Source organism: Ramlibacter sp. JJN2-2R (genome assembly GCF_057747835.1).
On record NZ_CM173226.1, the window covers coordinates 2826901 to 2938705 of the forward strand.

The 111805-nt window shown below is 71.5% G+C and carries 103 protein-coding genes and 1 riboswitch (2 of these 104 running past the window's edge); of the genes, 50 read left to right on the plus strand and 53 right to left on the minus strand.

Annotation, left to right across the window (positions count from 1 at the left end; genetic code table 11):
* The 5 genes from AC3ANR_RS13740 to AC3ANR_RS13760 form a co-directional block, all read left to right on the plus strand.
* Positions 1-824, plus strand: partial view of a MipA/OmpV family protein gene (locus tag AC3ANR_RS13740; protein WP_488288661.1) — the 3' portion only. 43 nt of this gene lie to the left of the window's left edge; the window shows 824 of its 867 coding nt (coding positions 44-867); its start codon lies beyond the left edge, outside the window; it ends in the stop codon at positions 822-824.
* A 118-nt stretch (positions 825-942) separates the two neighbouring features.
* Positions 943-1644 (plus strand): type 1 glutamine amidotransferase domain-containing protein, encoded by a 702-nt coding sequence (locus AC3ANR_RS13745; RefSeq protein WP_488291817.1) that lies wholly within the window; start codon positions 943-945, stop codon positions 1642-1644.
* Positions 1645-1704: 60 nt separating this feature from the next.
* A complete protein-coding gene (locus AC3ANR_RS13750; protein ID WP_488288662.1) occupies positions 1705-2664 on the plus strand; it encodes an ATP-grasp domain-containing protein in 960 nt (319 codons plus the stop codon).
* 158 nt (positions 2665-2822) lie between these two features.
* A complete protein-coding gene (locus AC3ANR_RS13755; RefSeq protein ID WP_488288663.1) occupies positions 2823-3497 on the plus strand; it encodes a DUF3313 family protein in 675 nt (224 codons plus the stop codon).
* A gap of 34 nt (positions 3498-3531) precedes the next feature.
* Positions 3532-3873 carry a DUF2845 domain-containing protein gene (locus AC3ANR_RS13760; protein WP_488288664.1) on the plus strand — a complete coding sequence of 114 codons (342 nt, stop codon included), beginning with the start codon at positions 3532-3534 and terminating at the stop codon, positions 3871-3873.
* A gap of 16 nt (positions 3874-3889) precedes the next feature.
* On the opposite strand, the gene AC3ANR_RS13765 is transcribed toward AC3ANR_RS13760, so the two are convergent.
* The 6 genes from AC3ANR_RS13765 to nirB all read right to left on the minus strand — a co-directional run bounded on the left by AC3ANR_RS13765 (position 3890) and on the right by nirB (position 13209).
* Positions 3890-5152: a phospholipase D-like domain-containing protein gene (locus AC3ANR_RS13765; protein ID WP_488288665.1), complete on the minus strand. Its 1263-nt coding sequence runs from the start codon at positions 5150-5152 to the stop codon at positions 3890-3892.
* An 83-nt stretch (positions 5153-5235) separates the two neighbouring features.
* Positions 5236-7542 (minus strand): PAS domain-containing sensor histidine kinase, encoded by a 2307-nt coding sequence (locus AC3ANR_RS13770; protein WP_488288666.1) that lies wholly within the window; start codon positions 7540-7542, stop codon positions 5236-5238.
* A gap of 172 nt (positions 7543-7714) precedes the next feature.
* Complete coding sequence (locus AC3ANR_RS13775; RefSeq protein WP_488288667.1) at positions 7715-9457, minus strand: bifunctional protein-serine/threonine kinase/phosphatase; 1743 nt, start codon at positions 9455-9457, stop codon at positions 7715-7717.
* A gap of 7 nt (positions 9458-9464) precedes the next feature.
* Positions 9465-10277, minus strand: a complete 813-nt coding sequence (locus AC3ANR_RS13780) for a formate/nitrite transporter family protein (RefSeq protein ID WP_488288668.1) — start codon at positions 10275-10277, stop codon at positions 9465-9467.
* Positions 10278-10321: 44 nt separating this feature from the next.
* Complete coding sequence (gene nirD, locus AC3ANR_RS13785; RefSeq protein WP_488288669.1) at positions 10322-10663, minus strand: nitrite reductase small subunit NirD; 342 nt, start codon at positions 10661-10663, stop codon at positions 10322-10324.
* Positions 10664-10677: 14 nt separating this feature from the next.
* Positions 10678-13209, minus strand: coding sequence for a nitrite reductase large subunit NirB (gene nirB / locus AC3ANR_RS13790; protein WP_488288670.1), 2532 nt, complete (start codon positions 13207-13209; stop codon positions 10678-10680).
* 379 nt (positions 13210-13588) lie between these two features.
* Between nirB and AC3ANR_RS13795 the strand changes: the two genes are divergently transcribed.
* The 5 genes from AC3ANR_RS13795 to AC3ANR_RS13815 all read left to right on the plus strand — a co-directional run bounded on the left by AC3ANR_RS13795 (position 13589) and on the right by AC3ANR_RS13815 (position 16936).
* Entirely contained in the window at positions 13589-14116 is a 528-nt protein-coding gene (locus tag AC3ANR_RS13795) for a hypothetical protein (RefSeq protein WP_488288671.1), read from the plus strand.
* Positions 14117-14217: 101 nt separating this feature from the next.
* Positions 14218-14532, plus strand: a complete 315-nt coding sequence (locus AC3ANR_RS13800; protein WP_488288672.1) for a BON domain-containing protein — start codon at positions 14218-14220, stop codon at positions 14530-14532.
* A gap of 78 nt (positions 14533-14610) precedes the next feature.
* Positions 14611-15561: a DUF72 domain-containing protein gene (locus tag AC3ANR_RS13805; RefSeq protein WP_488288673.1), complete on the plus strand. Its 951-nt coding sequence runs from the start codon at positions 14611-14613 to the stop codon at positions 15559-15561.
* Entirely contained in the window at positions 15561-16208 is a 648-nt protein-coding gene (locus AC3ANR_RS13810; protein WP_488288674.1) for a DUF2939 domain-containing protein, read from the plus strand. Before AC3ANR_RS13805 ends, AC3ANR_RS13810 begins: the two co-directional genes overlap by 1 nt.
* Positions 16209-16303: 95 nt before the next feature.
* Positions 16304-16936: a dioxygenase family protein gene (locus tag AC3ANR_RS13815; RefSeq protein ID WP_488288675.1), complete on the plus strand. Its 633-nt coding sequence runs from the start codon at positions 16304-16306 to the stop codon at positions 16934-16936.
* A gap of 13 nt (positions 16937-16949) precedes the next feature.
* Here AC3ANR_RS13815 and AC3ANR_RS13820 read toward each other — a convergent pair whose 3' ends face one another.
* The 4 genes from AC3ANR_RS13820 to AC3ANR_RS13835 are packed head-to-tail and all read right to left on the minus strand — an operon-like array spanning position 16950 to position 20394.
* A complete protein-coding gene (locus AC3ANR_RS13820; RefSeq protein ID WP_488288676.1) occupies positions 16950-17876 on the minus strand; it encodes a fumarylacetoacetate hydrolase family protein in 927 nt (308 codons plus the stop codon).
* Positions 17877-17883: 7 nt separating this feature from the next.
* Complete coding sequence (locus AC3ANR_RS13825) at positions 17884-18804, minus strand: TauD/TfdA dioxygenase family protein (protein WP_488288677.1); 921 nt, start codon at positions 18802-18804, stop codon at positions 17884-17886.
* Positions 18805-18829: 25 nt separating this feature from the next.
* On the minus strand, positions 18830-19981 hold the full coding sequence (locus tag AC3ANR_RS13830) for an iron-containing alcohol dehydrogenase family protein (protein WP_488288678.1): 1152 nt from the start codon (positions 19979-19981) through the stop codon (positions 18830-18832).
* Positions 19978-20394, minus strand: coding sequence for a nuclear transport factor 2 family protein (locus tag AC3ANR_RS13835; protein ID WP_488288679.1), 417 nt, complete (start codon positions 20392-20394; stop codon positions 19978-19980). Before AC3ANR_RS13835 ends, AC3ANR_RS13830 begins: the two co-directional genes overlap by 4 nt.
* A gap of 82 nt (positions 20395-20476) precedes the next feature.
* Here AC3ANR_RS13835 and AC3ANR_RS13840 point away from each other — a divergent pair, with 82 nt between their 5' ends.
* Complete coding sequence (locus AC3ANR_RS13840; RefSeq protein WP_488288680.1) at positions 20477-21439, plus strand: LysR family transcriptional regulator; 963 nt, start codon at positions 20477-20479, stop codon at positions 21437-21439.
* Here the strand turns inward: AC3ANR_RS13840 and AC3ANR_RS13845 are convergent.
* Complete coding sequence (locus tag AC3ANR_RS13845) at positions 21426-22406, minus strand: Bug family tripartite tricarboxylate transporter substrate binding protein (protein WP_488288681.1); 981 nt, start codon at positions 22404-22406, stop codon at positions 21426-21428. The two genes, AC3ANR_RS13840 and AC3ANR_RS13845, sit on opposite strands and share 14 nt — an antisense overlap.
* Positions 22403-23593, minus strand: a complete 1191-nt coding sequence (locus AC3ANR_RS13850) for an alpha-hydroxy acid oxidase (RefSeq protein WP_488288682.1) — start codon at positions 23591-23593, stop codon at positions 22403-22405. The genes AC3ANR_RS13845 and AC3ANR_RS13850 overlap by 4 nt, the downstream gene beginning before the upstream one ends.
* 306 nt (positions 23594-23899) lie before the next feature.
* Between AC3ANR_RS13850 and AC3ANR_RS13855 the strand changes: the two genes are divergently transcribed.
* Entirely contained in the window at positions 23900-24658 is a 759-nt protein-coding gene (locus AC3ANR_RS13855; RefSeq protein WP_488288683.1) for a CPBP family intramembrane glutamic endopeptidase, read from the plus strand.
* A 19-nt stretch (positions 24659-24677) separates the two neighbouring features.
* Here AC3ANR_RS13855 and AC3ANR_RS13860 read toward each other — a convergent pair whose 3' ends face one another.
* The gene (locus AC3ANR_RS13860) at positions 24678-25892 is read right to left on the minus strand and encodes an aminotransferase-like domain-containing protein (RefSeq protein WP_488291818.1); all 1215 of its coding nucleotides are present in this window, start codon (positions 25890-25892) and stop codon (positions 24678-24680) included.
* 121 nt (positions 25893-26013) lie between these two features.
* Complete coding sequence (locus tag AC3ANR_RS13865; RefSeq protein ID WP_488288684.1) at positions 26014-26655, minus strand: hypothetical protein; 642 nt, start codon at positions 26653-26655, stop codon at positions 26014-26016.
* Positions 26656-26826: 171 nt separating this feature from the next.
* Between AC3ANR_RS13865 and AC3ANR_RS13870 the strand changes: the two genes are divergently transcribed.
* From AC3ANR_RS13870 to AC3ANR_RS13905, 8 genes are all read left to right on the plus strand, one after another.
* Positions 26827-27564 carry a dienelactone hydrolase family protein gene (locus AC3ANR_RS13870; protein WP_488288685.1) on the plus strand — a complete coding sequence of 246 codons (738 nt, stop codon included), beginning with the start codon at positions 26827-26829 and terminating at the stop codon, positions 27562-27564.
* A gap of 413 nt (positions 27565-27977) precedes the next feature.
* Complete coding sequence (locus AC3ANR_RS13875) at positions 27978-28868, plus strand: YihY/virulence factor BrkB family protein (RefSeq protein WP_488288686.1); 891 nt, start codon at positions 27978-27980, stop codon at positions 28866-28868.
* 103 nt (positions 28869-28971) lie between these two features.
* On the plus strand, positions 28972-29424 hold the full coding sequence (locus AC3ANR_RS13880) for a hypothetical protein (RefSeq protein WP_488288687.1): 453 nt from the start codon (positions 28972-28974) through the stop codon (positions 29422-29424).
* A 232-nt stretch (positions 29425-29656) separates the two neighbouring features.
* Positions 29657-29983 carry an ArsR/SmtB family transcription factor gene (locus tag AC3ANR_RS13885; RefSeq protein ID WP_488288688.1) on the plus strand — a complete coding sequence of 109 codons (327 nt, stop codon included), beginning with the start codon at positions 29657-29659 and terminating at the stop codon, positions 29981-29983.
* Positions 29984-30012: 29 nt separating this feature from the next.
* Positions 30013-30546, plus strand: coding sequence for an ArsI/CadI family heavy metal resistance metalloenzyme (locus AC3ANR_RS13890; protein ID WP_488288689.1), 534 nt, complete (start codon positions 30013-30015; stop codon positions 30544-30546).
* Between the two features lie 8 nt (positions 30547-30554).
* Entirely contained in the window at positions 30555-31049 is a 495-nt protein-coding gene (locus AC3ANR_RS13895) for an arsenate reductase ArsC (RefSeq protein ID WP_488288690.1), read from the plus strand.
* Positions 31049-31774, plus strand: coding sequence for an aquaporin (locus AC3ANR_RS13900; RefSeq protein WP_488288691.1), 726 nt, complete (start codon positions 31049-31051; stop codon positions 31772-31774). The genes AC3ANR_RS13895 and AC3ANR_RS13900 overlap by 1 nt, the downstream gene beginning before the upstream one ends.
* Positions 31758-32966 carry an MFS transporter gene (locus AC3ANR_RS13905; RefSeq protein ID WP_488288692.1) on the plus strand — a complete coding sequence of 403 codons (1209 nt, stop codon included), beginning with the start codon at positions 31758-31760 and terminating at the stop codon, positions 32964-32966. The genes AC3ANR_RS13900 and AC3ANR_RS13905 overlap by 17 nt, the downstream gene beginning before the upstream one ends.
* Here the strand turns inward: AC3ANR_RS13905 and AC3ANR_RS13910 are convergent.
* Positions 32963-34573, minus strand: a complete 1611-nt coding sequence (locus AC3ANR_RS13910; protein WP_488288693.1) for a gamma-glutamyltransferase family protein — start codon at positions 34571-34573, stop codon at positions 32963-32965. The two genes, AC3ANR_RS13905 and AC3ANR_RS13910, sit on opposite strands and share 4 nt — an antisense overlap.
* 190 nt (positions 34574-34763) lie before the next feature.
* A complete protein-coding gene (locus tag AC3ANR_RS13915) occupies positions 34764-35732 on the minus strand; it encodes a tripartite tricarboxylate transporter substrate binding protein (protein ID WP_488288694.1) in 969 nt (322 codons plus the stop codon).
* Positions 35733-35814: 82 nt separating this feature from the next.
* On the opposite strand from AC3ANR_RS13915, the gene AC3ANR_RS13920 reads away from it, so the two are divergent.
* On the plus strand, positions 35815-36690 hold the full coding sequence (locus AC3ANR_RS13920) for a LysR substrate-binding domain-containing protein (RefSeq protein WP_488288695.1): 876 nt from the start codon (positions 35815-35817) through the stop codon (positions 36688-36690).
* A 4-nt stretch (positions 36691-36694) separates the two neighbouring features.
* Here AC3ANR_RS13920 and AC3ANR_RS13925 read toward each other — a convergent pair whose 3' ends face one another.
* A complete protein-coding gene (locus AC3ANR_RS13925) occupies positions 36695-37609 on the minus strand; it encodes a LysR family transcriptional regulator (RefSeq protein WP_488288696.1) in 915 nt (304 codons plus the stop codon).
* A 136-nt stretch (positions 37610-37745) separates the two neighbouring features.
* Between AC3ANR_RS13925 and AC3ANR_RS13930 the strand changes: the two genes are divergently transcribed.
* Both AC3ANR_RS13930 and AC3ANR_RS13935 read left to right on the plus strand, forming a co-directional pair.
* Positions 37746-38705: a Bug family tripartite tricarboxylate transporter substrate binding protein gene (locus tag AC3ANR_RS13930; RefSeq protein ID WP_488288697.1), complete on the plus strand. Its 960-nt coding sequence runs from the start codon at positions 37746-37748 to the stop codon at positions 38703-38705.
* Positions 38706-38709: 4 nt separating this feature from the next.
* Positions 38710-39660, plus strand: a complete 951-nt coding sequence (locus AC3ANR_RS13935; protein WP_488288698.1) for a 2-hydroxyacid dehydrogenase — start codon at positions 38710-38712, stop codon at positions 39658-39660.
* 600 nt (positions 39661-40260) lie between these two features.
* Here the strand turns inward: AC3ANR_RS13935 and AC3ANR_RS13940 are convergent.
* From AC3ANR_RS13940 to AC3ANR_RS13990, 11 genes are all read right to left on the minus strand, one after another.
* The gene (locus tag AC3ANR_RS13940) at positions 40261-41238 is read right to left on the minus strand and encodes a Bug family tripartite tricarboxylate transporter substrate binding protein (RefSeq protein WP_488288699.1); all 978 of its coding nucleotides are present in this window, start codon (positions 41236-41238) and stop codon (positions 40261-40263) included.
* A gap of 239 nt (positions 41239-41477) precedes the next feature.
* The gene (locus AC3ANR_RS13945; RefSeq protein ID WP_488288700.1) at positions 41478-42917 is read right to left on the minus strand and encodes an aldehyde dehydrogenase family protein; all 1440 of its coding nucleotides are present in this window, start codon (positions 42915-42917) and stop codon (positions 41478-41480) included.
* A gap of 110 nt (positions 42918-43027) precedes the next feature.
* Complete coding sequence (gene gudD, locus AC3ANR_RS13950) at positions 43028-44353, minus strand: glucarate dehydratase (RefSeq protein WP_488288701.1); 1326 nt, start codon at positions 44351-44353, stop codon at positions 43028-43030.
* Positions 44354-45907 (minus strand): galactarate dehydratase, encoded by a 1554-nt coding sequence (gene garD / locus AC3ANR_RS13955; protein ID WP_488288702.1) that lies wholly within the window; start codon positions 45905-45907, stop codon positions 44354-44356.
* Between the two features lie 222 nt (positions 45908-46129).
* A complete protein-coding gene (locus AC3ANR_RS13960; protein ID WP_488288703.1) occupies positions 46130-47092 on the minus strand; it encodes a Bug family tripartite tricarboxylate transporter substrate binding protein in 963 nt (320 codons plus the stop codon).
* Between the two features lie 37 nt (positions 47093-47129).
* Entirely contained in the window at positions 47130-48041 is a 912-nt protein-coding gene (gene kdgD / locus AC3ANR_RS13965; protein WP_488288704.1) for a 5-dehydro-4-deoxyglucarate dehydratase, read from the minus strand.
* An 87-nt stretch (positions 48042-48128) separates the two neighbouring features.
* Complete coding sequence (locus tag AC3ANR_RS13970) at positions 48129-48854, minus strand: FadR/GntR family transcriptional regulator (RefSeq protein ID WP_488288705.1); 726 nt, start codon at positions 48852-48854, stop codon at positions 48129-48131.
* Between the two features lie 346 nt (positions 48855-49200).
* On the minus strand, positions 49201-50172 hold the full coding sequence (locus AC3ANR_RS13975; protein ID WP_488288706.1) for a tripartite tricarboxylate transporter substrate binding protein BugD: 972 nt from the start codon (positions 50170-50172) through the stop codon (positions 49201-49203).
* A 368-nt stretch (positions 50173-50540) separates the two neighbouring features.
* Positions 50541-51707 carry an acyl-CoA dehydrogenase family protein gene (locus AC3ANR_RS13980; protein WP_488288707.1) on the minus strand — a complete coding sequence of 389 codons (1167 nt, stop codon included), beginning with the start codon at positions 51705-51707 and terminating at the stop codon, positions 50541-50543.
* Between the two features lie 49 nt (positions 51708-51756).
* The gene (locus tag AC3ANR_RS13985; RefSeq protein WP_488288708.1) at positions 51757-52626 is read right to left on the minus strand and encodes an HTD2 family dehydratase; all 870 of its coding nucleotides are present in this window, start codon (positions 52624-52626) and stop codon (positions 51757-51759) included.
* Positions 52627-52645: 19 nt separating this feature from the next.
* Positions 52646-53026, minus strand: a complete 381-nt coding sequence (locus tag AC3ANR_RS13990; protein ID WP_488288709.1) for a carboxymuconolactone decarboxylase family protein — start codon at positions 53024-53026, stop codon at positions 52646-52648.
* Between the two features lie 67 nt (positions 53027-53093).
* On the opposite strand from AC3ANR_RS13990, the gene nth reads away from it, so the two are divergent.
* Positions 53094-53759, plus strand: a complete 666-nt coding sequence (gene nth / locus AC3ANR_RS13995; protein WP_488288710.1) for an endonuclease III — start codon at positions 53094-53096, stop codon at positions 53757-53759.
* Between the two features lie 42 nt (positions 53760-53801).
* Here nth and AC3ANR_RS14000 read toward each other — a convergent pair whose 3' ends face one another.
* The 7 genes from AC3ANR_RS14000 to AC3ANR_RS14030 all read right to left on the minus strand — a co-directional run bounded on the left by AC3ANR_RS14000 (position 53802) and on the right by AC3ANR_RS14030 (position 58159).
* Positions 53802-54650, minus strand: a complete 849-nt coding sequence (locus AC3ANR_RS14000) for a class I SAM-dependent methyltransferase (RefSeq protein ID WP_488288711.1) — start codon at positions 54648-54650, stop codon at positions 53802-53804.
* Positions 54651-54813: 163 nt separating this feature from the next.
* On the minus strand, positions 54814-55338 hold the full coding sequence (locus AC3ANR_RS14005) for a GNAT family N-acetyltransferase (protein ID WP_488288712.1): 525 nt from the start codon (positions 55336-55338) through the stop codon (positions 54814-54816).
* 73 nt (positions 55339-55411) lie between these two features.
* Positions 55412-55789, minus strand: a complete 378-nt coding sequence (locus AC3ANR_RS14010) for a VOC family protein (protein ID WP_488288713.1) — start codon at positions 55787-55789, stop codon at positions 55412-55414.
* Positions 55790-56023: 234 nt separating this feature from the next.
* A complete protein-coding gene (locus AC3ANR_RS14015) occupies positions 56024-56506 on the minus strand; it encodes a HEPN domain-containing protein (RefSeq protein ID WP_488288714.1) in 483 nt (160 codons plus the stop codon).
* A gap of 87 nt (positions 56507-56593) precedes the next feature.
* Positions 56594-56743, minus strand: coding sequence for a VOC family protein (locus AC3ANR_RS14020; RefSeq protein ID WP_488288715.1), 150 nt, complete (start codon positions 56741-56743; stop codon positions 56594-56596).
* A gap of 136 nt (positions 56744-56879) precedes the next feature.
* On the minus strand, positions 56880-57605 hold the full coding sequence (locus tag AC3ANR_RS14025) for an AbiV family abortive infection protein (protein WP_488288716.1): 726 nt from the start codon (positions 57603-57605) through the stop codon (positions 56880-56882).
* A gap of 134 nt (positions 57606-57739) precedes the next feature.
* On the minus strand, positions 57740-58159 hold the full coding sequence (locus tag AC3ANR_RS14030) for a hypothetical protein (protein WP_488288717.1): 420 nt from the start codon (positions 58157-58159) through the stop codon (positions 57740-57742).
* A gap of 1502 nt (positions 58160-59661) precedes the next feature.
* Between AC3ANR_RS14030 and AC3ANR_RS14035 the strand changes: the two genes are divergently transcribed.
* Positions 59662-59931, plus strand: a complete 270-nt coding sequence (locus tag AC3ANR_RS14035) for a hypothetical protein (protein WP_488288718.1) — start codon at positions 59662-59664, stop codon at positions 59929-59931.
* Between the two features lie 8 nt (positions 59932-59939).
* Positions 59940-60320 (plus strand): fluoride efflux transporter CrcB, encoded by a 381-nt coding sequence (gene crcB / locus AC3ANR_RS14040; RefSeq protein WP_488288719.1) that lies wholly within the window; start codon positions 59940-59942, stop codon positions 60318-60320.
* On the opposite strand, the gene AC3ANR_RS14045 is transcribed toward crcB, so the two are convergent.
* From AC3ANR_RS14045 to AC3ANR_RS14090, 10 genes are all read right to left on the minus strand, one after another.
* Entirely contained in the window at positions 60321-61925 is a 1605-nt protein-coding gene (locus AC3ANR_RS14045; RefSeq protein ID WP_488291819.1) for an efflux transporter outer membrane subunit, read from the minus strand. It abuts the gene before it with no gap.
* 31 nt (positions 61926-61956) lie between these two features.
* A complete protein-coding gene (locus AC3ANR_RS14050) occupies positions 61957-65253 on the minus strand; it encodes an efflux RND transporter permease subunit (protein ID WP_488288720.1) in 3297 nt (1098 codons plus the stop codon).
* A 132-nt stretch (positions 65254-65385) separates the two neighbouring features.
* Positions 65386-68547, minus strand: a complete 3162-nt coding sequence (locus AC3ANR_RS14055) for an efflux RND transporter permease subunit (RefSeq protein ID WP_488288721.1) — start codon at positions 68545-68547, stop codon at positions 65386-65388.
* 145 nt (positions 68548-68692) lie between these two features.
* Positions 68693-70456, minus strand: a complete 1764-nt coding sequence (locus AC3ANR_RS14060) for an efflux RND transporter periplasmic adaptor subunit (protein ID WP_488288722.1) — start codon at positions 70454-70456, stop codon at positions 68693-68695.
* A gap of 170 nt (positions 70457-70626) precedes the next feature.
* Positions 70627-71064, minus strand: coding sequence for a universal stress protein (locus AC3ANR_RS14065; RefSeq protein WP_488288723.1), 438 nt, complete (start codon positions 71062-71064; stop codon positions 70627-70629).
* A 149-nt stretch (positions 71065-71213) separates the two neighbouring features.
* Positions 71214-71981 carry an ABC transporter ATP-binding protein gene (locus AC3ANR_RS14070; protein ID WP_488288724.1) on the minus strand — a complete coding sequence of 256 codons (768 nt, stop codon included), beginning with the start codon at positions 71979-71981 and terminating at the stop codon, positions 71214-71216.
* Complete coding sequence (locus tag AC3ANR_RS14075) at positions 71975-72982, minus strand: FecCD family ABC transporter permease (protein WP_488291820.1); 1008 nt, start codon at positions 72980-72982, stop codon at positions 71975-71977. Before AC3ANR_RS14075 ends, AC3ANR_RS14070 begins: the two co-directional genes overlap by 7 nt.
* A gap of 17 nt (positions 72983-72999) precedes the next feature.
* Positions 73000-73863: an ABC transporter substrate-binding protein gene (locus AC3ANR_RS14080; RefSeq protein ID WP_488288725.1), complete on the minus strand. Its 864-nt coding sequence runs from the start codon at positions 73861-73863 to the stop codon at positions 73000-73002.
* The gene (locus tag AC3ANR_RS14085; RefSeq protein WP_488288726.1) at positions 73860-74675 is read right to left on the minus strand and encodes a cobalamin-binding protein; all 816 of its coding nucleotides are present in this window, start codon (positions 74673-74675) and stop codon (positions 73860-73862) included. Before AC3ANR_RS14085 ends, AC3ANR_RS14080 begins: the two co-directional genes overlap by 4 nt.
* Positions 74676-74686: 11 nt before the next feature.
* Positions 74687-76504: a TonB-dependent receptor domain-containing protein gene (locus AC3ANR_RS14090; protein WP_488288727.1), complete on the minus strand. Its 1818-nt coding sequence runs from the start codon at positions 76502-76504 to the stop codon at positions 74687-74689.
* 66 nt (positions 76505-76570) lie between these two features.
* Positions 76571-76838: riboswitch (cobalamin riboswitch) on the minus strand.
* 35 nt (positions 76839-76873) lie between these two features.
* Here AC3ANR_RS14090 and AC3ANR_RS14095 point away from each other — a divergent pair.
* The 8 genes from AC3ANR_RS14095 (at position 76874) to frc (ending at position 84260) form a co-directional block, all read left to right on the plus strand.
* Entirely contained in the window at positions 76874-77086 is a 213-nt protein-coding gene (locus tag AC3ANR_RS14095; RefSeq protein ID WP_488288728.1) for a DUF904 domain-containing protein, read from the plus strand.
* Between the two features lie 10 nt (positions 77087-77096).
* Positions 77097-77426: a cell division protein ZapA gene (locus AC3ANR_RS14100; protein WP_488288729.1), complete on the plus strand. Its 330-nt coding sequence runs from the start codon at positions 77097-77099 to the stop codon at positions 77424-77426.
* A gap of 425 nt (positions 77427-77851) precedes the next feature.
* Positions 77852-78652 (plus strand): sulfite exporter TauE/SafE family protein, encoded by an 801-nt coding sequence (locus AC3ANR_RS14105; RefSeq protein ID WP_488288730.1) that lies wholly within the window; start codon positions 77852-77854, stop codon positions 78650-78652.
* Between the two features lie 199 nt (positions 78653-78851).
* Complete coding sequence (locus AC3ANR_RS14110) at positions 78852-79874, plus strand: Bug family tripartite tricarboxylate transporter substrate binding protein (RefSeq protein WP_488288731.1); 1023 nt, start codon at positions 78852-78854, stop codon at positions 79872-79874.
* A gap of 81 nt (positions 79875-79955) precedes the next feature.
* The gene (locus AC3ANR_RS14115) at positions 79956-80474 is read left to right on the plus strand and encodes a tripartite tricarboxylate transporter TctB family protein (protein WP_488288732.1); all 519 of its coding nucleotides are present in this window, start codon (positions 79956-79958) and stop codon (positions 80472-80474) included.
* Between the two features lie 18 nt (positions 80475-80492).
* Positions 80493-82022, plus strand: coding sequence for a tripartite tricarboxylate transporter permease (locus AC3ANR_RS14120; protein ID WP_488288733.1), 1530 nt, complete (start codon positions 80493-80495; stop codon positions 82020-82022).
* 10 nt (positions 82023-82032) lie between these two features.
* Entirely contained in the window at positions 82033-82866 is an 834-nt protein-coding gene (locus AC3ANR_RS14125) for a cytidylate kinase family protein (RefSeq protein WP_488288734.1), read from the plus strand.
* 146 nt (positions 82867-83012) lie between these two features.
* The gene (gene frc / locus AC3ANR_RS14130; RefSeq protein WP_488288735.1) at positions 83013-84260 is read left to right on the plus strand and encodes a formyl-CoA transferase; all 1248 of its coding nucleotides are present in this window, start codon (positions 83013-83015) and stop codon (positions 84258-84260) included.
* Between the two features lie 1047 nt (positions 84261-85307).
* On the opposite strand, the gene AC3ANR_RS14135 is transcribed toward frc, so the two are convergent.
* The 6 genes from AC3ANR_RS14135 to AC3ANR_RS14160 all read right to left on the minus strand — a co-directional run bounded on the left by AC3ANR_RS14135 (position 85308) and on the right by AC3ANR_RS14160 (position 90796).
* On the minus strand, positions 85308-86132 hold the full coding sequence (locus AC3ANR_RS14135) for an alpha/beta fold hydrolase (RefSeq protein WP_488288736.1): 825 nt from the start codon (positions 86130-86132) through the stop codon (positions 85308-85310).
* Complete coding sequence (locus tag AC3ANR_RS14140) at positions 86129-86443, minus strand: hypothetical protein (protein ID WP_488288737.1); 315 nt, start codon at positions 86441-86443, stop codon at positions 86129-86131. The genes AC3ANR_RS14135 and AC3ANR_RS14140 overlap by 4 nt, the downstream gene beginning before the upstream one ends.
* Positions 86444-86530: 87 nt before the next feature.
* Positions 86531-87307: an enoyl-CoA hydratase/isomerase family protein gene (locus AC3ANR_RS14145; protein WP_488288738.1), complete on the minus strand. Its 777-nt coding sequence runs from the start codon at positions 87305-87307 to the stop codon at positions 86531-86533.
* Entirely contained in the window at positions 87304-88518 is a 1215-nt protein-coding gene (locus AC3ANR_RS14150; protein WP_488288739.1) for a CaiB/BaiF CoA transferase family protein, read from the minus strand. Before AC3ANR_RS14150 ends, AC3ANR_RS14145 begins: the two co-directional genes overlap by 4 nt.
* The gene (locus AC3ANR_RS14155; RefSeq protein ID WP_488288740.1) at positions 88515-89483 is read right to left on the minus strand and encodes a Bug family tripartite tricarboxylate transporter substrate binding protein; all 969 of its coding nucleotides are present in this window, start codon (positions 89481-89483) and stop codon (positions 88515-88517) included. Before AC3ANR_RS14155 ends, AC3ANR_RS14150 begins: the two co-directional genes overlap by 4 nt.
* An 83-nt stretch (positions 89484-89566) precedes the next feature.
* A complete protein-coding gene (locus tag AC3ANR_RS14160; RefSeq protein WP_488288741.1) occupies positions 89567-90796 on the minus strand; it encodes a pyridoxal-phosphate-dependent aminotransferase family protein in 1230 nt (409 codons plus the stop codon).
* A gap of 96 nt (positions 90797-90892) precedes the next feature.
* On the opposite strand from AC3ANR_RS14160, the gene AC3ANR_RS14165 reads away from it, so the two are divergent.
* The 3 genes from AC3ANR_RS14165 (at position 90893) to AC3ANR_RS14175 (ending at position 95273) form a co-directional block, all read left to right on the plus strand.
* Positions 90893-91582, plus strand: a complete 690-nt coding sequence (locus tag AC3ANR_RS14165) for a GntR family transcriptional regulator (protein WP_488288742.1) — start codon at positions 90893-90895, stop codon at positions 91580-91582.
* Positions 91579-94707, plus strand: coding sequence for an FAD-binding and (Fe-S)-binding domain-containing protein (locus AC3ANR_RS14170; protein ID WP_488288743.1), 3129 nt, complete (start codon positions 91579-91581; stop codon positions 94705-94707). The genes AC3ANR_RS14165 and AC3ANR_RS14170 overlap by 4 nt, the downstream gene beginning before the upstream one ends.
* Positions 94708-94820: 113 nt before the next feature.
* Positions 94821-95273, plus strand: coding sequence for a GNAT family N-acetyltransferase (locus tag AC3ANR_RS14175; RefSeq protein ID WP_488288744.1), 453 nt, complete (start codon positions 94821-94823; stop codon positions 95271-95273).
* Here the strand turns inward: AC3ANR_RS14175 and AC3ANR_RS14180 are convergent.
* Positions 95246-96040, minus strand: coding sequence for a Crp/Fnr family transcriptional regulator (locus AC3ANR_RS14180; RefSeq protein ID WP_488288745.1), 795 nt, complete (start codon positions 96038-96040; stop codon positions 95246-95248). The two genes, AC3ANR_RS14175 and AC3ANR_RS14180, sit on opposite strands and share 28 nt — an antisense overlap.
* 226 nt (positions 96041-96266) lie before the next feature.
* Between AC3ANR_RS14180 and AC3ANR_RS14185 the strand changes: the two genes are divergently transcribed.
* The 13 genes from AC3ANR_RS14185 (at position 96267) to AC3ANR_RS14245 (ending at position 110636) form a co-directional block, all read left to right on the plus strand.
* Entirely contained in the window at positions 96267-96893 is a 627-nt protein-coding gene (locus AC3ANR_RS14185) for a hypothetical protein (RefSeq protein ID WP_488288746.1), read from the plus strand.
* Between the two features lie 9 nt (positions 96894-96902).
* On the plus strand, positions 96903-97475 hold the full coding sequence (locus AC3ANR_RS14190; protein ID WP_488288747.1) for a GTP-binding protein: 573 nt from the start codon (positions 96903-96905) through the stop codon (positions 97473-97475).
* A complete protein-coding gene (locus AC3ANR_RS14195; protein WP_488288748.1) occupies positions 97472-98815 on the plus strand; it encodes a phosphatase domain-containing putative toxin in 1344 nt (447 codons plus the stop codon). Before AC3ANR_RS14190 ends, AC3ANR_RS14195 begins: the two co-directional genes overlap by 4 nt.
* A gap of 43 nt (positions 98816-98858) precedes the next feature.
* The gene (locus AC3ANR_RS14200; RefSeq protein ID WP_488288749.1) at positions 98859-99263 is read left to right on the plus strand and encodes a hypothetical protein; all 405 of its coding nucleotides are present in this window, start codon (positions 98859-98861) and stop codon (positions 99261-99263) included.
* An 8-nt stretch (positions 99264-99271) separates the two neighbouring features.
* Entirely contained in the window at positions 99272-99655 is a 384-nt protein-coding gene (locus AC3ANR_RS14205) for a roadblock/LC7 domain-containing protein (RefSeq protein WP_488288750.1), read from the plus strand.
* 8 nt (positions 99656-99663) lie between these two features.
* The gene (locus AC3ANR_RS14210) at positions 99664-100758 is read left to right on the plus strand and encodes a 2Fe-2S iron-sulfur cluster-binding protein (RefSeq protein ID WP_488288751.1); all 1095 of its coding nucleotides are present in this window, start codon (positions 99664-99666) and stop codon (positions 100756-100758) included.
* On the plus strand, positions 100755-101138 hold the full coding sequence (locus AC3ANR_RS14215; RefSeq protein WP_488288752.1) for a roadblock/LC7 domain-containing protein: 384 nt from the start codon (positions 100755-100757) through the stop codon (positions 101136-101138). The genes AC3ANR_RS14210 and AC3ANR_RS14215 overlap by 4 nt, the downstream gene beginning before the upstream one ends.
* Positions 101139-101202: 64 nt before the next feature.
* Positions 101203-102564, plus strand: a complete 1362-nt coding sequence (locus tag AC3ANR_RS14220) for an MBL fold metallo-hydrolase RNA specificity domain-containing protein (protein ID WP_488288753.1) — start codon at positions 101203-101205, stop codon at positions 102562-102564.
* Positions 102565-102971: 407 nt separating this feature from the next.
* The gene (locus tag AC3ANR_RS14225) at positions 102972-107708 is read left to right on the plus strand and encodes an ATP-binding protein (RefSeq protein WP_488288754.1); all 4737 of its coding nucleotides are present in this window, start codon (positions 102972-102974) and stop codon (positions 107706-107708) included.
* Between the two features lie 55 nt (positions 107709-107763).
* Positions 107764-107988, plus strand: a complete 225-nt coding sequence (locus tag AC3ANR_RS14230) for a DUF3079 domain-containing protein (RefSeq protein WP_488288755.1) — start codon at positions 107764-107766, stop codon at positions 107986-107988.
* Between the two features lie 84 nt (positions 107989-108072).
* Positions 108073-108729: a phosphatase PAP2 family protein gene (locus AC3ANR_RS14235; RefSeq protein ID WP_488288756.1), complete on the plus strand. Its 657-nt coding sequence runs from the start codon at positions 108073-108075 to the stop codon at positions 108727-108729.
* A gap of 310 nt (positions 108730-109039) precedes the next feature.
* On the plus strand, positions 109040-109861 hold the full coding sequence (locus tag AC3ANR_RS14240; RefSeq protein WP_488288757.1) for a CPBP family intramembrane glutamic endopeptidase: 822 nt from the start codon (positions 109040-109042) through the stop codon (positions 109859-109861).
* Positions 109862-109970: 109 nt separating this feature from the next.
* Positions 109971-110636, plus strand: a complete 666-nt coding sequence (locus tag AC3ANR_RS14245; RefSeq protein WP_488288758.1) for a DsbA family oxidoreductase — start codon at positions 109971-109973, stop codon at positions 110634-110636.
* 6 nt (positions 110637-110642) lie between these two features.
* Here AC3ANR_RS14245 and AC3ANR_RS14250 read toward each other — a convergent pair whose 3' ends face one another.
* Positions 110643-111805, minus strand: partial view of a malonate--CoA ligase gene (locus AC3ANR_RS14250; RefSeq protein ID WP_488288759.1) — the 3' portion only. It continues 370 nt past the right edge of the window; the window shows 1163 of its 1533 coding nt (coding positions 371-1533); its start codon lies beyond the right edge, outside the window; its stop codon occupies positions 110643-110645.

Genomic DNA, 111805 nt, shown 5'->3' on the forward strand with positions numbered 1-111805 from the left:
CGCTTGCCTTCGCGGCGCTCCCCGCCGTGGCGCAGACCGATACCTCCCAGTTGCCGGCCCAGCCCCCCGCGTCGGGCCGGGCCCTGTGGGAGATCGGCGGCGTGGCCCTGGGCGTGTCGCAGCAGGCCTATCCCGGCTCGGACCGGCAGGTGCAGCGCGGCCTGGCGCTTCCCTACCTGATCTACCGCGGCAAGTTCTTCCGCGCCGACAGCGAAGGTGTCGGCGTGCGGCCGATCAAGACGCCGCTGTACGAGCTGGACATCAGCGCCGCCGGCGCGTTCGGCTCGCGCGCCAGCGACGACCCCGTACGGCGCGGCATGCCCAGCCTGGGCACGCTGGTGGAGTTCGGCCCTCGCGTGAAGCTCAATCTGGGCCCGGCGCCCGGCGGCGGCCGCTGGCGCATGGACCTGCCGTTGCGCGGGGTGTTCGACCTGAGCAACCAGCTCGAGTACCGCGGCACCGTGTTCCAGCCGGGCCTGTACTGGTCGCGCCGCAGCAGCACGGGCTGGACCTACGGCTTCGGCGGCAGCCTGCTGATCGCGGACGAACGCCTGTCCGACACCTTCTACCAGGTCGATCCGCGCTTCGCCACGCGCACGCGACCCGCCTACGACGCCAAGGCGGGCCTGCTCGCCACGCGGCTGTCGGCCTCGTTCGCCAAGGACCTCTCGCGGGACTGGACGCTCTTCGGCTTCGCGCAGGTCAACACCGTGTCCGGCGCGGCCAACCGCGACAGCCCGCTCGTGCGGCAGGCCACCGGCAACACGGTCGGGGTCGGCGTGTCGTGGACCTGGTTCCGCTCCGAGGCGCGCGCGGCCGACTGATCCGCCTCGCATTCGCTTTCACTTTTCCGCCGCCTCAGCCGCGGCGCATCCCCTACCCTGCGCGTTCGTCTCCCGCCCCGGCGGGACTGGGTGCATCGAACGCATGGAGATCACGGGAATGAAGGTGCTGATGGTTCTGACGTCGCACGACCGCTTGGGCGACACCGGCAAGAAGACGGGGTTCTGGCTCGAGGAGCTGGCCGCGCCCTATTACGTGTTCCTGGACGCGGGCGCCGAGATCACGCTCGCCTCGCCGCAGGGCGGCCAGCCGCCGCTCGACCCCAAGAGCGACGAGCCCGACGCGCAGACCGACGCCACGCGGCGCTTCCGCGCCGACCCCGCCGCGATGAAGGCGCTGGCCGCCACGCACAAGCTGTCGTCGGTGCGCGCCGAGGACTTCGACGCCGTCTTCTATCCGGGCGGCCACGGGCCGCTGTGGGACCTGGCCGCCAGCCGCGAATCGGCCGCGCTGATCGAGGCGATGCTGGCCGCCGGCAAGCCGGTGGCGGCCGTGTGCCACGCCCCCGGCGTGCTGCGCGACGTGAAGGCGCCCGACGGCTCGCCGCTGGTCAAGGGCAAGCGCGTGACGGGCTTCACCAACACCGAGGAGGCCGCGGTCGGCCTGACCGGCGTCGTGCCGTTCCTCGTCGAGGACATGCTCAAGGCCGCCGGCGGCCAGTACAGCAAGGGCGGCGACTGGCAGCCGCACGTGGTCACCGACGGGCTGCTCGTGACCGGGCAGAACCCGGCGTCGTCCGGGCCGGGCGCGCAGGCACTGCTCAAGGTGCTGCAGGCGCGCACGGCCAACGCGACGCATTAGCGCGGCGCCGATCGCCCTGCGCCCACGCGGGTCGGGGGCGGCCCGATACGATCGGCCGCCATGAGCCAGACCGCCCCCGACCTCATCGTCCTGCACGAGCACCCCGAGTGGCAGAAGCCCCTGTTCGCCGCCCTCGAGCGGCGCGGCGTGGCCTTCGAGCCCTTCGACGTGACGCGCGGCGCCTTCAGCAACACCGACGCGCCGCGCGCGCGCCTGTACTTCAACCAGGCCAGCCCCAGCGCCTACCTGCGCGGCAACACCCGCGCCGTGCCGTTCGCGCTGGCCTACATGCGCACCCTGGAGCGGCTGGGCGCGCGCGTCCTCAACGGGGCCGACGTCTTCGCGCTCGAGCTGAGCAAGAGCGTGCAGGCGGCGCTGCTGCACACCCTGGGCATCGCCACGCCGCGCTCGATCACCTTCAACGACCCGGCCGCGCTGCATGCGCATGCCACGGCGCTCGGCTGGCCCGCCGTGCTCAAGCCCGACCAGGGCGGCAGCGGCGCGCGCATCCAGGTGGTCGAGTCGGTGGCGCAGGTCGAGGAGATCTTCCGCCGCGACCCGTCCTACTGGCTGCCGGACAACCTGTTCCTGCTGCAGGAGTACCTGCCGCACGATCCCGAGCAGGGCATCGTGCGGCTGGAGTTCCTGGGCGGCGAGTTGCTCTATGCGATGCGCGTGAAGACGCACGGCCGCTTCAACCTGTGCCCCTCGCCGGTCTGCAACCCGGATGACGGCGAAGGCGTGTGCGAATTGCCGGCGGCGCAGCCGGTGGAGGCCCCGCCGGTGGAGTTCTACGCCTACCCCGAGGTGCCGGCCGAGGCCGTGGCGACGGCCAGGCGCATCGTGCAGGCGGCGCGGCTGGACGTCGGCGGCATCGAGTACCTGGAGACGCCCGATGGCCGGCGCGTCTTCTACGACATCAATGCCAACTCCAACCTGCGGCCCTCGGTCGCGGCCGAGTTCGGCTTCGACCCGTTCGAACGCGTCGTCGACTTCCTGGTGCGCCAGCTGCGCGCCTGAGCTTCGGCGGCTGGGCCTGAACCGCCGCCGCACAGCGGGTACCGGCCCGCCACGCCAACGCCGGGCACGCCGCGGACCTTGCTGCCGCCGCGGGCAAAGCCGCGGGATTACATTGGCATTCACCCGCGACGCACGTTCCAGCGTCGAAGGAGAGTGCCATGCATGACCGCGAAATCTGGCGCCAAGGCGCCGTGGTGGCCGCGCTGCTCCTCGCAGCGGCCGCGTCCGCCGACTACCGTCGATCGCTCGACCAGCTGGTCCCGCCGCAGGGCCAGGCCCGCACACAGGTGCCGGGGTTCGCCGTCGCCTACGCGCAGCCCGGGGCCAGGCTGGGCCGCTACGACCGCATCCTGCTCGAGCCGGTGGACGTGGCGTTCCGCCACGACTGGCACCCCTACCGCACCGGCAGCGCCGTGCCGCTGACGCAGGCCGAGCGCGACGCGGTGCGCAGCGACGTCGCCGGCCAGGTGCGCGAGGCGTTCGCCCGGGCCCTGCAACAGGGCGGGCGCTACCAGTTGGTCGACCAGGCCGCGCCGGGGGTGCTGCGCCTGCGGCTGCGCGTCGTGGACCTCTACGTCAACAATCCGAGCGCGCCCACCGCCGGCCGCTCGCGCGTGTACGCGACCTCCAGCGGCGAGATCACGCTGGTGGCCGAGCTGTCCGATGCCGCCAGCGGCGAGGTGCTCGAGCGCGCGGCCGACTGGGAGGACATGCGCCTCGCGGGCCGCCTGCTGCCGAGCAACGACGTGCGCACCAGCGGCGACATCCAGGCCGTGGCCGCCCGCTGGGCCCGCGACCTGCGCGCGTCGCTCGCCGCGCACGACGAGCGCTAGTGGCCGCCTGTCGGCGCCGCGCCGGACCATCGCCATGCTGCCCGTGCGCCTCGCGTGCGCCGCGGTGCTGGCCGGGATGCCGTGGCTGGCGCGGGCGGAATCGCTGCGCTGCGCGGGCGGCAGCGTGACCGAGGGCGACACCCGCCTGTCGCTGGTCTACAAGTGCGGCGCGCCCGCGCTGGCCGACGCCTTCTGCGCCCCCGTGTACGACGCCGGCACCCTGCAGGAGGTGCCGCAGCCGTGGGCCTCGCTCGTGGTGCCGTGCCAGGTGGTCGAGCAGTGGCTGTACGTGCGCGGGCCGGGCGAGTTGACGGCCACGGTCTGGCTGCGCGGCGGCATCGTGCGCTCGATCACCTACGGCAGCGTGCCGCAGTGAGCGGCGGCGCGGTTGCTCAGAGCAGTTCCTTGGCCAGGTAGAACACGTTCTCGCGCGCGCGGTGCCACGCGGGCCGGCGCTGCCAGCGCTCCAGCTCGATGCGGTTGGCGCGCGCGGCGTACTTCTCGAACACGGCGTCGAGCTCGCGTGCCAGCGGCTCGCCGCAGATCGCCAGCGTGATCTCGTCGTTGGTCTCGAAGGAGCGGTCGTCGAAGTTGCTCGAGCCGATGGCGCTCCACACGCCGTCGATGGTCATCACCTTCTGGTGCAGCAGCGTGTGCGGGTACTCGTACAGCTTGACGCCGGCGCGCAGCAGCCGCTCGAAGTTGCGGTGCCCGGCGTACTGCACGATCGGGTTGTCGGAGCCGCTGGTGGAGGGCATCAGCACGCGCACGTCCACGCCGCGCTTGACGGCCGCGGCGAACGCCTCGAGCGCCTCGGGTTCGGGGATGAAGTACGGGTTCTGGATCCAGATGCGCTTGCGCGCCAGGCAGATCGCGGTGTGGTGCAGGATCTTGACCGTGGGCGCCGAGTTTTCCGGCTTGGCGAACACGGCGTGGATGGTGTACTCGCCCGCGTGGTGCAGCTTGGGGAACACGTCGTCGCCGACGAACAGCTCGCCCGTCTCGCCGGCCCAGTTCTCGCTGAAGGTCGCCTGCACGCCGTGCACGCACGGCCCGTGCAGCCACACGCTCAGGTCGCCGTACTTCTGCCCGTCCTCGGCGTTGCCCAGCCATTCGTCCACGATGCAGTGGCCGCCGACGAACGCCTCGCGGCCGTCGAGCACGCACAGCTTGCGGTGGTCGCGGTCATTGATCACGCCCAGGTTGCGCAGCGAGCGCTTGTGGAAGAACTTGACGGTGCAGCCGGCGTCGCGCATCTGCTGGATGACGTCCTTGCCGGCCTTTCGCGAGCCGGTGTCGTCCAGCATGATGCGCACCTTGCAGCCGGCGCGCGCGCGCTCGCAGAACGCGGCCGCCAGCCTGCGTCCGAGCTCGCCGTCCTTCCAGAGGAACGTCTCGAAGTGCACGGTCTTGCGCGCGGCCGCGATGCGTTCGAGCAGAACGTCGAAGAAGCGGCCGTTCTCCAGCAGCTGCACCGAGTTGCCCCCCACCGGCGTGCCCAGCGTCAGGCCCGCGAGCGAGAGCGTCAGGTGGTCGATCGACTCGCCGCACTCGATGTTCAGCTTGGGATCGCGGTGGCGCCGGATCGACCAGATGATCACCACCAGCAGCGCGATCAGCGCGCCGGTGCCCAGGGTCCACCACGACAGTTCCATGCCGCCATCGTCCATCACCGGACGGCTGGGCTGTATGGGACGGTTTCCCGTTCGCTTGTGCGGCGGTGCGGATGGGCTGGCGTTCAGAGGCCGGGCGTCGGGTGGGCCGCGGGGCCGCGCGGGATCAGGAACACGATGCGCACCCGCATGCCCTCGGCCGACTCGGTCCAGATGCTGCCCCCGTGGGACTCGATGATCGAGCGGCAGATCGACAGCCCCAGTCCGGCGCCGCGGCGGTCCTCGTGCCCGGCCTGCCAGAACGGCTGGAACAGGCGCTCGCGCTCCTCCTTGCGCAGCGCCGGCCCACTGTTGCAGACCGAGAACAGCACCGACCCGCCCGAGGAATGCGCGCCCAGCAGCACGCGGCCGCCGCGCTCGGTGAACTTGGCCGCGTTGTCCAGCAGGTTGCCGAACACGCGCAGGAGACGCGCCTCGTCGCCCTGCACCTCGGGCAGGTCCTCCCCCACCTGCGCGACCAGTTCCAGGCCCCGCTCGGCGAACAGCGGCGCGGCGATGTCCACGGCCTGCCGCACCAGCGCCGCGGGCTGCACCGGCGCCAGGCGCAGCATGGACTGGCCCGAGCGGGCCACCGAGATCGCCAGCAGGTCGTCGACCAGGGTGGTCATCCCGCGCGAGATCTCCGCCAGGCAGTTGGCCGCATGGACGACACGCGCGCCCGCCGCGCCCAGCTGATCGGCTTCCTTCTGCGCGACGGCCGCGTGCAGCACCAGGCTTTGCAGCGGATTGCGCAGGTCGTGGGCGACGACGGCCAGGATGTGTTCGCGGTCGCGCACGGCGGCGCGCAGCTGCTCCTGCGTCTGGTAGAGCGCGGTCACGTCCTCGTTGAGCGCGACGGCCCCGGTGATCTCGCCCGACTGCGAGCGGATCGGCGCGGCCCAGTTGATGACGGTCTTGAACGAGCCGTCGAAGCACTGGATGCGCACCAGCTCGCTGCGCGAGGTCTCGCCGCGGCGGATCGCGCGCGCCACGCCCCAGTCGCCGGGCTCGATGGGCAGGCCGGTGTCGACCCACCAGGCCTTGTACTCGCCGTCCTGCCTCGGCGTCACGTGGCGCAGGCCCTCCCAGATGCGCCGGCCGGCCGTGTTGCTGAAGGTGATCCTGCCCTCCGCGTCGGCGATCCACACGCCCACCGGCAGCAGTTCGACCACCGTGCGGAACAGGCGCTCGCTCTCGTGCAGCCGCTGCTGGGTCTCGTAGAGCTCCGTGATGTCCTCGTCGACCACGATGGCACCGCTGACGGCGCCGGCGCCGTCGTGCAGCGGGGCCGCCGACTTCACGACGATCTTCCTGGTGCCGTCGGCGCGCCAGATGCGAACCAGCTTGCGCTCGGTGGTGAGCCCCTGCCGCGCGGCGCGCATCACCGGCCACTCGTCGGGGCGCACGCGCTGGCCGGTCTCGACCCATTCCCCCTCGCGCACGCCGTGCAGCGCCTCGTCGGGCGGGCCGCCCCAGATGTCGTCGGCCCGCGGGTTGGTGCGCAGGAGGCGCCCGGAGGGATCGGCGATCGACACGCCCACCGGCAGCAGCCTGAACACCTCCTCGAGCAGCCGCTCGTTGCGCTGCACGGCCTGCTGCAGCCGCATGCTCTCGCTCACGTCCTGCCAGACGCCCACCGCGCCGCTGATGCGGCCGTCGCGGTCGCGCACCGGCGCCGCACTGCCCAGCACCGGCACGGCGGTTCCGTCCGGGCGCCGCACCAGGTAGTCGCCGGCGATGGTCACCTCGCCCCGGTGGAGCGCCCGGCTCGAGGGCAGGTCCTCCTGCGCGATCGGCCGCCCATCGGGATGGAACACCCGGCCGGCGTACTGGTCGGCGCCGCCCCGCTCGGTCAGCCGCATGCCGAGCAGGGTCTCGGCATGGCGGTTGAAGGACAGCGTGCCATCCGGCAGGTACAGCCCGACGGCCACCGGGAAGGTGTCGATCACGGCGCGCAGCCAGGCGCGGTCGCGCTCGGCCTGCTCGAGCAGCGTGTCGCGATCGCGCTCCTGCTGCAGCCGCTGCGAGACGTCGCGCACGTAGCCTTGCCAGAGGCCCCCCGGCAGCATGTTCGCGGTGACCTCCACCGGCACCCAGCTGCCGTCCCGGTGGCGCAGGCGCCATTCGCCCAGGCTGGACTCGCCGGCGAGCATGGCGTCGCGCGACAGTCGCAAGGCATCGGCCTCGGCGGGATGGACGAAGTCCAGGATGGATTTGCCGACGATCTGGTCGGCGCTCCAGCCGAGCAGCCGGCAGCCGGCCTGGTTGACGTAGACGTAGCGGCCGTCAGGGTCCGCGACGAAGATGCCCTCGGGCGCCTGCTCGACCATGGCGCGCAGCTGCGCGTCGGTCAACGCCGCTCGGTTGTCGATCGCCGCCACTGAATCGCCCATGGCTCGCACGTGCCCTGGTCATCGTCGGGGATGAGCAATCATCACGCAAGCCCTTGGCCGGCGTCCAGCTCTTCGCGGCAAGCGGCGGTAAGTTCCGGGCGGCGCCGGGCGCGCAGCGCATGTCCGCCGCGGGCCTGCAGGTGGCCCCCCGTTCCCGCGATCGCCGGCGCGGTCAGGCGCCGGTGAGCGGCCGTCCGGCCGACCACAGCCCCAGCAGCGCCAGGCACGCCAGCGCGAGCAGCAGCGACAGCCCTTTCCAGAACAGCAGCGGATCGCGCTCGATCAGCGGCGCGCGGACGCCGCGCTGCAGGCCGGGGTCGGGCTGGCTGAGGCTGAACACGAACTCCGCCACGTCGCCGTGGCGCTGGCGCGGATCGGCGTGCAGGGCCTTGCGCAGCGCGCCGTCGATCCAGGCCGGCACGTCGCGCCGCGACTCCAGCACCGATTGGTAGCGCAGCCGCTTCTGCTCGGCCAGGCTGCGGCACTTGGGCATCTCCAGCCCGAAGGGCACGCGGTCGGTGAGCAGCTGGTAGGCGATGGCCGCCAGCGAGTACAGGTCGGACTGCGCGGTGCCGCCGCCGCCGAGGAAATACTCCGGCGCCATGAACTGCGCCGTGCCGGGCAGCGGCTGGCGCGGGTCCGGGTCCGATTCGGCCAGGCCGGCCACGCTGGCGGCGCCGAAGTCGATGATTTTCACCGTGCCGGTGGCGTCGACCAGCACGTTGTCGGGGCGCAGGTCCTGGTGCACCATGCCGGCCCGGTGCATCGCGCGCAGCCCGCGCGCGAGCTGTTCGACGATGCCGCGCGCCTGCGCCAGGTCGCGCACCGGGTGGTCGCGCATCCACTGCGACAGCGTGCGCCCCTCGACGTACTCCATCGCGATGTAGAGCGCGCTGCGCGGCCGCTGCGGCGCATGGGCCTTGAGCAGGTGCGGGCTGTCCACCCGCCGCGCCACCCACTCCTCCAGCAGGAAGCGCTCGCGGTAGCCGGCGTCGTCGCCCAGGTCGATCGACGGCGTCTTGAGCACCACCGGCTGCTGCGTCGCCTCGTCCACGGCCAGGTGGACGTGGCTGCGGCTGCTGCCGTGCAGCTCGCGCACCACCCGGTAGCCGTCCAGCGCCATGCGCGGCGCCAGCAGCGGCGGCAGCGGCAAGTCGGCCGCCAGCCGCGAGACCTCGCTGGCCTGCGCTTCGGGCAGGGCCTCGATGCGCACCACCTGCACGGTGAGGTTGTCGTCGCTGCCGCGCAGCAGGGCCTCGCCGGCGATGGCGCGGGCCGCCTCGTCCAGGTCGTCCGCGTGGCGCTGCAGCACCGCCACGATCGATGCCGGCGGCAGGAAGGCATGCACGCCGTCGGTGGCCAGCACGAAGGTGTCGCCCACCTCCAGCGGCACGGTGCGGTAGTCGATCTCCACCTGCGGGGCGATGCCGAACGCGCGCCCCAGGTAGCTCTGGCCGCCGCCCACGTGCACGCGGTGGTCGACCGTCAGCTGCTCGAGCGCGCGCCCGTGCAGTTGCCAGATGCGCGCATCGCCGACGTGGAACAGGTGGGCCGTGCGCGACTTGATGACCATGGCGCTGAAGGTGCAGACCCAGCCTCGGTCCTTCTCGTAGCGGCCCTGCCCCTGCTGCGTCTGCGCGAACAGCCAGGCGTTGGCCGCCGCCAGCACGCGCTCGGCCGACTGCCGCACCGACCACGCATCGGAGGTGCAGTAGTAGTCGTGCAGGAAACTGGCGACGGCGGCCTCGCTGGCCTGCCGGGCGAACTCGCTGCTGCTGATGCCGTCGGCCAGGGCGATGGCCACGCCCTTGGTCGCGAGTTGCCCGTCCGACGGCAGGCACAGGCCGTGGAAGTCCTGGTTGGCGGGCTTGCGGCCCGCCTCGGAATACTGGCCGGCGGCGACGGTCAGCGGCACGGGAGGATCAGGCGAGCACGCGCTTGGGCGCCGTCTTGAGGTGGGTGGCGTAGAGCGTCAGGCCGGTGAACGACAGGCCGCCCACCAGGTTGCCCAGCACGGTGGGGATCTCGTTCCAGACCAGGTAGTCGACCATCGAGAAGTGCGCGCCGGTCAGCAGGCCGAAGGGGAACAGGAACATGTTGACCACCGAGTGCTCGAACGTCATGTAGAAGAACACCATGATCGGCATCCACATGGCGATGACCTTGCCGCTCACGGTGGTGGAGATCATCGCGCCGACGACGCCGGTGGAGACCATCCAGTTGCACAGCATGCCGCGGATGAACAGGGTGAGCATGCCCGCGGCGCCGTACTTGGCGTAGCCGAGCGTGCGGTTCTCCCCGATCACGCCGATGGCCTTGCCCACCGCGTTCGGCTCGGCCGAAAAGGCGAAGGTGAACACGATCGCCATCATGGCTGCCACGGTGAAGGCGCCGGCAAAGTTGCCCAGGAACACCAGGCCCCAGTTCTTCAGCACGCCCTTGGCGGTGACGCCGGGGCGCTTGTCGATCAGGGCCAGCGGGCTGAGCACGAACACGCCGGTGAGCAGGTCGAAGCCCAGCAGGTAGAGCATGCAGAAGCCCACCGGGAACAGGATCGCGCCGATCAGCGGGTTGCCGGTCTGCACGTTGATGCTGACCGCGAAGACGGCGGCCAGCGCCAGGATGGCGCCGGCCATGTAGGCGCGGATCAGCGTGTCGCGGGTGGACATCTGGATCTTGGATTCGCCGGCGTCGACCATCTTGGTGACGAATTCGGAAGGAACGAGGTAGGCCAAGGGGAACTCCTGGTTTCGGGGAAAAGGGAACGGGATCGGGGCGGTCAGACGGCGACGAGGACCTGGCGGTCCACCACGCGCACGGGATAGGCGGCGACGGAGTGCTCCGGCGCCTCCAGGCACTCGCCGCTGCGCAGGTCGAAGTGGTGCTTGAAGATGGGCGAGGCGACCACGATGCGCTCGCCCAGGCTGCCCACCAGGCCGCGCGACAGCACGCTGGCCCGCACGTTGGGGTCGATGTTGTCGATGGCGTAGAGCGCGCCCTCGCCGCCCACGTGGAAGACGGCCACGTGGCGGTCGTTCACCAGCGCACAGATGCCGGTGTCGGGCACGATGTCGTCCACGGTGCAGACGGCGCTCCAGGTCGTCGCTTCGGTCGGTTGCATGGCAAGGCTCTCCTTCAGGCGGGTTGGTCGGCAAGGCTGGGCACGTCGTCGCGCTCGTCGGGCCTGGCGGGGCGGATCTGCCCGCGCTCGCGGACGAACACGACGTTCGGGTCGGGACGGTCGGTGTTGACGAACTGGCGGAACCGCTTGCGCGTCTGCGGGTCGGTCACCGCGTTCTTCCATTCGCAGGCGTAGGTGTCCACCACGCGCTGCATGTCGGCTTCCAGCTCCGCGGCCAGGCCCAGCCTGTCGCGCACCACCACGTCCTTGAGGTAGTCGAGCCCGCCTTCGAGGTTGTCGCGCCACACGCTGGTGCGCTGCAGCCGGTCCGCCGTGCGGATGTAGAACATCAGGAAGCGGTCGATGTACGCGACCAGCTGCTGCCGCGTGAGGCCCGTGGCCAGCAGCTCGGCGTGGCGCGGCTTCATGCCGCCGTTGCCGCACACGTAGAGGTTCCAGCCCTCGGCGGTGGCGATCACGCCCACGTCCTTGCCCTGCGCCTCGGCGCATTCGCGGGTGCAGCCCGAGACGCCGAACTTGATCTTGTGCGGCGCGCGCAGGCCCTTGTAGCGGTTCTCCAGCTCGATCGCCAGCCCCGTGCTGTCGTCCACGCCGTAGCGGCACCAGGTCGAGCCCACGCACGACTTCACCGTGCGCAGCGACTTGGCATAGGCATGGCCCGACTCGAAGCCGGCGGCGATCAGCTCCTCCCAGATCGCCGGCAGCTGGTCGACGCGCGCGCCGAACAGGTCCACCCGCTGGCCGCCGGTGATCTTGGTGTACAGGCCGTGCTTCCTGGCGACCTGCGCCACCGCGATCAGGCCGTCGGGCGTCACCTCGCCGCCGGGCATGCGCGGCACCACCGAGTAGGTGCCGTCCTTCTGGATGTTGCCCAGGAAGTAGTCGTTGGAGTCCTGCAGGCCGGCGTGCTCGCGCCGCAGGATGAAGTCGTTCCAGCAGGAGGCGAAGATGCTGGCGGCCACCGGCTTGCAGATGTCGCAGCCCAGCCCCTTGCCGTGCCGCGCCAGCAGCGCGTCGAAGGTGCGGATGCCCTCCACCTTGACCAGGTGGAACAGCTCCTGGCGCGAGAAGGCGAAGTGCTCGCACAGGTGGTTGTTCACCGCCAGGCCGCGCTTTTTCATCTCCGCCTTCATCACCTGCGTGACCAGCGGCAGGCAGCCGCCGCAGGCGGTGCCGGCCCGGGTGCAGGCCTTGAGCTCGCCGATGGCGGTGGCGCCGGCCGCCACGGCCTCGCACAGGCGCGCCTTGGAGACGTCGTTGCACGAGCAGATCTGGGCGCCGTCGGGCAGCGCGTCCACGCCCAGGGCGGCCCGCGCCTGACCGTCGGCCTGGGGCAGGATCAGGAATTCGGGCGACGGCGGCAGGTCGATGCCGTTGAGCATCATCTGCAGCAGCGTTCCGTACTCGGCGGCGTCGCCCACCATCACGGCGCCCAGCAGCTTGCGGCCGCAGCCGGACACCACGATCTTCTTGTAGACGTTGCGGCGCTCGTCGTTGAAGCGGAAGGCGCGGCTGCCTTCGGTGCGCCCGTGGGCATCGCCGATGCTCGCCACGTCCACGCCCATCAGCTTGAGCTTGGTGCTCATGTCGGCGCCGCGAAAGCGCGCCGGCTCGCCGGCCAGGTGCCGGGCCGCCACGCGCGCCATCTCGTAGCCGGGTGCGACCAGGCCGTACAGCTGGCCGTTCCAGGCGGCGCATTCGCCGATCGCCAGGATGTCGGGGTCGCTGGTGCGCGCGTGGTCGTCGATGGCGATGCCGCCGCGCGGGCCGAGGTCCAGTCCCGCGGCGCGCGCCAGCTCGTCGCGCGGACGGATGCCGGCGGAGAACACCAGCATGTCGGTCTCCAGGTGCGTGCCGTCGGCGAACTCGAGCCGGTGCCGCGCCTCGTCGCCGTCGACGATGCGCAGCGTGTCCTTGCCGGTGTGCACGCCCACGCCCAGCGCCTCGATCATCGAGCGCAGCAGCTGGCCGCCCGCCTCGTCCACCTGCAGCGCCATCAGGCGCGGGGAGAACTCCACCACGTGCGCCTGCAGGCCCAGGTCGCGCAGCGCCTTGGCGCATTCGAGGCCGAGCAGCCCGCCGCCGATGACGACGCCGCTGCGCGAGCGCTGGCCGCACTCGCGCATCGCCTGCAGGTCCTCGATGGTGCGGTAGACGAAGCAGCCGGCACGGTCGCGGCCGGGCACCGGCGGCACGAACGGCGACGAGCCGGTGGCGAGCACGAGCTTGTCGTACGGCAGCACCTCGCCGCTGGCGAGCGTGACGGTCCTGGCCGCGCGGTCGATGGCCGCGGCGCGCGCATCGAGCCGAAGCCGCAGGTGGTCGCGCTCGAAGAAGCCGGGCGGCACGAGCGAGAGGTCGGCCGCCGTGCGGCCGGAGAAGAAGTCCGAGAGGTGGACCCGGTCGTAGGCGGGGCGCGGCTCCTCGCACAGCACCGTGACCTGCGCGGCGCGCACGCCGGCCTCGTCCAGGCTCTCGAGGAACTTGTGGCCCACCATGCCGTGGCCGATGACGATGATCTTCACTGGGTGACCCTTCCGTTGCTGGACAACCGCCCCAGGGGGGCGCCGGACCAGTCCCATCTGGGCACAGCGTCGTGCTCGGACGGCGCACGCCGTTGTGCACCGGGGTCAAAGGGCTGCACGCCGGGGCGTGCGCTGGTCGCAGGCAACGTTGCAAGGGGCGTGCCAGTGCCATCCAGGCCGATTCGCGGTCCTGCCGCGTCGCCATCGCACCAGCAGCGGTCCGGCCGCACCGCGATGACGCATCGATCGCCCGGCGCGGTGCGTCGCGCCGGGCGGCCGGCCGTAGGCGGGCGACTACATGCGGCGCCGCCCACGCGGCCTGTGCAGCGACCGCCGCCCCGCATTACCTTGCAGGTCTCCAGTGCACCGGAGCATTCCAATGGCCCAGCAAGACGACATGCCGCCAGCGGTTCGCGGCGCCTTCGACATCTGGCCGCTCACCGATCCCCAGGTGCTGCGCGAAGGCGCGGTGGCCGGCACGGTCGCGAGCGTCCTGTCCTCGCTCGTGCTTGCCGTGATGGGCCGGCGCCAGGCCGGCAGCATGGCCGCGCCCCTCAATGCCACCAGCCACTGGCTGTGGGGCGACGAGTCGCTGCACGAGGACCGGGCGACGTGGCGGCACACGCTCACGGGCGCGCTGACGCAGCATGCCGCGTCCATCTTCTGGGCCACGCTGTACGCCGCCGCGTGGGGCCACCGCCCGCAGGCCAAGCGATGGCCGGACGCGCTGGCCGGCGGCATCGCCACCAGTGCGACGGCCTACGTCGTCGACTACACGATCACGCCCCGCCGCTTGACGCCGGGTTACGAGCACCGCCTGGACGGCAAGGGCATGCTGGCCGTCTATGCCGCGCTGGCGGTGGGCTTCGCCCTGGGAGCGGTCGCGCTGCAGGGCCGCGAGGGCTGAGCCGGGCCGCGCCTGCTCGACCGTTTGGAGCCGCCGTCCTACAGCTCATGGGTGCAGCGGATCGCTAGATTCACCGCATCCATCGACCCCAGGAGATCACCATGAAAAAACTTCTCATCGTCCTCGCCGCCGCCATGCTCGGCGCCTGCGCCGGCATGCCCGGCAGCCAGGAGGGCCCGACGCGCACCGCGGGCCAGGCCGTCGACGACGTGACGATCGGCACGCGCCTGAAGGCCGCCTATGCGGCCGATCCGGAGCTGAGCGCGCTGAAGATCAACGTCGACACGACCCAGGGTGCCGTGCGCCTGCGTGGCGAGGTCAAGAACATCGCCCTGCGCCGCAAGGCCGAGGACATGGCGCGCGCCATCCAGGGCGTGAAGTCGGTCGAGAACCAGCTGGTCGTGACGGGCTCCTGAGCCCCGCCACCCGCACCACGCGAGCGCCTGCGGGCCACCGGCGCGAGCCGGTGGCCCGCAGGCGCATTCGAGCGAGCCATGCGCGCCAACATCCTCGTCGGCACCGCGTCCTGGACCGACAAGACCTTGCTGGCGTGCGGCCGCTTCTACCCGCCTGAAGCCAACACGCCCGAGGCGCGGCTGCGCTACTACGCCAGCCAGTTCCCGCTGGCCGAGATCGACTCCAGCTACTACGGCATTCCCGCGCCCCAGGTGGCGCACGGCTGGGCCGAGCGCACGCCGGACGGGTTCGTCTTCAACGTCAAGGCGTTCCGCCTCTTCACCGGCCACCAGACGCCGCCGCACGTCCTGCACCGCGACATCCAGCAGGCGCTCGGGCCCGACCTGCCGCGCAACCTCTACTACCGCGACGTGCCGCCGGAGATCCGGCGCGAGCTGTGGCAGCGGTTCAAGGACGCGCTGGCCCCGCTGCGGCTGGCCGGCAAGCTCGGCGCCGTGCACTTCCAGTTCGCGCCCTGGCTGGTGCGCAACCGCGACGGCCTGGCCCATGTCGAGCACTGCGTCGAGCAGATGGGCGACCACCTGCTGTCGGTGGAATTTCGCAACGCCACCTGGCTGGACGAGCAGCGCGCCGCGCGAACCGTGGACTTCGAGCGCCGCCTGGGCGTGGTGCACACCGTGGTCGACGGTCCGCAGGGGTTTGCGAACTCGGTGCCGCCGGTCTGGGAGGTCACGCACCCGGCCTTGAGCGTGGTGCGCCTGCACGGGCGCAACGCGGCCGCCTGGAACAAGAAGGTGGAGGCGTCGTCCGCCCGCTTCGACTACTGGTATGGCCAGGACGAGATCGACGCGCTGGTGCCGCCCATCGACCACCTGGCCCGGCAGGCCGCGGCCGTGCACGTGCTGTTCAACACCAACTTCGAGGACCAGGGCCAGGTGAACGCCCGGCTGATGATCCAGGCCCTGCGGCGCGCCCGCGCGCCCGTGCGCGCGGCGCCGAACGGGCCCGCCGGCACCCAGGACGACTGATGCAGGAACCCGCCACCAAGAAGCACGGCGCGCGATGGGCATGGGCCCTGCTCGGCCTCGCCGTCGTCGCGATCGCCGTCTACTGGTATGTCTCGCCCGTCCTGGCCATCCACGCGATGCAGCGGGCCGCGCAGGCGGGCGACGCCGCGCGGATCAACACGTTCATCGACTACCCGCACGTGCGCGCCAGCCTCAAGGCGCAGCTCACCGCGCGCTACGTGGGTCCCCTGAAGGACAGCGGCGACGCCGGCAATCCCCTCGCGGCGTTCGGCGCATCCATCGGCGCGTTGATGATCGACGGCGCGGTCGAGGCCCTCGTGCGGCCACAGGTGCTGGCCGCCGCGGTCGCCACCGGGCGGATGCCGCTGCCCGCGCCGGCCCGGCAGCCCCCGGCGCCGGAGGCGAGTGCGCCGGCGGCCAGTCCGCAGCCCGGCCCCGCGGACGCGCCGAAAGGAATCCGCATGGAGCGCATCGGCGTCAACCAGGTCATCGTCCGGCCGGGCACCGGCGACGGGCAGCGGGTCGCCACGGTGTTCGAGCGCTCGGGCTTCGCGACCTGGCGCATGACGGAGATCCGCCTGCCTGCGCTGCAGCAAGACGCCCCGGGCGACCCGCCATGCCTCCCGACACCGGCGCGCCCCTGCTGAGCCAGGACTGGGTGGCCGGTCCAGGTGAACCCCGGGTCGCGTCCCGGGTCCACCCGGTGTCCCGTGGATTCGACAGCCGCGCCTGGAGCCCAGCCATGACCCCCTCACCACTGCGCCGGCGCGAAGCGTCGGCCTTCATCGCGCTGCCGCTGCTCGCGGCCTGGCTGCCCCGCCCGGCCGCTGCCCAGGCGGCCGCGCGGCGGCGCGCCACGCCAGCCCAGACCGAGGGGCCCTTCTATCCCGTGGAGCTGCCCAAGGACACCGACTTCGACCTGCTGCACAACGGCCGGCTCACCGATGCGCGCGGCGAACCGGCGTGGGTCGAAGGGTCGGTCGTCGACCTCGATGGGCGCCCGGTCGCGGGCGCCGTCGTGGAGATCTGGCAGTGCGACAGCCAGGGGCACTACCACCACCCCGGCGACGGCAACCGCGCGGACCCGGCGTTCCAGGGCTTCGGCCGCGTCTCGGCGGGCGCGGACGGCAGCTACCGCTTCCGCACGATGCGCCCCGCGCCGTACACCGGCCGCACGCCCCACATCCACTTCAAGGTGCGGCTGGGCCGCCGTGAGCTGCTGACGACCCAGCTGTACGTGGCGGGCGATCCGCACAACGACCGGGACGGCCTCTGGCGGCGCCTGGACGCCGCCGACCGCGCCGCGGTCACGGTGCCTTTCCGCGCCGGCGCCGATGGGATGCGGGCGCAGTTCCCGATCGTCGTGGCCGCCTAGGGGCCCGCGGCGCTCACCCGACGTGGGTGACCAGCGTCCCGATCTGCTCGATCGTCACCTCGATCCGGTCCCCCGCGCCCAACCACCGGGGCGGCGTCCTGAAGGCGCCGATGCCGGCGGGGGTGCCGGTGGCCAGCACGTCGCCGGGCTCCAGCGTCATGTACTGACTGACATAGCTGATGAGGGTGGCCACGGGGAACAGCATGTCAGCCGTCGTCGCGTCCTGGAGCAGCTCGCCATTGACCCGCGTCTGCAGGCGCAGGACCTGCGGATCGGGGATCTCGTCCGGCGTGACCAGCACCGGGCCCAGCGGGCAGAAGCCGTCCATGCTCTTGGCGAACGTGGTCTGCGGCGGGCTGATGTCGAACTGGAACTCGCGCGCGCTCAGGTCGTTCAGCAGCGTGTAGCCGCCCACGCAGGCCAGCGCGTCCTGCGGCGCCACCTGGCTGGCAAAGCGGCCGATGACCACGGCCAGCTCGCCCTCGAAGTCCATCTTCGACACCAGCTGCGGCTTGGGCACCGTCGCCCCGGGCGCGGAGACGGCCGAAGGCACCTTGAAGATGATGCGCGGCTTCTCGAACGGCGCCACGCCGGTTTCCTTCGCATGGTCCGCATAGTTGCGGCCGACCCCGGGAATCTTGCCGGGCCGCGCGACCGGCGGGCACAGTCGCACGGAGGCCAACGGCAGGCGGACGGCGCCGGGCGCACCCAGCGCCTCGCGCACGCGCATGGCCAGCCGCTCGCGCGCCGGGCCGCCGGCCTGCAGCCAGCGCATCAGGCCGCCGGCGGCCGGCTCGATGCCGCGGCCGGCAAGCGCGTCCTGCGCCTGCGCATCCAGCTCGATGGCCGCGAACAGGTCGCTCACGTCGACCACGGTCTCGCGGTCGAGCACTCCGGTGCGGCGGGCGCTGCCCCCGTGTTGGAAGGTGACGAATTTCATGCCTGGCTCACGCGGCAGCCACGGCAGCGGCGGCGGTGGCGCGCGGGCTCCCGTCGGCATGGAAGAACCGCGTGGCAGCCACCTGGCAGCGCTTGATGTAGCGGTGCTCGTGCGGCAGATAGTCGGCCACCGCGTTGTGGATCGTGCCCATGTTGTCCCACATCAGCACGTCGTGCTCTTCCCACTGGTTGGCGTAGCGGAACTCCGGGCGCGTCTGGTGGGCAAACAGGAAGTCCAGCGCCTCGGCGCTGTCCTGCTCGGTCATCTCGTTGATGCGCACCGCGTAGCCCGGATTGGCATACAGCACGCGCTTGCCGGTGATCGGGTGCTCCAGGAACACGGGGTGCGACACCGGCGGCTTCGCGGCGCGCTGGGCTTCCGTGAGCGGCGGCCGCGTGCTGCCGCGCTCGCGCCGCATCATTTCCCAGAACTTGTTGAAGTCGTGGGTGGCGGTCATTCCTTCCAGCCGGTCCTTCCACGACTGCGGCAGGGCTTCGTAGGCCGCGTGCATGTTGCAGAACTCGGTGTTGCCCAGCGAGCGGCCGTCGCGCCGCGGGATGGTGAGGCCGTACAGCACGTTGGTGAAGGCGATCATGCGGCTGTACGACATGTCGGTGTGCCAGTCCTGGCCGGCATCGGACAGGCCCAGCGGCTTGCCGTCCTGCACCATGTTCGACAGGATCATGACCTCCGGCAGGCCCGGCTCCTGGTAGGCGTTGGCGACGTTGACCTCCAGCTCGCCGAAGCGCGCGGCGAAGTCGCGCAGCTGCTGCGCCGTGAGGTCCTGCTTCGGGTACTTCAGGACGCCATGGCGGCCCAGCGCCTGCAGCAACGCCTGGAACACGTCGTCCGGCAACGGCCGGGACAGGTCGAGCCCCTCGACGCGGGCGCCGAGGGTGGCGCCGGTGGGGATGATGCGGAAGTCCATGTGTCGCTCCGGTTCGGTGGGTGTTTCAGAACGCCTGCTGCAGCAGGCCGAGGATCTCGCCGGCGTCGCGCACCGGGCGAGGGTTGAAATACAGGCCGCGTTCGCCCATGGTCTTGCGCGCGATGGGCTCCAGCGCCTCGCGCGGCACGCCGATGTCGCGCAGCCGGCGCGGCACCGGCAGGGCGTCGGCGAAACGCTCCAGCCAGTCGACGAAGTCCCCCGCCGCGCCGACGGCGGCCGCGGCACGGGCCAGCTGCGGCTGCACCGCGTCGCGGTTGAAGCGCAGCGCGTGCGGCAGCAGCACGGCATTGGCCTCGCCGTGCGGCGCGCCGGTCACCGAGCCGATGGCATGGCAGACCGCGTGGTGCAGGCAGGTGCGCGCGTTCACCAGCACCAGGCCGGACAGGTGCGCGGCATACAGCAGCTCGCCACGCACCGCGGCGTCGGCGGGGCTGGCATGCACGGCAGGCAGGGCGTGGGCAAAGCGCTGCAGCGCGTCCAGCGCCAGCAGCTCGGCCAGCGGCGAGCGCTCCCTGGAATACAGCCCCTCGACGCAATGGGCCAGGCCGTTCATGCCGGTCGACAGCATCAGCGCCGCCGGCACGCCGAGATTGGCTTTCGCGTCGAGCAGGACGACGCGGCTGGCCAGCTGCGGATCGGTGAACAGCAGCTTGCGGCCATCGGCGTCGCGGATGCCCAGGCTGGGCGTCACTTCGGCGCCGGAGGCGGTGCAGGGAATGGAAACGATGGGGAGCTTGGGCCGGGCAAGCACGGGCACGTGCAGGTCGGCCGGCGGGGTGAAGCGGCTCGCATGGTCGGCCAGGCGGCCGCCTTCGGCCATCAGGAGCGCCACGGCCTTGGCCGTGTCCGAACTGCTGCCCCCGCCGACCGCCACGATGGCCTGCACGTCCGCGGCCTGGCTGCGCTCGGCCAGCGCCTCCACCAGCGCGACCGACGAGTGGGCCGGCACGTCCTGCGCCTGCAGCACCTGCAGGCCCTCGAGCTGGCGCAGCACGCGGCCGTGCAACGGCGAGCGGCGCACGCTGGCGCCGCACAGCAGCAGCACGCGCTGCGCCCGCAGCAGGGCCAGCTCGGCCCCCAGCGCGTCGACGGCGTCCTCGCGCGCGATGGTCTTCATCGCCGGGGTGCGCTGCACGAAAGCGGCCGCGGTGGTCATGCGGCGCCGAATTCGAAGTCGCGCACCATCCGCTGCTCGGCCAGCTGCCACTGGCCGCCCTGGCGGCGGAACAGGCTGTCCACGACGTTGATGCTGAAGAGGGCCGGCGCCTGCCCCTCGAGCTGGCGATAGGCCGTGAGGTAGGCCTCCACCCGGGCCTCGTCCGCGGACGCCGAGGTCACCACCATGTTGGAGATCACGTGGCGCACCCGCATCGACGCGGGACGTGCCTGCAGCGCGGCCAGGATGTCCGCCCGGCCTTCCAGCCACTGGCCCTGCCGCAGCCAGCGGCCCTGCGGCAGGAAGATGCCGGCCAGCGCCTCGTAGCGGCGTTCGTCGAGATGGCGGAAGAACGCCTGCAGGCGCTGCGTCAGCTGCACCACCTGCTCGCTGTTCGGCTCGGATTCGCTCATGCGCCACAGTGTAGGAAGCAAGGTCGCCGCACGCGCTCCCGGTTCGATAATGTGGCGTTTCCAGAATCGAAACGAATCCACGATGGACCGTCTCCGCTGCCTGCAGATCTTCGCCGAGGTGGCACGCTGCCGCAGCTTCGTGCGGGCGGCCTGGCAGCTGTCGGTGTCCAAGGCGACCGTGACCAAGCACGTGGCCTGGCTGGAGACCAGCGTCGGCTCGCAGCTCCTCAATCGCAGCAGCAAGCAGGTCTCGCTCACCGAGGCCGGTGCGCGCGTGCTGGAAGGAGCGCAGGACCTGCTGGAGCGCTACGAGCGCATGGAGGCCGACGTGCGCAGTTCGGTGAACCTGCCGCGGGGAATCATCCGGGTCGGCACGCCGCCCGCGTTCGGCATCCACCACCTGATGCCCGTCGTGGCGCGGTTCATGCAGCGCTACCCCGACATCGAGGTGACGGTGGTGCTGGACGACGGCCGCACCGACCTGCTGGCCGAGGCGCTGGATCTGTCGATCCGCATCGCACCGCAGCTGGAGGACGCCTCGTTCATCGCCTATCCGCTGATGAAGGCCCCGCAGGTGCTGGTGGCTTCGCCGGCCTACCTGGCCGCGGCCGGGACGCCGAAGGCGATCGAGGACCTGGCGCGGCACAACTGCCTGGTGCACACGATCAAGTCGGCCTCGGGGTCCTGGCGCTTCGCCGGCGACCCGCCGCAGGACGTGCGGGTGCGGGGCTCGGTGCGCTCCAACATGGGCGAGGCGCTGAAGAAGGCGGCCCTGATGGGGGTGGGCATCGCGGTCCACCCCTACTACATGGTGTCGGAGGAACTGCGCAGCGGTGCGCTGCAGGTGGTGCTGCCGCAGCTCACGCCGCAGGAGCTGGACATCTATGCGGTGTTCTCCACCCGCCGCAACATGCCGGTGCGGGTGCGGGCGCTGCTGGAGTTCCTGAAGGAATGGGCGGCCAACCCGCCGCCCTGGTCGCAGCCGCGCAGCGAGGCGGCGGCGCCGCCCCCCGCCCCGCGCAAGCGCCGCGTCACTCGCCCTTGATCTGCGCCGACTTGATCAGCTGCGCCCAGCGCTGGGCGTCGCCCTTGAGCCACTCGCGGTACTCGTCCGGGGTGGAGCCGACCACCACGGCGCCCAGGCCGCGCAGTCGCTCGCGGATCTCGGGCTTGGCCAGCGCGCCGCGGATCGCCGCGCCCAGCTTCTGCACCACCGGCGCGGGCGTGCCGGCCGGGGCGAGGAAGCCGACCGGGCCGACGTAGGCCTCGAAGCCCGGGAAGCCCGCTTCCGCCATCGTGGGCACGGTCGGGTAGTCGGGATGCCGGCTCTCGGTGGTCACGGCCAGGATGCGCAGCTTCTTCTCGGCCACATGGCTGCCCACGCCGATCATGGGATAGAACATGAAGCTGACCCGGCCGGACATGACCTCGGTGAGCGCCGGCCCGTTGCCCTTGAACGGCACGTGGATCATCCTGGTCTGCGACCGCTGCGCCAGCAGTTCGGCCGCCAGGTGCGCCGAGCCGCCGTTGCCGGCGGAGCCGTAGCTCACCTTGCCGGGATCGGCCTTGGCGGCCTTCACCAGGTCCGCCATCGAGCGGTACGGCGAGTCGTAGCTCACCACCAGCAGCTGCGGCAACACCACCGCCAGGCTGACCGGCGTGAAGTCCTTGACCGGGTCGTACTTCACCACGCCCGGGTTCATCAGCGGGTTCACGTTGTGCGACAGCGTGTTGACGATCAGCGTGTAGCCGTCGGCCGGCGAGCGTGCCACCGCCTCGGTCGCGATGTTGCCGTTCGCGCCGGCGCGGTTGTCCACCACGACCGGCTGGCCCAGCGTGTTGCCGATCTCCTGGCCGATCACCCGCGCGATGACGTCGGTGGGGCCGCCGGCCGCATAGCCGACCACCAGCTTGATCGGCTTGGTGGGAAAGTCCTGCGCCCGGGCGCCGAGCGGAGCCAGCGCCGCCGCGAGGCCGGCGGCCAGCAGGGCCGCGCGTCGTGTGAAGTTCATGGTGTCTCCTTGGAAGTCGTCGTGTGTCGAAGCAGATCGGGCGTGAGGCCCCGGGGATGGGGGACGCCGCACAGCTGCAGCGTCCGCAGGAACTCGTCGCGCAGGATGTCCAGCGCCTTCATCGCGCCGGGCGCCCCGCCCGCGGCGACCCCGAACAGCGTGGCGCGGCCCAGCAGGACGGCGCTGGCGCCCAGCGCCATCGCCTTGGCGGCGTCGGTGCCGCGCCGGATGCCGCCATCGAGCAGCACGGGGATGCGGCCCGAGACGGCCTGCACGACTTCGGGCAGCGCGTCGAGCGTCGCCACCGCCCCGTCGAGCTGGCGACCGCCGTGGTTGGACACCACGATGGCGTCGCAGCCCAGGGACAGCAGGCGCCGTGCGTCGTCGCCGCGGCTGATGCCCTTGACGATCAGCTTGCGCGGCCAGCGCTCGCGCACCTGCGCGAGCCGGTCCCAGTCGAAGCCGGGGTCGTAGCTGCGGCCCACCGAGGAGGCGATCTCGGTGGCGCTGCGGGCCGCGAGCTCGAGGCCGCGCAGGTTCTCGAAGGCGGGGATGCCGCGGCGAAGCAGGTCCAGCGTCCAGCGCGGATGCAGCGCGAAGTCGAGCGCATTGCGGCGCGTGATGCGGAACGGCACCGAGAACTGGTTGTGGAAATCGCGCTCGCGCTTGCCGCCCACCGGCAGGTCGACGGTGATGACCAGCGCCTCGTAGCCGGCGTGGTCCGCCCGCTCGATCATCTTCCAGAAGAACTCCTGGTTGCGCAGCACGTAGGCCTGGAACCAGAGCCGGCCGGACGACGCCTTGGCCACCGCCTCGATGGAGGCGGTTCCGCTGCTGGACAGGGTGAACGGGATGCCGTGCTTTTCCGCGGCGCGCGCCAGGTGCAGGTCGGCGTCGCGCCAGCCGAAGCCCAGGGCGCCCGTCGGGCCGATCGCCATCGGCAGGCCCATGGGCCGGTCGAACAGCGAGGTGGCGGTGGAGGCGCCGGCGACGTTCACGAGCACGCGCGGCGCCAGCCGATGCCGCTCGAACGCCGCGCGGTTCTCCCCGAGGGTGGATTCGTCCTCGGCGCCCCCGTCGTAGAAATCGAAGATGCTGCGCGGCAGGCGCCGGCGCGCCAGCCGCCTCAGGTCGTCGATCGAATAGCAGGCCGCGACGCTGCGCGGCCGCGGGGGGCAGGAACGCATCGGGCGATTATGGGGAGCGGGTCGCCCCGGTGCGCCCCGGCTGGCGAAATGCAAGGTTTCCAATTTGCGAACCAGGCGGCCTCGTCGGCGACTCGCCGGGGACGGCGTGGACGGCGTGGACGCAACCAAGCCGGGGAGCTGCCGGCGGGCGCCACCGGTGCCAAGGCGTGTGCGGCATTGCCCTCGCGCAGCCCGTCGCGGCCGGCAGCGCTTCGTCCCGGCACCGTGCAGCCCGTCGCATGCCACTCGCCGGCTCAGCCGCGGGTCGGCACAGTGCGCCCGTCCCTGCCAACCAACGGTCCCCCGATGCCGCCCCTTCGAATCGCCGCCCAGCGCCCCGTCCTCACCGCCGCCGCCTGCGCGCTGCTGCAGTTCCTGCTCACGATGGGCATCCTGCTGGCCGGCAGGTCGCTGCTGGCGCCGGAGCAGTTTCCCAAGGTGAAGCTGCTGGCCTTCGCCTCCACGATCGTGCTGCCGCTGCTGCTGGTGCAGGCGTTCGGGCTGTGGAAGGCGATGGGCCTGGAGCCCGGCAGGATCCGGCCCGCGCCGGTGTTCCTGGTGTCGCTGTTGCTGGTGGCCATGAACCTGTCGATGGGGGCGCACCTGCGCGAGCACGCCGACCCGCTGGGCGACCTGCTGGTGCAGTTCCTCAACGCGTTCGGCGAGGAGCTGCTGTTCCGCGGCCTGGTCTTCGCGCTCCTGCTGCGGCTGCCGGTCTGGCAGGCCATCGCGCTGAACGGCGCCCTCTTCGGCGCCATGCACCTGCTGCACGGGTTCATGGACGGCAACTGGGGCGCCGCCGCCGGCCAGGCCGCCCTGACCGCGCTGGGCGGCATGCTGTTCACGGCCGTGCGCTACCGCACGGGCAGCCTCTGGCTGGCGATCCTGCTGCACATGCTCAAGAACCTGAGCGTGATGTACTCGAACCTGGCGTTCGCGGCGGGTCCGCTGGCCGTCACGGCGGCGCAGGGCGCCACCATCGTGCTGGAACTGCTGGTCGTGGGCTACGTGGTCGCCCGCACGCCGCGCGGCCTGCGGCCGGCTGCGCAGCCGGCCGGCGCGTGACGCCGGGGGCGGCCCGCGGCTACGCCGTGGCGCCGGTGCCGCCCACGGACTTGCCCAGCCGCGCGATCCCTTCCCGGATCCTGGCCACGTCGGCAGTGGCGAACGACAGCCGCAGCGAACTGCGATCGGGCTCGCGCGCGAAGAACGGCGCGCCCGGCACGAACGCCACGCCCTGCTCGATCGCCCGCCTGGCGAACTCACCCGCGTCGCTGATCCTGCCGCCCGCGCCGGTCAGGCGCGCCCAGAAGAACAGGCCGCCCTGCGGCTGCGTGAACTCGATCGCATCGCCCAGCTCCTGCCGCAGCGCGTCGCCCATCGCCTGCGCCCGCTCGGCGTAGACCTGGCGCACGTGCGCGAGCGTCGCGGGCATGCGGCCGGACTTGAGGTACTGCGCCGCGGTGGCCTGGGCGAAGGTGCTGGTGTGCGCGTCGCTGAACTGCTTGCACATCGTGGCCTTGGCCAGCAACTCGGGCGGCGCCACCAGCCAGCCCACGCGCAGGCCCGGCGACAGCACCTTGCTCATGCTGCCGCAGTGCGCCAGCCAGTCGCGCGAGCCGGGCACGTCCTTGCTCAACGCCAGCAGCGACGGCGGCGGCGGCTCCTTGGTGAAGTACAGGTCGCCGTAGGGGTCGTCCTCGATCACCAGCGTCTGGTGCTTCACCGCCAGTTCCAGCACGCGCTTGCGCCGCTCCAGCGACAGCAGCGCGCCGCTCGGGTTGCCGAAGGTGGGGATCAGGTAGACGAACTTCGGCTTGTGTTCGACGATGAGCTGCTCGAGCCGGTCCACCTGCACGCCCTGCGCGTCGATGGGGGCCGACAGCACGTCGGCGCCGTACAGCCGGAAGCACTGGATGGTGGCCAGGAAGGTCGGGCCCTCGACGATCACCTTGTCGCCCGGATCGATCAGGGTCTTGCCCAGCAGGTCCAGCGCCTGCTGGCTGCCGGTGGTGACGATCAGCTGGCCGGGCTCCAGGCCCTCGACGCCCTTGCTGCGTTCGAACGCGGCGAGCTGGGCGCGCAGCGGCTCGTAGCCCTCGGTGGCGCCGTACTGCAGCGCGGCGCCGGGCTCCTCGGCCAGCGCTGTCTGGCTCGCGTCGCGCAGGCCCTCGACGTCGAACATGGCGGCATCGGGAAAGCCTCCGGCGAAGGAGATGATGCCGGGCTTGCCCAGCAGCTTGAACAGCTCGCGGATGGCGGAGGTTTCGACGTTGTCGAGGCGGGAGGCGAATGGCAGGGGCATGTGGCGGTTCGGCAAAGGCAATGTGGGCGAAGCCCGAGGGCGTGCGCCGATTGTGGCCTCATCCGAAACCGGGCCGCCGGGACCCGGGATCCGCGCCTGGCGCGGGCCCCGTGCCTCAGTCGTCGCGGCGCGTGCGGCCCAGGCCGTCGCGGCTGGCGGCGGGCTTGTCGTCCATCTTGTCGGCGTAGCGCAGCCCCACGTTGTCGAGGTCGCCGTCGCCGGTGGCCACGGCGTGCTCCTCGCTGCGGTTGGACGTCGGCCGCTCGGTCCAGGCGCTGCTGCTGCCGGGCATGGCGCTGCCGCCCGCGGTCATGCCGGCCGGCTCCATGTCGGTGGGGTCGGCGCGCACGATCTCGCGCAGGGGCCGCTGGGCCGGGCGGTGCACGACGTCGAAGTCGCTGGCGGGCTGCTCCTGCAGCACCACGCGGGCGCGCTGCGCCTCGGCCTCGTCCATCGTGTCCACCACCAGCACCGTGCGGCCGCTGTCCACATGGGTGTCGTAGGTGCCGCGGTGCGGATGGTCGACACCGAAGAGGTGGCCGAAGAAGCCCGTCACGCGCTGCACCACGTGCGGGTCGAGCGCGATCTCGTGCTCGGCGCCGCCGCGCGCGCGCAGGTCGTCCTCGTGCGACCAGGCCTCGCGGCTCTCCTGGTGCTCCAGGTGCACGTCGCGGCGGGCGAAGCCGGCGGCCAGCAGGCGGTCGCGGGCGCGCTCGGCGGCGGCGCGGTCGTCGAAAGTGCAAAGGGCGGTGTGCATGCGTGGACTCCTGTGCGGGTTGCGTCGCCTTCGTTGATAGGCTTTCGGCGGCTCGGCCGCAGTCGTCCCGGCGAGGCGCCTGCTGTAGGTGCGGGACTACCCCGAGGCCGCCGCCGCGGGGCTCTGGCAAGCTGGGAGCGTTCCCGCGCTGACGACCACCTGACGCACGCCATGATCGAACACCACCTCGACCTGCCCACCGCCGACGGCGCGATGAACACCTTCGTTGTCCATCCCGAGGAAGGCGGGCCGCATCCGGTCGTGCTGTTCTACATGGATGCCCCCGGCAAGCGCGAGGAGCTGCACGACATGGCGCGGCGCATCGCGGCGGTGGGCTACTTCGTCGTGCTGCCCAACCTGTACTACCGCAGGAGCCGCGACTTCGAGCTGCGCGTGCGCACGCCCGAGGGCATGGCGCCGATGTTCGAGCTGATGAACAGCCTGACCAATGGCCTCGTCGTGCGCGACACCGAAGCGATGTTGCGCTATGTCGACGCGCAGCCGGCCGCCGACGCGCGGCGCCTGGGCGCCGTGGGCTACTGCATGAGCGGGCCGTTCGTGTTCGCCGCGGCCGCCGCCTTCCCCGATCGCGTGCAGGCCATCGCCGCCATCCACCCGGCCAACATGGTCACCGACCGCGAGGACTCGCCGCACCGCCTGGCCGCGCGCATCCGCTGCGAGACCTACGTCGCGTGCGCCGAGACCGACAAGTGGGCGCCGCCCGAGACGGTCGCCACGCTGCAGGCCGCCCTGGACGCCGCCGGCACGCCCTACCGCCTGGAGTGGTACCCGGGCGCCGAGCACGGCTTCGTGTTCCCCCGCCGCGAGGGCGTCTACCACCGCGAATCGGCCGAGCGGCACTGGGAGCGGCTGTTCGCGCTGTTCGAGCGCAGGTTGAAGGGGACGTGAGATGGAGCGGGCGCGCCTCGCGGTCATGCCTGGTCGCCTCGCGCTGTTCGCCCGCGCGCCGCTCACTGTCATGCCGGGCTCGACCCGGCATCCAGGCCCGGCGCATGGGACAGGCACCGGACTGGATTGCGGGTCAAGCCCGCAATGACAGGCATCTGGGGCCTCGCACCGAATCCTGGGTCGAGCCCGCAACGCGCCGGGGCGAACCCGCCTCGCTGTCATGCCGGGCTCGACCCGGCATCCAGGCCCCATGCCGGCGGCGGGACTGGATTGCGGGTCGAGCCCGCAATGACAGGCTTTCAGCCCTCAACCCTCGCCCTCGCCTCGCCCCAACCCATCAGCCCGCCCTGCTGAGAACCACCGGCGCCGTCCGACGCGGCGCGCGGCGGCGATGCCGCAAGCTGGCGGCGCGCATGAAGTCTCCCAAGCAACTCCTTCGCCTCGCCATCCAGGCCGCCAAGTCCTGGTCCAACGACTACGCGCCGAGCATGGGCGCGGCCATCTCGTACTACACGGTCTTCTCGCTCGCGCCGCTGCTGGTGATCGTGATCGCCATCGCCGGCGCGGTGTTCGGCCGCGAGGCGGTGCAGGGCCTGATCTCGGCCCAGCTCAGCGGGCTGATGGGACCGTCGGGCGCCGAGATGATCGAGGGCCTGATCGCCAGTGCGAGCGACACCGACCGCGGGCTGGTCGCCGGGCTCATCAGCTTCGGCGTGCTGGTGGTGGGCGCCACCACCGTGTTCGCCGAGCTGCAGAGCGCGCTCGACCGCATCTGGAAAGTGCCCGAGGCCAGGAAGCCCTCGGGCATCGTCGGCCTGCTGCGCGCCCGCCTGCTCTCGTTCGGCCTGATCCTGGGCGTGGCCTTCCTGCTGATGGTGTCGCTGGTGGTCAGCGCGGGGCTGGCGGCCGTCGGCGCCTGGGCCGGCACGCTGATGCCCGGCTGGGAGACGGTGCTGCAGCTGCTCAACACCGCCGTCTCCGTCAGCATCCTGACCGTGCTGTTCGCACTGATCTTCCGCTTCATGCCCTCCGCCGTGGTCGCCTGGCGCGACGTGTGGATCGGCGCCCTTGTCACCGCCATCCTGTTCGAGATCGGCAAGCTGGCGATCGGCCTGTACATCGGCAAGAGCGGCATGAGCGAATCGTTCCAGGCCGCCGGCGCGCTGGTGATCCTGCTGGCGTGGGTGTACTACGCCGCGCAGATCTTCCTGCTGGGCGCGGAGTTCACCAAGGCGTACGCGGACGCGGACCGGCCCCCGGTCGAAGCGCGCAAACCGACGCAGGAGAACCCGACCAGGACCTGACGCGAAAGCGCCATCCGTCGGCGTGCGCAGGCCGTTTGGCGGGCATTCGCATCGGCTGTGCATCATGGCATCCGGACGTGCCGAACATTACAATGTCCGTCGCATGCCAGGCAGCGCCGACAATCACCAGAACGCACCCATCGTCGTGGCCGACCACGGCGTCACGGTGACCGTACTGCGGGACACGCTAGGAACGCGCCTGCCGCTCGCGCACGCCGAATCGCTGGAACGGGCCAAGGCGCTGGTCCAGCCCGCGACGCCGCTGGTGCTGTGCGAATGCCACTTCGACGATGGCCGCATGTACGACCTGCTGCGCTGGATGAAGGCGTCGCCGCCGCTGCGCCGCATCCCCTTCCTGGCCGTGCGCCTGCGCGAAGGGCAGCTGGACGACGCCATCTACGAGAGCGTGAAGATCGCCACCGACGCCCTGGGCGGCAACGGCTTCGTCGACCTGTTCCGCTGGCAGGTGCGCTTCGGCGAGGAAGGCGCCGCGCAGCGCCTGGCCCAGTGCGTCGAGGCGCTGATGGCCGGCCGTCAGCCGCCCGGCGTCGCCTGACGCCGCCGGCGTCCTCCCGGACACCCCCGATCGCGTTCGCCGTCCCCCGGAGGCGCGCCGGCAGCGGGACTGGATTGCGGGTCAAGCCCGCAATGACAGGCCTTGCGGCCCCCCCAACGACCGTGCCAACCGGCCCAACCGCCCCCCTCTGTCATGCCGGGCTCGACCCGGCATCCAGTCCCCATGCCCGGATTCGGCTGCATCAAATCGATATTTCATGTATATTTGAACTATGGATGAATCGCAGGTCGTCAAGGCGCTCGCCGCGCTCGCCCAGCCCGTGCGGCTGCAGTTGTTCCGCGCGCTGGTCGTCACCGGGCCGCAGGGGCTGACGCCCGGCACCATGGCCGAGGGGCTCGGCGTCTCGCCCAGCGCCCTGTCCTTCCACCTCAAGGAGCTGGCCCATGCCGGGCTGATCTCGTCCGAGCGCGCCAGCCGCAACGTGATCTACCGGGCCGAATTCGCGCAGATGAACGCCCTGCTCGCCTACCTCACCGACAACTGCTGCCAGGGCGCCGCCTGCGCCACCGCGCCGGACGCGTCCTGCGGCGCCTGCTGACCCCACCGACCCCACCGAAGGAGCTGACCATGAAGCGATTCCATGTGCACACCCACGTGCAGGACCTGCAGGCGAGCATCGCCTTCTATTCCCGCCTGTTCGGCGCCGAGCCGGCCCGCGTCGAGGGCGACTACGCCAAGTGGATGCTGGACGACCCGCGCCTGAACTTCGCCATCTCCTCGCGCGGCGGCAAGACTGGCATCGGCCACCTGGGCTTCCAGGCCGACACGCCGCAGGAGCTGGACGAGCTGAAGTCGCGTGCCGAGGCCGCCGAGGGCGCGCTGTTCGACGAGGGCCAGACCACCTGCTGCTACGCCCGCAGCGAGAAGCACTGGGTCGAGGACCCGCAGGGCATCCGCTGGGAGCACTTCCACACCACCGGCACGATCGCCACCTTCAGCGAGGCGGCCCGGCCCGCGGCCGACGCCGCACCGACGGGCGCGACGGGCTGCTGCGGTCCCCAGGCCCGCTCCGAAGGCGCGTGCGACGCCGCCCCGGCGCAGGCGGCCGCCGCGCCATCCAGCTGCGGCCCCCGGGCCCGCGCCGAAGGCGCCTGCTGCTGACGCCGCCGATGACGATCGACGTCCTGATCCTGTGCACGCACAACTCGGCCCGCAGCGTGCTCGCCGAGGGCATGCTGAACCACTGGGCGCGCCGCCTCGGGCGTGACGTGCGCGCCCACAGCGCGGGCAGCGCACCCAGCGGGCGCGTCAACCCGCTCGCGCTGCAGGCGCTGCAGGAAGCCGGCGTGGACACCGCCGGCGTTCGCAGCAAGAGCTGGGACGAGTTCACGCAGCCCGGCGCGCCGCGGCTGCGCCTGGTCATCACGGTCTGCGACGCGGCCGCGGCGGAGCAGTGTCCCTACTGGCCGGGCAGTCCGGTCCAGGTGCACTGGGGCTATCCGGACCCGTCGAACGCACCCGGCGGCGACGAAGGCAGGCGCCAGGCCTTCGAGCTGACCCGGCAGGCGATCGGCTACCGCCTGCTGCAGCTGCTGGCACTTCCGCTGGAGACGATGGACGACCAGGCGCTGCAGGCCGCGCTGCTCGCCATCTCGCACGCGTGATGCCGCGCGCGTCCGTGCTCCGCGCGTGCCTGGGCGAGCTGCTCGGCACCGCGCTGCTGCTTGCCGTGGTCATCGGCTCCGGCATCATGGCCGAGCGGCTGGCGGGCGGCAACGCGGCCATCGCCCTGCTGGCCAACACGCTGGCCACGGTCGGCGGCCTGTATGTGCTGATCGAGCTGTTCGGGCCGGTGAGCGGCGCCCACTTCAATCCGGCCGTCTCGGTCGTGATGGCGGCGCGCGGCCACCTGGCCTGGCCCGTGCTCGTGCCCTACGTCGCCTGCCAGCTGGCCGGCGCCGCGGCCGGCGCGTGGCTCGCGCACGCCATGTTCGACCTGCCGCTGCTGCAGCTGTCGCAGAAGGTGCGCAGCGGGCCGGGCCAGTGGATCGCCGAAGCCGTCGCCACCTTCGGCCTGCTGCTCGTCGTGCTGCGCGCGCCGGCCGCCCGCGCCGCCGCGATGGTCGCCGCCTACATCGGCGCCGCCTACTGGTTCACGGCCTCCACCTCGTTCGCCAATCCGGCCGCGGCGTTCGCGCGCATGCTGACCGACAGCTTCGCGGGCATCGCCCCGGCCAGCGTGCCGGGGTTCGTGCTGGCCGAGTCCGCCGGCGCGGCGCTGGCCGTGGGCGTCCATGCGCTGCTCGGGCGCCGGGGTGACGGCACCAGCCCGCAGGAAGCGATGCCGCCGCATTCCGGCGACACTCGGGGGCGTGAGCCCCAGCCCTGACCGCCTGCCGCCCCGCGGCCGCACCGTCGCCACGCTCGGCACGGCCCAGACGCTCGCCTGGGCGTCGACCTATTACCTGCCCGCGATCCTGGCGGTGCCGATCGCGCGCGACCTGGGCACTTCGGTGCCGACGGTGTTCGCCGCCTTCTCCCTCGCGCTCGTCGTCTCGGCCCTGCTCGGCCCGCATTCGGGCCAGGCCATCGACCGCTGGGGCGGCCGGCCCGTGCTCAGCGCCACCAGCATCGTGTTCGCTGCCGGCCTGGCGCTGCTCGGGCTGGCGCAGTCCACGCCGATGCTGTTCGCCGCCTGGGTGCTGCTGGGCGTGGGCATGGGCAGCGGCCTTTACGAAGGCGGCTTCGCGGCGCTGGTGCGGCTGTACGGCCACCAGGCCCGCAGCGCCATCACCGGCATCACGCTGATCGCCGGCTTCGCCAGCACGGTGGGCTGGCCGCTCAGCGCGTGGCTGCTGACCGAAGTCGGCTGGCGCGGCGCCTGCTTCGCCTGGGCCGCGCTGCACCTGGTGCTGGGGCTGCCGCTCAACCTGGCGCTGCCCCGCGCGGCCGCGCACCGGCCCGCGGCGGCCGGCGAGCACGCGGCGGCGCCGCCGGTGCCGCTGCGCTCGGTGGTGCTGCTCTCGTTCGTCTTCGCCACCACCTGGTTCGTCAGCACCGCGATGGCCGCGCACCTGCCGCGGCTGCTGCAGGCCGCGGGCGCGACGCTCGCGGCGGCCGTCGCCGTCGGGGCGCTGATCGGCCCGTCGCAGGTCGCCGCCCGGATGCTGGAGTACGGGCTGCTCAGCCGCATCCATCCGCTGCTGTCCGCCCGCCTGGCGGCGGGGCTGCATCCGCTGGGCGTGGCCGTGCTGGCCGTGTTCGGCGCGCCGGCGGCGGTGGTGTTCGGCGTGCTGCACGGCGCGGGCAACGGCATCCTCACCATCGCCAAGGGCACGCTGCCGCTGGCGCTGTTCGGCCCCGCCGGCTACGGCCAGCGGCAAGGCATGCTGATGGTGCCGGCGCGCATCGCGCAGGCGCTGGCGCCGTGGGCGTTCGGCGTGTGGATCGACCGCTGGGGCGCCGGCGCGCTGATGCTGTCGGCCGGCCTCGGGCTGGCGGCGCTGGGTGCGCTGTTCATGCTGCAGCCGGCGGCCGGCAGTGCCGGCGCGCCGGCCGGCCCGTCGGCCGCTCGCTCCTAGAACCCCGCGGCCAGGCCGTCGCGACGCGAGTCGGACGCCGCCACGTAGCCCTCGACCTTCGGATCGCCCGCGCGCCAGATGAACTGGCCGGCGCCGAAGTCCTGGTAGTTGTCGTTGATCACCTCGACGACGTGGCCGCGCGCGCCGAGCTCGCGCACCGTGGCCTTGTCCATCTGCTGCTCGACGTTGATCTCCAGGCCGGCGTTGTAGCGCCAGCGCGGGGCGTCGCAGGCGGCCTGCGGACTCTGCTTGTAGTCGAGCATGCGCACCAGCGTCTGCATGTGGCCCTGCGGCTGCATGTTGGCGCCCATGACGCCGAACGACATCACCGGCTGGCCGTCCCTGGTGAGGAAGGCCGGGATGATGGTGTGGAACGGCCGCTTGCCGGGCGCCACCTGGTTCGGGCCGGGCTGCAGCGAGAAGCCGTGGCCGCGGTTCTGCAGGCTGATGCCGAAGGTGGGCTCCACGCAGCCGGAGCCGAAGCCCATGTAGTTGCTCTGGATGAAGCTGACCATCATGCCGTTCTCGTCGGCCGCGGTCAGGTAGATGGTGCCGCCCTTGACCGGGTTGCCGGCGCCGAAGTCCTGCGCCTTCTTCATGTCGATCAGCTTCGCGCGGCTGGCGAGGTAGGCGTCGTCCAGCATCTGCTCGGGCGTGACCTCCATCGACGCCGGCTCGGCGACGTACTTGTAGACGTCGGCGAAGGCCAGCTTCATCGCCTCGATCTGCAGGTGCTGCGAGTCGGGGCCGTCCACCGGCAGGCCCGCGACGTCGAACTGGTCGAGGATGCCCAGGGCGATCAGCGCGGCGATGCCCTGTCCGTTGGGCGGGATCTCGTGCATCGTGTAGCCGCGGTAGTTCTTGGCCAGCGGCTTGACCCACTCGGGCCGGTAGGCGGCGAAGTCCTTGGCGGTGATGGCGCCGCCGTGCTCGCCGATGAAGCGCTCGATGGCCTGGGCGATCTCGCCACCGTAGTAGGCCTCGCCCTTGGTCTCGGCGATCTTGCGCAGGCCCCGGGCCGCCGCCTTGAACTGGAACAGCTCGCCCACCCGCGGCGCGCGGCCCCAGGGCAGGAAGCCGTCGCGGAAGCCCGGCATCCCACCCAGTTCGGGCGTGGCCGCGGCCCACTTCTGCTGCACCACCACCGGCAGCAGGTAGCCGCGCTCGGCGATGTCGATGGCCGGCTCCAGCAGGTCGGCGAACGGCAGCTTGCCGAAGCGCTCGGACATGGCGACCCACGAGGCCACCGCGCCCGGCACCGTGATCGAGTCGGGCCCGCGCTTGGGCGGGGTGGCCGCGCCGGCGCCGTGCTTCTTGCGGAAGTACTCGGGCGTCCAGGCGGCGGGCGCGCGGCCCGAGGCGTTCAGGCCGTGCAGTTCCTTGCCGTCCCACAGGATCGCGAACGCGTCGCTGCCCAGGCCGTTGCTCACCGGCTCGCAGATGGTCATCACCGCGGCGGCCGCGATGGCGGCGTCGACGGCATTGCCGCCCTTCCACAGGATGCGCAGGCCCGCCTGCGCCGCCAGCGGGTGCGAGGTGGACACGACGTTGCGCGCGAGGACGGGGATGCGGGTGGTCGGGTACGGGTTGTGGAAGTCGAAATGCATGGGGTGGGTCTCCAAGTCCTGGGGTCGGGGCGGCCGGGCCGCCGTTCAGGGGGTGCGTCGTGGGGTCGGGCCTGGATCCCGGCCTGCGCCGGGATGACAGGGAGGTGGCGGCCCAGCGTTGGGGACAGCCCGGGTCGGTTGGCAGCCTGGGCGCTGGTTCCCGGCCTGCGCCGGGATGACCGCCTTCGTTTCACTCGGCCGTCAGCTTCCTCTCGAGGATGATCTTCTTCCATTTGGCGCGATCGGCTTCGGCCATGGCGGCGAACTGCTGCGGGGTGCCGCCGACCGGCTCGATGCCCAGGCGGGCCAGGCGGTCCTTGACGTCGGCGTCCTGCAGCGCCTGGTTCAGCGCGGTGTTCAGGCGCGTGACCAGCTCGGGCGGCAGGCCCTTGGGGCCGTACAGGCCGAACCAGGTGACGACCTCGTAGCCCGGCACCGTCTCGGCGATGGCGGGCACGTCGGGCAGGAGCGGCGAGCGCTTGGCGCTGCTGATGCCCAGCACCTTGACGCGGCCCTCCTTGATGTGGGGCATGGCGCTGGCCACGTTGTCGAACAGCAGGTCGATCTTGCCGCTGATCAGGTCGGGCATCGCCAGCGCCGTGCCGCGGTACGGGATGTGCACCAGGTACACGCCGGCCTGCGCCTTGAAGTACTCGGCGCTCAGGTGGACGATGGTGCCGTTGCCGCTGCTGGCGTAGTTGAGCTTGCCCGGGTTCTTGCGCGCGTACTCGATCCACTCCCTGACGCTCTTCGCCGGCGCCGCGTTGGGCACCACCATCAGGTTGGGCGCATTGCCGACGTGGGCGATGGGCGTGAAGTCGTGCACCGCGTCGTACGGCAGCTTGTTGCCCGGGAAGCTGGGGCCGATGCTGTGCGTGCTGCTGGTGGCCAGCAGCAGCGTGTAGCCGTCCGCCGGCGCCTTGGCGGCGATGTCCGAGCCGATCGCGCCGCCGGCGCCGGGCTTGTTGTCGACGATCACCGTGCCGCCCAGCCGTTCGCCGAGCTTGTTCGAGACGGCGCGGGCGAAGATGTCGGTCGCGCCGCCCGCGGGGAACGGCACGACCAGGCGGATCGGCTTGCCGGGGAACTGGGCCTGGGCCCGGACAGGCGCCGCCGCGGCGGCCGCGGTGGCGAGCAGGAAGGTGCGGCGGGTGGTCATCGGTCCATCATAGGCATGCCGATGCGAAAGGAAAAGCCAAAGCTGGTTTAGCGACACGAAAGCGATGCTTTAGCATCGCGGCATGGCCAGCATCCGGCTCCTGCGCACCTTCCTGGCCGTCGCCGCCGAGGGCTCCTTCGCCGCGGCGGCGCCGCGCGTCGCGCTGACGCAGGCCGCGGTGGGCCAGCAGATGCGCGCCCTGGAAGCCGAGCTGCGCCGGCCGCTGTTCGAGCGCCACGGCAAGGCCGTCGCGCTGTCCGAGAGCGGCCGGGCCGTGCTGCCGCAGGTGCACCAGATCGTCGCCGCCTGGGACCAGCTGCTGGCCAGCGCGCCCGCCAGCGAGCCGATGGCCGGCACCGTGCACCTGGGCGCCATCGTGTCGGCCGTGCGGCCGCTGATCGAATCGACGCTGGCGCTCAAGGCGCGGCATCCGGGGCTGGACCTGCACGTGAGCGCGGCCAAGTCGGCCGACCTGCTGGCGCGGGTCGCGGCCGGCGAGCTCGACGGCGCCATCGTCGTGCGCGAGGACGCCACCGCCGCGCCGGGCCTGGCCTGGACCGCGCTGTACGACGAACCGATGGTGCTGCTCGCGCCCGGCACGCTGCCGGCGGCGGCGCCGCGCACGCTGCTGCAGCGGCACCCCTTCATCCGCTTCGACCGTGGCGAGCACACCGGCCGGCTGGTCGAGCGCGCGCTGCGCAAGCTGCGCGTCAAGCCCGAGCCCTTCCTGGAGCTCAACGCGCTGGAGGGCATGGTGGAGCTGGTGCGCTCGGGGCTGGGCATCGCGGTCGTGCCGCTGCTGCGCGAGTCGCGCTGGCAGGCCGACGCGCGGCTGCGCGTGCTGCCGATCGAGCAGGCGCCGGCGCGGCAGGTGGCGCTAGTGCAGCGGCGCGGCGCGGGCAACGCCGCGGCGATGGCGGCGGTCGTGCGCGAGCTGCAGGGCCGGCTGGCCGCGTAAGGCTTCAGCGGCCGCGGGCGCGCAAGTCCGCCGGCGGTGTCCAGTCCACCAGGGCGAAGCGGCGGATGGTGTCGGCCGCGGGATTGCGGCTGTCGTCGCGCCAGCACAGGTCGATCTCGGCGATGGCGTCGGCGCGCCACAGCGGCCGGAACACCACGTTCTCCAGCCGCAGGTGCCGGCCCGAGGCCGGCACGATGGCCAGGCCGATGCCGGCGCGCACCAGGGCCAGGATGGTGTGGGTCTGCGCGATGTGGTGCACGTAGCGCGGCGGCGTGCTGGTGGACTTGAACAGCGCCACGATCTTGTCGTGGAAGTACTTGCCCTCGGCCTGCGAGTACATGACCAGCGGCTCGCCCGCCAGGTCCTGCATGCGCACCTTGGGCTGCCGCGCCAGCGCATGGCGCGCCGGCAGCGCCAGCATCATCGGCTCGCGCGCCACCCGGTGGTGCCGCACGCCCGGCACGGCATGCAGCGGCCGCGCGAAGCCCAGGTCGATCGCGCCCTCCTCCAGCGCGCGCAGCTGCGCCGAGGACACCATCTCCTGCAGCACCACCTCGATGTCGGGAAAGGCGCGCTCGGCCGCGGCCAGCAGCGAGGGGATGAGCACGTAGCCGGTCACGGCGGTGTAGCCGACCACCACCCGGCCGGACTGGCCCAGGCCGGTGCGCCGCGCGGTCTCGCCGGCGCGCGCGGCCAGCTGCAGGATGGCCGCGGCATCGCGGTAGAAGGCCGCGCCGGCGGCCGTGAGCCGCACGCTGCGGCTGGTGCGCTCGAGCAGCTGCGTGCCCACGGCGTGTTCCAGCAGCTGGATCTGCCGCGACAGCGGGGGCTGCGTCATGTGCAGCCGCGCGGCGGCGCGGCCGAAGTGCAGTTCATCGGCCACGGCGGCGAAGCAGCGAAGCTGGGCAAGGTCGAACATCGATCCACATTCTGCATCGGTCGATCCATGATCTGGCTTGGACTTTGAATCGATCGCTCCCTACACTTTTCCTCGCGGACAAGCACCAGAGACAACGGGCGCAGCCCGCGCCCGCCCCACGAAAGGAATCCCGCCCATGAAGAAGCCCCTCGCCTTCGGCGCCCTGTGCCTGGCGGCCGCCTGCGCCTTCGGCCAGGCCTGGCCGGCCCGGCCCGTCACCCTGGTCGTGCCGTTCCCGCCCGGCGGCGGCACCGACACGGGCGCCCGCATCCTGGCCGAGCAGCTGGCGAGGAAGTGGGGCCAGCCGGTGCTGGTGGACAACCGCGGCGGCGCGGCCGGCCAGATCGGCGCCGACCTGGTGGCCAAGGCCAGGCCCGACGGCTACACGCTGCTGATGGGCAACATCGGCACCCAGGCCATCAACCCCGCGCTCTATCCCAAGCTGCCCTACGACCCCGACCGGGCCTTCGCGCCGGTCTCGCTGGTGGCGGAGCTGCCGCTGGCGATGACGGTCAACCCCGCGGTGCCGGCAAAGAGCGTCAGGGAGTTCGTCGACCTGGCGAAGTCGCAGCCGGGCAAGCTCAGTTACAGCAGCTCCGGCGCCGGCGGCGGCCCGCACCTGGCGGCCGAGATGTTCAAGGACGCCACCGGCACCTACGTGCTGCACGTGCCGTACCGCGGCGGCGGCCCGGCCATCGCCGACCTGCTGGCCGGCCACGTACAGCTGTCGTTCATGACGGTGTTCGAGGCCAGCAGCCAGATCAAGGCCGGCAAGCTGCGCGCGCTGGCCGTGACCAGCGACAAGCGCGTGTCGGCGCTGCCCGACGTGCCGACGCTGGCCGAGTCCGGCCTGCCCGGCTTCAACAGCATCTCGTGGATCGGCATCCTGGCCCCCGCCGGCACGCCGCGCGAGGTGGTGGAGAAGGTGTCGGCCGACATCCGCGAGACGGTGGCGCGCGAGGACGTGAAGGACAAGCTGGTGCAGCTGGGCGCCGTGCCCGCCACCAGCACGCCGGCGCAGTTCCAGGCCATGATCGACAAGGACCGCAAGCGCTACGGCCAGATCATCCGCGACCGCCACATCACCGCGAACTGACCCGATGCCGCCCCCCGTCCTGCTCCAGGCCATCGGCCTGCTGCCCGAAGTCGACCGCCATCTTGCCGAGCACTACACCGTGCACCGGCTGCCGCCGCCCGGCCCCGAGCGCGACGCGCTGCTGGCGCGGCACGGCGCCGAGGCCACCGGCCTGGTGACGTCGGCGCGCGCCGGCTTCGACGCCGCGCTGCTCGAGCGGCTGCCGCGGCTGCGGGTGATCTCCAGCTTCGGCGTCGGCCTGGACGCGCTCGACGTGCCGGCCGCCCGCCAGCGCGGCATCGCGGTGGGCTACACGCCCGACGTGCTGACCGACTGCGTGGCCGACCTCGCGTTCGGCCTGCTGCTGTCCGTCGCGCGCCGCATTCCCGAGGGCGACCGCTACGTGCGCGCCGGCGACTGGGTGCAGCAACCGCCCGCGGCGTTCCCGGTGGGCCGCAAGGTGAGCGGCGCGCGGCTGGGCATCGTCGGCCTGGGCCGCATCGGCCAGGCCATCGCGCGGCGCGCGGGCGGCTTCGACATGCAGGTGCGGTACCACGCGCGCGGGCCGGTCGAGGGCGCGGGCTGGGACTTCGTGCCGCAGCTGGTCGAGCTGGCGCGCTGGGCCGACTTCCTGGTGCTCAGCACCACCGGCGGCCCGTCCACGCGCCACCTGGTGGACGAGGCGGTGCTGCAGGCGCTGGGCACCAAGGGGTTCCTGGTCAACATCGCGCGCGGCACCGTCGTCGACGAGGAAGCGCTTGTGCGTGCCCTGCAGGACCGGCGCATCGCCGGCGCCGCGCTCGACGTGTTCGAGCGCGAACCACACGTGCCGCCGGCGCTGCTCGCTGTGGACAACGTCGTGCTGCTGCCGCACATCGCCAGCGCGACGGCGGAAACACGCGCGGCGATGGGGCAGCGCGTGCTGGACAACCTGGCGGCGTTCTACGCGGGCCGGCCGCTGGTCAGCGCGGCCTGAGCGGACGTCGACGCAGGGGCGGCAGCGGGCCCGACGGCCTGTCAAGGCGGGCTCGACCCGCCATCCAGTCCGGACGCTATCCCGGGCCGCCGCCGCTGGATGCCGGGTCGAGCCCGGCATGACGACTCTCGAGGCGCCCTGCGTGGAAGGTGGGGCGAACTAAGGCGCACCTGGGCGCCCGAAGACCTGAGGTGCCCCGCGTCGCATCCGGGACGCATGGGCGTCGCGGCGCAGAGAGCCTGTCATGGCGGGCTTGACCCGCCATCCAGCCAGGACGCTATTCCGGGCCGCCGCCGCTGGATGCCGGGTCGAGCGCGGCATGACGACTCTCGAGGTGACCCGGGTCGCATTCGGGACGCCTGGGCGTTGCGCCGCAGAGAGCCTGTCATGGCGGGCTTCACCCGCCATCCAGTCCGGACGCTACCCCGGGCCGCCGCCGCTGGATGCCGGGTCGAGCCCGGCATGACGGCTCCTGGGAGTCCCGAGGCACGCACCGGTCACGCACCGCTCACGCGCCTCACGCGCCTCACGCGCCTCACGCGCCTCACGCGCCTCACGCGCCTCACGCGCCTCACGCGCCTCACGCGCCTCACGACGACCCTAGTCGATCTTGATCCCGGCCTGCCCCACCACCTCGGCCCAGCGCTTGCGTTCCTGGGCGAAGAACCGGTCCTGCTCGGCTGGGGCCATGGTCACCACCTCGGCGCCCTGCCCGGCGAGCCGCGCGCGGACGTCCGGGTTGCGGATGGCGCGCACGAGTTCGGTGTTCAGGCGCTGGACGATGGCGTCCGGGGTGCCCCGGGGCACCAGCACGCCCTGCCAGGTGCCCGACTCGAAGCCCGGCACGCCCTGCTCGGCGATGGTGGGCACGTCACCGATCAGCGGCATGCGGGTCTTCTTGGACACGCCCAGCACCTTGAGCTTGCCGCTCTGCACGTGCGGCAGGGTGGCCAGCATGCCGTTCATCAGCACCTGGGTCTGCCCGCCCACCGTGTCCTGCACGGCCTGGATGCCGCCCTTGTAGGGCACGTACTGCCAGCGCGCGCCGCTGGCGCGCTCCAGCGCCACGCCGGCCAGGTGCGGCGCGCTGCCGGTGGCCGTCACCGCGAAGTTCAGGTCCTTCTGCTTCGACAGCGCGACCAGCTCCTTGAGGTTGCTCGCCGGCACCGACGGGTGCACCACCAGCAGGTGCGGCGAATAGGCCAGCATGGTCACGCCGCGCAGGTCCTTGGACGGATCGAACGGCAGCCTGGTGTAGACCGAGGGCGTGATGGCCAGCGCTCCGACGTCGCACAGCAGCAGCGTGTGGCCGTCCGGGGCGGCCTTGGCCACGAAGTCCGAGCCCAGGTTGCCGTTGGCGCCGGCCTTGTTCTCGACGACCACCGACTGCTTGAGCGCCTCGCCCAGCAGGTTGCCGATCGAGCGCGCGATGATGTCCGACGAGCCGCCCGGCGGGTACGGCACGACGATGCGGATCGGCTTGCTCGGGAACGCGCTCGCCTGCGCGAAGGCCGTGGGCGCGGCAATGGCGGCGGCGCCGGTGGCCAGGGCCTGGCGGCGGGTGATGGAACGGGTCATGGCTGGTCTCCTTGTGGTGCTTGCTCTGGACTCGGTACTCTGTGCATGTCATGGCGGGCCCGACCCGCAGTCCAGTCCCGCGTCGCGAGCCGCCGCCGCTGCTGCTGGATGCCGGGTCGAGCCCGGCATGACACTGTCCCTTTTCCCGTCATTGCGGGCTCGACCCGCAATCCAGTCCGCTGGTCTTGCGAGCCGCGCGACTGGATCCCGCTTCGCCGGGCTGACACGGTGTGGTGCGCTCACGCCTGCGTGTACGCCGTCTTGACCGTGGTGTAGAACTCCGCCGCGTAGCGCCCCTGCTCGCGCGGGCCGTAGCTGGAGCCCTTGCGGCCGCCGAACGGCACGTGGTAGTCCACGCCAGCCGTCGGCAGGTTCACCATCACCATGCCGGCCTGCGAATGGCGCTTGAAGTGCGTCGCGTGCTTGAGCGACGTGGTGGCGATGCCGGCGGCCAGGCCGAACTCGGTGTCGTTGGCCAGCGCCAGCGCCTCGTCGTAGTCCTTCACGCGCAGCACGCTCACCACCGGGCCGAAGATCTCCTCGCGGTTGATGCGCATCGACGGCGTGGTCTCGGTGAAGAGGGCCGGGGTCATGTAGAAGCCGGGCGCGCCGTCGGCGTTCTTCGCCACGGCCTCGCCGCCGGCGACCAGCTTCGCGCCCTCGCCCTTGCCGATGCCGATGTAGTCCAGGTCCTGCGCCAGCTGCTTGTCGTCGACCACCGGGCCGATGTCGGTGCCGGCCTTGCGGGCGTCGTCGACCTTGAGCGACTTCATGCGCTCGGCCATCGCGGCGACGAAACGGTCGTGGATGCCTTCGGTCACGATCAGGCGCGAGGACGCCGTGCAACGCTGGCCGGTGGAGAAGAAGCCGCTGTTGACCGCCGCGGCGACCGCCACGCCCAGGTCGGCGTCGTCCAGCACCACCATCGGGTTCTTGCCGCCCATCTCGAGCTGGAACTTGGCCATGCGCGCCACGCAGGCGCTGGCGATGCGGCGGCCCGTGGCCACCGAGCCGGTGAAGCTGATGGCGTCGACGCGCCGGTCGTCCAGCAGCACCTGGCCCACTTCGGCGCCACGGCCCATGACGAGGTTGAACACGCCGGCCGGCAGGCCCGCGCGGTGCAGGATGTCGGCCAGGGCCCAGGCGCTGCCGGGCACCAGGTCGGCCGGCTTGAGCACCACGGCGTTGCCGTAGGCCAGTGCCGGCGCGATCTTCCAGGCGGGAATCGCGATCGGAAAGTTCCAGGGCGTGATCAGCCCGACCACGCCGACCGGCTCGCGCGTGACTTCCACGCCGATGCCCGGGCGCACCGAGGGCACCGCGTCACCGCTGGTGCGCAGCGCCTCGCCGGCAAAGAACTTGAAGATGTTGCCGGCGCGCGCGACCTCGCCGATGGCCTCGGGCAGGGTCTTGCCCTCCTCGCGCGCCAGCAGGTCGCCCAGCTCGTTGCGCCGCGCCAGGATCTCGGCGCCGGCGGCGTCCAGGATGTCGAAGCGCTGCTGCGGCGTGGACAGGCCCCAGGCCTTCTGCGCCTTCACGGCCGCGGCGATGGCCTGCTGCGCCTGCGCGGCGTCGGCCTGCGCGTACTGACCGACGACGTCACGGGTGTCGGACGGGTTGATGTTGCGGCTGGTGCGGGCGCCCTGCACCCACTCGCCGTTGATCAGGTTCTTGAACATGCTGTCCTCTGTCTTTCTCCTTCCCCCTTTGGGGGAAGGTCGGGATGGGGGCACTCCGGGCGTCGGAGCGCCCCCACCCCAGCCCTCCCCCGGAGGGGGAGGGAGTGAAATCAACGCACCAGGCAGGGCCGCTTCGGGTCGAACTTCCACCCCGGCACCAGGAACTGCATCGCGATCGCGTCGTCGCGCGCGCCCAGGCCGTGCTGCTGGTACAGCGCGTGCGCCTTCTCCACCTCGGCCATGTCCAGCTCGATGCCCAGGCCCGGCTTCCTGGGCACCTGCACGTAGCCGCCTTCGATCTTCAGCGGGTCCCTGGTGAGGCGCTGGCCGTCCTGCCAGATCCAGTGGGTGTCGATGGCCGTCACCTTGCCCGGCGCGGCCGCCCCCACGTGGGTGAACATCGCCAGCGACACGTCGAAGTGGTTGTTCGAGTGCGAGCCCCAGGTCAGCCCCCAGTCGCGGCAGGTCTGGGCCACGCGCACCGAACCGGCCATGGTCCAGAAGTGCGGATCGGCCAGCGGGATGTCCACCGACTGCAGCGCGAGCGAATGCGCCAGCTGCCGCCAGTCCGTGGCCACCATGTTGGTCGCGGTGGGCAGGCCGGTGGCGCGGCGGAACTCGGCCATCACCTCGCGGCCGGAAAAGCCCTCCTCGGCACCGCACGGGTCCTCGGCGTACGCGACCACGTCGTGCATGTCGCGCATCAGGCGGATCGCGTCCTTCAGCAGCCAGCCGCCGTTGGGATCCAGCGTGATGCGCGCTTCGGGGAAGCGCTCGTGCAGCGCCGTGATCGCCTCGACTTCGGCATCGCCGCGCAGCACGCCGCCCTTCAACTTGAAGTCCTGGAAGCCGTAGCGCTTCTGCGCCGCTTCGGCCAGGCGCACGACGGCCTCGGGCGTCAGCGCTTCTTCGTGGCGCAGGCGCAGCCAGTCGTCCTGCGCGTCCGGCTCGCTGGCATACGGCAGGTCCGTCTTGCGCCGGTCGCCGACATAGAACAGGTAGCCCAGCATCTGCACGGCGTCGCGCTGCTGGCCTTCGCCAAGGAGCGCGGCGACCGGCACGCCCAGGTGCTGGCCCTGCAGGTCCAGCAGCGCCGATTCGACGGCGGTGACGGCGTGGATGGTGGTGCGCAGGTCGAACGTCTGCAGCCCGCGGCCGCCGGCGTCGCGGTCGGCGAACTTCGTGCGCATCGCGTTCAGGATCGCCTGCAGGTCGCCGATGGGCCGGCCCTCGACCAGCGGACGCGCGTCCTCCAGCGTCTGGCGGATCTTCTCGCCGCCGGGCACCTCGCCCACCCCGGTGTGGCCGGCGTTGTCGGTGGCGATGACGATGTTGCGGGTGAAGAACGGCGCATGCGCGCCCGACAGGTTGAGCAGCATGCCGTCGCGGCCGGCGACCGGCACGACGCGCAGCGATTGGACGATGGGAGAGGACATTCAGGTGACGGGTGCAGGGTTGAAGAGAACCAGCGCGTTGTGCAGCTTCCAGCGCTCGGCCCAGGTGCGCTGGCGGCCGCTGGCCACGTCGAGCATCAGGCGGAACAGCTGCCAGCCCACGTCCTCGACGGACGCCTGGCCGTCGGCGATGGCGCCGGCGTTGACGTCGATCAGGTCGTGCCAGCGGCGCGCCAGGTCGGTGCGCGTGCCCACCTTGATCACCGGCACTTCGGCCAGGCCGTAGGGCGTGCCGCGGCCGGTGGTGAACACGTGCAGGTTCATGCCGGCGGCCAGCTGCAGCGTGCCGCAGATGAAGTCGCTCGCGGGCGTGGCGGCGTAGTACAGGCCGCGGTGGCCGGCCGGCAGCTTCTCGCCGGGCGCGACCACGCCGCTGATCGGCGCCGTGCCCGACTTGATGATCGAGCCCATCGCCTTCTCGACGATGTTGGACAGGCCGCCCGCCTTGTTGCCGGGCGTGGTGTTGGCGCTGCGGTCGACGCTGCCGCGCTGCAGGTAGGCGTCGTACCAGGCCATCTCGCGCGCGACCGCGGCGGCCACGTCGGCATCGACGGCGCGCGAGGTGAGCTGCTCGACGGCGTCGCGCACCTCGGTGGTCTCGGAGAACATGACCGTGGCGCCGGCGCGCACCAGCAGGTCGGTGCAGAAGCCCACCGCCGGATTGGCGGTGGCGCCGGAGAAGGCGTCGCTGCCGCCGCACTGCACGCCCACCACCAGCTCGCTGGCGGGCACCGTCTCGCGGCGGCGCGCGTTCAGGCGCTCGAGGTGCGGCTCGGCTTGGCGCACGACGGCGTCGACCATCGACATGAAGCCCACGTGCTGCTCGTCCTGCAGCCGCACCAGGTCCAGGCCGGCGCCCTGCGCGGCCAGCGGGATCGATCCCGGCGGCAGCAGGCGCTCGGGCTGCAGCTTCTCGCAGCCCAGGCTGACGACCAGCAGCTCGCCGCCGAAGTTCGGGTTGAGCGAGATGTGGCGCAGCGTGCGGATCGGGATCTCGGCGCCGGGCGCGTCGATCGCCACGCCGCAGCCGTAGCCGTGCTCCAGCGCGACGACGCCGTCGACGTTGGGGTACCTGGGCAGCAGCTCGGCGCGGATGCGGTCGGCCGCCACGCGCGCGACGCCGGCCACGCATTGCACGGTCTGCGTGATGGCCAGCAGGTTGCGCGTGCCCACCGAGCCGTCGGCGTTGCGGTAGCCCTGGAAGGTGTGGCCCTGCAGCGGCTCCATGGCGGGCGGCCGCCGCGTGGCGACCGGCAGGTCCGACAGCGCGCGCGCCTCGGGCATGCGCAGCAGGCGCTCGTGCACCCAGCTGCCGGCCGCGATGTCCTTCAGGGCGTGGCCGATCACCACGTCGTAGCGGCGCACCGCGCCGCCGGCGGGGATGTCGGCCAGCGCGACCTTGTGGCCCTGCGGGATGCGGTCGCGCACGACCAGTCCGTCGTCGAAGCGGGCACCCGGGCCGAGGCCGCCGTCGTTGGCCACGATGGCGACGTTGTCGGCCGGGTGCATCTGGATGCGATGCGGCTTGGCGCTCATTCGAGGACTCCTGTCACGCCGAGGCTTTCATGGAATGGCGGTCATTCGAGGGCCACCGCGGATCCGGCTTTGGCCCGTCATTGCGGGCTCGACCCGCCATCCAGTCCCGGGAGGATGCCGGCACCGTTGCTGGATGCCGGGTCGAGCCCGGCATGACAGCCTGTGGGCCGGCGCCGTCGCCGGATGCCGGGTCGAGCCGGGCATGACAGGATGGTGGGCCGCTCAATCCGCCGAGATCTTGCGCGATTCGATCAGGTGCTTCCAGCGCGCGTACTCGGCGGCCTGGTACCTGGCGAACTGCTCGGGCGTGTCGGCCACGATCTCGAAGCCCTGCGCCACCAGCTTGTCCTTGACCGATGGGTCGTTCAGCACGGCGGCGATGGCATCGCGCAGCTTGGCCTTCACCTCCGCCGGCGTGCCCTTGGGCGCGGCGACGGCCTGCCAGGACTGCACCTCGGCGCCCTTGACGCCCTGCTCCTGCAGCGTGGGCAGGTCCGGCAGCAGCGTGGAGCGCTTGTCCGATGCGATGCCCAGCGCGCGCACCTTGCCCGCCTTGATGTGCTGGATGATGCTGTTGATGTTGACGAACGCGGCGTCCACCTGGCCGCCGAGCAGGTCGTTGATGGCCGGGCCGCCGCCCTTGTACGGGATGTGCAGGCCCTCGGTGCCGGTCTGCTGCCAGAACAGTTCGGCCGACAGGTGGTCGGACGAGCCGTTGCCCGACGACGCGAAGCTCACCTTGCCGGGCGTCTTCTTCAGGTGGGCCAGCAGGTCGGCCACGCTCTTGTCGGCCGAGTTCGTCGGCACCACCAGCACGTTGGGCGCCTGCACGGCGATCGTGATCGGGTCGAAGTCCTTCAGCGCGTCGTACTGCACGCCCTTGATCAGGTGCGGGGCGATCACGAAGGGCCCCAGCGAGGACACGAACAGCGTGTAGCCGTCGGCCGGCGCGCGCTTGACGAACGCCGCGCCGATGGTGCCCGTGGCGCCCGGCTTGTTGTCGATGATCCAGGTGCCGCCGATCTTCTCGGGCAGCTTCTGTGCCAGCACGCGGGCGATGGCGTCGGTGGAGCCGCCCGGGGGGAACGGCACGACCATCGTCACCGTCTTCTCCGGATAGCCGGCGGCAAAAGCGCTCACGGCGGCGGCCGTGGCGAGCGCCAGGCCGATCAGGGTCTTCTTCATGGGGTCTGTCTCCTGGGATTGGGGGTCACACGCTGCTTCACTGCGGGCCGAGCTTGCGGATGAGCGCGGCCAGTTCCTCGACTTCCTGCGGCTTGAGGTCCGACAGCGGCGGGCGCACCGGGCCGGCGCTCTTGCCGACGACGGTGGCGCCGGCCTTCACGATGGACACGGCATAGCCCTCGCCCTTGTTGCGGATCGCGAGGTACGGCAGGAAGAACTCGTTGATCAGGCGGCTGGTGGTGGCCGTGTCGCCGCTCGCGTAGGCGTTGTAGAACTCGATCGCCGTGCGCGGGATGAAGTTGAAGACCGCCGACGAATACACCGGCACGCCCAGCGCCTTGTACGCGCTGGCATAGACCTCGTGCGTGGGCATGCCGCCGACGTAGACGAAGCGGTCGCCCAGCTTCTGGCGGATGGAGACGATGCGCTCGATGTCGCCCAGGCCGTCCTTGAAGCCGATCAGGTTCGGGCAGCGCTCGGCCAGGCGGGCCAGCGAGTCGGCCGTGAGCCGGGTGGCGCCGCGGTTGTAGACGATGACGCCAATCTTCACGCTCTTGCACACCGCCTCGACGTGCTGCACCAGGCCGTCCTGGGTGGCTTCGGTCAGGTAGTGCGGCAGCAGCAGCACGCCCTGGGCGCCGTTGCGCTCGGCTTCCTGCGCGTAGCGGATGGCCAGCGTGGTGCCGCCGCCGGCGCCGCCGACGATGGGCACGCGGCCGCGGCAGGTGTCGGCCGCGGTCTTGATGACGGCGGCGTATTCCTGCGGCTCGAGCGAGAAGAACTCTCCGGTGCCGCCGGCGGCGAACAGCACGGTGGCGCCGTAGGGCATCAGCCATTCGAGGCGCGACGCGTAGCCCTTGGGTTCGAACCGCAGCTCGGCGTCGAAGTCGGTCAGCGGGAAGGACAGCAGTCCGCTGGAGAGGGCCTGCTTCAGTTCGTTGGGCGTCATGGGATCGGGGTGGTTTCGGGAACGAGGTAGGACATCGTACAACATCCGGCGAGCGGCAAGCGCAAATCCTTGCGGTCGTCCGGGGGATCAGCGGCGGCCGGCAGCGGCGGCCGCGATGCGCTGGCGGCGCTCGCGGCTGTTGGCCAGGTGGGTGCGCATGGCGGCGCGGGCGGCGTCGGGGTCCTGCCGCTCGATGGCGTTGAGGATCGACTCGTGCTCCAGGTTCACGCGCTGCAGGTACTCGTGCTGCTCGGGGCTGGGCGGCTGGGCCTGCTCGAGCCGCGCGCGCGGGATCATCGTGCCGCCGAGGGTGGCCATCAGGTCGGCGTAGCGGGCGTTCTGGGTCGCGCGGGCGATCTCCAGGTGGAACTGGTAGTCGGGGCCGACGGCGTCGCGCCCTTCCGCCAGCGCCGCCGAGAAGGCCTGCAGCGCCGAGCGCAGCGCGGCCAGGTTGGCCGGCGTGCGGCGCATCGCGGCCAGTGCCGCGCTCTCCGTTTCCACGCCGATGCGCAGCTCCAGCACCGCGATGACGTCCTTCAGCGTCGACAGCTGCGCCGGCGCGATGCGGAAGCTGCTGGCGTCGCCCTGGCCCAGCACGAAGGTGCCGATGCCGTGCCGCGTCTCGACCATGCCGGCGGCCTGCAGCCGCGAGATGGCCTCGCGCACGACGGTGCGGCTGACGCCGAACTCCTCCATGATCGCGCCCTCGGTCGGCAGCTTCGCGGCCGCCGGCAGGCGCCCGTCACGGATGCGGTCGCCCAGGGCCTGCACGAGGTCGGCGGTGAGGGAGCGGCGGGCGACGGAGGTGGTCACGGTTGTATTATGTCGTACGTGTCGGCGCCCCCGCCTGTCCACGCGGTCATGCCGACTTCACCCGGCCACCAGCGACTGCGTCAGCCCCAAAGTCGTCATGCCGGGCTTGACCCGGCATCCAGCGACGGGGCCGTGACGAGCGTCCGGACTGGATTGCGGGTCAAGCCCGCAATGACGGTGAGGAACAGGCACCTTGCCACCCCCATGTCGTCATGCCGGGCTTGACCCGGCATCCAGCGACTGCGGCTTGGCGACTCCCGGACTGGATTGCGGGTCGAGCCCGCAATGACGGCGAGGGAGCGAGACGACCCGGCACTTCGTGACCGCGGCGACCGCGTGCTCGCCTTCAGTCCGCGTACACCCCCGCCTTGCGGATCACCGGACCCCACTTGTTGATCTCCGCCTCCAGGTGCGTGCGCAGGCCGGCCGGGGTGATCTTGTCCATCGGGGCGACGTCGGAGCTGAGCTCGGTCAGGCGCTTCTTCACCTCCGGGTCCTGCATCGCGGCGCGCAGGGCGGCGTTGAGCTTGTCGATCACCGGCTGCGGCGTGCCCTTGGGCGCGTACAGGCCGTGCCACACCTTGACGTCGAAGCCCTTGAGGCCCTGCTCGTCCAGCGTCGGCACGTTGGGCAGCACCGCCAGCCGGTTCGGCGTCGTCACGCCGAAGACCTTGACGCGGCCGTCCTTGATCAGCGGCACGGTCTGCGTGGTCTGGTCGCACAGCAGGTCGACCTGGCTGCCCAGCAGCGCGTTCATCGCCGGGCCGGTGCCGGAGAACGGCACGGTGGTCAGCTCCACCCCCATCTGGCTCATGAACAGCAGCCCGCACAGGTGCGACACCGCGCCCAGGCCCGCGTTGGCGAGCGACACCTTGGTGCCGTTGGCCTTCAGGTAGGCCTGCAGCTCGGGGAAGGTGGTGGCGGGGAAGTCCTTGCGCGCCAGCAGCGTCATCGGCACGTCGGCCACCTGGCCGATGTACTCGAAGTCCTTGAGCGGATCGAACTGCAGCTTCTTGTACAGCGCCGGCGCGGTGCTCATGCCCATGTGGTGCAGGAAGATGGTGTAGCCGTTGGGCTGCGCGCGGGCGACCTTGGTGGCGGCGATCGTGCCGCCCGCCCCCACCGCGTTCTCCACCGTCACGTTCTGGCCGAGCGAGCGGGTCATCGGGATGGCGATCATCCGGGCCAGGACGTCGGTGGGTCCGCCGGCGGCGAACGGCACGACCAGCGTGACCGGCCGCTCGGGCCAGGCCTGGGCGGCCGCGGCGAGCGAGAAGGCCGCGAGCGACGCGGCCAGCAGCGTCTTGAACATGCGCATGGGATGTCTCCTTCGTGGTGGGAAGGCGCACCATAAGCCGCGCGGGGGACGCGCGGACTCCGCACTTTCCTGAGATCGGGGGTCGATTGCGGGTTAACCCCGGGGCTTGCCGCCACGGGGCCGTGCGCGACTGCCTGTCATCCCGGGTTCGACGGCATCCAGTGCGTCGGGCTTGGCGCGCGACTCGATCTGCAGTGCGTCGTCATGCCGGGCTCGACCCGGCATCCAGCCACGCGGCGTGACCACCGCCCGGACTGGATTGCGGGTCAAGCCCGCAATGACACCGGAAGGCATGGGCGCCCGACCGCGCCACGATCTGCCCTCCTGCGCGCCACCGCCTGCCCGCCACCGCGCCACGGTGTGGCCGCTTAGAACGACCTCGGCAGCCCGAGCACGTGCTCGGCCACGTAGCTGAAGATCAGGTTGGTCGAGATGGGCGCCACCTGGTACAGGCGCGTCTCGCGGAACTTGCGCTCGACGTCGTAGGCGTGGGCGAAGCCGAAGCCGCCGTGCGTCTGCAGGCAGGTGTTGGCCGCCTCCCAGGAGGCCTTGGCCGCCAGGTACTTGGCCATGTTGGCCTCCGCCCCGCAGGGCTGGCCGGCGTCGAACAGCGCGCAGGCCTTGAAGCGCATCAGGTTGGCCGCCTCGGTCTCGATGTACGCGTCGGCGATCGGGAACTGCACGCCCTGGTTCTGGCCGATCGGCCGCTCGAACACCACCCGGTCGCTGGCGTAGCGGCGCGCCTTGTCGACGAACCAGTACGCATCGCCGATGCACTCGGCCGCGATCAGCGTGCGCTCGGCGTTCAGGCCGTCCAGGATGTAGCGGAAGCCCTGCCCTTCCTGGCCGATCAGGTTCTCGGCCGGGATCTCCAGGTCGTCGAAGAACACCTCGTTGGTCTCGTGGTTGACCATGTTCAGGATCGGCCGCACGGTCATCCCCTTGCCGATCGCCTGGTGCAGGTCGACGAGGAAGATGCTCATGCCCTCGCTCTTGCGCCGCACCTCGGCCAGCGGCGTCGTGCGCGCCAGGAGGATCATCAGGTCCGAGTGCTGGATGCGCGAGATCCAGACCTTCTGGCCGTTGACGACGTAGCGGTCGCCGCGGCGCACCGCCGTGGTCTTCAGCCGCGTGGTGTCGGTGCCGGTGGTCGGCTCGGTGACGGCCATCGACTGCAGCCGCAGCTTGCCGCTGGCGATGCCCGGCAGGTAGCGCTGCTTCTGCTCGGGCGAGCCGTGGCGCAGCAGCGTGCCCATGTTGTACATCTGGCCGTGGCACGCGCCCGCGTTGCCGCCGGCCAGGTTGATTTCCTCCATGATCACCGAGGCCTCGGCCAGGCCCAGGCCCGAGCCGCCGTACGCCTGCGGGATCAGCGCCGCCAGCCAGCCGGCCTCGGCCAGCGCGTCGACGAAGGCCTCGGGGTAGCCGCGCGCCTTGTCCACTTCCTGCCAGTAGGCGGAGTCGAACCCCGCGCAGAGCGAACGCAGCGCGTCGCGCAAGTCCTGGTACTTGTCGGGGGTGGGGATGGGATTCATCAGGTCGATCGGAGAGTTGCGCTATGGCCGGGGCACATGGGCTTGGAGCTCACGCCAGTTGCGCCTGCGCCTGCATGGTCAACCACCCTTCGTGGTCGTTCGCCCAGAGCGTGACCTGGTCGCCCTCGAGCCGGCCGTTCACGCGGAACGGGTGCAGGTCGAAGGTCGGCCGCACGGCCTTGAATTGGAAGCCGGCGACGCGCGCGCCCGGCTGCTGCCGCCGCACCAGGTCCACCAGCAGCGTGGCGATCAACGGGCCGTGCACGACCAGGCCCGGGTAGCCCTCGACGTCGGTGACGTAGCGGCGGTCGTAGTGGATGCGGTGGCCGTTGAAGGTCAGCGCGGAATAGCGAAACAGCAGCACGTCGTCGGGCACGATCTCGCGCTGCCACGGCGCGTCCTGTTCCGCACGCTGCGGCGGCGGCACGGGGTCGCCCGGCCGGGGCGCGGCGCGGTACACGATGTCGTGCTCCTCGGTCAGCGCCAGTCCCCGCGGGCCGTGCACCTCGTGGCGCACCAGCACGAACACCAGTTCGCCCGAGCGGCCGCTCTTGGACATGACCGACTCGATGCGAGAGACGCGCCGGATCTCGTCGCCCACGCGCAGCGGCTGCAGCCACTGCAGCCGGCCGCCGGCCCACATGCGGCGCGGCAGCGGCACCGGCGGCAGGAAGCCGCCGCGCTTGGGATGGCCGTCGGGTCCCAGCTCGCCCTGGCGCGCCTGCGGCAGGAAGTACAGCCAGTGGGCCAGCGGCGGGATGGCGTCGCCCGGCTGCGGCGGCGGATCGTCGCGGTCGAGCGTGGCGGCCAGCCCGCGCACGGGCGCCGCGGTCACCAGGTCGTGCAGGGTCTCGCTGCGGCCCTGCCAGGACTGCAGGTGCGCGAGGACGTCGGGGGTGAGGACGGCGGGCGTTGCCACGGCAGTCACTGCGGCGCCCTCAGCCGTCCACCTCCTGGAACACCTCGCGCGCGGTGCGGAAGCTGTCGATGGCCGCCGGCACGCCGCAGTAGATGGCCGCCTGGAGGAAGACCTCCTTGATCTCGTCGCGCGAGACGCCGTTGTTGAGCGCGCCGCGCACGTGCAGCTTGAGCTCGTGCGGCCGGTTCAGCGCCGTCAGCATGGCCAGGTTCAGCAGGCTGCGGGTGCGGCGGTCCAGGCCGGGGCGGTTCCAGATGTCGCCCCAGCAATACCTGGTGACCAGCTCCTGCATGTCGCCGTTGAAGTCGTCGGCGTTGCGGACCGTGTTGTCCACGTAGTCGGGACCGAGCACCTCGCGCCGGGTGGCGAGGCCGCGCGGGTCGAGTCGCTTGTCATCCATGTCGTGTCTCCTGCGTGCGGCGATGCCGCCATGATGCCCGAAGCCACCGCCCCTACACTCGCGCGGCATGAAAGACGCCGACGTCGAACCCTTCTTTGCCACCCTGCAGGCCGCCAACCCGGCGCCCGAGACCGAGCTCGAATACACCAGCGTGTTCGAGCTGCTGGCGGCCGTGCTGCTGTCGGCGCAGGCCACCGACGCGGGCGTGAACAAGGCCACCCGCCGGCTGTTCCCGGTGGCGGGCACGCCGCAGGCGATGCTGGACCTCGGGCTGGAGGGGCTGGAGGGCCACATCCGCACGATCGGCCTGTACCGCACCAAGGCGCGCAACCTGATGCAGACCTGCCGCATCCTGGTGGACCGGCACGGCGGCCGCGTGCCGGGCACGCGCGAGGAACTGGAGGCCCTGCCGGGCGTGGGCCGCAAGACGGCCAACGTGGTGCTGAACGTGGCGTTCGGCCAGCCGACGATGGCGGTGGACACGCACATCTTCCGCGTCAGCAACCGCACCGGCCTGGCGCCCGGCAAGGACCCGCTGGCGGTGGAGGCCCGACTGCTCGAGCGCGTGCCGCCGGCGTACCTGCACGACGCCCACCACTGGCTGATCCTGCATGGCCGCTACGTGTGCGTGGCGCGCCTGCCCCAGTGCTGGCGCTGCGCGGTACGGGCGTACTGCGACTACGAGCCGAAGACGCCGGCGCCCGGGCAACGGCCGGTGGGGCAGGAAGGGTGAAGTCGTCCCAGGCGTCGCCTCTGAACCAGGCTCACTGGCCCGTCAGGTGGCACGCTTGGTGGCGACGACCTGGGCAAGAACGATCCGGCCTTCCTCGAGGTTGCGACGCTGGTTCTGCGCCATGGTGGAGAAGTCCTCTCCCATCAGCAACGCGAAGCTGAGGGGTGGCAAGCCGACTTTCCGGATGCGCTCGGCGAGTGCGACGAACCAGGCTTTTCCTGTCTCGGTCGCGTCGACCCAGTCGGTGACCTGGAAGCCGGCCTCCTGGAGGTCGGTCCGCAGTTCCTCCGGCGATGCGAGGAAGCTCGTGTCGGGTGTCCGGGCCCACGGGACCGGGAAGTGGACGGGCGCCGTCGGGCCTCGCAGGATGTCGTAGATCGCCAGGGTGCCGCCTGGCTTCAGCACCCGGAACATCTCGCCGTAGAGGCGCGGCTTGTCGGGAATGTTCATCGCGACGTGTTCCGTCCACACGGCGTCGAATGAGGCGGGCTGGAAAGGCAGGTTCAGGGCATCTCCCTGCTGGAAGTCCAACAGGTGGCCGAGGCCCAGGAGGTCGGAGAGCATGCGTGCGACCCGACAGTACTCGTCGGTCAGGTCGATTCCCGTCACTCGACACCCGTACTCGGATGCCAACGCGCGTGCGGGGCCGCCCAATCCACTGCCCACATCCAGCACCGTCATTGCGCGATGGATCTTCGCGGCCCGCGCAAGATCCAGTGTGGCGGCGCGCCCCCGGATATGAAACTCATCGATCGGCGCCAGGTCCTCGGGCGTGAGACGACTCGGGTCGCGACCGGCCTTGGCCAGCGTGTCGAGGATGAGCTGTCCGAGACCGGTGACGGTGTAGTGGTCCTGGATCCTGGAATTGCGCTGGGTCGGTTCCGATGACACTTTCAGCTCCTCGTGGATGTAGCCACCGCTACTCGCCGAGCGATTCTGGCAGTGGCCTGCGGAAGAAGTGTGTCGCTGTGTGAGACCGGCGCATGGATCACGGCCTCGATGTGGTGGCCGTCCGGGTCAGGACGAACGCCGCATGGTCGTGCTGGCCGTAGCGTCAGGCCGCAGCGTGAGGCCGGGGGAGTGCGAGCGACATATGCACCTTGCCCTTCAGCCCGGAGTCTGTGCGAATGGCTTGTGGCTGCGTTCCCCAGTCGACAAAGCCAACCGAGCGATAGAGGCGAAGCGCCGGGGCGTTGCCTTCCGTGAGCGTCAGGGTCAGGCACAGGATCTCGGGTCTGGCGGAAGCAGCCGCGATGGCGGCGTTCAGGAGCGCGAGACCGACGGCCTTGCCACGCTCCTGTGGCTGGACGTACATGCCCAGGACCAAGGCGGAATGACGTGTCTTGGGCTTGGCCGAGTACTCCAGCGCGACTGTGCCGACCAACCGGCTGCCCTTCCAAGCGCCGAACGACGTGGCCAAGCCGCCGGCACTGCCGATGCGCCTGACCCACCATGACTCAGGTTCGGCTTCGCGTTCAGCGGCGGTGGTGGTGAAGGCGTCCGGCGCTTGCTCGTAGGCCTCGAGCATGAGCGCGCGGTAGGCAACGACGTCGGCGGCAGTGAGGATGGAAATACGCATTCGTTTGGCAGCCTAGCGTTGGAGGTGAGGCGCACGCGGCGGCATGCCGTTGCGCGTCGCCTCGACCGACGGGTTAGGCGTCACCCTCGCCAGGCCAGACATTTGCGTTTTCCGCGAAGTCGGCTCTTTGCGGCCGCACGATACAGAAGCGCTGGCCCGTTGGCGCTTCCATGATCCACCATGTCTTGCGCTTCTCGATGCGCTTGGCACCCAGTCGTTCCAGTCGACTCGCCTCTGCCTCAACGTCGTCGGTTTCGATGTCGAGGTGAACTCTGCTCTGGTGCTTCACCGCTTGAACGAGGATCTTCATCTCACTCGGCGGGCCTTCGAGCAACCGATACGGTTCCGAAGGATCTGCATTCGACTCCGCCACTCGCCCGATTGCAGCCGCCCAAAAGGTTGCCGCAGCGTCAATGTCACCTGTCTGGCAGTCGATGATGATGTTGCTCAATCGGCTCTTGTGCATGCTAGCTCCGGGAGACAGTCCGTTGTTTGTGTGACGCGACCTGCCAAGGACTGAATGCCCCCTCATGGCGACAGGGACCAACCCCAGGAAGCGCTGACGCCGATAACTAGTCCGGCCCATTGCGATCGAACGTTTGACGCTGCTCCTACCACGCGGACCCCATGACGGCACAGGCTCACGCAGCCCACCCACGAGGCCGGAGATACGACCTGTTAGAGCTCATTGCCCGTCCAACGCCTGGTCAGTCGCTTGTACCAGGTTCTTCATGAAGCGAATGGCCTTCTCCAGGTCATCTCGTTTCACCAGATGCGGCGCAGGTGGCCCACCGTTGGCCGGTTTTGCTCGGTGTACTGCGTCTCCTCGCTTAGAGATCAGGTCGTCCAAGGTCTTGCGTGCAAGCGCTGGCTCCATGTTTTGCCAGGTCCAGCCCTCCGTCACGTCGAGTTCGAGGTAGTCCAGGAACAGCCGCTTAGTCTTCTCCGCGCCCGGATTGTGAAATCGCTTGATCTCGTCCTCCAGCTTCGCCAGAACGAACTTTCCGACGGGACTCCCATTCAGGATTCTCAAGCGAGCTTGAACCGCTTCGCGCGCCCGATCCTCAACGTAGGTTTCCCAGGCGGTCAACGCCATGACTAGTCCAGCACGCTTCAGGACTTCCGCTTGATCCGGCGATTGCTTGTGATTGCTGTCGAAATACGCCAAGAGGATTGCTGCGTCCCCGATAGCACTCTCAAAATTGGCTGCTGCTCGTGACATGTGACGGTGAGCTCTAACGATTAAAAGGGGCTGTTAGACGCTGTCTTTGCCAGCTTCGACGCCATAGCCGATTGCCGTGCTGTCTTCGAAGACGCGCCGGTACCCAAGCGCTTGAAGCGACGCGTCGTAGAACTGCCCGCTAGCTTCAAGGTCTGCGACGGCGATGGAGATGTGGTGCAGCATCAAGCGGCCTAACGTCGGAGTTGACCGGCGCGCACCGGCAGTGCGCCGCACGGCGTAGGCTTGTCTACACGCCTTGCGGCGCACTGCCGGTGCGTGTCCGTGTCGAACGACATGTTAGAGATCGCTCGCAAGTTCTTCACCCTTTGCTCTCTTCTGCGGAGGTCGATTTGAACTGTTCCCCCTTCGAGAAGTACAGCCTGTTGTACTCAGTCACGGCGACTTCAAGAGCCATCTCGCCTCGCTCCATCTGGTGGAGGTAGTACTCCCAGAAGTCGGCCGTGTTTGCCATCTTCTGGAACACCGAGGGTTTCAGAGCGAAGAAGGCATCCTGTACCCGACTCATCGTCTTCGGCTGCGAATGCTTGGCATAAGGCGCGGCATATGCCAACACTGTTCCAGCTAAGCGCACGGCGTGGCTGGCCGGACCTTCTCGCACCTGCATCTCGGGCGTCGTCACGACGATCTTCTCAGGATGAATATCCGTGTACATCGACGCTTCACGTCCGAACTTCAAGTCGACCATCACCCGGACGAAGTCCATGATGTCGTCGCGAATGTTGGGAGTGCTCTGAATCCACGGAGAGAAAGCTGCTGTGACCTTCTTCGAGTGATCCTCAAACTGCAGCTTCAAGCGCTGACTGACGGCCGGGTCCGAAAGATTTCTACCCAGTCCCTCATAGGCCTGGACGGCTTTTCCCGCCTCCTCGATCGAGGAGACCGCGAGAAAGTAAGCCCGCGCAAAGTGCCTATGCCGGAGCAACAGCGTCGCTTCTTCAAGCAAAGACTGGGCATTCGTCAGCGCTGCATCGCGCACCTGTCGCAGTAGCTCAACGCTCAGCTCATAGTCCCGAGTCTTCAGCATCAGCGGTGTCCCAGGTGATCTCTAACGTCGGAGTTGACCGCCACGCACCGGCAGTGCGCCGCACGGCGTAGGCTTGTCCACACGCCTTGCGGCGCACTGCCGGTGCGTGTCCGTGTCGAACGACCTGTTAGCTGTCATTGGCGCGGCGCGAACATCTTCGACGCTAGGAGCTTAGACGCCAAGTCGGGAGCCACACGGGTCGGCATGTACTGGTTTGTCATGTCGCAGATGGAGTCCTCGAGCTTTCCATCTCGGTAGAGCCTACGCTGAGGGCCCAGAAACATGGACCAGATACGGATCTCGTCGTCACCCAACTTCGCAACGAAGGGGTACTCAAGGTGCTCAAGTCGCCCACCGACGGCGATAGGCCGGTGCCGAGCGGTTAGGGAAACACCGAGGCAAGTGACCTCGAGCTCCCCGTCGACGCATCGAAACTCCGCTCCATTCACCTTAGGCTCCTTGAGCGTGGCCACGGCAGCCATAAATTCTCCGTGCAACTTTTCGAGCTCTTGCAGCGCTGCGGCCGCCAGCTCTAGTTGATCGTCGTTTCTCATCTCGGCACGCTCCGTCTAGGAAATCGCACGCATCTGAGTGACAGCTAACGTCGAAGTTGACCGGCGCGCTCCGGTAGTGCGCCGCACGGCGTAGGCTCGTCCACACGCCTTGCGGCGCGCTGCCGGTGCGCGTCCGTGTCGAACGACCAGTTAGGCAGAGGCGAACTGAAGACCATAGAGCACGAGCGCATTTATTGCGAAAAGGGCGATTGCGAAAGCCACGGCCTTTGCGGAAGCCCACACGGCTTGGGGAATGGAGAGGAGCCGAAAAAACAGGATAGGAATTCCAACTGGAGGCAGGAAAGCAGCAAGGACCGTGATGCCCAAAGGCGATTCCAGGCCTCTCTCAGATGTGTAAGCCTTGCTCCATTGAAAGATAAGACTCGCGAACACGATTCCGTACACAAAACTTAAAGGACTGACCTGCCTGGGCGAGACGTGCATCGCCGCGTCAATGAAAGCGACGGCGATGCTGGTTCCCGCCAACGCCACCAAAAACTTCGCTGAGCGCTTCACCGCGGCCTAACGTCGGAGTTGACCGGCACGCGCCGGCAGTGCGCCGCACGGCGTAGGCTTGTCCACACGCCTTGCGGCGCACTGCCGGTGCGTGTCCGTGTCGAACGACCTGTTAGGTCTCATGCTAGTGAGTGGTCCCACTACCGCTCCCCTGCACCGCAGCAAGTCCCGCGGCCAACTCGCTCGCAAGGCGCTCGGCGTCACCGCTTTCTAGGGTTGTTGTCATAGACAGGCCGCACTCAAGCTGCTGCTCCAACAGCAGCAGTGGACCCGGGGAGATCTTCGCGTGCAATTCACGAGTGGCGAATAGCTGCGCCACTTCCAAGACTTCTCTGCGCTTGCTCTGGGAAGCGCAAAGAACAAGATTCAGGACAGTTTCGCCGAGCAACTTTGGCGAAAGCTGAATGGAAGTGGTCGAATCCGGCCCAGTTCGGTAGTGGACCCAGACCTCACCCGTATCCGGGTCTCCCTGCACGCGCAAGTCCGTTGGCTGGATCTTTGTTTGTCGCATGGCGCTCCTCGTGAGACCTAACGTAATTTAGACCGCAGACCGAAAAGTGTTATCCCGCAGGTGCGGAATAAGCTGGCGCGTCGTGCGCGCGTAAGTGTCTGTCGTCCTTGCATTTTTGTTGCCCTCCCGTTCCAACAAGGACCTCGAAATCGAGACCTCTTATCCCGCAAGCGCGCGCTTGGGTCCTTGCTGGATCAAACCGCCGGGCAATCGCCCGCGCGGCATTTTTTTGTGTCGGGCAGTCTGCCAGCAAGCTGCGGCGCGGGCAAGGGTGGCGAGACTGGATGCGCCTGCGGTCTCGACGCGCCGTGACAACCCGCAGCGTAAATCCCAAGGCGCTCTCGGCCCCCGCTGCGCGACCCGCTCTTCGCAGCGCAGCACCGTCCGCGACCTGCCCCTCGCGGTGAGGGGCGCCGCCGGACACGTCTTGCGCCACACCCAGCCCGCCCTCGCCGCGCCTGCTACATTGCCCCTCATGGAAGACAAAGACTTGCAGCAGCAGCTCCTCGAGCAGGCCGAGAACATCAACGCCCTGAAGGACAACCAGTTCGCGCTGGTGGCCCAGGTGCAGGTGCTGCAGGCCACGCTCGCCGCGGTCCTGCTGAACCACCCGGACCGGGCGGCGCTCATCACCACCTTCGAGCGGTACATGAAGGTCGCCAAGGAGGCCGCGCCCACGCTCGCCGCGCGCATGGAAGGCCTGGAGGCCGGCATCCTGTCGCTGATGGGCAAGCACCAGGCCTGACGCGGCACATGCTCCCGGTCCTGCTGCTCTGCATCGGTGCCTCCCTCGGCGCGATCGCGCGCTGGCAGCTGTCGCTCTGGCTCAACACGGGCACGCACTGGCTGCCCGTGGGCACGCTGGCCGCCAACCTGCTGGGCGGCTGGACCATCGGCTTGCTGGTGGCCATCTTCCAGGCCCAGCCGCAGATCGATCCCGTGTGGCGCCTGGCGCTGGTCACGGGGTTCCTGGGCGCGCTGACCACCTTCTCGACCTTCTCGATGGAAACCGTGCAGCTGCTGCAGGCCGAGCGCCTGGGGCAGGCCTTCGCCCTCGCGGCGCTGCACCTGCTGGGGTCGCTGGCCCTCACCTGGGTGGGTCTGCGCTGCGGCCAGTTCGTCGCCGCGCGCTGATCACGAACCCGTCTTCGCCGGCATGGCCGCGGCTGCGCCTTCCGCTTCGATCCCCTGCCAGCCGCCGCCCAGCGACTGGATCAGCGTCACCGCCGCCACCTGCCGGCTCGCCTGCAGCTGCGCCAGCGCGCGCCGGGCGCCCTGCGCCGTGTTCTGCGCGGTGATCACCTCGGTGAAGGCCACCTGCCCCGCCTGGTAGCGGTTGAGGACCTGCTGCTCCACCAGGTCGGCGGCGCGGCTGGCCTCCTCGCGCAGGGCCAGTTCCTCGCCCAGGATGCGCGAGGCCGCGAGCTGGTCCTCCACCTGCTGGAAGGCGCCGAGCACCGCCTGCCGGTAGCGCGCCACCGAGGCCTCGAAGCCCGCCTGCGCGCCCTGCACCTGCGCCGCCGTCAGGCCGGCGTTGAACAGCGTCTGGGCGGCCGACAGCCCCAGCCCCCACACCAGCGACGAGGCGCTGAACAGGTCGCCGATGGCGCTGGCGCCCGAGCCGATCGAGCCCGTGAGCCGCAGGCTGGGGAAGTAGGCGGCGCGCGCGATGCCGATCTGCTCGTTGGCCTGCGCCACGCGGCGTTCCGCCGCCGCGATGTCGGGGCGGCGCTGCAGCAGCGTCGAGGGCAAGGCAGGCGGCACGGCCGGCACCTGCGCGGCCCAGGCCGGCTCGGCGGGCAGCGAGAAGTTCGCCGGCGCCTGGCCCACCAGCACGGCGATCGCGTGTTCGAGCTGGGCGCGCTGGCGCTGCAGGTCCAGCAGGTCGGCGCGCGCGTTGGCCAGCTGGGTCTGTGCCTGCAACAGGTCGGTGCGCGCGGCGATGCCGGCGTTGTAGCGGTTGCCGGTGATGGTGACGGCGCGCTCGTAGCCGGCGACCGTGCGCGCCAGCAGCTCGCGCTGCACGTCGAGCGAGCGCAGGTTGAAGTAGTCCACCGCCAGCTCGCCCTGGGCGGCCAGGCGCGCCGAGGCCAGGTCGGCGAAGCTGGCCTGCTCGCCCGCGCGCGCGCCCGACACCCCGGCCGACAGCCGCCCCCAGACGTCCGGCTCCCAGCTGCCGCCGATGGTGAGCTGGTAGCTGTCGCGGATGCTGCCGTTGCCGCCGCCCACCACCACGGTGCTGCCGGTGGACGTGGTCGCGGTCCCGGCGCCGGAGCCGCCCCGGCTGCCGCTGCGGTTGGCCGAGCCGCTGAGCGACACGGTGGGGAACAGGCCGGCGCGCTGCTGCGACACCAGTGCGCGCGCCTGGTGGTACGAGGCGACGGCCGCGGCGACGTTCTGGTTCGACACCTCCACCCGCGCGAGCAGGCCGGCCAGCACCGGGTCGGCGAACACCTGCCACCACGGGCCGCGCTCGGCGGCGTCGGACGGCGTCGCGGGCACCCATTGGCCGGCGCCTTCCTTGAACGCCGCGGGCGTGTCGACCGCCGGCGGCGCGTCGTAGCGGGGGCCGGTGGCGCAGCCGGCCAGGGCCAGGGCCAGCGCGCCCGCGAGGACGCGCACGCTCAACCCGGCGTGCGGGGCCGGACCGGGCAACACGCGGGAGCGAGGCGATCGGCGGCCAGGCTGGCGGGTCGGACCCGCCGCGCCCGCAGCGACGTCAGGGTTCAGGCCGGGCATGGCGTGGGACGGAAAGGCAGTGGCATGCATCTCAAACGGGCTCTGGTTCATGCGGACGCCCGAACTCGCGTTCGTGCGGGCTGCGCCGGCGCAGCTTGTCCAGCAGCAGGTAGACGACGGGGGTGGTCAGCAGCGTGATCAGCTGGCTGGCGACCAGGCCGCCGATGACCGCGATGCCCAGCGGCCGGCGCAGCTCGGCGCCCTCGCCGAAGCCGATGGCCAGCGGCAGCGCGCCGAGCGCCGCGGCCAGCGTGGTCATGAGGATGGGGCGAAAGCGCAGCAGGCAGGCCTCGCGCACCGCCGCTTCCGGCGACAGGCCGCGCGAGCGCTCGGCGTCGAGGGCGAAGTCGATGATCAGGATGGCGTTCTTCTTCACGATGCCGATCAGCAGGAACACGCCGATCAGCGCCATGATGGAGAAGTCCAGCTTGAAGATCAGCAGCGCCAGCACGGCACCCACGCCGGCCGACGGCAGCGTGGACAGCACCGTGAGCGGATGCACCAGGCTCTCGTACAGGATGCCCAGCACGATGTAGATGACCACCAGCGCGGCCAGGATCAGCAGCGGCTGCTGGCCCTGCGACTCCTGCGCCGCGCGCGCCGTGCCCTGGAAGCTGCCGCGCACGTTGTTCGGCAGCGCGATCTCGGCCTCGGCCGCGCGCACGGCCGCCTGGCCGTCGGCCAGCGTCCGGCCTTCGGCCAGGTTGTACGAGATGGTGGTGGCCAGTTCGGCGTCCTGGTGGCTCACCGCCGTGGCGGCCGGCCGCTCCGCGAAGGTGGCCAGCGCCGACAGCGGCACCATCACCTGCGTCGCGCTGGCCAGCGGCTGGCCGCTGGCCTGGTCGCGCAGGCCGGGGTTGATGGCGGCGTTGCCGCCGGAGGTGCCGCCGGCCGTGCCAGCCGACGTCGTCGCCGCGGTGCTGCCGGCCGTGACGGCCGCGCCGCCGGCGGCGGCCGTCGTGGCCCCCGCCACCTGCGAGGCCGCCGCCGCATTGCGGGCCGGCACGTAGATGTCGCGCAGCGACTCGGGACTGCGGGCGAAGCGCGGCGCCACGCCCAGGATCACCTTGTACTGGTTCAGTTCTTCGTAGATGGTGGCCACCTGGCGCTGGCCGAACGCGTTGTACAGCGCGTTGTCGATGTCGCGGGTGTTCACGCCCAGCCGCGCCGCCGTATCGCGGTCCACCTGCACGTAGGCCTCGACGCCGTTCTCCTGCTGGTCGGTGTCGACGTCCTCCAGCGCGTCCTGGCGCTTCATGGCCTCGGCCAGCCGCAGCGCCCACTTCTTCAGGTCGGCCACGTTGTCGCTCTTGAGCGTGTACTGGTAGGTCGAGTTCGACGAGCGCGCGCCCATGCGCAGGTCCTGCACCGGGTTGAGGAACAGGCTCACGCCGGCCACGCCGGCCAGTTGCGGGCGCAGGCGCGAGATCACGGCCTGCGCGCGCTCGCCCGGCGGCCGCTGCGCCGCGGGCTTGAGGTTGACGAACACGAAGCCGCCGCCGGCGCGGCCGCCGCCCGTGAAGCCCACCACCGTGTCCACCGCCGGGTCGCTGCGGATGATGTTGACCAGCGCGCGCAGCTTGTCCTGCATGGCCGAGAACGAGATGCTCTGGTCGGCGCGCAGGCCGCCGTTGAACTGGCCCGTGTCCTGCTGCGGGAAGAACCCCTTGGGGATCTTCACGAACAGCCAGGCGTTGATGCCGACCACCGCCGCCAGCACCAGCAGCACCAGCCAGCGCGCCTGCAGCGCCCAGTCCAGGCTGAGCGCGTAGGCGCGGTGCACCCGGCCGAAGGCGGCCTCCAGCGCCCGGCCCACGCGGCCCTGCGGCCGGTGCTGCGTGCCCGGCCGCAGCAGCCAGGCGCACAGCATCGGCGTGGTGGTCAGCGAGATGACGAGCGAGATCAGCACCGCGGCCGACAGCGTGACGGCGAACTCCCGGAACAGCCGGCCGATCTGCCCGCCCATGAACAGCAGCGGGATGAACACCGCCACCAGCGACAGGCTGATCGACAGCACCGTGAAGCCGACCTCGCGCGCGCCCAGCAGCGCGGCGGCGAAGCGGTCCATGCCCTGCTCCATGTGGCGCGCGGTGTTCTCCAGCACGACGATGGCGTCGTCCACCACGAAGCCGGTGGCCACCGTCAGCGCCATCAGCGACAGGTTGTTGAGCGAAAAGCCCAGGAAGTACATGACGCCGAACGTGCCCAGCAGCGACACCACGGTGGCGATGGCCGGGATGAACGTGGCCCGCGCGCTGCGCAGGAACAGGCTGACCACCAGCACCACCAGCAGCACGGCGACGACCAGCGTGAGCTCGACCTCGTGCAGCGCCGAGCGGATGGAGTTGGTGCGATCCGAGGCGACCTGGATCTTCACGTCCTGCGGCAGCTCCTGCTGCAGCTCGGGCAGCAGCGCCCGCACGCCGTCCACGGTGGTGATCACGTTGGCGCCCGGCTGCAGCGTGACCAGCACGATCACCGCCGGCTCGCCGTTGAACAGGCCCAGCGTGTAGATGTTCTCGACGCTGTCGCCCACCTCGCCGATGTCGCCCAGCCGCACCGCCGCGCCGTTGCGCCACGCCACCACCAGCCCCTTGTAGTCGGCCGCGGTGCGCCCGCCGCCGGCGCTGTTGCGCGTGTAGATCTGCAGCCGCCGGCCTTCCACCTCCACCTGGCCCTTGGGCCGGTTGGCGCTGCTGGCCTGGATGGCGGCGCGCACGTCCTCGGTGGAGATGCCCCACTTGTTCAGCGCGTACGGCGACAGCTCCACGCGCACGGCGGGCTGCGAGCCGCCGCCGATCTCCACGTCGCCCACGCCCTGCACCTGCGCCACCTTCTGCTGCACCAGGTTGGAGACCTCGTCGTAGATCTGGCCCGGCGTGCGCCTGGGCGAGGTCAGCGCGAGGATGATCACCGGCGCGGCCGACGGATTGGCCTTGCGGTAGACCGGGTTGCTGCGCAGCGTGGACGGCAGGTCGGCGCGCGTGGCGTTGATGGCGGCCTGCACCTCGCGCGCGGCGGCGTCGATGTTGCGGTTCAGGTCGAACTGCAGGTTGATGCGGGTGGAGCCGTTGCCGCTGAACGAGGTCATCTCGTTCACGCCGGCGATGGTGCCCAGGCGCCGCTCCAGCGGCGTCGCCACGGCGCTGGCCATGTTCTCGGGGCTGGCGCCGGGGATGTTGGCCGACACCGTGATGACCGGAAAGTCCACCTGCGGCAGCGGGGCCACGGGCAGCACGAAGAACGCGGCGATACCGGCCAGCGCGATCCAGAGCGTGAGCAGGACCGTCGCGACCGGGCGCCGGACGAAGGGGGCGGACAAATTCACGCCCGTTCCTCCCCCGCCCGGCGGCCTTCCTCCCTCGCCGAGCGGCCTTCCTCCCCTGGCTGGCGCTCTTCCTCCCTCCCCCCCTGGGGGAGGGTCGGGGTGGGGGCACGCCCGGCGCAGTGAAAGAGACGTCTATTCACCGGCCGCATGCCCCCACCCCTGCCCGCCCCCGGAGGGGGAGGGAGATTCCAGCGCCGGCTGCCTATCCTTGCGCCACCGCTGCCCCAGCCGGTCGAACCACAGGTAGATCACCGGCGTGGTGAACAGCGTCAGCAGCTGGCTCACGACCAGACCGCCGAAGATGGCGATGCCCAGCGGCCGGCGCAGCTCGGCGCCCTCGCCCCAGCCGAGCATCAGCGGCACGGCGGCGAACAGCGCCGCCAGCGTCGTCATCAGGATCGGACGGAACCGCAGCAGCGCCGCCTGGTGGATCGCCTCGCGCGGCGACTTGCCCTCCTGCCGCTGCGCCTCCAGGGCGAAGTCGATCATCATGATCGCGTTCTTCTTCACGATGCCGATCAGCAGGATGATGCCGATGATGCCGATCACGCCCAGGTCGTGCCCCGTGAGCATCAGCATCAGCAGCGCGCCGACGCCGGCCGAGGGCAGCGTCGACAGGATCGTCACCGGGTGCACGTAGCTTTCGTACAGCACGCCCAGCACGATGTAGACGCAGACCACCGCCGCCAGGATCAGCCACAGCTGGTTGGTCAGCGACGCCTCGTAGGCGCCCGAGGCGCCCAGGAACGTGAGCGTCACCGTGCCCGGCAGGCCGATGTCCCGGGCGGCCGCGCGGATGGCGTCCACCGACCGGCCGAGCGAGGCGCCCGGCGCGGTGTCGAAGCCGATGGTGGTGGCCGGGTACTGCGCCACGTGCGTGATCTGCAGCGGCGCGCGCTGCTCGACCAGCCGGGCGATCGACGCCAGCGGCACCGGCTCGCCCGAGCCGCTGCGCAGCAGCACCTGGCCCAGCGCCTGCGGGCTGGGCGTCGCGTCGGGGCGCGCCTCCAGGATCACGCGGTACTGGTTGGTCTCGGTGAAGATCGTCGAGACGATGCGCTGGCCGAAGGCGCTGTACAGCGCGTCGTCGATGGCGGCGGCCGTGATGTTCAGCCGCGCCGCGGTGTCGCGGTCGATGTCCACCAGCAGCGCCGCGCCGGTGGCGCCGGCGTCGGACACCACGTTGCGCACCTCCGGCACGGTGGCCAGGCGCTGCGTGAGCTGCTGCGCCCACTGCGTCACCGTGGCCTGGTCGGCCGCCTCGAGCGAGAAGCGGTACTGCGTCGGCCCCGACTCGGCGTCGATGGTCAGGTCCTGCACCGGCTGCACGCGCACGACGGCGCCCTGCACCTGCTCGCCGGCGCGGCGCAGGCGGTCCATCACCGGCCCGACGTCGCCGCGCGCGCTCCTGAGGTTCACCAGCATGCGGCCGGTGTTCATCATGGTGTTGTTGGCCGCGTCGACGCCGACGATGCTGGACAGCGCCACCACGTCGGGGTCGGCCAGGAAGGCGCGGGCCACCTGCTGCTGCAGCTGCGCCATGCCGCCGAACGAGATCGACTGCGCCCCCTCCACGCGCACCTGCAGCTGGCCGGTGTTCTCGGTCGGGAACAGCCCCTTGGGAATGAACAGGTACAGCAGCACCGTGAGCGCCAGCGTGAGCAGCGCCACCACCAGCGTGGCGCGCTGGCGCGCCAGCACCCACACCAGCGCCCGGTCGTAGCGGGCGATCACGCGGTCGAAGCCGCGGGCGAGCCGGGCGCCCAGGCCGGTGCCGGCGCTCTCGCCGCCCGGGTGCGCGCGCAGCCAGCGGGCCGACATCATGGGCACCAGCGTGAGCGACACGACGGCCGAGATCAGGATGGTGACGGCCAGCGTGACGGCGAACTCGCGGAACAGCCGGCCCACCACGTCGCCCATGAACAGCAGCGGGATCAGCACGGCCACGAGGGACACCGTGAGCGAGATGATGGTGAAGCCGATCTCGCCCGCGCCCCGCAGCGCGGCCTGCATCGGCGGCATGCCGTCCTCGATGTGGCGCGAGATGTTCTCGATCATCACGATCGCGTCGTCGACCACGAAGCCCGTGGCGATGGTCAGCGCCATCAGCGACAGGTTGTTCAGGCTGTAGCCCAGCAACAGCATCACGCCGCAGGTGCCGATCAGCGACACCGGCACCGCCAGGCTGGCGATCACCGTGGCGCGCGGGCTGTGCAGGAAGGCAAAGATCACCAGCACCACCAGCACCACGGCCAGCACCAGCTCCAGCTGCACGTGGTGCACCGAGGCGCGGATGCCGCTGGTGCGGTCGGACAGCACCTGCACCTGCAGCCCGGCGGGCAGGCCGCCGGTGAGCTCGGGCAGGCGCTGCTTGATCGCATCCACGGTGGCGATCACGTTGGCGCCCGGCTGGCGCTGCACGTCCAGCACGATCGCCGGCGTCAGGCTGGCGCCTTCGCCGCCCTGCCCCGCCCAGGCGCCCAGCCGCACGTTCTCGGCGCTGCTGACCACCTGGGCGACGTCGCGCAGCCGGATCGGCGCGCCGTTGCGGTAGGCGACGACGAGCTGCTGGTAATCCTCGGCCCGCAGCAGCTGGTCGTTGGCGTTGATGCTCCAGGCCCGCGTCGGCCCGTCGATGCTGCCCTTGGCGGCGTTGGCGTTGGCGGCCGTGATGGCGCTGCGCACGCTGTCCAGGCCCAGGTTGTTGGCGGCCAGCGCGCGCGTGTCGACCTGGATGCGCACCGCGGGGCGCTGCCCGCCCGACAGCGTGACCAGGCCGACGCCGGGCACCTGGCTGATCTTGAGCGCCAGCCGCGTGTTGACGATGTTCTGCACCTCGGTCAGCGGCAGGGTGTCGCTGGTGATGGCCAGCGTCAGCACCGGCGCGTCGGCCGGGTTCACCTTGGCATAGACCGGCGGCGCCGGCAGGTCGGCCGGCAGCAGCGACGCGCCGGCGTTGATGGCGGCCTGCACCTGCTGCTCGGCGACGTCCAGGGCCAGCCCGAGCCCGAACTGCAGCGTGACGATGGACACCCCGGCCGCGCTGGTGGTGCTCATGCGCGAGAGCCCCGGCATCTGGCCGAACTGGCGCTCCAGCGGCGCGGTGACGGTCTGCGCCATCACCTCCGGGCTCGCGCCCGGGTAGAGCGTCTGCACCTGGATGGTCGGGTAGTCGACCTGCGGCAGCGCCGACAGTGGCAGGAACTTCAGCCCCACCAGCCCGGCCAGCACGATGGCCAGCATGAACAGCGAGGTCGCGACGGGGCGCAGGATGAAGGGACGGGACGGGCTCATGGCGCGCCTTCCTCCATGCCCTGCCGGGCCGGGGCCGCTTCCGCCCCTCCCCTGCGCGGGCGGGTCGGGGCCGGGGCGCCGGCACGCGCGGGGGAGGCCCCCACCCCAGCCCTCCCCCGGAGGGGGAGGGAGCACAGCGGGTGCGTCATTGTTGCGGCGCTCCCCCACGCTCGCGCTGGCGCTGCTGCATCTGCTGCCAGCGCTCCAGTGCCTGCGGATCGCCGCGGTCCAATGCCTCCAGGAAGCGCTTGCGGCGCTCGAGCTGCTCCGGATCGCCCTGGGCCGACTCGAGCATGCGCTGGCGCTGCGCGGGCGTGGGACCCTTGGCGGCGGAGCCGGCAGCAGGCGCCGCAGCGGCCGATGGGGTGCCCTCCTTCGCGGCTGGCGGTGGCGCGCCCGCGCCAGGGCGCGGGGCGGCGCGCGTGGGCCCGTCGGCACGTGCCGCGGTCGGCGACGCGGGCGACGCCGACGGGGCCGCGGGGGTGGCGGCAGCAGGCGCCGATGCCGCCGGCGGGTTGCCGGCCGCCGGCGCGCTGGCCGGCGCCCCGTCCTGCGGTGCCGCGCGGCCTCCGCCGTTCCAGCCACCCGCAGCGCCGGGGCCGCGCGCCCCGGAGGCGCCGCCGCGGCGGCCCGTGGCCGGCGCATCGCCCGGCAGCAGCACGCGCGAGCCGTCGCGCAGGCGGTCGGCCCCTTCGGTGATGACGCGCTCGCCGGCCTGCAGGCCCTTGACGATCTGCACCTTGTCGATGGTGGACTGGCCGCGCTGCACCTGGCGCAGCGTCACGGTGCGGTCGGGATTGAGCACGAACACCTGGTCGCCGTTGGGCCCCTGGCGCACGGCGGACACCGGCACGGTGGTGGCGCCCTGCAGCGTGCGCAGCTGCAGCTGCACGTTGACGAACTGGCTCGGGAACAGGGTGCCCTGCGCGTTGGCGAACCGCGCCTTGGCCTTGACGGTGCCGGTCTGCGGATCGACCTGGTTGTCCAGCGAGGCGAAGGTGCCGCTGTCCAGCACCTGGCTGCGCGTGCGATCCAGCGCCCTGACCGCCATCGGCGCACCGCCGCCCTGCTGCACCGCGCCCACCTGGTCCTGCGGCACGGCGAACTGCACGTCGATGGGCGACAGCTGCGCGATGACGGCCACGCCGTTGGCGTCGCTCGTGCCCACCACGTTGCCCACGTCGACCGGGCGCAGGCCCACCCGCCCGCCGATCGGCGCGACGATGCGGGTGTACGACAGGTTCAGGCGGGCCGTGCCCTCATTGGCCTTGTCGACCACCACGGCCGCCTCGAGCTGCTTGACCAGCGCCGCCTGCGTGTCCACCTCCTGGCGGGCGATCGAGTCCTGCTTGAGCAGCGTCTGGAAGCGCTGCAGCGTGACGCGCGCGGCATCGAGCTGGGCCTCGTCGCGCATGCGCGCGCCCGTGGCCTGCTGCAGGGCCATCTCGAACGGGCGCGGGTCGATGGTGGCGAGCAGGTCGCCCTTGCGCACCATCTGGCCTTCCTGGTAGCGCACCTCCTGCAGCACGCCCGACACCTGCGGCCGCACTTTCACGGTGGCGAGCGGCACCACGGTGCCCAGGGCTTCCAGCGTCACGCTGAGGTCGCTGCGCTCCGCTTCGGCCACGCCCACCGTGGTGGGGGGCCCACCGCGGCCGCCGCCGGCGCCGAAGCCACCCGGGCCGCCCGGCCGGCCGCCGCCGCCGGTGCCGGCGCCGCCCGGCGCCCCCGCGCCGGACGCGGCGTCCGGACGCGTCAGGTGCCAGGCCCCCCAGCCGAGCGCGCCGAGCACGAGCAGGGCGACCAGCGTGCCGGCCCAGAAGCCGAAGCGGCCGAAGCGGTGCGGCGCGGGGCCGGTGGAAACGGGGGTGGGAGCGGGCGTGGGAGCGTCGGGGTGGTCGGCAGGCATCGATGTCCTTGTTCTCGGCACCGCAGTCCGCGCGGCGCCGGCAGCGGCGCGAGCTTAGCAACGCGGCGCGGCGGATGGACGGTGCGACCCGACTCTGGCGGCGCGGAATGTCCGCAGGATGCCCGGCGTGTGACTGCTTTGCAAAGATGGGGCCGCCAGCCCCGGGGCCGCTACGGGGTGATGACGCAGAGCACGCTGCAGGGCGAGTGCTCGATGAGGGCGCCCGAGATCGAGCCGCGCCACCAGCGGGCGGCCCAGCTGTCGAGGTGCTTGTGGCCCACGACGATGAGGTTGGCCTCGACCTTGCGCGCGGACTTGGTGATCTCGTCGACCGCCTCGCCGGTCACCACCTCGCCGCGCGCGGCGTAGCCCGCCTGCTCCAGGCGGCGCAGTCCGTCCTGCAGGATGGACTGGTACTTGGCGCGCTCGCGCTCCTCGAGTTCGACGTCGTAGACGCCGCCCTCCAGCCCCACGAAGCTCATCGCCGAGGGCATCACCGCGACGAGGAAGAGCTCGGACCGGCTCCATTGCGCCAGTTCCTGGCAATCGAGCAGGGCCTTCTGCCCGGCGTCGCTGCCGTCATAGGCCAACAGGATTCGCTTGTACATGCGGCTCTCTCGGTTGCGGTGGATACGGCACAGAATAGACGGGGCCGCCCCCCTCTACAACCGGGCAGACCCGAAGGGGCCATGGCCGCCCACGGCCGGCCCGAGGGGCCGCGATCCACGGGTGTGATTTCCCTTGAATCGGGCCGCGCTCAGGCCTCGGGCAGCGCCACCCACTGCCCCTCGATCGCATGCACGCGGATGCGGCGCCCGAACACGCGCGCCAGCGCCTGGTGCGTGGCCGCCTCCGCGCAGCCGCCGTGGTGGGCCACCCGGCCGTCCTGCAGCACGACCAGGTCGTCGGCGTGCAGCGCCATGGTCAGCTCGTGCAGCACGCTGACCACCGTGCGGCCCTGCCCCACCAGGCGGCGCACCAGGGCCAGCCAGTCGGCCTGGTGCGGCGGGTCCAGGTTGGCCAGCGGTTCGTCCATCAGCAGCACCGGCGCGCCGACGGCGAGCGCGCGCGCGAGCAGCACCCGCTGGCGCTCGCCGCCCGAGAGCTGGCCGAGCGGGCGCTCGCGCCAGTCCCAGCAGTGCGTCTCGCGCATGGCCGCCTCGACCGCCGCGGCGTCCCGCGGCGACGGCGTGGCCAGCCAGGCCTGGTGCGGCAGGCGCCCCAGCATCACCACGTCCCGCGCGCGCAGGTCCTCGGCGCCGGACTCGCCCTGACCGAGCCAGGAGACGGCCTGGGCCCGCTCGCGGGCGCTCCAGGCGGACGCTTCGCGGCCCAGGAGTTCGAGGCGGCCGTGCGCGGGCAGCAGCCGCGCGAGCGCCTTCAGCAGCGTCGTCTTGCCGGCGCCGTTCGGGCCGACGATCGCGGTCCAGCGCCCCTGCGGCAGCGCGAGGTCGATGCCGTGCAGCACCTCGCGCCCGGCGAGGGACACCCGCAGCCCGGTGGCCAGGAAGGCGGGCTTCACCATGGCCTCCTGTGCATCAGCCACAGCAGGTAGCCGCCGCCGACCAGCGCGGTGAGCACGCCCACGGGCAGCTCCTGCGGCGCGAGCAGCCAGCGCGCGCCGACGTCGGCGGCCAGCAGCAGGATGCCGCCCGCCAGCGCCGACAGCGGCAGCAGCCAGCGGTGCGTCGGCGTGACGACGGCGCGCACCAGGTGCGGCGCGACCAGGCCGACGAAGGCCACCAGGCCGACCTGGGCGACGGCGGCGCCGGTGGCCAGCGCCATCACCGCCACCAGCCCGAGCCGCAGCGCCTGCAGCGGCACGCCGAGGCTCGCGGCCGTGGCCTCGCCGAGCGCCAGCGCGTCCAGCCCCGGGCTGAGCACGACCGCGGCGGCGATCAGCGGCACCAGGACCGCGGCCAGCACGCCGGCGCCGCCCCAGCCGATCAACCCGGTGGTGCCCAGCAGGAAGCCCTGCATCGCCCGCAGGACGTCGGGCGACCACAGCATGACCAGCGAGGTCAGCGCGCCGAACACCATGCCGACCACCACGCCGGCCAGCAGCAGGCGCAGCGTCTGCTGCACGCCGCGCGCCAGCACCAGCGTCACGAACACCGCTGCCAGCGCGCCCAGGAAGCCGCCGGTGGCCAGTCCCGCATGCGCCCACCAGGCCGGCGACGCCGCGGGCGCCGCGCCGGCGGCGGCCAGCAGCAGCGCCACGCCGAACGACGCGCCGGTGGAGCTGCCCAGCAGGTAGGGATCGGCGAGCGGGTTGCGGAACAGGCCCTGCGCGACGGCGCCGGCCAGGCCGAGCAGCGCGCCGGCCAGCCAGGCCCCGGCGCTGCGCGGCAGCCGGATGTCCCACAGGATCGCCGCGGCCGGCCCGGTGCGGCCCCACAGCGGCTCCCAGCCGCCGGCGCCCACGCAGGTGCCGACGACGACCAGCGCGACGGACGCCAGCAGCAGCAATGCGCCGAGCGCGGCCGGCCCGCGCAGCGGCAGCCGCGCGTGCGCGCGCCCGTCCAGCGGAACCGCCGCCCGGTTCACCGCGGCCTCCCCGGCAAGCGGCCCGCCAGGCAATCGGCGAGGAACTGCGCGCCCGCGGCGAGGCGGGGGCCGGGGCGCGCGATGGCATCGGCCTGCGCCTCCGTGAAGCCGCACACGCGGCCTTCGCGCACGGCCCGCAGGCCCGACCAGCCCGGGCGCGCCGCGAGCGCGGCCATGTCGCGCTGCGACACCATGATCACCTGCGGGTCGGCCCGCACCACGAATTCGGGGTTGAGCTTGGGCACCGACCCCAGCCGGCCCGGCACGATGTTGGCGGCCCCCAGGCGCGCGAGCAGCTCACCGATGTGCGACGACTCGCTGGCGGCAAAGGGCCCGTCGCTCACCTCGAAGTACACCGTCGCCCCGCGCTTGGACGGCGGCACGCTGCGGGCGGCGGCGTCGATGCGGTCCTGCAGCTGCCGCCACAGCCCTTCGGCGCCCTCCAGCTGCAGCAGCTGCCCCATGGTGCCGGCCACGCGCCGCACGTCGCCCAACGTCCTGATGTCCAGCCCCACCACCGGCACGCCCAGCGCCTGCAGGCGCGGCAGCGCCGGCGAGGTCGACGACAGCAGCACCACGTCGGGGCGCAGCGCCACGATGCGCTCGATCTGCGGATCGACCACCCCGCCCAGGTGCGGCAGCGCCGGGATTCCGGCCGGCCAGTTGGAGAAATCGTCGACGCCCACCACGCGGTCGCACGCGCCCAGCTGGCACACGGTCTCGGTCAGCGAGGGCAGCAACGTGACGATGCGCTGCGGCGCCTTGGCCAGCGTGACCTGCGCGCCGCGGTCGTCGGTGACGGTCACGGCCGCGCAGGCGGCGCCCCAGGCCAGCAGCGAAAAGAGCAGCAGCCGCTTCATGCGTGCGCCTCGCCCCAGCGCATCACGATCCGGTGCAGCTGCTCGACGCCGTCGGTCAGCGCGGCCGGGCCGGGCTGCAGGATGTCGGCCGACTTGACCTCGAACAGCTGGCCGTCGCGCACCGCGTTCACCTGCGCCCAGCCCGGGCGCGCGGCCACCGTCCCGGGCCGGAACTTCTTGCCGCACCAGGACCCGACCACGATGTCGGGGTTGCGCCGCACGATCTCGGCCGGGTCGGCCACGATGCGGTCCTTGCCGAGGGGCTGGCGCGCGAGCTCGGGAAAGCAGTCGTCGCCGCCGGCGATGCCCACCAGTTCGCTCACCCAGCGGATGGCGCTGATCGGCGGCTCGTCCCACTCCTCGAAGAACACGCGCGGGCGGCGCGGCAACGCCAGCGTCGCGGCGCGGATCGCCTCGAGCCGCTCGCGCATGCCCTGCAGCAGCTCGAGCCCGCGCTCGGCGCGGCCGACCAGCGCGGCCACCTGCCACAGCACGGAGAAGATCTCCTCCACGCTGCGCTGGTTGAACACGGTGACCTGCACGCCCTGGCGCACCAGGGCCGAGGCGATGTCGGCCTGCAGGTCGGAGAAGCCGAACACGCAGTCGGGCTCCAGGGCCAGGATGCGGTCGATCTTCGCGGTCAGGAAGGCGCTGACCCTGGGCTTCTCGTCGCGCGCGCGCCGCGGCCGCACGGTGTAGCCGGAGATGCCGACGATGCGGGCCTCCTCGCCCAGCAGGTACAGCCACTCGGTCGTCTCCTCGGTGAGGCAGACGATGCGCGAGGGCGCGTAGGACGGGCGGGGCGAGGCCATGGCGGATCGACTCAGAGGCGCGGCTGCCAGGTCACGCCGACGAACACGCCGCGGCCCGGCTGGCGGTAACCGTACACGGTCTCGTACCGGCGGTCGAAGGCATTCTCGATGCGGCCGAACAGCCGTGCCTCGGGCGTGATGCGGTAGCTCGCGGTCAGGTCCACGGTCGAGTAGCTGCCCAGCGTCGTGCCCGCGTCCGGCCGGCTGCCGCTGTGGCGCAGGCTGCCGCCCCACTGCCAGGGGCCGCTCTCGCGCGTGAGCGCCAGGCGCGCCAGCGTGGCCGCGCGGCGCTGCAGGCGCCGGCCGGTGTCCAGGTCCTTCGGGTCCTGCGAGGTCAGGCCCGCGCTCACGCCGGTGTCGCCGACGCGCCCGGTCCAGGTCAGCTCCAGCCCGCGGTTGCGCGCCCGGCCGATGTTCACCCGGTTGAAGGCGGCGTCGAAGCCGAACAGGTCGGTGTAGCGGTTCTCGAACAGCGTCGCGCGCACCACCTGGCCGGCGGCCGCGTATTGCACCGCGACCTCGCCCGACCGCAGGCGCTCGGGGCGCAGCGCCGGATTGCCGCCGAACGGGTAGTACAGGTCGTTGAAGGTCGGCGCGTTGAAGCCGGTGGACGCCGACGCGCTGACGCGCCAGGCATCGGTGAACTGGTAGCCGTACGCCGCCAGCCACGTCGCCGCCGATCCGAAGGTGGTGTAGCGGTCCTCGCGCAGGTTGAGCTGCGCCTGGTGCCGGCCGGCGGTGAGTGTGTAGCCCAGCCGCGCGCTGTCCTGGGTGCGCGACGTGCGGTCGTAGGCGGTGTCGCTGGCCAGGCGCTGGCGGGTGTGTTCGATGCCGGCGGTCACGCGCTGGCCGGGGGCGACCTGCCATTGCAGGCCCGCCTGCGCGCCGTCGCTGCGCGAATGCACGAAGTACGGGAACGCGGTCACGGCGGCATCGATGCGGTCCGCCGCGTGGGTCAGCGCGACGTTCAGCGACAGGTCGTCGCTCACGCGGATGCCGGCGTCGGCCACCGCGCTCTGCTCGACCGAGTGCGAGATGTCCCGCTGCGTGGCGGGCCCGAACTCGCTGTCGTACTCGGTGCGCCCGCGCGCCTCGCGCAGGCGCAGGCCGAGCGTGTGGCCGCCGGCCAGGTCCTGCGTCACCGCGAACGAGGCGGCGCGCCGGCGGTAGCCGTCCACGTCGGGATCGGTGTCCGGCAGCTCGCGCTGGTTGGTGGCGTTGAAGCCGCGCTCGCGCAGCGATTCGACGTCGGCGCGCAGGCCGGTGCCCGAGGCCAGCCGCACGGCGCCCGAGGCGCTGGCCTGCACCAGCCCGCGCGAGCCGCCCTGCACCGTCACGCTCGCCGTCGGCGTGCCGGCCGGCCGGCGCGTGAAGACCTGGATCACGCCGCCGAGCGCGGCGCTGCCGTACAGGCTGGACACGTTGCCGCGCACGACCTCGATGCGCTCGACGTCGGCCAGCGGCAGGTGCTCGAGCGCGGCGATGCCGAAGTTCAGGTTGTTGACCGGCACGCCGTCCACCAGCACCAGCGTGTGGCGCGTCTCGGCGCCGCGCAGCGACGCGCCGGCCACGGTGCCCGGGCCGCCGGCCTGGGTGAGCTCCAGGCCCGCGACGCGCTGCAGCAGCGTCGGCAGGTCGGGCGTCTGCGCCGCGTCGATGTCGCGGCGGGTGAGCACGGTGGTGGCGGGCAGCGCGTCCTGCACGCGCTGCTCGGTGCGGCTGGCGGACACCACCACGTCGGGCAGCGTCGCCTGCGCGAAGGCGCAGGGCACGAGGAAGGCCATCGCGAACGGCACGCCCGCGCGATGGAACAAGGTCGAAGATGTCATGGGAGCAACCCAAAGCAAGCAGCCCGGGCCGGCTTCCCCGCCGGCAGTGGGCAACAAGGCCGCGCGAGCGCGGCCGCCTCGTTGGCCGGTATCCGGGCTGGCGGGTCGCTTCCATCGCCTTCCCGGCGCGCCGTGACGTGCGCATCCAGTGGCTTGTCGGATGGAGCGGAGCGCCCGGTCGGGGGCGCCCTTCCGCTTACCGTTGCGGGGGCAGCGCAGGTTGGCCTGGCACCACGCGCACCGCCGGAGGCGGCACGGCAGCTGGGGCTCCCTGCTTCCCGTTGAACTGCGGCATGCGAACCACACCGCGAGCACCAACGCGGGAGATTCTAGGCGCAACGGCAACGCAACCCTACAATCGGCGCACTTATGGCCAGCGCCTCCCAGGTCGACCTGATCGCCGAACGCGTCGAGCGCCTGCTCGTTCGCCACGAGGAACTGCAGCGCACCAATGCGCTGCTGCAGCAGCAGGTCGAGGCGCTCACCCAGGAGCGCGACTCCCTGCGCTCGCGCCTGTCGGCCGCCCGCGCACGCGTCGACGCGCTGCTCGAGCGGCTGCCCGACATCAACTCCGCCGCCTGAACCCGTTCGCATGGCCGCCACCAAGCAGCTCGAAGTGCAGATCATGGGCCAGAGCTACCTGCTCGGCTGCCCCGAGGGCGGCGAAGGCCGGCTGCTCGAGGCGGTGGAGAAGGTCGACACGGCCATGTGCAAGATCCGCGACGCCGGCAAGGTCAAGGCCCGCGACCGCATCGCGGTGCTGGCCGCGCTGAACCTCGCCTTCGACGTCGCCGACCGCGAGGTGGCGCCCCGCGCCGCGGCCGCTCCCGCGCGCGCCGCGCCCGGCGAAGCCGACCCCCGCCTGGACGCGATCCTCGAGCGCCTGGACCGCGCGCTCGGCGACGACGGCCGCCTGCTCTGACGTCCGCGCCGGTCCCCGGCGCATTCCGATTCGCCGCCTCGCGCGCGGCACGCGCCCCGGCGCGCGCGAACCTGCAATCGCGGCCTCGTCAAGCTCGACCGCAGTTGTCCGCACGCGGCGGATGTTTTGTCCCGCCAGGCGGCCCACACGCGCGAACCAGCACCTACAATGGGCTCGTCTGCAGTGCGTGCCGGGCTTTATATTTCCTTGAACCAATGCTCTCTGAGCTCGGGCTTGGAACAGCACCTGACGAGCGTGAACGTCTCGCGTCAGATGATCCCAACGCCAGGTTGACCTCGCCCACCTGAACCCCTGGTTCAGGATGCCGGTCCGGTGGCAACTGCAGACGCCTAATTCCAGCGCGCCGTTCGCGCCGCGACACGAGAACGGCGCCGCGAGAACAAGAACGAGAGGGGCCGCGGCGCATGTCGCTCGAACCGCAATTGATCGCCGAGCTTGCGCTGATCGGCACCTGCACCGGCTTTCTCGCCGGGCTCCTGGGCATCGGCGGCGGCATGCTGATGGTGCCGTTCATCACCATGATCCTGTCGGCGCGCGGCTTCGCCGCCGACTACACGGTCAAGGCCGCCGTCGCGACCTCGCTGGCCACCATCTGCTTCACCTCGCTGTCGTCGGTGCGCGCGCACCACCAGCGCGGCGCCGTGCTGTGGCACGTCGTGCGCGTGCTCGCCCCGGGCATCCTGGTCGGATCGCTGGCGGGCGCGCGCCTGGCCGTCTCCCTGCCCGGCAAGGCGCTGGGCATCCTGTTCGCCTGCTTCGTGGCGTTCTCGGCCACGCAGATGCTGCTCAATCGCCGGCCCGAGCCGACCCGCACCCTGCCCGGCCCGGCCGGCACCTTCGGCGTCGGCATGGTGATCGGCTGGCTGTCGTCGATGGTGGGCGCGGGCGGCGCGTTCGTGTCGGTGCCGTTCATGACCTGGTGCAACGTGCGCATCCACCAGGCCGTGGGCACCTCGTCGGCGCTGGGCTTCCCGATCGCGCTGGCCGGCACGCTGGGCTACGTGTGGGCCGGCCGCGACCTGCCCGCCATGCCGCCGGGTTCGGTCGGCTACCTCTACCTCCCCGGCCTGGTCGTCATCTCCATGGCCAGCATGCTGCTGGCCCCGCTGGGCGCGCGCACCGCGCACCGCATGGACATCACCCCCCTCAAGCGCGCCTTCGCGTTCGTGCTCTACGGTCTCGCCGCCTACTTTCTGCTTCGTTGATCCTGCTTCGTTGACCTAGGTCAAGATTCGAAAAAAAACGGGCCGGTTCGTTAGCACGCTTCCACCATTTCTCCGGGCAAACCCGCTGTCCGGCCCTTGCGGGCCGGAGCGACAGTCGTGGTGCGCGGCCCCCGGCGGACACCCCGCCCCGGCCACGGCAGTGGTAGTTGATGTGCAAGTCGAATACAGGAGACATGCGATGCAACAGGGGAGCTACACCCTCCGTCGCCGGGCCGTGGGAAGCGGCCTGGTACTCACCCTCGCCGCGGCCCTCGCCGCACCGGCTGCCCAGGCCGCCTGGGAACCCACCAAGCCCGTCGAGTTCGTCGTGCCCGCCGGCACCGGGGGCGGCGCCGACCAGATGGCGCGCCTGATCCAGGGCGTGGTGGTCAAGCACAACCTCATGAAGCAGCCGCTGGTGGTGGTCAACAAGTCCGGCGGCGCGGGCGCGGAAGGCTTCCTGGACATCAAGAACGCCAAGGCCGATCCGCACAAGATCGTGGTCACGCTGTCGAACCTGTTCACCACGCCGCTGGCCACCGGCGTGCCGTTCAACTGGCGCGACATGACCCCGGTGTCGATGATGGCGCTGGACAACTTCGTCCTCTGGGTCAACGCCGACACCCCGTACAAGAACGCCAAGGACTACCTCGCCGCGGTGAAGGCCGCCGGCCCGAGCAAGTTCAAGATGGGCGGCACCGGCTCCAAGCAGGAGGACCAGATCCTCACCGTGGGCATCGAGAAGGCCACCGGCACCAAGTTCATCTACGTGCCGTTCAAGGGCGGCGGCGAGGTCGCGGTGCAGCTGGTCGGCAAGCACATCGACTCGACGGTGAACAACCCGATCGAGGCGGTGGCCCAGTGGCGCGCCAACCAGGTGCGCGCGCTGTGCGTGTTCGACGACAACCGCATGCCGTACAAGACCAAGGTCACCGACTCGCAGGCCTGGGGCGACATCCCCACGTGCAAGGAAGCGGGCGTGCCCACCTCCTACACCATGCTGCGCGGCATCTTCATGCCGCCGGGCGTGACCAAGGACCAGGTCGAGTTCTACACCACCCTGCTCAAGAAGGTGCGCGAGACGCCCGAGTGGAAGGACTACATGGACAAGGGCGCCTTCAACCAGACCACGATGGAAGGCGACAAGTTCGTCGAGTGGCTCGGCCGCGCGGAGCAGCAGCACCGCGAGCTGATGAAGGAAGCCGGCTGGCTCGCCAAGTGATGGCCGCGGCGGGCCGGGCGCCGCGGCGCCGGCCCGCCTGAATCGTTTCTTGCGCCGCCCCCGCGGCAGGAGTACCCCCCAATGGAATCGCAAGACCACGCCGCCGAACCCGGCTCGCGCGGCGTGAAGACGTTCGTCGTCGAGGCGGTCGTCGCCCTCCTCGTCCTGATGCTCGGCATGCTGGTCGTGTTCGGCAGCCGCAACCTCGGCTCCGGCTGGACCTCGGACGGCCCCGGCGCCGGCTACTTTCCCTTCTACATCGGCCTGATCCTGTGCATCGCCTCGGTGGGCACGCTGTGGCAGGCCCTGGGCAAGGCCCGCGACACGGGCGTGTTCGCCGACGGCGAGCAGATCCGCCGCGTGCTGATCGTGCTGATCCCCGCGCTGGTCTATGCCGGCGCGATCCAGCTGGTGGGCCTGTACGTCGCATCGGCGGTGTACATCGCCGGCTTCATGATCCTGCTGGGCAAGTTCTCGCCCCTCAAGGGCATCGTGACGGCGCTGGTGATCTCGGTGCTGTTCTTCCTGATGTTCGAAGTCTGGTTCAAGGTGCCGCTGTACAAGGGCACGCTGGACCCGCTCGCCTTCCTCGGCTATTGAAATCCCGGGACCTCTCGCATGAATGAAATCGGTGCCCTGCTCCACGGGTTCAGCGTCATCCTGACGCCGATGAACCTGGTCCTCATGCTGGTCGGCATCACGCTCGGCGTGCTGATCGGCGTCCTGCCCGGGTTGGGCGGCGCCAACGGCGTCGCCATCCTGCTGCCCCTGACGTTCTCGATGTCGCCCACCTCGGCGATCATCATGCTGTCGTGCATCTACTGGGGCGCCCTGTTCGGCGGCGCCATCACCTCGATCCTGTTCAACATCCCCGGCGAGCCGTGGTCGGTGGCCACCACCTTCGACGGCTACCCGATGGCACAGAACGGGCAGGCGGGCCAGGCGCTCACGGCGGCCTTCACCTCGTCGTTCGTCGGCGCGCTGGTGGCGGTGATCATGATCACCTTCCTGGCGCCGCTGGTGGCCAAGTTCGCGCTGCAGTTCGGCCCGCCCGAATTCTTCGCCGTCTACCTGCTCACGTTCTGCAGCTTCGTGGGCATGGGCAAGGGATCGCCGTTCAAGATCCTCGCCTCCATGGGCATCGGCTTCGCGCTGGCGGCCGTGGGCATGGACACCGTCACCGGCCAGCTGCGCCTGACCTTCGGCATCGAGGAGCTGATGCGCGGCTTCGACTTCCTGATCGCGGTGATCGGCCTGTTCGGCATCGGCGAGATCCTGCTGTCGATGGAGGAGGGCCTGGCCTTCTCGGGCAAGAGCGCGCGCATCAACCCGCGCGTGGTGTTCGAGACCTGGAAACAGCTGCCCCAGTACTGGGTGACCTCGCTGCGCAGCGCCCTGGTGGGCATCTGGATGGGCATCACCCCTGGCGGCGCCACGCCGGCGTCGTTCATGAGCTACGGCCTGGCCAAGAAGATGTCGCGCGACGGCGCCAAGTTCGGCACCGGCCAGATGGAAGGCGTGGTCGCCCCCGAGACGGCGGCCCACGCCGCCGGCACGAGCGCGCTGCTGCCGATGCTGGCGCTGGGCATCCCCGGTTCGCCCACCGCCGCCGTGCTGCTGGGCGGCCTGCTGATCTGGGGCCTGCAGCCCGGGCCGCTGCTGTTCGTCGAGCAGAAGGACTTCGTCTGGGGCCTGATCGCCAGCATGTACCTGGGCAACATCGCCGGCCTGCTCGTGGTGCTGACCACGGTGCCGCTGTTCGCCTCCATCCTGCGCATCCCGTTCTCCATCATCGCGCCGGTCATCGTCGTCATCTGCGCCATCGGCGCCTACACGGTGCACAACGCGATGCTCGACGTCTGGCTGATGCTGCTGTTCGGCCTGGTGGGCTACGTGTTCAAGAAGCTCGACTACCCGCTCGCGCCGCTGGTGCTGGCGCTGGTGCTGGGCGACAAGGCCGAGGATTCGTTCCGTCAGGCCATGCTGGTGTCGCAGGGCGACCTGATGATCATGGTGTCCAACCCGCTGGTGGGCACCATCACCGGCCTGGCCTTGCTGCTGCTGCTGTGGCCCGTGATCTCCTGGGTCCTGGCGCGCGTGCGCAAGCCCAAGCCGAGCAGCTTCGCCGCCGAACAGCCCGTCGACTGAGGAGCCTGACATGCCCGTGATCGCACTGACGCAGGAAATGGGGTCGCTGGCCAAGGACGTGGCCGTGCGCCTGGGCGAGGCCGCCAACCTGGCGGTGATGCGGCACGAGGTGGTGGAGAACATCGCCGAGCGCATGCAGGTGCCGCCCAGCCTGGTGCGGCGCCTGCGCGAGGGCAAGGCCGGGCTGGTCGAGCGCCTGAGCACCAACCCGCGCGAGATGTCGCTCTACACGGCCGAGGAGGTGTTCGCCCTCGCCGAGCGCGGCAACGTCGTGCTGCGCGGCTGGGGCGCCACCTGCCTGCTGCGGCCGGTGAGCCACGTGGTGCGCGTGCGCATCACGCGGCCGTTCGCCTCGCGCGTGGACTGGCTGATGGACCACCTGGGCATCCAGGAGCGCGATGCCGCCGAGGCCGAGGTGCGGCGCAGCGACAACGCCCACGCCACGCGCATGCAGTCGCAGTTCGGCGTCACCTGGGGCGACCCGCTGCTGTACGACGCCGTGCTCAACACCGACCGCCTCTCGGTCGACAGCTGCGTGCAGGCCATCCTGCAGCTGGCCGGCCGCACCGAGTTCCAGGAGACCGACGCTTCGCGCGAGGTGCTGGCCGGCCTGGCCCTGAGCGCGCGCATCCGCGCCGCGCTGCGCGCCAACGAGTCCACCTCGGGCGTGGACATCCAGGCGCTGTCGCGCAGCGGCCGCGTCCTGCTGACCGGCATCGTGGTCAACGACCACGAGAAGGCCGAGGCGGCGCGCGTGGCCAGCGCGGTGGCGGGCGTCGGCAAGGTGGACAACCAGCTGCACGTGATGGCCATCACGCGCCGGTTCACGCACGCCAAGACCTGACCCGCCGCGCCGCCGCCGGCAGGCGGGTGCGTGACAGAATCAGCACGGCAGGATCGGGCCGCGGCGCGTGCCGCAGTGCGCCGCATCCGTGGGCGGGGCCCTGCCCCCGCCACCTCCGGTTTCCCAACTCTGACAGGAAGCACACCATGGGCAAGGCACTCGAAGGGGTCAAGATCCTCGACTTCACCCACGTCCAATCGGGCCCCACCTGCACGCAGCTGCTGGCCTGGTTCGGCGCCGACGTGATCAAGGTCGAGAAGGCGGGCGAAGGCGACGCCACGCGCGGGCAGCTGCGCGACATCGAGGGCGTGGACAGCCTGTACTTCACGATGCTGAACCACAACAAGCGCTCCATCACCCTGGACACCAAGAGTGCCAAGGGCAAGGAGGTGCTGGTGGAGCTGATCAAGCAGTGCGACGTGCTGGTGGAGAACTTCGCTCCCGGCGCGCTGGACCGCATGGGCTTTTCCTGGGAGCGCATCCAGCAGATCAACCCGCGCATGATCGTCGCCTCGGTCAAGGGCTTCGGCCCCGGCCCGTACGAGGACTGCAAGGTGTACGAGAACGTGGCGCAGTGCGCCGGCGGGGCGGCCTCCACCACCGGCTTCGACGACGGCCCGCCGCTGGTGACCGGCGCGCAGATCGGCGACTCGGGCACCGGGCTGCACCTGGCGCTGGGCATCGTGACGGCGCTGTACCAGCGCAACACCACCGGCCGCGGCCAGCGCGTGCTGGCGGCGATGCAGGACGCGGTGCTGAACCTGTGCCGCGTGAAGCTGCGCGACCAGCAGCGGCTGGACCGCACCGGCGTGCTGCAGGAGTACCCGCAGTACCCGGACACCGAGTTCGGCGACGCGGTGCCGCGGGCGGGCAATGCCTCGGGCGGCGGCCAGCCGGGCTGGATCCTGAAGTGCAAGGGCTGGCAGCACGACCCCAACGCGTACATCTACTTCATCACGCAGGCGCCGGTGTGGGGGGCCATCTGCAAGGTGATCGGCGAGGAAGGCTGGATCACCGACCCGAACTACGCCACGCCCAAGGCGCGGCTGCCGCACCTGAAGACCATCTTCTCGCGCATCGAGGAGTGGACCATGACCAAGACCAAGTTCGAGGCCATGGACATCCTGAACAAGTACGACATCCCGTGCGGGCCGATCCTGTCGATGAAGGAGATCGCCGCCGAGCAGTCGCTGCGCGAGACGGGCACGATCGTGGAGGTGGACCATCCCAAGCGCGGCAAGTACCTGAGCGTGGGCAACCCGATCAAGCTGTCCGACAGCGTCACCGAAGTCACCCGCTCGCCGCTGCTGGGCGAGCACACCGACGAGATCCTGGCCCAGCTGGGCTACACCCGCGACCAGATCGCCGAGCTGCGCGAGACCAAGGTCGTCTGAGTTTTCTTTCGCAGGGCGGGGCTGCGTTGGCGGTCCCTCTTTGCCTTCGCGTCGCGGCGTTCGTGCGTGCTTCGTCGTGCGCACTGCGGTGGCGTGGTTCGTTTCTATTGGCCTGGGTCGGTTGGCAGCGGGGGCGGCGCGGCAGGCGGCGTCCGTCGGGGGCTCATGCCGTGACGGTTCCGTGCTCCGGCTTCGCCTCGCACAGGAACATCGCGCGCCTTCCGTGGCCGGCCCGCAGCGGCCGAACTCGTTGCGCGCTGCGCGCGCCACTCAGACAAGCGGCCGCAAGCCAGTGGTTCATCAACGAGCTTCGCTCCTGCGTCGCTCGCAGCGGGCCGGCCACTGCGGCGTGCCGCCCCGGAAATCGCCCCCGCCAGACACCGCCTGCCGCGCTGGGTACCTGGCGCTTGATCGGGCAGGGCCTGGGTCAAGCCGCATCGTTTTCTCCGCCGCTGAGAGCGAAACGACGCTCGTGCGAAAACGTGGATTCCCGCTTTCGCGGGAATGACGGGGATGGTGGACAGGCATGTGCGTCCAGGCGTGTGCGCCCCGGCATGTGCGCCCATGCAGGTGCTGATAGGCAGTGCGGATAGGCAGTGCGGCCAGACACGCGGCCAATAGAGGCACGGCCAAGGCATCCGCGGGCGGCTCGGCCCGGTGGGGGCTCCCACCGCTGCTGCCAGGCGGCAGGGCGATGCACGTCGGGGGCGATTTCTGGCCTGAGCGTTGCCGCAGGGGCGCGGGCCCTGGCGAGCGACCGCAGGGAGCGCAGCTCGACATGAGCCTCTGACTCGCGGCACGTGTTTGAGCGGAGCCGCAGGCGCAGCGAGTTGTGCCGCGTGGGCCCGCGCCCCGGAAGGCGGCGCGCGACTGTGCGTGAGCCGCAGGCGAAGCACGGAGAGGCCAGCATGAGCCCCTGGCGGGCATCGCCCTGCCGCCCGCCCCGGACGCCCGGAGAAGCGCCCCCACCTCGGCCCGCACGCCAAGCGGAGCCCAACACACCCCACAAAGCCCATACCACTCTGCAAAGGTCCAGTCGCGGCCAACTCACTGAACCCCACGCCCGCCCAAGCCGGAAGACGCCCCGTCCCCCTGCCCCAACACAGCCCCCTGCTCCACCACCGTCCGGATCGCGTCCAGCACCAGCCGCGGCTGCGTGATCTGCGGGAAGTGCCCGCTGCGGCGCGCCACGGCGTGCAGGCCCAGGGCCGAGAGCCTGGCGAGCTCCTTCTGGTGCTGACGCCGCTGCCGCAGGGCCGCGGGCGGCACCAGCCAGCGCGGCGGGTCGTTGCCGCCGCTCACCACCGCCAGCGGAACGGAGGGAAACGGGCCGGCCTCCTCCACCTCGCGCACGGCCGCGTCCAGCCAGTCCAGCTCCGAATGCAGGTTGGGCCGGAACAGCTGCTGCGGCACAGACAGCAACTTGCCCAGCACCTTGGCCAGCTGCGTCTCGTGGCCACGCAGCAACTCGCGATCGAGCGGGTGCGTGGCCTCCAGCAGCACCAGCCCGGCCACGTCCTGCGAGTGCCGGCGGGCGAAGAGGTTGGCGTACAGCCCGCCGAGCGAATGCCCCACCAGCACATAGGGCGGCGGCAGCGCCAGCCGGTCCAGCAGCTCGCGCAGGGCAGCCAGCACGTTGCCCGCCGACTGCGGTCCGCGCGGGGCGGAGCTGCCGCCGATGCCGAAGCGGTTGTAGGCCAGCACGCGGCCCAGGCGTTCGATGCCGGGATACAGGCGCGACCAGCCTTCCAGCGTCACGCCCGACCCGTTCAGCAGCACCAGCGTGGCCGGGCCGCGGCCGGACAGCACGTACTCCACCGTGCCGGTGGCGAGCGGGAGCTTGCGTTTGCGCGGCAGGCGGCCCGGGGTCACGCGCCGCCGATGCCGACCGTGACCTTGCCCGTGCCCTCGCACTCGGGGCAGGCGCTGCCGTTGAGGAGGCCGGTGCCGCCGCAGGCGCGGCAGACGTCCTCGCCCGTGCCGGGCGTGCCGGCCGGGGCCTCGTCGCCGGGCGCCATCGGGGGCGTGGCCGCGCCGGGCCGGCCACCGGCGGGCTGGTCGGGCGCGCCGGACGGTGCGCCCGCGGCCATGGGAAGGTCGATGGCCGCGCCGGGGTCCTCCTCGCCGGCGACGGATTCGCCCAGGTCGATGGGATCGGAAGCGGGAGCGCGGACGTCGGCCATGGGCATGCCTCGAGGGAACGAGAGTCCCATGCTAGGCAGCCGCGCGCACAGGCGCCGTAGGACGGCGCCCCTGCGTGGCGCGGCGGCTCAGCGCCCCGACCAGGCGGGCGGGCGCTTGGCCACGAAGGCGCGCACGCCCTCGCGGAAATCCTCGCTGCCGTAGGCGGCGCGGATGAGATCGTGAGCGTCCGGCAGCGGCGCGTGCAGCAGGCGGTTGAACGCCTGCTTGCTCACCCGCTGCGTGACCGGCGCCAGCGACGCCAGCTTCTGGCACAGCTTGTCGCTGGCCGCGTCGATGGCCTCGGGCGGCGCGATCTCCAGCAGGTAGCCGGCGGCGAGCGCCTCTTCCGCCGCGAGCAGGTCGGCCAGCAACAGCAGGCGCTCGGCGCGTGGACGGCCGAGCGCGGCGACCAGGCGCGCGACGTTGGCCATCGACAGGCAGTTGCCCAGCGTGCGCGCGATCGGCACGCCGAGCCGGGTGCCGGGCGTGGCGATGCGGAAGTCGCAGGCGGTGGCGATGGCCAGGCCGCCGCCGATGGCCCAGCCCTCGAGCACCGCGACGGTGGGCATCGGCAGCGACTCGAGCAGGCCGACGCAGGCGTCGATGCGCTGCTCGTAGGCCACGCCGTCCTCGCCGCCGGTGAAGTCCTGGAACTGCGCGATGTTGGTGCCGGCGACGAACGCCTGCCCACCGGCGCCGCGAAAGCGCACGACGCGAACCGATGCGTCACCGTGCAGCTGCTCGCAGATGCGCACCAGCGCTTCGTACATCGCCCAGGTCATCGCATTGCGCGCCTCGGGACGGTCGAACGTCACCGAGGCGATGGCGCCGTCGATGCGCAGGTGGACCTGGCCGTCGCTCATGCGCCGAAGGCCCCCTGGGCGCGCAGGCGCTCGACCTCGTCCTCGGCGAGGCCCATCTCGGCCAGCACCTCGCGCGTGTGCTCCCCCAGCAGCGGCGGATGGCGGCGCACCTGCTGCGGCGTGCCCGAGAGCTTCACCGCGAAGCCGATGTTGGGCACCTTGCCCTCCACGGGATGGTCGATCTCCATCTTCATGCCGCGCGCGGCCGCATGCTCGCTGCCGAACGCCTCGGGGTACGACAGGATCGGGCCGGCGGGAATGCCGTTGGCCAGCAGCGTCTCGACCCAGAAGTCCTTCGGGTGCTGGCGGAACGTCTTCTCCAGCTCGTCCTGCAGCGCCTGCCGGTTGGCCAGGCGCAGCGCGATGGTGGAAAAGCGCGCATCCTGCAGCAGCTCCTCGCGGCGCATCAGCGTGCACAGCTGCACCCAGAGCTTCTGGTTGTTGGCGCCCATGACGAAGTAGCCGTCGGAGCTGGCCATCGCCTGGTACGGCGCGGTCATCTTGTTGGACGTGCCCAGCGGCTGCGGCGGCTTGCCGGTGCCCCAGTAGTCGCAGATGTCCCAGACCGAGAACGCCATCGCCGAGTCGAACAGCGCCGCGTCGACGTACTGGCCCTGGCCCGTGTTCCTGGCGCCGATGTAGGCAGCGAGCGTGGCGTAGATGGCGAACAGCGCGCAGCCGATGTCGGCCACCGGCACGCCGGCCTTCACCGGCGGGCTGTCGGGATAGCCCGTCACGCTCATCACGCCGGACATGGCTTGCGCCATCAGGTCGAAGCCCGGCCGGTCGGCCCAGGGGCCGGTCTGGCCGAAGCCGCTGATGCTGGTGTAGACCAGGCGCGGGTTGATCTCGCGCAGCACGTCATAGCCGAGCCCGAGCCGGCGCATCGCGCCCGGCCGGTAGTTCTCGATCAGGATGTCGGCGTCCCTGGCCAGGCGCAGCACCACCGACTTGCCGGCCTCGGTCTTGAGGTCCAGCGCGATGCTGCGCTTGTTGCGGTTCATGTTCAGGAAGCCGAGCGAGTCGGCCCCCTTCATCTTGAACCCCATGGACCCGCGGGTCTGGTCGCCCGAGCCGGGGGGCTCGATCTTGATGACGTCCGCGCCCAGGTCACCCAGGAGCATGCAGGCGTAGGGGCCTGCCATGACCTGGCTGATGTCCAGGACGCGCACGCCCTCCAGGGGCAGGCGGGAAGTGGCTCCAGCTGTCACGCGTCTCCCTTCACGCCGCCGTCCTTGATGATCTTGGCCCACTTCTTGATCTCGACCTGGGTGAACTCGGCGAACTTCTCGGTGGAGCCGCCGCCGTCCTCGGCGCCCGAGGCCTGCAGCTTCTCGACCACGTCGGGCATCAGCATCACCTTGTTGACGTCCTCGTTCATGCGCTTGGCCATGGCCACGGGCATCTTGGCCGGGCCCACCAGGCCGTACCAGGTGGTGGCCTCGAAGCCGGGGAAGCCCGATTCGGCCATGGTCGGCACGTTCGGGTAGGCCTTGGCGCGCTGCAGGCGGGTCTGGGCGATGGCGATCGCCTTGCCGTTCTTCACGTGCGGCGTGGCCGCGGTCATCGTGTCGAAGCTGTACTGGATCTGCCCGCCGATCAGGTCGGTGAGCATGGGGCCCGAGCCCTTGTAGGGCACGTGGATCGCCTTGACCTTGGCGGCCAGCATGAACATCTCCAGCGCCAGGTGCTGCGCCGAGCCGGTGCCGGCCGAGCCGAAGCTGATCTTGCCCGGGTTCTTGCGGCACAGCTCCACCAGGTCCTTCACCGTCTTGGCCGGCTGCTGCTCGTTGCAGATCAGCAGGTTGGGCGTCACGCCCACGAGCACGATGGGCTGGAAGTCCTTGGCAGGGTCGTAATTGAGCTTGACCAGCGCCGGCGTGATCGCCTGGCTGTTGATGTGCGCCATCAGCAGCGTCGAGCCGTCGCCGGGCTGCTTGCTCACGTAGTCGGCGGCGATGGTGCCCGAGGCGCCGGCCTTGTTCTCCACCAGCACCTGCGTCTTCCACAGGTCGCCCAGCTTCTGGCCGATCACCCGCGCCAGGATGTCGGTGCCGCCGCCGGGCGCGAAGCCCACGATGATGCGCACCGGGCCGGTGGGCAGGTCGCCCTGGGCGCGGACGAGCGGGGCGGCCAGGGTGGCGGCGACTCCGGCGGTGAAGGTTCTGCGTTGCATGCTTGTCTCCTGGGAAGAGGGTCGGACTCGTTGGAAAACTGGCTGGCCATCGCGGGCCGGTGGCCCGCTCCGGTCCACCTCGGTCATGCGGCCTTCTGCAGGGCCACTGGCGCGGGGTGACCCGCGAAATACTCCATCGCGGCCTGCACGCCCGAGCCGGCGAGCTTGACGCCCGAGAGCTTCAGGCCCATCTCGCAGCCCGACAGGGCCGCCATCAGGGTCAGGTCGTTGCAGTCGCCGAGGTGGCCGATGCGGAACATGCGGCCCTTGACCTTGCCCAGGCCCGTGCCCAGCGACAGGTCGAAGCGTTCATAGATGGTCTTGCGCACCGCGTCGGCGTCGATGCCCTCGGGCGTGACCACGCCGGTGAGCACCGGCGAATAGACGGACGGGTCGGCGCACTGGATCTCCAGCCCCCAGGCCCGCACGGCGCTGCGCACGCCCTCGGCCCAGCGCTGGTGGCGCGCGAACACGGCGGCCAGGCCGCCCTGCTGCGGATCGAGCAGCATGTCGCAGGCCTCGGCCAGGCCGTACAGCAGGTTGGTGTTCGGGGTGTACGGGAAGTAGCCGGTCTTGTTCATCTCGACCATCTCGTCCCAGGCCCAGAACGCCTTGGGCAGCTTCGCGGTCTTGCTGGCCTCCAGCGCCTTGGGCGACAGCGCGTTGAAGCTGATGCCCGGGGGCAGCATCAGGCCCTTCTGCGAGCCGCTGACCGTGACGTCCACGCCCCACGCGTCGTGCTTGTACTCGGCCGAGGCCAGGCCCGAGATGCTGTCGACCAGCAGCAGCGCCGGATGCCGGGCGGCGTCGATGGCCTTGCGCACCGCGTGGATGTCGCTGGTGACGCCGGTGGACGTCTCGTTGTGGACCACGCACACCGCCTTGATCTGGTGCTGGGTGTCCTGGCGCAGGCGCTCCTCGATCATCGCGGCCTGCACGCCGCGCCGCCAGCCCTCCACGCCCGGCAGGCCGATGGTCTCGGCCTCCAGGCCCAGGCGCCTGGCCATCTTGATCCACAGGGCGGCGAAGTGGCCGGTCTCGTACATCAGCACCGAGTCGCCGGGCGACAGCACGTTGCACAGGGCCGCCTCCCAGGCACCGGTGCCCGACGCCGGGTAGATCACGACCGGGTGCCTGGTCTGGAACACCTGCTGGATGCCCGACAGCACGCGCTTGCCGAGCAGGCCGAATTCGGGCCCGCGGTGGTCGATGGTCGGCAGACTCATCGCCCGCAGGATGCGGTCGGGCACGGGCGACGGCCCGGGGATCTGGAGGAAATGGCGGCCGGTGGGATGGAAGTCGAGCGTCAGCATGGGCGCCATTTTTTGCATACAAAATGCGTTCGTCAAGCTCGTTTCCCGCGAAGTCAGGGTTTGACCCTGTTATTTTTTGCATACAAAATGGCACCCATGTCCGCCGAAATCATTGCCATCCCGCGCGGCAGCCTGCACGAGCAGGTCGCCAACCGCCTGCGCCAGATGCTGGTCGAGGGCCGCATCGCACCCGGCGCCAAGCTCAACGAGCGCGAGCTGTGCGAGGTGCTGGACGTCTCGCGCACGCCGCTGCGCGAGGCGATCAAGATGCTGGCCGCCGAGGGCCTGGTGGAGCTGCTGCCGCACCGCGGCGCCATCGCGGTGGCGCTGGACGAGCAGGCGGTGCGCGACACCTTCGAGGTGATGGCCGGCCTGGAGGCGCTCTCGGGCGAGCTGGCGGCCCAGCGCATCACGGACGAGGAGCTGGCCGAGTTGCGCGCGATGCACTTCGAGATGCTGGCTGCCTACACCCGCCGCGACCTGTCCAACTACTACCGGCTCAACGCACAGATCCACCGCGCCATCAATGCCGCCGCCAAGAATCCCGTGCTGAGCGCCACCTACGACCGCATCAACGCCCGCCTGCAGGCGCTGCGCTTTCGCTCCAACCAGGACGGCGCGAAATGGCAGGCCGCCATGCGCGAGCACGAGCAGATGATCGAGGCGCTGGCCGCGCGCGACGCCGCCGCCATGCGCCAGGTGCTCGCCTCGCACCTGAAGAACAAGCTGGACGTGGTGCTCGAGCTGCTGCACGCAGCCGCCCCGGCGCAGGAGGGCGCGCGATGAACGCCCCCCTGCCGCTGAAGGTCGCGCGCGAAGCCGCCGGCTCCGCCTACGGGCGCGTGGCCGCGGCCACCAACGAGGTCGCCGGACGCCTGGCGCAGCGCCTGGCCCGCGAGACGCAGGGCGAGGTGCTGTTCTCGCCGGCCGACCGCGGCCGCTACGCCACCGACGCGTCGATCTACCAGGAGATGCCGGTCGGCGTGTTCGTGCCGCGCACCTCCGACGACGTGCGGCTGGCCATCGACATCTGCCGCGACCTGCGGGTGCCCATCGTCCCGCGCGGCGGCGGCACCAGCCAGTGCGGCCAGACCGTGGGCGCGGGCCTGGTCATCGACCACACCAAGCACGTGCGCAACGTGCTCGAGGTCGACCCGGCCGCGCGCACCGCCGTGGTCGAGCCCGGCATCGTGCTGGACCACCTGAACGCCGCGCTGAAGGCGCACGGCCTGTGGTACCCCGTCGACGTGTCCACCAGCGCCCAGGCCACCCTGGGCGGCATGGCGGGCAACAACTCCTGCGGCAGCCGCAGCATCGCGTGGGGCAACATGGTCCACAACGTGCTGGGCATGGACGCCTGGACGCCCGACGGCGCGCTGCACCGGTTCGGCCGCTTCGACGACGCCACCGGCTGGGTGCGCACGATGGGCGAGGCGGTGCGCGGGATGGCCGACGCGCTGGCGCCCGAGATCGACGCGCGCTGGCCCAGGGTGCTGCGCCGCGTGGCCGGCTACAACCTGGACGTGTTCCGCAACCAGAGCCCGCGGCCCTACACCGCCGACGGCTCGGTCAACCTGGCCCACCTGCTGGTGGGCAGCGAGGGCACGCTCGCCCTCACGCGCAGCCTCACGCTGCAGCTGTCGGAGCTGCCGCGCGCCAAGGTGCTGGGAGTGGTGAACTTCCCGACCTTCTACAAGGCGATGGACACCGCCCAGCACATCGTCAAGCTGGGCGACGGCACGCTCACCGCCGTCGAACTGGTGGACCGCACGATGATCGAGCTGTCGCTGCAGAACCCGGCGTTCGCGCCGGTGATCCGCAGCGCGGTGATCGGCCGCCCCGACGCGGTGCTGCTGGTGGAGTTCTCCGGCGGCGACAAGGCCTCGCTCACCCGCCACCTGGACCGCCTGGTGGAGCTGATGGGCGACCTGGGCCTGCCCGGCTCGGTGGTGCGCCTGGAGGATGACGCCGCGCAGAAGAACCTGTGGGAGGTGCGCAAGGCGGGCCTGAACATCATGATGAGCCTCAAGGGCGACGGCAAGCCGGTGAGCTTCATCGAGGACTGCGCCGTGCCGCTGGAGCACCTGGCCGAGTACACCGACGCGCTGACGCAGGTGTTCCGCAAGCACGGCTCGCGCGGCACCTGGTACGCGCACGCCTCGGTGGGCACGCTGCACGTGCGGCCGATCCTGGACATGCGCCGCGACGGGGCGGCCAAGATGCGCGCCATCGCCGAGGAGGCCTCGGCCCTGGTGCGGCGCTACCGCGGCGCCTACAGCGGCGAGCACGGCGACGGCCTGTGCCGCGGCGAATGGATCCAGTGGCAGTTCGGCCCCAACGTCACGCAGGCGTTCGCCCGCATCAAGGACCTGTTCGACCCGCAGCACCTGTTCTGCCCGCGCCGCATCGTCGATGCGCCGCGCATGGACGACACGCGGCTGATGCGCTTTCCGCCCTCGTACAAGGTGATCCCGCTGCAGCCGGCCCTGGACTGGCGGCCGTGGGACGTGCAGAACGATCCGGCCACCGAGCGCACCACCCCGCCCGGCACCGGCGGCGACCCCGCCGGCGGCTTCGCCAAGGCGGTGGAGATGTGCAACAACAACGGCCACTGCCGCAAGTTCGACGCCGGCACCATGTGCCCCAGCTACCGCGTCACGCGCGACGAGAAGCACCTGACGCGCGGGCGCGCGAACACGCTTCGCCTCTGGCTGTCGGGACAGCTGGAGCCCCTGGCCGCACGGGGCGGGGCCGGGGCCGGCGAGAGCGGCAGTGTGTCGGGCCACACGGGCCACGGGTCCGACGCGGCCATGGCGCAAGTCAGGGAGGCCCTGGATCTCTGCGTCTCCTGCAAGGGCTGCAAGCGCGACTGCCCGACCGGCGTCGACATGGCAAAGATGAAGGTGGAGTTCCTGCACCACTGGCACCGCCGCCACGGCCGCAGCCTGAAGGACCGCCTGGTCGCCGCGCTGCCCGATTACGCGCGCACCGCGGCCCGGTTCGCGCCGCTGCTGAACCTGCGCAACCGCAGCCCGCTGCTGGCGCGCCTGGGCGAGCGGCTGCTCGGTTTCTCGGCCCGCCGCAGCCTGCCCGAATGGCGGTCGCGGCATTTCTTCAACCAGCCGCACGGCACCGCCACCCGCGAGGAGGTGCTGGCCGCTGCCAAGCCGGTCGTCCTGTTCGTCGACACCTTCAACGGCTTCTTCGAGTCGGCTAACGCCACCGCGGCGCTCAGGCTGCTGCAGGCGGCCGGCTACACGGTGCATGTGGCCGCGAAGGCGCAGGCGGACGGCAGGCACCTGTGCTGCGGCCGCACGCACCTGGCCACCGGCGACGTGGAGGCCGCGCGCGCCAGGGCGCGCGAGGTCGGGCAGGCGCTCTCGCCGTTCGCCGAACGCGGCATCGCGATCGTCGGACTCGAGCCGTCCTGCCTGCTCACCCTGCGCGACGAGCACCTCTCGATGGGCTTGGGCGAGCCGGCGCAGGCGATCGCCCGCCACTCGATGCTGCTCGAGGAGTTCCTCGCCCGCGAACTCGACGCCGGCCGCCTCGAGGGCCTGCGCGCCAGGCTGCGGCCGGTGGCCCAGCCGATCCTGGTCCACGGCCACTGCCACCAGAAGGCCTTCGACGCCGTCTCGCCGGTGCTCCGGCTGCTGCAGCTGATTCCCGGTGCCAAGCCGTCGCTGGTGGAGAGCAGCTGCTGCGGCATGGCGGGCGCGTTCGGCTACGAGGCCTCGCACCACGACGTCTCGATGCGGATGGCGGAGCTGAGCCTGCTGCCCGCGGTGCGCAACGCGCCCGACGCCATCGTCGTGGCCGACGGCACCAGCTGCCGCCACCAGATCCACGACGGCGCCGCCCGCGAGGCCCTCCACGCCGCCACCCTCCTCGCCCGGCAGTTGACGGACTGAAGGTCGCGCAGCGCGCGACCGCAGTCCGTCATCCCGGCGCAGGCCGGGATCCACGCTTTCGCACCCTGCCCGTGAGCAGGGCCCCCGTGACGCTCGCCGGGCACAATCCGACCATGCCCGTTGCCATCCGTTCCGTCCTCCCCAGCGACCAGCCCGCCTGGCAGCGCCTCTGGCGCGGCTACTGCGAGTTCTACGAGGCGACGCTGCCGGACGACGTGACGCAGCGCACCTGGAAACGGATTCTCGACCCCGACTCGGCCGTGATGTGCGTGCTGGCCGAGGTCGACGGCCGCGTGGTGGGCTTCGCGCATTGCGTGGTGCACGAGAACACCTGGGAGACGCAGGCCGTGTGCTACCTGGAAGACCTGTACGTCGACCCCGACGCGCGCGGCCAGGGCGTCGGCAGGGCCCTGCTCGAGTGGCTGCGCAATGCCATGCGCGCCGAAGGCTGGGCGCGCCTCTACTGGATGACGCACAAGGACAACGCGAGGGCGCGCGCGCTCTACGATCAGTTCACGCAGGCGGACGAATTCGTGCGTTACGTCGTGCGCGCGCCCAAGGCCTGATCCCGGCGTTCAGGCGCACCCAGCCCGCCGCGGCTCCTGTCCGCGCCAGCCAGCGTGGTCGCCGGGGCAGCGATGCTGCCCCCCTGGCGCACGCGCTCGAGCAGCAGCGCCGGGTCGACCTGCCAGGTCTTGCGCGCGAGCCGCCGGATCGCCCCTTGGCGCTCCAGGGTCGCGAGGCCGCGGGCGACGGTCTCGCGCGTGGTCCCCAGCAGCTCCGCCAGCGCCGAATTGGTCGGCAGCTCGATCGACGAACTGAGCTGCCCGCGCGCGAGGAGCGCGATCGCATAGGCGAGCTGGTTCACGGTACCGCGAACGCGCATGGCCTCGGACCAGGCCGCCAGCGAGACGACCATCTCGAAGACGGCGGTGCGCATCTCGTGGCGAAAGGCGTCATCGTCGCCCACCGCCTCGCGCAGTGTCGACATCTTCACGCAGCACAGGCGCGAGGGCGCGACGGCCACCGCGGACAGGTGGCAGGGCTGGCCGAAGAACCCCGGCACGCCGAAGGTGGCGCCGCGGCCTGCGACCACGGCGGGCCGGTGCACCCCGTCCAGCCCGCGGCGGTAGCCGAACACGGACCCCATCTTCAGCACCGACATCGCCGTGCCGCACTCGCCCTGCACCAGGAACTGCTCGCCGCGGCTGATCTGCACCGCCTCGACGTGGCCGGCCAGCTGCTCGCGGCGGCGCGGCTGGCAGCCGAAGGGACACAGGGAATGGGTCGCACAGAGGCTGCAATTCGCGCGCGTTCGTTTCGTGGTCGTCATTCTTCTTGTTCCGTCTAGCGCGTTCCTCGGTTCCATGGCCCCGGTGGATCGCGGTCGCCGCGCAGTGTAGGTGTGGCACGCCCACGCCACGCCGATGTCCACGCGCGCCGGCCCCCGGAAATTGCGAGGTCCGTCACATTCGATTCAGTTACATCCGGAAACTATTCGCATGAGCTGGCACATTGGTCCGCCAACAAGCCAAGGAATGCAGTTGACCGGAGGAAGGATGACGGAACCAGGCAGTGCCCTCATGCGGATGCTCGAGCGGACGATCGCGCTGGGTGCGCCTGCGTCGATGCTGATCGGCGGCAGCGGCACGGTGTCCGTCTACCCGCGCCAGAACTGCTACATCTCCGATATCCAGGACTGGGTCCCCGCGTACGCGGCCAACGACGGCCAGATCCGGGTCACCGCCGCCCTCTGGGGGGCGCCGCCGCCGGAGGCGCAGCCACTGGACGAGCTGCGCTGGCGCGCCGCGTTGCAGGTCGCACGCGCACGCGCGCAGGACACCCAGGCCACCGGTGAACTTGTGCAGTTGCAAAGCTGGCCCAACCTGGCCTGCATGCCCGAGGAACTCGTGGCCGATGCCGCGCGCATCTGTGCGCTGCTGTGGCGCAAGCCCACGGTCGGCTACCTGATTCCGCGCGTGCTGGACCTGCCCCCCGCGGTGGTCTGGGAGGTGCTGCTGCTCCTGCAGGCCACCGGCCACGTGCACTGGCCCGCGGCCAGCGCACGGGCGCGCTCGCTGCCCGACTCCGTGGCGCTCCCGGTCACGGTCGCCACGCCGGACCCCGACGATGCCGGCTCCTCCCCTCTGGTCGCCCGGCTGTGGCAACGCCTGCTGGGCAAGTAGGGAGCGGCTGTGGACTGGGCAATCCTGTTCGGCGGGCCCGTGGGCGCGGGCAAGACCGAGGCGATCCGCACCGCCAGCGACATCGACGTGGTGGGCACCGAAGCGGCCGCCACGGACGAGACCGCGCGGCTGAAGGAACGCACGACCGTGGCCATGGACATGGGTGTGATGAACCTGGGCGGCGGCGACAAGCTGCGCCTGCTTGGCGCGCCCGGCCAGTCGCGCTTCGACTTCATGTGGGACGTGCTCGTGCCGCAGGCGCGCGGCGTGGTCGTGCTGGTCGACCACAGCAGGCCGACGGCCGTGGAGGATCTGCTGCTGTACGCGCACGAGCTGTGCGGCCGCGCCATGGGCCGCCCGCTGCCGCTGGCCGTGGGCATCACGCACGTCGACCACTCCGAGTCCGGCGACCTCTCCTCGTACGTCGAGGCGCTGCGGGCGCGGCCCGTGCCGGGCCAGTGCGGGTCCGTGCCGGTGCTCCAAGTCGATGCGCGGCGACCGCGCGACGTGCGCGCGCTGCTGCTGGCGCTGACCGGCATGCTGGAAATGACCGAGCGGTTCCCGCCGCGGCGCGCGGCATGAACAACGGCGTGCTGTCGCTGCGCGGCTACGGCGTCGCGCTCGGGCCGCGCGTCGTGCTGCGGGAGGTCACCTTCGAGCTGCCCCACCGCGGCTGCTCGGTGCTGCTGGGGCCGTCGGGCACCGGCAAGTCCACCCTGCTGCGGACCCTCGCCGGTGCCAATGTGGCACAAGCGGGCCTGCAGGTCTGGGGGCGCGCGCTATACGCGGGGCAGTGCCTGTCCGACCTGCACCGGCCCGTGCTGGTGGCGCAACAGCCGCGGCTGCTGCTCGCCAAGGTGCTCGAGAACCTGGCCGGCGCCCTGCCCGGCCGCGCCGCCATGACGCAGCGCATGCAGGTCGAGTGGCTCTCCGACTGGCTGGCCGGGCTCGGCCAGGGTGCGCTCGTGGCCAGGCTGGGGCATCCGGCCGTCGAATGCAGCCCGGTGGAGCAGCGGCTGGTCGCGATCCTGCGTGCGGCGCTGCAGGCTCCCGAACTGCTGATGGTGGACGAGCCGACCGCCGGTCTGGACGCCGCTGCGGCGGAACCGCTGCTCGGCTTGCTGGAGCGGCTGGCCGGACGCCACGCACTCCTGGTGGTCATGCACCACCTGCGGCACTCGCAGCGCCTGGCCGGCCAGGTGGTGCTGCTGGCCAGCGGCACCGTGCAGGAGCGTGGTGAGGCGGCGGCGTTCTTCGCTTCCCCCCGCTCGGACGCGGGGCGCAGCTTCGTGCGCACCGGCTCGTGCCCCGAGGAGAGCACCGAGCAATTCGACCCGCCCCCTCCTACGCCGCCAGCACTGCCGCCATCCGGGGCCGCCGTCGCGGCCGACGGCATCGCCGCCACGGCGCCGAGCGCGGCCCGTGGCCCACGCGGGTTCACCTGGCTGCTGCCGGGCCGGCTGGCCGGCACGCCCTGGCCCGGCATCGTGCACGACGCGCGCCAGGACCTGGACGCCTTGCGCAACGTCGGCGTGCGTTGGCTGGTCAACCTGACCGAGGACCCGTTCGACGCGGAGCTCGCCGCGACCTTCCGCATCGACTGCGTGCATGTCCCGATGCCCGACATGCACCCGCCCACGATGGACCAGGCGATCGCCCTGTGCGAGGCGCTCGACGAGCGCCTGTGCGCCGGCGAGACCTGCGCTGTGCACTGCCGCGCCGGGCTGGGCCGCACGGGCACCGTGCTGGCGGCGTACTGGCTGTGGCAACGAGACGACCGGTGGGATGCCGCTGGTGCCCTCGCCCACGTGCGGCGCATCGAACCCGGCTGGGTGCAGTCACTCGCGCAGGAGGCCTTCCTGCACGAGTTCGCCCGCCGCCTGGCCGGCTCGCGGGCGGCAACGCTCGCGACGGCCGCCTGAACCACAGATTCCCAACCACCAACGAAAGAAAGAAGTAACGACGATGAGCACCTTCGACACCATGCTGCAAAAGGCCGTGACGGCCGTGCCCGACTGCGTGGCCGCCGGCTACGTGGACCTGTCGTCCGGCATGCTGCTGGGCATCAAGTCGGTCGACTCGCACCCGCGCGAGGTCATCGAGTTGCTGGCCGCCGCGACCGCCGACCTGTTCCAGGGCCCGAGCGTGCAGGCCATCGAGAAGCTGTTCCGCGCGGCGCGTGGCGTCCCCGAGAACGGCCAGCACTACTTCCAGGAAATCATCGTGAACAGCGACAACCTGATCCACGTCTTCCTGCGCGGCAAGCGCCAGCAGCAGGTCGCGACCTTCGTGTGCCGCAAGGGCGCGAACCTGGGCATGGTCCTGACCAAGGCGCGGATGATCATGCCGGACCTGGAGGCCTCGCTCTGAACGCGGCGATGGATGACCCGCTCTCCCCGCGCGCCCGTGCCCTGCTGCGCAGCCTGCAGGCCGGGTCCGACTGCGTGCGGTCCTGCGCGCTCGTCACTTACGACGGCCTGATGCGCGCCTGCGTGCTGGCCGGCGGGATCGACGCGGACCGGTTCGGTGCGATGTGCGCCTCCCTGCTGGCCCTGTCCGCGCGCGCGTCCCGGGAGGTCGAGCGCGGCGTGCTGCGCCAGATCATCCTGGACGGCGAGCAGGGGCCGATGCTGCTCACCCGCGCTGGCGACGCGGGGGTGCTCGCGGTGGCGGCCGACCCGACCAAGAACCTGGGCAAGCTGATCCTGGACACGCGCAACACCGCCGCGGCGCTGGCGGCGCTGCAGGGGCCCGCCGCATGAACCGACCCGTGGCTTTCCAACACGGCCCCGTCGTCGAGGTGCGCGAAGGCGAGTCGCTGCTGGACGCCTGCCTCCGCAGCGCCGTGGACGTGCCGTTCTCGTGCCGCGCCGGCGTGTGCCATGGCTGCCTGCTCCACGGATTGGCGGGACCGATCCCCGGCGGGGCGCAGCACGGCCTGCCCGGCCTCCTGCGCGACGCCGGCTATTTCCTCGCCTGCCGCTGCGAGCCCACCGAGCCCATGGTCGTGTCCGTCCCGGTCGCCGGCACCGTGCCGGTCGAGGGACTGCTTCACGAGGTGCTGCTGCTGGACGGCACCGTCACCTTCAGCCTCGAGACCGCGCGGCTGGTCGCTTGCCGCCCCGGCGACGGGCTGCGGCTGCAGGACCGCCATGGACACGCCGTGCGCGTGCACGTGATCGCGTGCGAGGCGGACAGCTTCACCCTCACCGGCAGCGCCGCGGCCACCGACGTGCCCGAGGCGCTGCTGCGCGCGGAATTCGGCGCCGCGCTGCTCGTGCGGCGCGAAGCCGGTCCCGCGGCACCCGCGGCCGAGCAACCCGCGCCGCCGACCGACGCCGACCTGTGGCGCGAACTCGGGGACGGTCGCACCGTGCGGGCCGTGCTCGAAGGCTTCTACGCCGAGGTTTATGCGGACCCGCTGCTGGCGCCCTTTTTCCGCGGCATCACCATCGACCGCTCGATCGAGAAGCAGTACAGCTTCCTGCAGCAGCTCATGACCGGCATGAAGGTGTACTTCGGCGACCGCCCGCGCAACGCGCATCACTGGATGGTGATCTCGCCGGAGCTGTTCGAGCACCGTCAGCGGCTGATGCACGGGCACCTGGTGCGGCACGAACTGACCCCGGACCAGGTCGCGCGCTGGACACGGCTGGAGTCCCACTGGCGGCCCGACATCGTCAAGGAGCGTCCCTGGCCGCGCCGGATCGCCGGAGTCGAGCAACCGCTGGAAGGCCATGGCGAGCTGGTGCTGGCCGAGGGCACGCTGTGTGACCACTGCGGCGCCGTGATCGACGCGGGCACGCGGGTGCGCTACCACCTGCGCCTGGGCCACGTGGCCTGCCCCGCCTGCGCCACGGAATGACGGGCGGCCGCTTCGAGGCGCTGGAGCAGGCGATCGCGCGCCTTCGCGCCGACTGTACCGAGCTTGCGGGCTGCCTGATCGCCACGCAAGAAGGCCTGCTCCTCGCCGCCGTCGGCTCGCTCGATGGAGAAACGGCTGCGGCCGCAGGCTCGCACCTGCTCGACAGCCTGGACCGCGGCCTCGCCCTGCTGCAGGCGCCCGCCTGCGACGACGCGCTGGTGTGGAGCGGGGGCGGGGTCTGGGGCGTGAGCCGGCTGCCCAGCGGCCATGTCGTGCTTGCGCGGGGGGACACCGAATGCCCGCCGGTCAAGCTTCGGCTGGCGATCGCCCGCCTGCGGCGCGAGCTGCTGCCGCCCCTGGCCGACCTCGCCGCCGCATGACGCAGCGCAAGCCCGGACGGGCGCGCTGTGCCAGACTGGCTGCATCGTCCCTGCGAGGTTCCCCATGCGCCTGCAGTTCCTCGGTGCCACCGACACCGTCACCGGCTCCCGCACGCTCGTGCAGGCCGGCGGCTCGAACGTCCTCGTCGACTGCGGCCTGTTCCAGGGCTGGAAGCAGCTGCGCCTGCGCAACTGGGAGCCGCCGCCGTTCGATCCCGGCGCGCTGCAGGCCGTGGTGCTCACGCACGCGCACATCGACCACAGCGGCTACCTGCCGCTGCTGGTGAAACGGGGCTTCCGCGGCCCGATCCACTGCAGCGCCGCCACGGCCGACCTGTGCCGCATCCTGCTGCCCGACAGCGCGCACCTGCTGGAGGAGGAAGCCGAGTTCAACAACCGGCACGGCACGTCCAAGCACCATCCGGCGCTGCCGCTGTACACGCAGCAGGACGTGGAGCGGTGCCTGCGGCAGCTGCGGCCCAGGCCGTGGGATTCGGCCTGGGAAGCGGCACCGGGGATCCAGGCGCGGCTGCTGCCGTCCGGCCACATGCCGGGGTCGTCGTTCGTGCGACTGCAGAGCGCGGACACCTCCATCCTCTTCTCTGGCGACCTGGGACGGCCGCACGACCTGGTGCTGCGCGCGCCCGTGGCGCCGCTCCCGTCCGACCACCTGGTGATCGAGTCGACCTACGGCGACCGGCTGCACGACGGCGGCGACGTGCTGCAGGAGCTGGCCGACGTGATCCAGCGCACCGTGGCGCGCGGCGGCGCGGTGATCATCCCGGCGTTCGCCGTCGGCCGTGCCCAGAGCCTGTTGCACTGCATCGCGCAGCTGAAGGCGGCGGGCCGCATCCCGCCCGTGCCGGTGTTCCTGAACAGTCCGATGGCCGCCCGGGCCACCGAGGTGTTCCACCGGCACGAGAAGGAACTGCGGCTGACCGCGGCCGAAGTCGACGCGATGGACGCGGTGGCCGAAGTCGTCGACACGGCCGATGCCTCGCGGGCGCTGAATGCGCGGCGCGGGCCGATGATCATCGTCGCCGGCAGCGGCATGGCCACGGGCGGCCGCGTGGTGCACCACCTGAAGGCGTTCGCGCCGGACCATCGCAACACCATCCTGCTGGCGGGGTTCCAGGCCGGCGGCACGCGCGGCGCCGCGCTGGCCGGCGGTGCGCGCTCGATCCGCATCCACGGCGAGGACATCCCGGTACGCGCCGAGGTCGCGATGATTGGCCACCTCTCCGCGCATGCCGACGCCGGCGAGATCATCGCGTGGCTGCGCGGCTTCGCCAGGCCGCCGCGCACGACGTTCATCAACCACGGCGAGCCCGCGGCGGCCGACGCGCTGCGCCTGCGCATCGAACGCGAACTGCGCTGGGACCACGTGCACCTGCCCTACTACCTCGAGTCCATCGAGCTGCGCTGACCGCCGCGCAGGCGCCGCGGCGGAAAACAACTTCTTGCACTGTCAAGCGCATGGCAGAGCTGGTCTCTGCCTAGACTGCGCCCCTTCATGCAGAAGGAGTCGCCATGCGATGCACCACCGCCCAGCACGCCAGCCGAGGGGGACGAGCCCGTCCCGGCGGCGGCGGGGCGACCGCTCGCGACGCGCGTGACACGAACGATGGCGCGCGCGCGTGCGTCGCGTGACGCGCTGCGCGGCATTCGGCCGCCCGGCCGGCCGCGCGGCACCGCCCTCGACGTGGCTCATCCATACCGCGACGGCATCGGCGCTGGACGTTTGATTCCGAGTCCATGCTGAGGCCAAATAACCCCCTCGCATGCGCCGGCGGCGACGCCGGCACCGACGCACCGACAGACTGCCCCATGCCCATGAGCGAGTCCCTCCGAGTCCCGGCCACGCCCGCGCGCCCCGCGACCCATGGTGCGACGGCCCCATCGCTGCTGGCCGGGCCCACCGCCCGCGCCGAGGCGATCGCCGCCAGCGACATGGCGGCGGCGATCTCGGGGTTCGACTGGAGCGCCACCCCGCTCGGCCCCACCGAGTCGTGGCCGCAAAGCCTCAAGAGCGCCGTGCGGCTGCTGCTCGGATCGCGCTACCCGATGTTCATCTGGTGGGGGCCGGAGCTGGTCGCCGTCTACAACGATGCCTACATCGACGTGCTCGGCCCGCGCCATCCGTGGGCCCTGGGCCGCAGCGCCAAGGAGACCTGGGCCGACATCTGGGACGTGGTGGGCCCGCAGGGCGAGGCCGTGATGCGCCACGGCGCGTCCACCTGGAACGACCGGGTGCTGCTGGTGATGGAGCGCAAGGGCTATACCGAGGAGACGTACTTCACCTTCTCGTACAGCCCCTGCTTCGACGACCATGGCGAGGTCGGCGGGGTGTTCTGCACCTGCACCGAGGACACCGACCGGGTGCTGGGCGAGCGACGGCTCAAGAGCCTGGCGGCGCTGTCGGCGACCGTGCTCGATTCGCACAACCCGGTGCATGCGTGCGAGAGCGCGGCCGCGGCGCTGGCCACCAACCCGCACGACCTGCCCTTCGTGCTGTTCTACCTGCAGGAGGACGCGCAGGCGCGCCTGGTGGCCGGCTGCGGCGCCGCGCAGGGCACCGCCCTCGCCCCGCGCGAGCTGGCACTGTCCGCCGGCGCGCCCTGGCCGCTGCAGGAAGCGGCGGCGACGCGCCAGGCCCGGCATGTGGACCGCATCGACCGCATCGCCGCCGTCGCCGCCGGGCCGTGGCCCGAGCCGGTGCGCGACGCGCTCGTGCTGCCCCTGCCCGCGGTCAACCCCGGCACGCCGGGCGGCTTCCTGGTCGTCGGCCTCAATCCACGGCGCCCGCTGGACGCGGAATACGGCGACTACCTCACGCTTGTGGCGCAGCAGGTGGCCGGCGCCATCGCCGACGCGCGCGCGTTCGAGGAGGAGCAGCAGCGCGCGCGCGCGCTCGCCGAACTGGACCGCGCCAAGACCACCTTCTTCACCAACGTCAGCCACGAACTGCGCACGCCGCTCACGCTGATGCTGGGCCCGCTCGCCGAACTGCTCGAGTCCGGCGAGCTCGATGCCCGGTCCGCGCGGGCGCTGGACCTGGCGCAACGCAACGGACGCCGCCTGCAGCGGCTGGTCAACGCGCTGCTGGACTTCTCGCGGATCGAGGCCGGGCGGATGCAGGCGCGCTTCCAGCCGGTGGACCTGGGCGCCAGCACCACCGAGCTGGCCAGCTTCTTCGATTCGGCCGCGCGCAAGGCCGGCCTGCTGCTGCAGGTCGACTGCCCGCGGCTGCCGCAGCCGGTCTACGTCGACCGCGGCATGTGGGAGAAGATCGTCTTCAACCTGCTGTCGAACGCGATCAAGTACACGCGCGCCGGCAGCATCCGGGTGCAGCTGCGCGACACCGGCCGCGGCGCGCGGCTGGACGTCACCGACACCGGCCATGGCATCCCCGAGGAGGCGCTGCCGCACATCTTCGAGCGCTTCTACCGCGTCGAGGGCGCGCACGGCCGCAGCATCGAGGGCACGGGCATCGGCCTCGCGCTGGTCGCCGAGCTCGCGCGCATGCATGGGGCCGCCGCCCGGGCGGCGAGCGTGTTCGGGGCGGGCAGCACCTTCAGCATCGAGTTGGCCTACGGCCACGCCCACCTGCCGGCCGGCCAGGTCGACCACGGCCCGGTGGAGGCCAAGGCCTTGCCGGCCACGGGCTGGCTGGACGAGATGGAGGCCTGGTTCGCCACCGAGTCGCCGGAGGACGAGGACGACGCGGGCACCGATGCCGTGGCCGGCGAGCCCGCCGCGGCGTGGGAGCCGCGCGCCGCGCCGCGCCCTGGCATCAAGGGCGACGTGCTGCTGGTGGACGACAACGCGGACATGCGCGGCTACCTGGCCCGCCTGCTGGGCCGCGAGCACCAGGTGCGCACCGCCGCGGACGGCTACGACGCGCTGCAGCGCATCGCCGAGCGGGTGCCCGACCTGGTGCTGACCGACGCCATGATGGCCCGCATGGACGGCCTTGCGCTGCTCAAGCGGCTGCGCGCGGACCCGGCCACCGCCGCCCTGCCGGTCATCATGCTGTCGGCCAATGCGACCGACGAGGGGCGGCTGCAGGCACTGGCGGCCGGCGCCGACGACTTCCTGGTCAAGCCGTTCCAGGCGCGCGAGCTGCTCGCGCGCGTGTCGGGCACGCTGCGGCTGGCGCAGGTGCGCCGCGAGGCGATGCGGCGCGAGCAGCTGCTGCGCAGCGAGGTCGAGCAGGTGCTCGAGAGCATCGGCGAGGGCTTCATGGCGATCGACGCCGACTGGAAGCTCACCTACGTCAACCGCGCCGGCGAGGCGATCTTCGACCGGCCGCGCGAGGCCATGCTGGGCCGCACCTACTGGGAGCTGTTCCCCGACGTGGCGGGCACCGTGTTCGAGGAGCCGTTCCGCCGCGCGATGCGCGAGCGCACCGCGCTCAAGGTCGACGGGCCCTACGACCCGCTGTCCGGCTGGTTCGAGATCAGCGTGTACCCGGTCGATTCGGGCGGGCTGTCGTTCTATTTCCGCGACGTGCTGCAGAGCCGCCTGATGGAGCGCTCGCTGCGCGAGGGCCAGGAGCAGCAGCGCTTCCTGTCGGATTTCGGCCAGCTCACGCAGCAGATCCAGGATCCCGAGGAGGTCCTCACCGCCGCCGTGCGCGCCCTGGGCGAGCACCTGCGGGCCGACCGCTGCGTGTGGGCGCTGATCGACGAGGACGAGGACACCGCGACGGTGCGCGGCGAACACCGTCGCGACGAGACGCTGCTGTCGCAACTGGGCGTCGCCAAGCTCGGCCACTTCAACCCCGAGCAGGTGCGCCTGTACCGCGAGGGCCGCCCGTTCGTCATCCACGACATCGACGCCGATCCGCGCCTGGACCGCGAGCGCGAGCTGTACCGCAAACGGCAGCTGGTGGCCAACGTGTCGGTCGGCATCCTGCGCGCCGGGCGGCTGGTGGCGTGCATCGGCGTGCAGCAGGCGACGCCGCGCCAGTGGAGCGAGGGCGAGGTGGCGCTGGTGCAGGCGGTCGCCCAGCGCTGCTGGGAGGCCTTCGAGCGCGCCCAGGTGCAGCAGCGCCAGCGCGAGAGCGAGCGGCGCCTGCGCGAGATGGCCGAGGCCATGCCGCAGATCGTCTACGTGGCCGACCCGGGCGGCCGCATCGTCTACCTCAACCGCCAGTGGGAACGCTACACCGGCCATGCGCGCGCCGACCAGGCCGACCTGCAGGCGGTGATCCACCCGGACGACTACCCGGACATCCAGTCGCGCTGGCAGCGCGCCCTGGACACGGGCGAGCCGCTCACCAGCGAATACCGCGTGCGCCACGTGCGCGACGGCGTCTACCGCTGGTGGCTCACGCGCGCCGTGCCGGTGCGCGACGAGCACGGCGAGGTGGTGCGCTGGTACGGCACCTCGACCGACATCGACGAATTCAAGCGCAACGCCGAGGCGCTGGCGCAGGCGCACGCCGCGCTGCAGCAGGTGGAGCGGCGCAAGGACCAGTTCATCGCCACGCTGGCGCACGAGCTGCGCAACCCGCTCGCGCCGCTGCGCAACGGCGTGCAGCTGCTCGCGCTCGGCGGCGGCCCGGACGGCGGAGCGCGCGTGCAGGCCATGATGAAGCGGCAGATCGACCAGCTGGTGCGGCTGGTCGACGACCTGCTCGAGGTCTCGCGCATCACCTCGGGCAAGGTGGCGCTGCAGCGCAGCCCCCAGGACATCGCCGAGGTGCTGCACGGGGCCGCCGAGACCAGCCGCGCCGTCGTCGAGACCGCGCGCCATTCATTGCACGTGGACGTCGACGAGCTGGCCGGCCAGCTGGTGGACGGCGATCCGCTGCGGCTCGGCCAGGTGTTCGCCAACCTGTTGAACAACGCGGCCAAGTACACCGAGCCGGGCGGCCACATCTCGCTGCGCGGCTGGCGCGAGGACGGCGAGGCGGTCGTCGAAGTGCAGGACAACGGCATCGGCCTGGCGCCCGACATGCTCGAGGAGGTGTTCCAGCCCTTCGTGCAGGCCGACCGCTCGGCCTCCCGCGCGCAGGGCGGGCTGGGCATCGGCCTGTCCATCGTGCGCAGCCTGGTCGACCTGCACGGCGGCACCGTGCGCGCGCACAGCGGCGGCGAAGGACGCGGCAGCACGTTCACGGTGCGGCTGCCGCTGGCCGCCGGCGCGCAGCCCGGCGAATCCGACAGCGCGGCGCCCGCGCGCGTGCAGCCGGCCGGCGGGCCGTCGGTGCTGGTGGTGGACGACAACCACGACGCCGCCGACAGCCTGGCCTACATGCTGGAGATGATGGGCGCGACGACGCGCGTGGTGTACGGCGGCCCGGACGCGGTCGCGGCTGCCGCGGCTTCCACCCCCGACCTCGTGCTGCTGGACCTGGGCATGCCGGGCATGGACGGCTACGAGGTCGCCCGGCGGCTGGCGGCGCACCCCGAGCGCGCGCGCATGCTGCTGGTGGCGCTCACGGGCTGGGGCCAGACCGAGGACCGGCAGCGCACCCGCGCGGCCGGGTTCGACGAACACCTGGTCAAGCCGGCGGAGATCGACGCGCTCGAAGCCCTGCTCGCCCGCGCGGCCAAACGCTGAGTCCTTGCGCCAGGTCAACGGCAGCCGGCCCGGCCGGGCGCACCATGGCCCGGCCATGGCGAAACGCTTCCCCCTGGTCCCGGCCCATCCCGAGCGCACCTGCTGGGGCTGCGACAAGTACTGCCCCGCCAACTCGATGGCCTGCGGCAACGGCTCCGAACGCACCCAGCACCCCAGCGAACTGTTCGGCGACGACTGGGCGACGCAGGGCCTGGACCCCTATGCGCCTGCGGACGCGCAGGGGCCGCAGGGTCCGGCGCCGGCCAAGCCGGCGGACTGATCGCGCCGCCGCGGGCGCGCGACGGCCGAGCAGCCACCCGGCCCGGCCGGGGCCGCCGCGCGCGCCCGGTACGATCTGCCTTGCATGACCCCGTTGTTCCATCCCCATCTCGGCCTCTGGCACGTGATCACGCGCTTCGGCGAGGCCGGCATCCTCCTGCCCTGCGCCCTGCTGATCGCGATCGGCCTGGCCGCGGCCACGCGCGACCCGCGGGCCGCGCTGCCCTGGCTGCTGCCGCTGGCGCTGGCCGTCGCGGCCACCACCGCGTCCAAGATCGCGTTCCTGGGCTTCGGGCTCGGCATCGCCAGCCTGGACTTCACCGGCTTTTCCGGCCATTCGATGTTCGCCGCGGCCGTCTACCCGATGCTGGCCTACACCGTCGCCGGCCGCGGCCGGCCGCGCTGGCGAATCGGCCTCGTGGGCGCCGGCTACGTGTTCGCGGCGCTGGTCGCGATTTCGCGCTACTGGCTCGAGGCCCACTCGCCGTCGGAGATCGTGCTGGGCTACCTGCTGGGCGCCGGCGCCAGCGCGGCGGCGATGCAGGCGCTGCGGCGCGGCACGTCGTTCGCGCTGCCCCCGGCGCTGGTGGGCGTGCTGGCCGCCTGGCTCGCGATCGTGCCGCACGAGCCGGTGCTGCTGCCGTCGCACGAGATCGTCACGCGGGTGTCGCTCAAGCTGAGCGGCCGCACGGCCCCGTACACGCGCGCCGACCTGCACCGCGGCCGGTCCGTGCTGTCCTGAAGCCGGACAAGGAAAAAAGAAAACCCCCGCGGCCTTCGCCACGGGGGCTCAACATCGACGCGTGTTCAGGCCAAGCACTTTTCCCACCTGAAGGGGAGTCGCGCGTCAACGTCCCCATTGTGCGGACCCGTCCCTGACTGGAACCTGTTCCGGCAAAGCCCCGCGCGAGCGGGGTCCGTCAGGCGGAATTCAGCCGGGCTGCGGCAGGCGATCGCATCGCCGCATGGCCCCAGCCGGCCGGCCCCCGCGACTGGCGCTGCGCCGCACCGCCGAGCAGGTACAGTCGCGGCACGTCGCCCACCGCCCGCCCTTGAAATCCGACACCTTCCCCTCCATCGGCCAGGCCCTGCTGCTGCTGGTCGCCCTGTTCATGGTGGAGTACGTGATCGGCCTCGCGCTGTACACCCAGCGCAGGGCCCTCGGCCTGACCTCGGGGCAGTTGAGCGCGCTGGTCACGGTGCTGGGCCACGGCATCGTCTTCACGACGCTGCTGCAGGCCAAGGCGCTGCGCTACCGCGACCTGTTCCACCCGTCGCCGTCGTCGCTGCGGGCGACGGCCCTGCTGCTGCTGCCGCCCGTCGTGCTGCTGGTGCCGGCGCTCGTGTTGCTCGGGTCGGTCGCGGCCGGCGCGATGGTGGACCTGTTCCCGCCCTCGCCCTCGCAGCGCGCGATGCTGGAAGGCATGACGTCGCCGCGCCTGCCCACCATCGTCGCGGTGTGCGTGCTGGCGCCGGTGCTCGAGGAGATGCTGTTTCGCGGCATCATGCTGCGCGCCTTCCTCGTGCGCTACCGCGCGGGCACGGCGATCGTCGCCTCGGCGCTCATCTTTGCGCTCGCGCACCTGAACCTGTACCAGTTCTTCGTCGCGCTGCCGCTGGGCCTGCTGGCCGGCTGGCTGTACGAGCGCTCGCGCTCGCTGCTGCCGTCGCTGGCGCTGCACGCCCTGTACAACACGTCCGCGATCGTGGTGCGGGCCACGGCCGACGCCAGCCCCTTGCAGGCGGCCGCCACGCTGGCCTCGACGTGGGTCTGGCTGGCCTCGCTGGCCGCCGGCCTCATCGGCGCCTGGGCGCTGTGGCGCACGCTGCAGCCGGCCAGCGCGGGCGCGAGCGCCGCGTCCGCGGAGCGCTGAGCCCGGCCCCGCGGCGGGTCGAGCCGCCGCGGCGGCGTCCGCAGCAGGCGCGCGCAGGGACATTCGGTGCGCACCGGCGCCGCGATCCGCGCGGCACTAGCATCGGGCGATGAGCACCCCCACCCTCAAGATCGATTTCGTCTCCGACGTGGCCTGCCCCTGGTGCGCCGTCGGGCTCGGCGCGCTGGAGCGCGCGCTGCAGCGCCTGGACGGCCAGGTGAGCGCCGAGCTGCGCTTCCAGCCCTTCGAGCTGAACCCGCAGATGGGGCCCGAGGGCCAGGACATCGGCGAGCACCTGGCACAGAAGTACGGCTCGACGCCCGAGCAGCAGGCGGCCAACTGGGAGGCGCTGCGCCAGCGCGCCGCCGGCGTCGGCTTCGAGTTCCGCGCGCAGGGTCGCGGTCGCGTGTGGAACACCTTCGATGCCCACCGGCTGCTGCACTGGGCGGGCGGGGTCGGCGGCGAGGCGCAGCTGCGGCTGAAGAAGGCCCTGCTGCGCGCGTACTTCACCGAGGCGCGCAACGTCTCGGACGCCGCCGTGCTGCTGGACGCCGTGGCCGCGGCGGGCCTCGACGTGGAACGTGCGCGCGCCATCCTGGCCGGCGACGAGTTCGCCGCCGAGGTGCGCGAGCAGGAGCAGTTCTATGCCGGCCAGGGCATCCGGGCCGTGCCCTCGGTGATCGTCAACGACCGCCACCTGATCCAGGGCGGCCAGCCGCCGGAACTGTTCGAGCAGGCGCTGCGGCAGATCGCGCAGGAGGCCGCGGCCGAGTGAGCCGCGTCAGCGGAACAGGTCCTTGTACTGCTCGCGCAGCAGGTTCTTCTGCACCTTGCCCATGGTGTTGCGCGGCAGGTCGGCCTCGACGAAGCAGCGCTTGGGGATCTTGAAGTTCGCCAGCTTGCCCTTGAGGATGGCGACGACCTCCTCGGGCTGCAGCTTCGCGCCGGCCTTGGGCACGACCACGGCCACGCCGACTTCGCCGAAGTCCGGGTGCGGCACGCCCACCAGCGCGCTCTCGGCCACGCCGGGCAGCTCGTTGATGAAGCCCTCGATCTCGGCCGGGTAGACGTTGTAGCCGCCGCTGATGATCAGGTCCTTGCTGCGGCCAACGATGCTGACGTAGCCGCGCTCGTCGATGCGGCCGACGTCGCCGGTCCTGAACCAGCCGTCGGCGGTGAACTCCTCCGCGGTCTTCTCGGGCATGCGCCAGTAGCCCTTGAACACGTTCGGGCCCTTGACCTGGATGCCGCCGATCTCGCCCTGGGGCAGCTGGCGGCCGTCGTCGCCGCACACGCGCACGCCCACGCCCGGCAGGGGAAAGCCCACGGTGCCCGCGCGCCGCTCGCCGTCACTGGGGTCGTACGGATTGGAGGTGAGCATGATGGTCTCGCTCATGCCGTAGCGCTCCAGGATGGTGTGGCCGGTGCGCTCGCGCCAGGCGCTGAAGGTCTCGGGCAGCAGCGGCGCCGAGCCGGCGATGAACAGCCGCATGTGGCGGGCCGCCTCGCGCGTGAGCGCCGCCTCGGCCAGCATCCGCACGTACAGCGTGGGCACGCCCATGAAGACGGTGGCGCGCGGCATCGCCGCGATCACCTTCTTCGGGTCGAACCGGGCCATCCAGAGCATCTTGCTGCCATTGAGCAGCGCGCCATGGATGGCCACGAACAGGCCATGCACGTGGAAGATCGGCAGCGCGTGGATCAGCACGTCGCCGCGCTGCCAGCCCCAATAGGCCTTGAGCACCTCGGCGTTGGACAGCAGGTTGCCGTGCGTGAGCATCGCCCCCTTGCTGCGCCCCGTGGTGCCGCTGGTGTACAGGATCGCGGCCAGGTCGTCGGCCGTCCGCGCCGCCACCTCGTGCCGGTCGCTCTGCAGCGCCGCGCGGTCCAGCAGCGAGCCGGTGCGGTCGTCGCCGAGGGTGAACACGTTGCGCGTGCCGGCCT

What these genes read in the sequence shown, in the direction of transcription:
- AC3ANR_RS13940 (WP_488288699.1), bottom strand. Translation starts at nt 41,238, where the DNA reads ATGACCCGTTCCATCACCCGCCGCCAGGCCCTGGCCACCGGCGCCGCC.
- AC3ANR_RS13895 (WP_488288690.1), top strand. Translation starts at nt 30,555, where the DNA reads ATGACGATCGACGTCCTGATCCTGTGCACGCACAACTCGGCCCGCAGC.
- AC3ANR_RS14220 (WP_488288753.1), top strand. Translation starts at nt 101,203, where the DNA reads ATGCGCCTGCAGTTCCTCGGTGCCACCGACACCGTCACCGGCTCCCGC.
- AC3ANR_RS14155 (WP_488288740.1), bottom strand. Translation starts at nt 89,483, where the DNA reads ATGCAACGCAGAACCTTCACCGCCGGAGTCGCCGCCACCCTGGCCGCC.
- AC3ANR_RS13915 (WP_488288694.1), bottom strand. Translation starts at nt 35,732, where the DNA reads ATGACCACCCGCCGCACCTTCCTGCTCGCCACCGCGGCCGCCGCGGCG.
- AC3ANR_RS14140 (WP_488288737.1), bottom strand. Translation starts at nt 86,443, where the DNA reads ATGGCCGACGTCCGCGCTCCCGCTTCCGATCCCATCGACCTGGGCGAA.
- AC3ANR_RS13855 (WP_488288683.1), top strand. Translation starts at nt 23,900, where the DNA reads ATGCCGCCCCTTCGAATCGCCGCCCAGCGCCCCGTCCTCACCGCCGCC.
- AC3ANR_RS14175 (WP_488288744.1), top strand. Translation starts at nt 94,821, where the DNA reads ATGCCCGTTGCCATCCGTTCCGTCCTCCCCAGCGACCAGCCCGCCTGG.
- AC3ANR_RS14160 (WP_488288741.1), bottom strand. Translation starts at nt 90,796, where the DNA reads ATGCTGACGCTCGACTTCCATCCCACCGGCCGCCATTTCCTCCAGATC.
- AC3ANR_RS14120 (WP_488288733.1), top strand. Translation starts at nt 80,493, where the DNA reads ATGAATGAAATCGGTGCCCTGCTCCACGGGTTCAGCGTCATCCTGACG.
- AC3ANR_RS14095 (WP_488288728.1), top strand. Translation starts at nt 76,874, where the DNA reads ATGGCCAGCGCCTCCCAGGTCGACCTGATCGCCGAACGCGTCGAGCGC.
- AC3ANR_RS13750 (WP_488288662.1), top strand. Translation starts at nt 1,705, where the DNA reads ATGAGCCAGACCGCCCCCGACCTCATCGTCCTGCACGAGCACCCCGAG.
- AC3ANR_RS13945 (WP_488288700.1), bottom strand. Translation starts at nt 42,917, where the DNA reads ATGTTCAAGAACCTGATCAACGGCGAGTGGGTGCAGGGCGCCCGCACC.
- AC3ANR_RS13880 (WP_488288687.1), top strand. Translation starts at nt 28,972, where the DNA reads ATGCCAGGCAGCGCCGACAATCACCAGAACGCACCCATCGTCGTGGCC.
- AC3ANR_RS13815 (WP_488288675.1), top strand. Translation starts at nt 16,304, where the DNA reads ATGACCCCCTCACCACTGCGCCGGCGCGAAGCGTCGGCCTTCATCGCG.
- AC3ANR_RS14070 (WP_488288724.1), bottom strand. Translation starts at nt 71,981, where the DNA reads ATGGTGAAGCCCGCCTTCCTGGCCACCGGGCTGCGGGTGTCCCTCGCC.
- nirD (WP_488288669.1), bottom strand. Translation starts at nt 10,663, where the DNA reads ATGCAACCGACCGAAGCGACGACCTGGAGCGCCGTCTGCACCGTGGAC.
- AC3ANR_RS13920 (WP_488288695.1), top strand. Translation starts at nt 35,815, where the DNA reads ATGGCCAGCATCCGGCTCCTGCGCACCTTCCTGGCCGTCGCCGCCGAG.
- AC3ANR_RS13795 (WP_488288671.1), top strand. Translation starts at nt 13,589, where the DNA reads ATGGCCCAGCAAGACGACATGCCGCCAGCGGTTCGCGGCGCCTTCGAC.
- crcB (WP_488288719.1), top strand. Translation starts at nt 59,940, where the DNA reads ATGCTCCCGGTCCTGCTGCTCTGCATCGGTGCCTCCCTCGGCGCGATC.
- AC3ANR_RS13885 (WP_488288688.1), top strand. Translation starts at nt 29,657, where the DNA reads ATGGATGAATCGCAGGTCGTCAAGGCGCTCGCCGCGCTCGCCCAGCCC.
- AC3ANR_RS14020 (WP_488288715.1), bottom strand. Translation starts at nt 56,743, where the DNA reads ATGCTGCACCACATCTCCATCGCCGTCGCAGACCTTGAAGCTAGCGGG.
- AC3ANR_RS13980 (WP_488288707.1), bottom strand. Translation starts at nt 51,707, where the DNA reads ATGAATCCCATCCCCACCCCCGACAAGTACCAGGACTTGCGCGACGCG.
- kdgD (WP_488288704.1), bottom strand. Translation starts at nt 48,041, where the DNA reads ATGACGCCCAACGAACTGAAGCAGGCCCTCTCCAGCGGACTGCTGTCC.
- AC3ANR_RS13760 (WP_488288664.1), top strand. Translation starts at nt 3,532, where the DNA reads ATGCTGCCCGTGCGCCTCGCGTGCGCCGCGGTGCTGGCCGGGATGCCG.
- AC3ANR_RS14225 (WP_488288754.1), top strand. Translation starts at nt 102,972, where the DNA reads ATGAGCGAGTCCCTCCGAGTCCCGGCCACGCCCGCGCGCCCCGCGACC.
- AC3ANR_RS14055 (WP_488288721.1), bottom strand. Translation starts at nt 68,547, where the DNA reads ATGAGCCCGTCCCGTCCCTTCATCCTGCGCCCCGTCGCGACCTCGCTG.
- AC3ANR_RS14080 (WP_488288725.1), bottom strand. Translation starts at nt 73,863, where the DNA reads ATGAAGCGGCTGCTGCTCTTTTCGCTGCTGGCCTGGGGCGCCGCCTGC.
- AC3ANR_RS13890 (WP_488288689.1), top strand. Translation starts at nt 30,013, where the DNA reads ATGAAGCGATTCCATGTGCACACCCACGTGCAGGACCTGCAGGCGAGC.
- AC3ANR_RS14165 (WP_488288742.1), top strand. Translation starts at nt 90,893, where the DNA reads ATGTCCGCCGAAATCATTGCCATCCCGCGCGGCAGCCTGCACGAGCAG.
- AC3ANR_RS13835 (WP_488288679.1), bottom strand. Translation starts at nt 20,394, where the DNA reads ATGAGCGAATCCGAGCCGAACAGCGAGCAGGTGGTGCAGCTGACGCAG.
- AC3ANR_RS13870 (WP_488288685.1), top strand. Translation starts at nt 26,827, where the DNA reads ATGATCGAACACCACCTCGACCTGCCCACCGCCGACGGCGCGATGAAC.
- AC3ANR_RS14205 (WP_488288750.1), top strand. Translation starts at nt 99,272, where the DNA reads ATGGATGACCCGCTCTCCCCGCGCGCCCGTGCCCTGCTGCGCAGCCTG.
- AC3ANR_RS13875 (WP_488288686.1), top strand. Translation starts at nt 27,978, where the DNA reads ATGAAGTCTCCCAAGCAACTCCTTCGCCTCGCCATCCAGGCCGCCAAG.
- AC3ANR_RS13840 (WP_488288680.1), top strand. Translation starts at nt 20,477, where the DNA reads ATGGACCGTCTCCGCTGCCTGCAGATCTTCGCCGAGGTGGCACGCTGC.
- AC3ANR_RS14125 (WP_488288734.1), top strand. Translation starts at nt 82,033, where the DNA reads ATGCCCGTGATCGCACTGACGCAGGAAATGGGGTCGCTGGCCAAGGAC.
- AC3ANR_RS13745 (WP_488291817.1), top strand. Translation starts at nt 943, where the DNA reads ATGAAGGTGCTGATGGTTCTGACGTCGCACGACCGCTTGGGCGACACC.
- AC3ANR_RS14045 (WP_488291819.1), bottom strand. Translation starts at nt 61,925, where the DNA reads ATGCCCGGCCTGAACCCTGACGTCGCTGCGGGCGCGGCGGGTCCGACC.
- AC3ANR_RS13925 (WP_488288696.1), bottom strand. Translation starts at nt 37,609, where the DNA reads ATGTTCGACCTTGCCCAGCTTCGCTGCTTCGCCGCCGTGGCCGATGAA.
- AC3ANR_RS14005 (WP_488288712.1), bottom strand. Translation starts at nt 55,338, where the DNA reads ATGCGTATTTCCATCCTCACTGCCGCCGACGTCGTTGCCTACCGCGCG.
- AC3ANR_RS14230 (WP_488288755.1), top strand. Translation starts at nt 107,764, where the DNA reads ATGGCGAAACGCTTCCCCCTGGTCCCGGCCCATCCCGAGCGCACCTGC.
- AC3ANR_RS14090 (WP_488288727.1), bottom strand. Translation starts at nt 76,504, where the DNA reads ATGACATCTTCGACCTTGTTCCATCGCGCGGGCGTGCCGTTCGCGATG.
- AC3ANR_RS14195 (WP_488288748.1), top strand. Translation starts at nt 97,472, where the DNA reads ATGAACAACGGCGTGCTGTCGCTGCGCGGCTACGGCGTCGCGCTCGGG.
- AC3ANR_RS13935 (WP_488288698.1), top strand. Translation starts at nt 38,710, where the DNA reads ATGCCGCCCCCCGTCCTGCTCCAGGCCATCGGCCTGCTGCCCGAAGTC.
- AC3ANR_RS14170 (WP_488288743.1), top strand. Translation starts at nt 91,579, where the DNA reads ATGAACGCCCCCCTGCCGCTGAAGGTCGCGCGCGAAGCCGCCGGCTCC.
- AC3ANR_RS14060 (WP_488288722.1), bottom strand. Translation starts at nt 70,456, where the DNA reads ATGCCTGCCGACCACCCCGACGCTCCCACGCCCGCTCCCACCCCCGTT.
- AC3ANR_RS13765 (WP_488288665.1), bottom strand. Translation starts at nt 5,152, where the DNA reads ATGGAACTGTCGTGGTGGACCCTGGGCACCGGCGCGCTGATCGCGCTG.
- AC3ANR_RS14035 (WP_488288718.1), top strand. Translation starts at nt 59,662, where the DNA reads ATGGAAGACAAAGACTTGCAGCAGCAGCTCCTCGAGCAGGCCGAGAAC.
- AC3ANR_RS13960 (WP_488288703.1), bottom strand. Translation starts at nt 47,092, where the DNA reads ATGAAGAAGACCCTGATCGGCCTGGCGCTCGCCACGGCCGCCGCCGTG.
- AC3ANR_RS14235 (WP_488288756.1), top strand. Translation starts at nt 108,073, where the DNA reads ATGACCCCGTTGTTCCATCCCCATCTCGGCCTCTGGCACGTGATCACG.
- AC3ANR_RS14145 (WP_488288738.1), bottom strand. Translation starts at nt 87,307, where the DNA reads ATGAGCGACGGCCAGGTCCACCTGCGCATCGACGGCGCCATCGCCTCG.
- AC3ANR_RS13975 (WP_488288706.1), bottom strand. Translation starts at nt 50,172, where the DNA reads ATGCGCATGTTCAAGACGCTGCTGGCCGCGTCGCTCGCGGCCTTCTCG.
- AC3ANR_RS13990 (WP_488288709.1), bottom strand. Translation starts at nt 53,026, where the DNA reads ATGGATGACAAGCGACTCGACCCGCGCGGCCTCGCCACCCGGCGCGAG.
- AC3ANR_RS14025 (WP_488288716.1), bottom strand. Translation starts at nt 57,605, where the DNA reads ATGCTGAAGACTCGGGACTATGAGCTGAGCGTTGAGCTACTGCGACAG.
- frc (WP_488288735.1), top strand. Translation starts at nt 83,013, where the DNA reads ATGGGCAAGGCACTCGAAGGGGTCAAGATCCTCGACTTCACCCACGTC.
- AC3ANR_RS14110 (WP_488288731.1), top strand. Translation starts at nt 78,852, where the DNA reads ATGCAACAGGGGAGCTACACCCTCCGTCGCCGGGCCGTGGGAAGCGGC.
- AC3ANR_RS13865 (WP_488288684.1), bottom strand. Translation starts at nt 26,655, where the DNA reads ATGCACACCGCCCTTTGCACTTTCGACGACCGCGCCGCCGCCGAGCGC.
- AC3ANR_RS13910 (WP_488288693.1), bottom strand. Translation starts at nt 34,573, where the DNA reads ATGCATTTCGACTTCCACAACCCGTACCCGACCACCCGCATCCCCGTC.
- AC3ANR_RS14215 (WP_488288752.1), top strand. Translation starts at nt 100,755, where the DNA reads ATGACGGGCGGCCGCTTCGAGGCGCTGGAGCAGGCGATCGCGCGCCTT.
- AC3ANR_RS13800 (WP_488288672.1), top strand. Translation starts at nt 14,218, where the DNA reads ATGAAAAAACTTCTCATCGTCCTCGCCGCCGCCATGCTCGGCGCCTGC.
- garD (WP_488288702.1), bottom strand. Translation starts at nt 45,907, where the DNA reads ATGAGCGCCAAGCCGCATCGCATCCAGATGCACCCGGCCGACAACGTC.
- AC3ANR_RS14100 (WP_488288729.1), top strand. Translation starts at nt 77,097, where the DNA reads ATGGCCGCCACCAAGCAGCTCGAAGTGCAGATCATGGGCCAGAGCTAC.
- AC3ANR_RS13850 (WP_488288682.1), bottom strand. Translation starts at nt 23,593, where the DNA reads ATGCGTTCCTGCCCCCCGCGGCCGCGCAGCGTCGCGGCCTGCTATTCG.
- AC3ANR_RS13900 (WP_488288691.1), top strand. Translation starts at nt 31,049, where the DNA reads ATGCCGCGCGCGTCCGTGCTCCGCGCGTGCCTGGGCGAGCTGCTCGGC.
- AC3ANR_RS14065 (WP_488288723.1), bottom strand. Translation starts at nt 71,064, where the DNA reads ATGTACAAGCGAATCCTGTTGGCCTATGACGGCAGCGACGCCGGGCAG.
- AC3ANR_RS13805 (WP_488288673.1), top strand. Translation starts at nt 14,611, where the DNA reads ATGCGCGCCAACATCCTCGTCGGCACCGCGTCCTGGACCGACAAGACC.
- AC3ANR_RS13825 (WP_488288677.1), bottom strand. Translation starts at nt 18,804, where the DNA reads ATGGACTTCCGCATCATCCCCACCGGCGCCACCCTCGGCGCCCGCGTC.
- AC3ANR_RS13930 (WP_488288697.1), top strand. Translation starts at nt 37,746, where the DNA reads ATGAAGAAGCCCCTCGCCTTCGGCGCCCTGTGCCTGGCGGCCGCCTGC.
- AC3ANR_RS13820 (WP_488288676.1), bottom strand. Translation starts at nt 17,876, where the DNA reads ATGAAATTCGTCACCTTCCAACACGGGGGCAGCGCCCGCCGCACCGGA.
- AC3ANR_RS14085 (WP_488288726.1), bottom strand. Translation starts at nt 74,675, where the DNA reads ATGGCCTCGCCCCGCCCGTCCTACGCGCCCTCGCGCATCGTCTGCCTC.
- gudD (WP_488288701.1), bottom strand. Translation starts at nt 44,353, where the DNA reads ATGTCCTCTCCCATCGTCCAATCGCTGCGCGTCGTGCCGGTCGCCGGC.
- AC3ANR_RS14180 (WP_488288745.1), bottom strand. Translation starts at nt 96,040, where the DNA reads ATGACGACCACGAAACGAACGCGCGCGAATTGCAGCCTCTGTGCGACC.
- nth (WP_488288710.1), top strand. Translation starts at nt 53,094, where the DNA reads ATGAAAGACGCCGACGTCGAACCCTTCTTTGCCACCCTGCAGGCCGCC.
- AC3ANR_RS13755 (WP_488288663.1), top strand. Translation starts at nt 2,823, where the DNA reads ATGCATGACCGCGAAATCTGGCGCCAAGGCGCCGTGGTGGCCGCGCTG.
- AC3ANR_RS13810 (WP_488288674.1), top strand. Translation starts at nt 15,561, where the DNA reads ATGCAGGAACCCGCCACCAAGAAGCACGGCGCGCGATGGGCATGGGCC.
- AC3ANR_RS14115 (WP_488288732.1), top strand. Translation starts at nt 79,956, where the DNA reads ATGGAATCGCAAGACCACGCCGCCGAACCCGGCTCGCGCGGCGTGAAG.
- AC3ANR_RS13830 (WP_488288678.1), bottom strand. Translation starts at nt 19,981, where the DNA reads ATGACCACCGCGGCCGCTTTCGTGCAGCGCACCCCGGCGATGAAGACC.
- AC3ANR_RS14105 (WP_488288730.1), top strand. Translation starts at nt 77,852, where the DNA reads ATGTCGCTCGAACCGCAATTGATCGCCGAGCTTGCGCTGATCGGCACC.
- AC3ANR_RS14185 (WP_488288746.1), top strand. Translation starts at nt 96,267, where the DNA reads ATGACGGAACCAGGCAGTGCCCTCATGCGGATGCTCGAGCGGACGATC.
- AC3ANR_RS14030 (WP_488288717.1), bottom strand. Translation starts at nt 58,159, where the DNA reads ATGAGAAACGACGATCAACTAGAGCTGGCGGCCGCAGCGCTGCAAGAG.
- AC3ANR_RS13770 (WP_488288666.1), bottom strand. Translation starts at nt 7,542, where the DNA reads ATGGGCGATTCAGTGGCGGCGATCGACAACCGAGCGGCGTTGACCGAC.
- AC3ANR_RS13845 (WP_488288681.1), bottom strand. Translation starts at nt 22,406, where the DNA reads ATGAACTTCACACGACGCGCGGCCCTGCTGGCCGCCGGCCTCGCGGCG.
- AC3ANR_RS14245 (WP_488288758.1), top strand. Translation starts at nt 109,971, where the DNA reads ATGAGCACCCCCACCCTCAAGATCGATTTCGTCTCCGACGTGGCCTGC.
- AC3ANR_RS14200 (WP_488288749.1), top strand. Translation starts at nt 98,859, where the DNA reads ATGAGCACCTTCGACACCATGCTGCAAAAGGCCGTGACGGCCGTGCCC.